This is a genomic window from Burkholderia vietnamiensis LMG 10929 (assembly GCF_000959445.1).
GTDB lineage: Bacteria > Pseudomonadota > Gammaproteobacteria > Burkholderiales > Burkholderiaceae > Burkholderia > Burkholderia vietnamiensis.
In genome coordinates this window covers 1021845-1137187 of record NZ_CP009632.1, presented here as the reverse complement: position 1 = coordinate 1137187, position 115343 = coordinate 1021845, and the positions used below count along the sequence as shown (strand labels likewise).

Genomic DNA, 115343 nt, shown 5'->3' with positions numbered 1-115343 from the left:
GTACCAGGAGGTCAACCTGTGCGCGAACCTGTCGGTCGCGGAGAACATCTTCGCGGGCCGGCAGCCGATGCGGCGCGGCGCGATCGACTGGAAGGCGATCCATGCGCGTGCGCGCGACGCGCTCGCCGAGCTCGACCTGTCGCTCGACGTCACGCGCTCGCTCGACGCGTATCCGATCGCCGTGCAGCAGATGGTCGCGATCGCGCGCGCGGTGTCGGTCGACGCGCGCGTGCTGATCCTCGACGAGCCGACCTCGAGCCTCGACGACGGCGAGGTCGCGCGGCTGTTCGACGTGCTGCGCCGGCTGAAGGCGTCGGGGATCGCGATCCTGTTCGTCACGCACTTTCTCGAACAGACCTACGCGGTGTCCGACCGCATCACCGTGATGCGCAACGGCGAGCGCGAAGGCGAGTACCTCGCGCGCGAGCTGCCGGTCGACCTGCTGGTCGCGAAGATGACCGGCCGCGAGCCGGTGTCCGGCACGCTGCAGGCGGGCGCGGCGGCCGTGCAGCGCGATGCCGGCGCGAGCGCGCCGTTTCTGTCGATGCAGCGCGCCGGCCGGCGCGGGATGATGAGCCCGCTCGATCTCGACGTGCGGCCCGGCGAAATCGTCGGGCTGGCCGGGCTGCTCGGCTCGGGGCGCACGGAGACCGCGCGGCTCGCGTTCGCCGCGGAGCGCACCGACACCGGCGCAATCGAGATCGACGGCCGGCGCGCGCGGCTCGCGTCGCCGCACGACGCGGTGCACAACGGCATCGCGTATTGCCCCGAGGACCGCAAGAAGGAGGGCATCGTCGCCGCGCTGTCGATTCGCGAAAACATCGTGCTCGCGCTGCAGGCGCGGCGCGGCTGGTGGCGGCTGATCGGGCGGGCGCGCCAGCGCGAGCTTGCGGACACGTACATCGAGCGGCTCGGCATCAAGGCGCGCGACGCCGAGCAGCCGATCGGGCTGCTGTCGGGCGGCAACCAGCAGAAGGTGCTGCTCGCGCGCTGGCTCGCGACGGAGCCGAAGCTGTTGATTCTCGACGAGCCGACGCGCGGCATCGACGTCGCCGCGAAATTCGACATCATGGAGCGCGTGCTCGCGCTGTGCGCGCAGGGGCTCGCGATTCTGTTCATTTCGTCGGAGATCAGCGAAGTGGTGCGCGTGAGTCACCGGATCGCGGTGCTGCGCGACCGCCGCAAGGTCGCCGAACTGACCGGCAGCGATGCCTCGGAGGAGCAGGTGTACCAATTGATCGCGGGAGGCCGCTCATGACGCGGCTGCGTTCGCTGTTTCGTCATTCGCTCGCGTGGCCGGTGCTGACGCTCGCGCTGCTGTTCGCGCTGGACGTCGCGCACCGGCCGGGCTTCCTGTCGATCTCGCTGCTCGACGGCCATCTGTTCGGCGCGCCGATCGACATCCTGAATCGCGCGGCGCCGCTCGTGATCGTGTCGCTCGGGATGACGCTCGTGATCGCGACGCGCGGCATCGACATCTCGGTCGGCGCGATCGTCGCGATCGCCGGCGCGGCGGCCGCGATCGTGCTCGACGGCGACCCGTCGCGCGTCGGCGTCGCGCTCGCCGCGGCGCTCGGCGTCGGGCTGCTGGCGGGCGCATGGAACGGCGTGCTGGTCGCGTTCGTCGGGATGCAGCCGATCATCGCGACGCTGATCCTGATGGTTGCGGGGCGCGGGATCGCGCAGCTGCTCACCGGCGGACAGATCATTCCGATCGGCGCGCCCGGCTACCTGGCGCTCGGCGGTGGCTATCTCGCGGCCGTGCCGTGCTCGGTGTGGATCGCGATCGCGACGATCGCGGCGATCGCATTGCTGGTCAACCGCACGGCGCTCGGCCTGTTCATCCGCGCGATCGGCGTGAATCCGGTCGCGACGCGGCTCGTCGGGCTGCGCGCGGGGGCCGTCGTGTTCGGCGTCTATCTGTGTTCCGGCGTGCTGTCGGCGCTTGCCGGCATCCTCGCCAGCTCGAACGTGCGCAGCGCCGACGGCAACAACGCAGGGCTGCTGCTCGAGCTCGACGCGATCCTCGCCGTGACGCTCGGCGGCACGTCGCTGCTCGGCGGCCGTTTCAGCCTCGCGGGCTCGGTGCTCGGCGCGCTGATCATCCAGACGCTGACCTACACGACCTATTCGATCGGCGTGCCGCCCGAGGCGACGCTCGTCGTCAAGGCGATCGTCGTGATCGTCGTCACGCTGATCCAGTCGGACGCGGCGCGCGCGCTGGCGCTGCGCCACGCGACGCGCGCGCTGCGCGCCACCACCGGAGCGACGCCGCGATGAACCGATTCCTCGCACGGCTCACCGACCCGCGCACGCTGCCGATCGTCGTGACGATCGCGCTGTTCGCGGCGCTGTTCGGTTTCGGGTCCGTGATGTATACGGGCTTCTTCTCCATGCAGGTGCTGACCGGGCTGCTGGTCGACAACGCGTTCCTGCTGATCGTCGCGATCGGGATGACCTTCGTGATCGTGTCGGGCGGCATCGATCTGTCGGTCGGCTCCGTCGTTGCGCTGACAACCATCCTGTGCGCGGTCGGCGCCGAGCGGCTGCATTGGCCGGTGTGGGCGATCGTGCCGATCGTGCTGCTGTTCGGCGCGCTGTACGGCGCGGCGATGGGCGCGCTGATCCACTACTTCCGGCTGCAGCCGTTCATCGTCACGCTGGCCGGGATGTTCCTCGCGCGCGGCGCGTGCTTCCTGATCACCACGCAATCGATCACGATCAACGAGCCGACGTTCCATGCGCTCGCGGGCATCAGCGTGCCGCTCGGCGGCGGCATGCTCAGCGCCGGTGCGCTGATCGCGCTCGCGACGCTGGCCGGCGCGATCTACGTCGCGCATTTCACGCGCTTCGGCCGCAACGTCTACGCGATCGGCGGCAACGAGCGCTCGGCGTTGCTGATGGGGCTGCCGGTCGCGCGCACGAAAGTCGGCGTGTATGCGTTGAGCGGCTTCTGCTCGGCGCTCGGCGGCGTGGTGTTCACGCTGTACGTGCTGTCCGGTTACGGACTGCAGGCACAGGGGATGGAGCTCGACGCGATCGCTGCGACCGTGATCGGCGGCACGCTGCTCACGGGCGGCGTGGGCTACGTGATCGGCTCGGTGTTCGGCGTCGGGATTCTCGGCACGATTCAGGTGCTCATTACGTTCGACGGCACGCTGAGCTCGTGGTGGACGCGCATCGTGATCGGTGCGCTGCTGTGCGTGTTCTGTCTGCTGCAGCGGGTCATCGAGCGGCACGCCGCACGGCGCCGCACCGGCGGCAGCGGGCTCGATCCGAAGCGCGCGACGCGGGAAACCGCTCGGCCCGCGGCCGCTGCGCCGGGCGACGACGCGGCGCTGGTGTCGACGATGCCGCGGTTGTAGCGTGAGGGCGGTGCGGGCCATGCGGCGGCGCGGGGTGCATGCGTGGCGCGCTGGCCTCGCACCGCACACCGCCCGACGACGGCCTGCGCGCATACCGCGATCAGGCCGGCCCGGCCAGATCCGGCTCCGCGTCGAGCGACGGCGCACTCGGTGCATCCACGATGCCCGTATGCTTCAGCGCTGCGGCCAGGCGTTCGATCGCTTGCAGGTCGAGCGTGTCGAGCCGCTCCCGCACGGCATGCACGAACGCGGCATGTCGCGGCGCGGGCGCATGCTGTCCAAGCCATTCCTCGATATCGGTGAGGCGGCCCTCGCCGGCCAGCACGATCAGTTCATCGAGTGCATCGTCGGGCGGACAGCGCATCCCGCGCGCATCGGCGAGCAGGTCGATCTGTTCCGCTGGCTGCACGGTGCGCGCGAGCGCGGACGCCGGGATCAACGCATGCCCGAGCGCCGGTGCGACGATCTGAAACGTGAACGACGTGCCCACGCCCGGCTGGCTCGATACGGCCAGCTCGCCGTTCATCGCGCCGACGATCCGCTGCGCGATGAACAAGCCGAGGCCGGTCCCGCCGTTCACGGCCTGCACCTGCTGATACGCGCGGAAGATGTCGGTCGTCTGGTCGAGCTCGATGCCGATGCCCGTGTCGGCGACTTCGAACACCAGCCGCCACGCGCCCGCTTGCCGGTACGCGCCGATCGACAGCGTGACCGTGCCGTCGCGCGTGAACTTCGACGCATTCGACAGCAGGTTGAGCAGCACCTGCTGCAGCCGGATGCCGTCGATCGTCAGCTTGCGCGGCAACGGCGTCAGCGGCCGGTAGTCGAAGCGGTTGTTCTGCTGCGCACACAGCGCGAGCGCGTAGTCGCCGATGTCGTCGAGCAGGCCGGGCAGGTCGGTCGCGTCCGGCGCAATGCCGAGCGGCTGCAGCTCGGCGCGCGTGTACTGCAGCAATTCGTCGATCAGCGTGAGCTGGTAGCGGATGCTGCGGTCGATCGAGCGGATCAGGCGCGCCTGGCCGGGCGTCGCGGTTTGCAGCAGCAGCTTCGCGTAGCCGTGGATGGTCGACAGCGGCGCGCGCAGGTCGTGGCTGACGTAGCCGAGCGTCTCGATCTTCTGCTGCATGTGCGTCTTGACTTCCTGCAGCGCGTCGTTGAGGGCGACCGTGCGCTTCGCGACCTCGTCGCGCAGGCGGTCCTGTTCGGTGAGTTGCCAGTGCTCGAGGCGCTTGCGCGCTTCGGTACGCTGACGGCCCACGTGGTTGATCCACGCGGCGAGCACGAGCAGGTGCGTGGCGAGGCCGATGATCGCGATCACCGGGTTCGGATAGATGTCGGATCGGAGCCACGGCAGCCAACCGGGAATCGCGCCGCGCGCGTCGAGCACGCGGATCAGCATGTTGAATCCAGCGAACGAGATCGCGATCAGCATCACGCGCGCGGTCGGCGTGCGGCGGAACGCGAGGATCAGCGCGAGGCTGATGTTCATCACCGCGAGCGCCGCGTTCACCCGCAGGCTGAGCCACGTGAACGTCAGCAGATCGCCGCACGCGGCGCCGGCCATCCCGACGCATTCGAATGCGAGGAACACCAGGTACGCCGCGCGCATCGGCATGCCGGTCTTTTCGCGATCGGCGATCAGCAGAATGAACGCGATGAAGCATGCGAGCGACAGATACACGGACACCATTTCCGCGCGCGCCGACCATTCGTACGCACCGGGCCACAGGTACAGCGCGGTGTAGCCGCGGTAGGTCGCCTCGAACAGCGCGGTGCCGAGCGCCAGCAGCGCGAGCACCGCGAACGTGCCGCTGCGCGAGAAGAAGCCGATCAGCAGCGCACACCACATGAGCGCGAGCAGCCCGCCGAGAAAGCCGAAGTCCCACATCGCCGCGCGCAGCTCGTACGCATGCCACGCGTCGCGCGTGAATGCGCTCGGCGCGAGCTTCAGTTCCTTGCGCGACGTGACGCGCACCAGCACCGGCAGCCGTTCGCCGGCGTCCAGTGTCGCGGCGAGCACCGGATATCGCGACACCGGTTCGCCCAGGCTGCCGTCGCGGGCCGGGAAGCGGCCGGCGAGCGTCCATTGGCCGCCGTGTTCGACATAGAAGTCGGCGCGATCGACGCGCGCGTCGCGTATCGCCAGCACCATCGGCTGGCGGGTCGCCGCGCGGTTCACGAGCGTTGCGCCGACCCACCACGCGGAACGCGAGAATTCGATGTTGAACGACGGCCGCGCCGGCTCGGCAGCGCGACGTTGACGCTCGGCCACCCGCGTCGCGACCTCGCTCGCCGACAGCGCCGCGCCCGGATCCTCGAGCAACGCCACTGCCTCGAGCCGCGCGGGGTTGTCGTCGGCCGCGGCCGCGGGCGCGGCGTATGCGGCGAGCAGCGCCAGCACGAGCCGCACGAGCAGCCCGAACGCATACGCGGCCGACGCGCCGCGCCTACGCATGGTCATGCGACGGCGGCTGCGCATCGACCGTCGGGCGCTGGCGGCGCCAGTCGGACGGCGTGACGCCGAAGCGTTCGCGGAACGCCGTCGCGAAGTTGCCGGGCGTCGAAAAGCCGATCTCCTCGGCGATGTCGCCGATGCCCATCGACGTCGCGGCGAGGAAGTGCTGCGCCGCGCGCAGCCGCGTGTCGCGCAGATATTCGAATACGGTCTGCCCGAGATGATCGCGGAACACGCGCGACAGCCGCTTCTCATGGGTGCCGACCTGCCGCGCGAGTTCGTCCAGCGTCGGCGGGTTGCGCAGTTCGCGCAGCAGGATGTCGCTGGCCGCGCGCACCAGCGCGGTGTCCGGGTGATCGGGCAGCTCGGGCAGATGCGCGAACGGCTGGCTGCGCCGCGCGCGTTTCAGGTGATTGCGGATTCGGGCGATCACCTCGGCCGGCTCGAACGGCTTCACGATGTAGTCGAGCGCGCCCGTCTCGAGGCCCGCGATGCGATCGTCGAGATCGCCGGCGGCCGTCAGGATGATGACCGGAATGTTCTGCGTGTCGGGCGTCGACGCCAGCAGCCGGCACGCGGCGAAGCCGTCCATGCGCGGCATCCGGACGTCCATCAGGATCAGGTCGGGCACGATCGCCTGCGCGCGGTGATACGCCTGCAGGCCGTCGAACGCGACGCTGATCCGGCACCGCGCTGAGCGCAGGATCTCGGTCAGGAGCCGCAGGTCGTTCGGGCGATCGTCGACGACGAGAATATGTGCGCCGACGAGCTCAGGCGTGGCGCGGAGCGACGCCGGACTGGACGAACGGGATGGCATGGTTGCGAGCGCGTTGGAGAGGGTTGGCCTGGGCTGGCTCGATGCATCTATGTGCGCGATTATTGCGAAAAATTATAGGTCGAGGGCGCGCGCCGCGGTAACGATTCCGTGCGATCCGTGTGGACTTGATTGACAGCGCACGGCACGCGCGGCGCTGCGCGGAGCAATCGCGAACGGATCGACAAAAACCGTGCCGCCACGTCCGCTGAATACCGGTCGTTATTTCCGAATCCGGCGAATGGAAATCGAATTGGCCCGAACGATGGATTGAAGCGGATTTTGTCGTGCGGGACTCCGTACGCATTGCAGATCGAATTCATCGTTTTATCGTCTCCGTGAGCGGGCATTGTATTTATTGGGCGTAAAAAAAGCGTTCACACTCGGCATCCGTCGCGATGCGCGATTGTATGAATGTAAATATCGTCCGGCCGGGAAAACATTTCGTCCGCTCGGGCAAAGGTTTGCGAGCTGGAATGCCTGCAAACTAGCCTCGAAGCAGTGGAACCGGTTTGGCCAATCAACTGGTATTCCACGCGAAATTCAACGGTCGAAGCGGCGCTTTGTTGCGCTCGGCGCTCGATGTGACATCGCGTACTTATGTTCCCAGAGTCTGGGATTCCGGGGCTGCGACGACCGTAGGCACGAGGGCCGTTGCGAGCCGCCTATCCTTCGAACGCACTGACGCGGAAAACGAAAGAAAGGACGCGGAACCGGACGAGAGTTTGACACAGCAGAAAGACAGAAATAGTTAAATAAAGTCAGTTTATAAATGTGATGTCGTGGTCATGCGGTCAATCACTGAATGTTGTGGAAAAACTGGAAAATAGTGGGATGCCGGAATGAAAAATGGGTGAGTGAACTTGCGTCGATCGCCGGTCGCGCGGTTCATCAGGCGGCGGTCGCGCGCGACGTTTCGTGAGTCGCGCGGCATGAAAAGAAATGAACATGGCGAACTCGGCGGATCGATGTGCGGGACAGATCGAACCGGTCGTGGCTGTCGGTGTTCGCGAGCACGCAGCGCGTGCGTCGGCTCAGCGGTGGGTGTCGCGACGTCGCTGGCGCGAACCAACCCGTGGCGCCGGTCGGCATGCGTTCGTTCGGCGACTTAATGGCGTCGTCCGGCGGAATCCGGCGTTGCACGCGCATCGGTGTGATGACGCGGGCCGGCGGCGTGCCATCGCATGATCGCCGCCTTCGGCTGCGGCGATCCAATGAGGCGCGAGGGCGTCCGCGAAGCACGCCGGCTGAGCATGTATGGCTGTTGCGCTCAAACATCTGTCGTCACATGACAACCATTACCCTCATGCGAAAATCCGCCCGGCTTTTGGCTCGCCAACGACTACAGCGTCGGCGGATCGTTCGGATCGGAAAAAAATTGCTCGTGAGTGTTCCGGACGCAAACGTTTGCCGCGAAACCGGCTGCGCGACGCGGCCGATTCCATCCGGTACCACCGAAACACATGCAGCCCGATGAAGGCACTGCAACCATGAGCATCCCGATGCTGAGAGCCCCGTGGAACGCCCATAACGGGCCTGCTGGACCATTCGCGCCGTACCTACCGGTCGCGCGAGGTAGCGCGACGAATGCGAACCGCCATGAGCGTGGGCGCGGACGCGCGCGCTGTTTGGCTCTGCACCGTACGCGCATGATTCGTTCGTATCCCATACGTATCCCATACGATGTCGTGCCCGCGGCGAAGCGACGACGGCCAGGTCGCTCGTCCGCCGATGACGAGGATGACCGCTGATGCGTGTGTTGATAGTCGAAGATGATCCCGTTCATGCGAAGGCGCGCCGCGCGGGTAGTGGAGCCGCTCGGTCATGAGGTGATCGAAGCGGCCGACGGCCAGGAGGCGCAGCGGCTGCTGCGCGCCGAGCCGTTCGACCTCGTGATCCTGGACTGGCTGCTGCCGGGCATGAGCGGCTTCGAAGTGCTGTACTGGATCCGCCGCACGCTGGGCGCCTCGCCCGCCGTGCTGTTCGTGACGAGCAAGACGCTGGAAGACGAGATCGTGCTCGCGATGGATGCGGGCGCGAACGACTACATCGCGAAGCCGTTTCGCGTCGCCGAACTCGCCAGCCGCGTGAACGCGTTGCTGATGCGCTCGGCGCGCTACCGACCGCTGCGGCGCGATCGCAGCCGGCGACTACCTGCTCGATCCGCGCGAGCGCACGATCACGCTGCGCGGTGCGCCGATCAAGCTGACGCCGAAGGAATTCGATCTCGCCGAACTGTTCTTCAACAACGTCGGCAAGCTGCTGTCGCGCAAGCTGGTCTGCATGAGCACGTGGGGGCGCGAGCTCGATCCGGAGTCGCGCACGCTCGATACGCACATCTACCGGCTGCGGCAGAAGCTCGAGCGCTGCCCGGAAACGGCGTGCGGCTCAGTGTCGTCTATACGCACGGCTATCGCCTCGAAGCGGTGTCGTCGTAGCGCGCTCACGGCGGCGCGGCGGCGTTGCGTCAGCCCGCCGAGCCGGTGTCGCCGGCCCGGCTGACGCCGGTCGGACTCGAGTGCGAGTGAGCTGCCGCTGTGCCACGCGCATGCATGACGAGCCGCCTCTGATGCGCGGCGACGACGCACACTTGCCCGCCGGCTTCATCCGCGAATGCATCGTGATGGGCGCGTTCGTGCTGCTGGTGTGCGTGTCGCTGAGCGCGTCCGGCGTGCTGCGCCGCGCCGATCTCCTGTTCTTCGACATCGTGCAGCGGCTACTGCTGCTGCGGCCGTCGCCGCACAAGATCGTGCTGATCGCGATCGACAGCGCCAGCGCGCACGGCTCCTACACGTCGAATCCGGCCGGCGGCAACGTGCCGCCCGGGGGCGAGCGGTTCGAATTCGTCGGCCGGTTGCTCGGGCTCGGTTGCGTCGGGCTCGAACAGCACGGCGGTCGGCAACAGTTCGACGGCGTCGGGCAACGACTCGACGGCGCTCGGCGCGGGCAGCAACGACGGCGGCCGCTCGAACGTCGTCGCGGTCGGCTCGGCGGATTCGGCGCGGCAGGTGGTGAACGTCGCGGCCGGTACGCAAGGCACCGACGCGGTGAACGTAAATCAGCTGAATGCCGTATCGAACCAGTTCACGCAATCGCTGAACACGGTGAACAACCAGCTCACGCAGATGCAGCGGCCGATCCAGCAGACCGATTCGATGGCGCGCGAGGGATCGCCGCGACGGCCGGGATGGCGTCGATTCCGCACATGGACCGCGATTCGAGCTTCGCGATGGGGGGCGGCACGGCGACGTTCCAGGGCCGGAAAGCCATGGCAGTCGGCGTGCAGGCGCGCATCACGGAGAACCTGAAGGCGACGGTCAACGTCGGTTTTGCCGGCAGCCAGCGCGTGGTCGGCGCGGGCATGCTGTATCAGTGGAAGTAAGCGGCGCAGCGGCATGCGCCGGCACGCACGGCCGACGCATGCCGCGTCGCACCCCGAACACCATCGCACGCGCATGCGGCCGCGCCCCTCGCATTTGCGGAGCTTTACGTGAACCGCGTCGGGGCCTACGTTCAACGCCTATGAACGGCAGTCGCGGGACGGCATCAAGACGTTCCGTGTCGATTGCCACGGCTTCCTGTCGAGCGAGAAGACCTGCATGAAGGTCGCGACGCGCATGTGCGGCAGCGAACCCGTGCGCGTGGTCGATTCGACGACGCCGTACTGCACCGGCGCCGGCCGAGAAGGTCACGCTCACCGGAGACGCCTATTTCGCAACCGACTCGGCCGTTCTGACGCCGGCCGCACGCGCCGCGCTCGGCGCGTTGCTGAACCATCATCGCGACATGCATTTCGCCCGCGTGGACGTGGACGGCTATACCGACTCGACCGGCTCGGCCGCGCATAACCAGGCGTTGTCGAAGCGTCGCGCCGACGCCGTCGCGGCGTACTTGCGCGAGCATGGACTGCAGGCCGACGCGTTCGCGGCCGCGGCGCACGGGCCAGCGAACCCGGTCGCGTCGAACGATATGCAAGAAGGGCGCGCGCGCAACCGGCGCGTCGAGATATCGCTGCACGCGCAGTGAGACTGCGGGCGCCGACGCGGCCGGCTGCCCGCGACGGCGATCAGAACCGGTGACGGAGTCCCAGATTGACCATGGTCTGGGACTTCGTGCCGTTGTAGCCGTATGACCCGATCGAAGCCTCTGCCGCCATCGAGCCGCCGGCTCCGTCGGCGGTCGTGCCGCTGGCATGCTGATACGCGGCCGTCATGTAGACGTCCGTACGTTTCGACAGGTTGTAGTCGGCGCCGAGCGATGCCTGGTGATAGTTCGCCGCGGTGTCGCCGCCCGACTTCGTGAAGCTGTAGCCCACGCCGACCAGCAGCGCCGGCGACGCCTGATAGTTCAGGAATCCTTGCGCGGTGTTGTAGTGCTCGTTGCTCGCGAACACCGAGGCGCCGTCGCGTCGGTACTGCGAATTGCTGTAGCCGGCCCCCACCGTGAATGCGCCGAACACGTACTGGCCCGCCACGCGCGCGATGCCGATCGAATGCGCGCTCTGATAACCCGTGTTGATCGCGCCGTCGAACGTGCCGTCCGACGTGCTCGACCATGTCGTGCGCGTGCCCGCGGACGGGTTCGCGTTCGCCGCGTAGAAGTATCCGCCGGCGAGACTCAGCGGACCGTTGGTGTACGACACGCCTGCCGAATACGACTGCTTCGAGCCGGTGCTGCCCGCGACACCGCCCAGCGAATACATCGCCGCGAACTGGAGGCCGGCGAACACCGGCGACGTGTACTTGATCGCGTTGTCGACGCGGAAGCTGTTGTCGTAGTTGTCGACGTCGCCGGCGGTCGCGAACGCGCTGCCGAAGTAGTTGTCGGCAGTGATCGGCTGGACGAGATCGATCAGCGGATCGTACTGGCGGCCGAGCGTGAGCGAACCGTACTGATTGCTGGCGACGCCGACGTAGGCCTGACGGCCGAACATGCGGCTGCCCTGGCCGAGACCGCCGGTGCTCGGATTGAAGCCGTTCTCGAGCTGGAAGATCGCCGAGAGGCCGCCACCGAGGTCCTCCGAGCCCTTCAGACCCCAGCGGCTGCCCGACAGGTTGCCCGCGCTGCTGTTGCCGAGCGCCCAGAGATTCTTGCTGCCGTCGGCGTGATTCACGTACGTCAACGAGGTGTCGATCGTGCCGTACAGCGTGACGCTCGTCTGCGCGTGCGCTGCACCGGCCACCATCAACGACGCGATCGTCAGGATCGGAAAAGTTGCTTGTTTCATGGTCTCTCCGCTTTGTGTGCGTGTTTGCGTTCGAATAGTGCAGTGCAGCGTACATCGAGATATTTTCTTGCGGAAATTCAGGGGTGCGATGTGTCGTGGAAAAGAAACGGGGATCGGTATGTCCCGGACATGTGGGGCGAGGGCGATTTGCGATGCTGTTGATTGATATCGAGCGGATTACGATACTGGGCGCCGTTTTATTTGATCTATTTTCGAGAAGGCAATGGATCTAATAAGGTGTATTCGGACAAAGTCTTGTCTAGATCGGACGGTGAAATTTGGCGGATTATTATGGGATTCTTAGTTTCGTGTGTGACGGTAGATCGATCGTTTTCGCTTTCCATGCGGTCTTCAAAGCTCACCGCCGACGCCGAGTGCTGAGAGTTTCAAACCATTTTTAGCATCGATTGATAAACAGAAATACTGTGCGGGATTATTGCCGCTGCGCGAGCTGAATCTTATGGAACGGTTGTGCGATGCTTTCTCGTCGTGCAGTATGTTGATGGTGTCCTGTCGGATTGAAGCCGCGTTCTTTATGCGCTTGAATTGTCACCATGTGATGGAAACTGATTCGCCGTACGGTGCACTCCGGCCACCCGCGGGTGTGCCAATAAATTTATGCAGTCACGTAGGCAAGATCGGCGTGATGGTGTGCAATACAGGCGCCGAGAAAGCGATCGTTCGGCAACATCGCGAAACTCTCGCGTTGGCGAATTGACATGAGTAGCGCGAATCCGGATCCGATTCGGCGAGGCATGCAACGAGCGATACGGCCCATGTCTTATCCGACAGCGATCCGGGCTATTTGCCGAAATCGCGCGGTGAGGTATGGCGCTCGACATCGAATGTGCGTGGCGCTGGCAATCGTGCAACATCCGTTGTTCTAACTATCGGTGATCCGGTACGGATTGTTCCGTCTCGTTCGCATACGGCGCGAGCTGCGGTGGCGTTGGGGCCTGGCGGAGTCCGGTGGCGTTGCAGGGCGCGTTGCTCGTCACGCGCCTGACACATTCCGCAGGCAGTCGGCGGGCGTGTGCGGCCCCGGACCACTGCGCGACGGTGCCCACTTGCGTGTCGGACACGATCTGCTTGTCACGGCGGGCAACCCGCAAAAAGCGCGAGTTCCCGCTGTCACTTTTAATTACGGCGTGTTACTGGATATTAAAGCGTTGCCAGGACGACATGCGACGGCCGGCGAATAAGTGTTCTAGAACCACTTGTGCGGGATTCCACATTCTGCGCAAACGTTAAAATCGACAGGCATATTGCCCTGCGATGTACTGCCGGTAGATACGTTTGATCGCCGGTGAATGGCTCGTGAGATCTGTTGCGGCTGCTAATGCCGAGCACCGCTTCAATGACGTGAACTCGCGATACCATCGGCGCCGCCGCGCCATATCCATTTGGGCCCCGCAGCCGCAACGGCACACGAACAACGCCCGCAACGCACGCATTCCATACAGCGACGCGATACATTGCAAAAATATTAAGGCAATGACCTGGATCAAGGGAGGCCAATTCCGCCGCGGTCGGCGTGATTGATTTTCTTGATTACCAACAAATAATTGGTAACGGATCGCCGTCTTGATTGATTCCGTCAACAATGAGGCGAGATCGGACACTGACGGAACGGCGGCGTATTTGCCGCATATGATGCGCTGCAGAAAATGCAAAAAATTGTTAAAGGGCCGAGATGATGCTGACAGTGCCGAATGTAATTACAACGGGGTCGCGAGTGAGCGGGGATCGGGGTCGAACTATCGGTCGTCGACGTGACAGCGTAATCATTCTGTTGCTCGACGGTTTTTCCATTATGCAAATGGGCAGGCTGGCTGCAGTATTCGAACTCGCCAATCGGCTCGAGCGCGTCAATGCGTCGTTTGAGGACCGTTATGAACTGCGGCTTCACTCGAGTCATGGCGGCGCCGTGCGCTCGTCGTCGGGCGTGCAGATCTGGACCGACGCGCCGCGTCCGCTCGATACGAGCAGCGTGCAAGCGATGTTCGTGCTGGGCGGGCAGGGGCGGGTGAACGGGCTCGACGAGCCGTTCATCGGCTGGCTGCATCATGCGCATCAGCGTGCGCGCGTGGTCAAGGGGGACGGCGCCGGCGTCGAAATGCTGAGCGCGATCCGGTTGAACCAGAAGACTCCCGAGACCGTGCCGCCCGCGCTGCAGGCGTCGTTGGCGGTGTGCAATCCGGGCGAAGCCGAGCAGAGCAGCGATGGCGACGAGGGCATGTTCGCCGCTGCGTTGTCGATCGTCGTGCGCGATGCCGGCTACGAGATCGCGCAGGAAATCGTCGCCTGCATGATGCCGGGCGCGAGCCGCAAGTTCGCGAGCGTGTTGTTCGGCGCGCAGGAGGCGCGCGCCAGCGAATTGATTCGTGCTGCCGCGCTTCATCTGCGCGCGAACAGCGCAAATCGCATCTCGATCGCCAATGCCGCTCAGGCGGCGGCGATGAGCGAGCGGAATTTTCTGCGGCGCTTCAAGAACGAGATCGGCGTGACGCCCACCGAGTTCGTGCTGCGAGTGCGGCTCGAGAAGGCATGCTGCATGCTGGTCGAAACCGACTTGCCGGCCGACAAGGTCGCGCGCCGTGTCGGTCTCGGCAGCGGAGACCGTCTCGCGAAGCTGTTCCGACAGCATCTGTCGATGTCGCCGACCGAGTATCGCGCGGCCGCTCGGGACCGCATGATCGCGTCCGCGGACGGCGTCGAATGGCGCAACGGCACGTTCCGCCGCTGAAACGCAGCGTCGCATTCGCCGTGGGTGTGATGGCCGGCGTCTTGCTGGCCGATTCGGGCATGTGCGCATGCGTGGCTCGGGGCGGTGTTCAGCGCGCGGGCGCGAAGTAGGCTTGCGTGTTCGGATGGATCGACCGGTCGGCGGCAATCTCGTCGGCAGTCGCCCATCGGTACGCGGTGTGCTGCGCGTTCGGAAGCGATACGAGGTTCAGATTGCCGCGCAGCTTGTATCCCATCACGACGTAATGTGTCGTGATGTCCGGTGCACCGCCGAAGTTGTCTTCATAGAGATGATCGTAGATGCCGACCAGCTCCGCGTCGGCGCGCTCGAGATCGCTGCATCCGAGTTCATCGCGCGCAATCCGTCGAAATGCATCGTCGAGGCGTTCGTTCTTGTGAATGCGTCCGCCAGGCACGAACCAGAAGCCCTGAGCGGGACGGTTGGTGCGATGGCCGAGCAGGTATGCGCCGTCCTCGTTCGAGATGATCAGGTCGATCGCAACGAGCGGCGTTGCGTCGACGATGCGCAAGAAGGTATCGAGCGGCAACATGGCGGAGAGGCTCCATGAAGTTTGTGGGAATGTGCCGGCGTCGGATCGCGATGGCGTTTGCGTCGGTCTGTGAATCGGTGTGCCGATTTCGTAGACCCACAATGCCGCGGAGTTGTCGCCGACGGTGTTCATCATCATTGCCCGGCATGATCGCGCTCGTCGGTCAAAACCTCGAAGCATTCCGCCAATTGGCGCTCGCAAATCGGCGCGTTATCGCGATGTCGTTGGCGTCGAGCGTGCGGCGCGCATCGACACAATTGCATTCGGCCATGATCGTGGCGGCAGCCGCCATCTCGATTCCGAACGATCGTTTCGGCGCTAGTCTTTGGTCTGGCCTTTCGAGGAGACGCGTTCACCCCGGAACCTCCTCGGAACTTCACCTGCGCGCGTCGCGCGCGCAGGTCTTTTTATTCAGCACGGGTCGAGCTGCAGGTGCGGCGCATGTCTTTGCCGCCGCTCGACTCGCCGACGCCACGCGATGATGCGTGCCGCCTCTATCGAAGGCGGCGATGCAGCAAGCGCCAATCTCCAGAACCTCACTCTTGCCGAACCCGACGGCACCGTGCGCTGCGCTCGACGCGTCCGTCGCGTAGCACGGCATTCACGCACGACCGCGCAAAAAACGGCTGGCGCGCTCACTAACCTTCATCTACGTCAAACGCGATCGTCAATGGCGGAATCGAGGGGAAGAATGTCATGTGCGGCATGTTGCACCGCAATGTACGCTAGCAGCAGCGAATCGCGCATCGGTTGAGCTGCGCGACTTCACCGATAACTTGGCATTGCGGATATGAACGTCGCTCTCCTGATCTTCTCGAGAATCTGCTTCGTGTGGATTCTGGTCTACCTCGTGTTCAGCGTGACATCTGGCCTGTGGGCCGGTGCCCGACATGGACGTGCGATGCTGCTGCTCGAGTTTCGGCCGCGGCGGGCCCGTGGTTCGCGTGAAGTGGCGCGCGCTCGCGTATTGAAGAGAATGGCGCTCTCGGCCGTGTTCGCGCTGCCGATCGGTGTCGCGGCCCTCATCGCCGGCATAGCGCTCACATAAACGCTCGTTGAAGCGGTAAGTGATGCGCGCGACGCCGCTCATATGCGACAGCACGGGCACGCGAGACCAAACGCGGTGTTCGGTTGCCTGGCGGAATCTGCCTACTGCGGCCGCGGCCGTACGCGTGGCCGAATACGCCGTATCGATGCGGCACATGCACGAGTGACACCGATTGCATGTTGCCGTCGAATCGCATGCGTTTGCCACATCGATGTGAAGGCATCGGACCATCCCGTCGCCGTGAGCCGCATCGCATTCGCATATGGCCTGGATCGATGGGGAACCTGCGAAGCGGTGCGTGAAGTGCGCGTTGGCGCGTGCTGTCGTCACATCGCAGTGCTACTCGATTCGACGCATTCGGAAGCGGCGATTCCCGCATCTCGCTCGTCATGCATCTTTCTCCAGCACACGTGCTTCATTTCGCTGCTACACGGTAGTCAGAAAACGCCAATTTCTGGCCGATCAGGGAATTCCCGCAGGCTAATCCGACGACTGTTTGTTCTGATCGGCCAGCGTTTAAACGCCACTCGGCGCCGTCGGTATGATGCATCGCAACGGAGTCAAATTACCGAGCCGGACCGAAGTCGATTGGAAGGGATGTTCGAGAGTACGCCATGACGCACACGAATGTCGCTCATTCGGTAGATGAAGCGGAAGGAGATGTTGGAGGGAGACGGTCGCGCAAGAGTCGAGATATCGGCGTTGTCGTATTCGAGGGATTCTCGTTGCTCGCGGCGGCTGCGGTATGCGAGGTGTTCGAGGCAGCCAATGAGATTTATGCGCCTCATGCGGCCTCGCTTCCGCTGTATGACGTTCGGTTCTATTCGTCGCGAGGTGGAAACGTCGTGTGGTCGTCGGCCGTCAGCGTACGCACGTTTGCTTGCGATGCGGCGTTGGCCGATACCTTCGACGCGGTGTTCGTCGCAGGTGGAGAAGGTGCGCGGCGCGCTGCGCGTGACGCGCGGGTGATCGATTGGCTGAGGGTCGTCGTGCCGAAGGCCGGCATGGTCGAGACCATCAGCGAAGGCAGGATGTTGATCGACGCCGCGCGAAGCGGTGCGCACGGGGCCGATGCAGTCGTCGTCGATTACGACGGTTACGGGCCGGCTCGCGCCGCGTTGTCTCTGGTCGAGCGCGATCTCGGCGGCGATGCGGTACGAGCGATCGCGTCGCGGCTCGCGCTGAACGACGCGCTGGTTACGGCGGAGCATGACGACGCGCGCCACGGTGCGCCCGTCGAGCGGGTACGGGCGGCAGCGGACTGGTTGCGCAGGAACTGCGATCGGTCGATATCGGTTAGCGACGCGGTGCGGGTTGCGGCAATGAGCGAACGGAACTTCCTGCGGCATTTCAAGCAGGAGATCGGAACGACACCGTCCGAGTTTCTGCTGCAGGTGCGCCTGGAGCGCACGGTGCAGCTGCTGATGGAGACCGACATGCCGATCGGCACGATCGCTCGGCAATGCGGGTGGGGAAACGGTGATCGCCTGGCGAAGATATTCCGGCGGCACCTGGATGTGACGCCTTCGCAATACCGGTTGCGGGCCCGCTCGAACGGGGACGTGCGACCGATTTAGCAAACACGGGATGTGCCGCGGCGACGGGACGGCGCACATCTTCTCGGATTTTCGAATCGAATCATTGCCCTGAGAGAATAGGAGTGCAGATCATGTCGGCATTCACCGAGACAGCACACGACGAAACGGGATCGGTCGATCCCGACCGCGGCGACGCAGTGCGGGCGAAGGTTCGAGTCGCGCCGGTCATTCTCGCGGGTGGATCGGGGTCGCGCTTGTGGCCCATGTCGCGCGAGCAATATCCGAAACAGCTGATCGGCGTGCTGGGTGCCGACTCGCTGCTGCAGGCGACGGTTCAGCGCATGACCGGCTTTACAGCTGGCGAGAGCGAAGTGTCGGCGCCGATCGTCGTATGCGGCGATGAACACCGCTTCGTCACGGCGGAGCAGCTTCGTGCGAGCGGGCTCGCCGCAAGCATCGTCGTCGAGCCCGCGCGGCGCGATACGGCACCTGCACTGACGCTCGCCGCAGCCGTGGCGCATGCCGATGGCCAGGACGCGATCGTCGTCGCGATGCCGGCCGATCACGCCATTGCCGATACTCCGGCGTTTCACCGTGCGATCGCATTGGCGGTCGAGCATGCACGGCGCGGTGCGATTGCGACGCTGGGCGTGCCGCCCACGCGTCCGGATACCGGTTTCGGCTACATCAAGCTCGGCGAAGCGCTCGACGGCGGCGCGCATCGCATCGAGCGATTCGTCGAGAAACCGGCTGCCGAACTCGCCGCGCAGTATGTCGAGTCGCGCGCGTACTGGTGGAACAGCGGGATCTTCGTCGTGCGTGCGAGCGTGTGGCTCGACACGTTGCGTGCGCTGCAGCCGGACATGCACGCGGCCTGCCTCACTGCGTACGTGCAAGGCAAGACCGACGGCCCGTTCTTCCGCCCGCATGAGCAAGCCTTCCTGCAGTCGCCGGCGGATTCGATCGACTATGCCGTGATGGAGCGCCTGGCGTCCACGGCGGTCGGGGCGGAGGGCGTGGTCGTGCCGCTCGATGCGGGTTGGTCGGATCTCGGCTCGTGGGACGCCGTGTGGGAGGCGCTCGACAAGGACGCCGACGGCAACGTCGGTCGCGGCAAGGTCGTATTCGAGGGCGCGACGTCGAGCTTCGTTCATTCGGAAGGGCGCCTCGTCGCATGCGTGGGTGTGACCAATGCGGTGGTCGTCGAAACGGCGGATGCCGTGCTCGTGGCGGATCGCTCGCGTGTGCAGGATGTGAAGGGCCTCGTGAGCCGCATTCGCGCGCAGCAGGCGCCGGAGGCCGACGCGCACCGCAAGGTGCGGCGCCCGTGGGGCTACTACGACTCGATCGATCACGGCGCGCGCTTCCAGGTCAAGCGCATCGTCGTGCATCCCGGCGGCCGGCTGTCGCTTCAGCTACACCATCACCGCGCCGAACACTGGATCGTCGTGAGTGGGACTGCGCTCGTCACGCGCGGCGACGAGCAATTCATGCTCGGCGAGAACCAGTCCACGTTCATTCCGCTGGGCGTGACACATCGGCTCGAGAACCCGGGCAAGTTGCCGCTCGAGCTCATCGAAGTGCAATCGGGATCGTATCTTGGCGAAGACGACATCGTACGGTTCGATGACACGTATGGGCGTGCGTGATGCGCCGATTCGGCTGTATTCGTTGACATCAGACGGGAGATTGAAATGTTCGGTCTGCAAGGAATGATGGCTCGACTCGTCGATATCGCGGTGATCGTCGCCGGCTCGTTGCTGGCGTCGCAATTTCGCTATCAGACGGTTTCTGAATCGCACTTCGACAGCGCGCTGGTGACGTTCTCGATCGCCTTTGCACTCGTGCTGTTTCCGGCGTTCGGCGTGTATGAATCGTGGCGTGGGCGCTCGATGCTCAGGCTGAGCGGAAAGATCTCGCTCGCGTGGTTCGCCGTGCAGGCGTGCGGCATCGTGCTGATGTTCTCGCTGCATCGATCGGACGTGATCTCGCGGTTGTGGTTCGTCTACTGGACCGCGATGACCGGGAGTGCGTTGATCGCGTCGCGCATCGGCACGCATCTGTTCCTGCGCAGCGTCCGCCACGCGGGCATCAACCTGCGTCGTGTTGCCGTGGTGGGGCATGCGCAGCATTGCCAGCAGGTGATTCGCAACATCGAGGAGTCGCCGGCGAGCGGGTTTCGCCCGGCTGCGGTGTTCGATCTGCAGCCGGTCGTCGCGGGTGTTTCGCCTCGAGTGCCGGTATTCACGGAGCTCGACGAGTTCGCGAAGTTCGTGCGCGAGACCGGTGTGCAGGAAATCTGGCTGGCGCTGCCCTTGTCGGAGGAGGCGACGATCCTGCGGTTCGTCAATGCGTTCGGCGACGACCTGGTGAACATCCGTTTCATTCCCGACGTGCGCAGCGTCGCGCTGTTCGACGGCGAGATGGTCGACCTCATGGGTGCGCCGGCGATCAATCTCGTGGCATCGCCGATGCCGCGCCACGCGATGTGGAAGAAGGAACTGTTCGATCGCCTGTTCGCAGCCGTTGCATTGATCGGGCTGCTGCCGGTGATGGTCGTGATCGCGATCGCGGTGAAGTTGTCGTCGCGCGGGCCGGTGTTCTTCAAGCAGTACCGCAAGGGGGCCGATGGACGAGAGTTCCAGATCCTCAAGTTCAGGACGATGCGCGTGCACGTCGAGCAGGCCGGCGTGGTCACGCAGGCGACGAAGACCGATTCGCGCATCACGCGGGTGGGGCGCTTCCTCAGAAAGACCAGTCTCGACGAGTTGCCGCAATTCCTCAACGTGCTGCGCGGCGAGATGTCGGTGGTCGGGCCGCGGCCGCACGCGATCGAGCACGACCGGCTGTATCAGAAGGTCGTCGACGGCTACATCCATCGCTATCGGATCAAGCCCGGCATCACCGGATGGGCACAGGTGAACGGGTATCGCGGGGAAACCGATCGGCTCGAGAAGATGCAGAAGCGGGTGGAGTACGACCTTTATTACCTGCGGAACTGGTCGTTCGCGCTGGATATGCGGATCGTGTTGGCGACGGTGGCGAAGGGGTTGGTCAATGCGAATGCTTATTGAGCGGTGGTGGAAGTCGTGATTTGTCGCATCTCTAAACATAAACCGGGGAACACGAGATGAGATGTATTTTGGATCGGCGCGAGGCCAGGGCGACGGAAATCCGCCGTCTTGGCACACGAATCGTGATCGGCGCGGCGATGAGCGCGGCACTGTCGGCATGCTCGGTGGCGCCGGGCATGCGCATGTCGTCGCAAGCGACATTGCCGGTTACAGGCGGCGATGAAAGTACTTCGCAGCAGAACCTGCAGATTCCGATCACCGATATCAACATGGCGTTGATTCAGGAGATGCGTGAGGCAGCGCAGCGGCTCGGCGAATCGCAGCTCAACGACCTGGTAGGCAAACCGGAGCCGTACACGCTCGGCGTGGGCGACGTATTGCAGATCACCGTCTGGGACCACCCGGAACTTGCAGCTGCGCAGGGTACACAGACTTCGACGAATTCGCGGCCGTACGACCCTGTACAGGGGTTCGTCATCGACGACAACGGCAACGTGCAAATACCGTATGCCGGCAGCGTCCATGTCGCCGGTATGCGTATCGACCAGGCGCAACGTGTCGTTCAGGCCGCGTTGCAACGGGTGTTCGTGAAGCCCCAGGTTACGGTGCGCGTTTCCTCGTTTCGTGCAAAGCAGGTGTATGTGGACGGGGAAGTGCATACACCGGGCGTCATCCCGGTCAACGATGTCCCGATGACGTTGAACGAGGCGATCAACCGCGCGGGCGGATTCAGCCCGACGGCCGATCAGAGCCGGATGGTCGTCGTGCGAAATGGCAAGTCGTACCGTATCGACCTCACGCGGATGCTCGACCGCAACGTCAATCCTTCGAAGATCCTGCTTCGGAACGGCGATCTGCTGCGCGTCGTTTCGCGCGAGGACAACGGCGCGTTCGTGATGGGTGAAGTCAGCAAGCCTATTACGGCATTGCCGTTGCGGAACGGACGCCTGACGTTGAGCGATGCACTCTCGCAGGCCGGTAGCGTGAATAGCGCGAGTGCCGATGCCGCGCAACTGTACGTGATACGCGGTGCGTCGGAAGCGAAGCCGCAGGTTTTTCATCTGAACGCTCACTCGCCGGTTTCGATGGTGCTGGCAAACCAGTTCGAGCTGCAGCCAAAGGACGTCGTGTATGTGGACGGCAACGCGCTCGTGCGTTTCAGCCGCGTACTGAGCCTGTTGCTGCCCGCGATCAACGCAGGTCTGACCGGCGCGGTGCTGACCAAATGATCGACACCATCCTGGTTGTGTGTGAAGGCAACATCTGCCGCAGCCCGATGGCGGAGGCGTTGCTGGCGCGCGCATTGCCGGCGGCCCGGATCAGATCCGCGGGATGTTCGGCGCTCGCGGGCCGGCGTGCCGATCCGCTCGCCGTCGAATTGATGGCCGAGCGCGGCATCGACCTTGGACAGCACATTGCCGTCGATCTGAATCTCGAACACATGCGATCGGCCGACCTGATTCTCACGATGACGCAGAGCCAGCGCAAAAGAATCGAAGCCGGCTATCCGTTCGCGAAAGGGCGTGTATTCCGGCTTGGCGAATTCGAACAGATCGATGTCATCGATCCTTATCGGCGCGGGCGACCGGCATTCGAGCTGGCTCTGACGCAAATCGACCAGAGCATGAAGCGCTGGGTCGACAAAGTGAATCGGATCAAGAATTGACTATGGAATCCGTAAATAAATCGAGAATCATCGACATGCAAGACGGTGACGAGATTCACCTGTCCGACTATGTCGCGGTCGTCGCCGAGAACTGGAAACTCATCTTCGCGATTGCCGCATTCATCCTTCTGCTCGGCACGGTATACGCGTTCGTCGCGAAGCCGGCCTATCGGGCCGACGTGATGATTCAGGTCGAGGACAGTGCCAATTCGACGCAGAACGCATTGGGCGAGCTTGCCTCGATCTTCGATACGAAGCAGACCGCTGACGCGGAGATCGAGCTGATTCGATCGCGCCTCGTGGTCGGTCACACAGTCGAAGCATTGCACCTCGATATCTCGGCGCAGCCGCGCTATTTTCCGGTGATCGGAGGCTTGGCGGCGCGCATCGCGGGCAGCCAGAAACTGGCGACTCCATGGTTCGGGATGACGCGCTTCGCGTGGGGCGGCGAGAAGATCGAAGTCACGCGGTTCGAGGTGCCGAAAGATCGCTATGACGCCAAGTATCAGCTCGTTGCCCGTGACGACAGCCATTACGAGCTCGTCAATCCGGAAGGCGATGTCGTCCTGAAGGGCACCGTCGGCCAGCTTGCACGCGGTGCGGACCAGTACGGTCCGGTGGAACTCGTCGTTGCGCACCTTCGCGCGCGGCCGAACACGGATTTCGTTCTCACCCGCGCGTCGACACAGGCAACCATCAAACGTCTGCAGGACGCGCTCGTCATCGCCGAAAAGACGAAGCAATCCGGTGTGATCGGCGCATCTCTGGATGGCTCGGACAGCGTTCGCACTGCAGCGATCCTCAATACGCTCGCATCCACGTACGTCCAGCAGAACATCGACCGGAAATCGGCCGAGGCGGAACACACGCTTGCGTTCCTCGAACAGCAATTGCCGCAGTTGCGCAAGCAACTGGACCAGTCGGAAGACCGATACAACGCATTTCGCAACCAGAAGGGCACCGTCGATCTGACCGAGGAAAGCCGTCTTCTGCTCCAGCAGATCGTCGAAGGCAAGACGAAGCTCGTCGATCTCGAGCAGCAGCGTGTCGAGATGGCGCAACGCTTCACGGGCGAACATCCGGCGGTCGCGGCACTGACCGCGCAAATCGCGGCTCTCAATGCGCAGCAGGAGCAGTTGAACAAGCGCGTGCTGACGCTGCCGGATACCGAGCAATCTGCATTGCGCCTGTTGCGGGACGTGCGCGTGAATACGGAGCTTTACACCAGCCTGCTCGATAACGCGCAACAGCTGCGCATCGTCAAGGCAGGCCAGGTCGGCAATGTCCGTGTCGTGGACTTCGCAGTGGCTGCCGACGAGCCGGTGAAGCCGAAACGGCCGCTCATCATCGTGTTGGCCGCGTTGTTCGGGCTCGTGATCGGTACCGTGACGGCGTTTGCGAAGCACGCGTTGTTTGGCGGGCTGAAGCACAGCGATGAAATCGAGAAGGCGATCGATCTGCCGGTCTACGCCACGATTCCTCATAGCCAGGCGCAGATCAACCTGCAGCAGGCGATGGATCGAGGGCTGCCAGGCCCGCATGTGCTGGCAGCGCTCGAGACCGAGGATCTCGCTACCGAGGGCATTCGTAGCTTGAGAACGGCGTTGCAGTTTGGCCTGCTCGATTCCACCAATAACGTGATCGTGATTACCGGCCCTCGGCCGGATGTCGGGAAGTCGTTCGTGTCCGTGAACCTGTCGGCCGTTATCGCGAGCAGCGGTACGCGCGTACTGCTGATCGATGCGGACATGCGCCGCGGCAACGTTCATTCGTATCTTGGCGTGTCCAAGCAACCCGGCCTATCCGACGTCATCACGGGATTCAACCTCGACGACGCGATTCAGCGCGACGTCGTCACCGGTGTCGACCTGCTTCCGAAGGGATCGCTGCCGCCGAATCCCGCAGAGCTACTGCTGAGCGACCAGTTCAAGAGGCTTCTCGATGAAGTGTCGCGGCGCTACGACGTCGTGATCATCGACACGCCGCCGGTGCTTGCCGTCACCGACTCCACGGTGATCGGCCGATATGCGGGAGCGACGCTGCTCGTCGTCCGGCATGGACAGCACCCGCGGGCGGAGCTCGTCGAATGCGCGAACCGCCTGCGCGGCGGCGGCGCAGCCCTGAAGGGGGCGTTGCTGACGGACGTACCGCGGCATCGATTCGGTTACGGCAGCTATTACTCCGGTTACTACGGATACGAAAGCGTTTCAGAGTGAACAACATCGCGAATGTGTTTTTGCAATCGACACACAGGGCACGTCCATTTAGGAGCATCGAATCATGAATCGTAAAGTTGCTTTGATTACCGGCGTAACGGGGCAGGACGGCTCATACCTCGCAGAGCTGCTGCTTAACAAGGGTTACGAGGTGCATGGCATCAAGCGCCGTGCCTCTCTGTTCAATACCGACCGCATCGATCATCTCTATCAAGATCCTCACGTGTCGGACCGGCGCTTCGTGCTCCATCACGGCGACCTGACCGATTCGACGAGCCTCGTGCGCATCATCCAGCGTGTGCAGCCTGACGAGATTTACAACCTCGCGGCGCAGAGTCACGTTGCCGTGTCGTTCGAGGAACCGGAATACACGGCGAACGCGGACGGTATCGGCGCGCTTCGTATCCTGGAGGCGATCCGGATTCTCGGGCTCGAGAAGAAGACGCGCTTTTACCAGGCGTCGACGTCGGAGCTTTACGGTCTCGTGCAGGAGATTCCGCAGAAGGAGACGACGCCGTTCTACCCGCGCAGCCCGTATGCGGTCGCGAAGATGTATGCGTACTGGATCACCGTCAACTACCGCGAGGCATATGGAATCTACGCGTGCAACGGCATCCTGTTCAATCATGAATCGCCGGTGCGTGGCGAGACCTTCGTGACGCGCAAGATCACGCGCGCCATCGCACGTATTGCCGCCGGCCTGCAGGACTGCCTTTACCTCGGGAACATGTCGGCGCTGCGCGACTGGGGCCACGCGCGCGATTACGTCGAGATGCAGTGGCTGATGCTGCAGCAAGAGCAACCTGAAGACTTCGTTATCGCGACGGGGGTTCAGTACAGCGTGCGGGACTTCGTCAAGCAGGCGGCTGCCGAGCTCGGTATTACCGTGAGATTCGACGGCGAAGGCGTTGACGAGGTCGGCATCGTCGACAAGGTGGAAGGCTCGGAGGCAAAAGTGAAGCCCGGCGCCGTGATCGTGCGTGTCGATCCGCGCTATTTCCGCCCGACCGAGGTCGAGACGCTGTTGGGCGACCCCACCAAGGCACATGAAAAGCTGGGCTGGAAGCCGACGACATCGTTTGAGTCGCTGGTCACCGAAATGGTACGCGCGGACTATCAGGTGGCGAAGCGCGACGCCCTCGTGACTCTCGCGGGTTTCAAGACGTTCGAATACAACGAGTGAGCGCCATGAACAAGAACACTCGAATCTTCGTCGCCGGTCACCGTGGAATGGTCGGTTCGGCAGTCGTACGGAATCTCGACGCGAGGGGGTATGTCAATGTCGTCACGCGCGGGCGTTCGGAACTGGATCTGACGAATCAGAACGCCGTCGAGGAGTTTTTCCGGAAAGAGGCAATCGAGGTCGTCGTGCTGGCCGCCGCAAAGGTTGGCGGCATTTTGGCTAACGATACCTATCCGGCGGACTTTCTGTACCTGAACCTGATGATCGAGGCGAACGTCATTCATGCCGCGTATCGATCAGGGGTGCAGCGTCTGGTGTTTCTCGGCTCATCGTGCATCTATCCGCGCGACTGCCCGCAGCCGATCAAGGAAGCGTACCTGTTGAGTGGCCCGCTGGAAAAGACCAATGAGCCCTACGCTATCGCGAAGATCGCGGGTATCAAGCTTTGCGAATCGTATAACCGACAGTACGGGACGCGATACATTTCGCTGATGCCGACGAACCTTTATGGGCCGAACGACAACTACGATCTGCGGACGAGTCATGTGTTGCCTGCTCTGCTCCGTAAGGCTCACGAAGCAAAGGTCGAGGGGCGCGAGAGCCTGACCGTATGGGGAACCGGCCGCGTGCGGCGCGAGTTCCTGCATGTGGACGATATGGCTGATGCGACGATCTTCGCTCTCGAGGTCGGTTTGGAGTCGGGCTTGTACAACGTCGGATGCGGTTCGGACGTCACGATCGAAGAACTCGCCCGCGAGGCGATGCAGGCGGTTGGGTTCAATGGACGTATCGAGTTCGATACCACGAAGCCGGATGGCACCCCTCAGAAATTGCTCGACGTCGGCCTGCTCGCGCAGCTCGGCTGGCGCGCAAAGATCGGGTTGCGTGAAGGGTTGGCGTCGACGTATCAGGAATTCCTCCAGCGCGACGAGGTTCGTGTAATGCATGCAATTTGAGCGGGGGCTCGAGAGCATTGCTTTGGCATTTTGTCGTCTACTTCAACTTAATTACTGGAGTATTCCTGGTATCGCATTCCCCGTAATAAGGACGATGCAGCGTGCTGACGGCCACGATCGGCGTGGCCGTAAGGCCTCGCTTCCAAGTGTTGCCCAGCGGAAACTCACCCGCGTCCGAGGCGGTGATTCGTGACTTGTATTGGGAAACTATCTTGAAGATATTACACGTTTCATATTCGGATTCGGCGGGTGGGGCTGCGCGCGCTTCCTACCGCTGCTTCCGGGCGCAGGCCGATGTTGGGCTGGATACTTACTTCCTCTGCCGCCATAAAGGTCTCGACGACGACCGAGTCATCACGTTTTCTCAGACGGCGCTCGCCAGAGGGTTTGATCGATTCGGGCGTCCAGCGGTTGGCGGCCGCATTGCCCGATGGCTCGGAGCGGACACCTCGCTGATTCCGCATTCGGTAAATTTGCTTCCGTCAAGATTGTCGCGTGATCGACGCATTGAGACGTTTGATCTGCTGAATTTCCACTGGATGGGCGCGGACTGTTTGTCTATCGAAGACATCGGCCGCATCCGAAAGCCACTCGTATGGCGTTTCCCGGACCTATGGCCAATGTGCGGTTCAGAACATTATCCGGATCTTCAGGATGGTATCGGATATACCGATGGCTATCAAACGAAGCACGGTAATGAGCGATACTCCTTCGCGAATCGGATGACCTGGATGCGCAAATCCCGCGCGTGGACGCGCCCCATCAATGTCGTAGCGACGACCCGATGGTTAGCGGAAAGGGTAAGCGACAGTCCCATTATGAAAGAATGGCCCGTCACCGTTATTCCCAACGCGCTGAATACTGACGTATGGCGACCCGTTGACCGCGGCGTAGCAAAGAGCATTTTCGGCTTGCCGAGTGACAAGAAGCTCTTGGCATTTGGTGCAATGGGCGGTGGGAAGGATCCGCGTAAGGGGATCGATCTCCTGTTTAGCGCACTCAATTTGCTTCGCGGTGAGCTGAGGGATACCGAACTCTTGGTATTTGGTCAGGCCGCGCCTCGGAATGCGCCTGAATTCGGCTTTCCGGTTCATTGGCTTGGTCATTTGAGTGACGATGTCAGCCTGCGAACGTTGTACAGTGCCGCAGACTTGATGGTCGTGCCATCAAGGCAAGAGGCCTTTGGGCAGACGGCCTCTGAGGCACACGCGTGTGGTACGCCCGTCGTGGCATTTGCAAATACCGGCGTGGCCGATATTGTTTCACATCGGAAAACGGGATGGCTCGCCCGACCAAACGACGCAGAGGATCTCGCGGCTGGGATCCGATGGGCCCTATCGGACGAGACGGTCATGAAGATGCTTTCATTGAACGCGCGGAAGTCTGCGGTCGAGAAATTTTCATATTCGGTCGTGGCAAACCAATATAAATCGCTATACGAAAAAATACTGGCAAAGCAGTAAGAATGGTAGTGGTTAAATCTCGAACCAGTTCGTCAATAAATTTCGAATAACCCATATGGCCTCGCTCGTATCATTAATGGTTGCCTCTATTCCGTACTATACGGTGGGGCGCTATTTTGGTGGTTCATATGTGAACATTACGCAGTTGATCATGCTGTCGCTTGCGATGCTCGGGTTCTTGAGACTATTTCTGTCGCAGGGAAGAGGGCCTGCTTTCGGTGCCGGCACTCGATTGACCGTATGCGTGTTTTTCGCGTCCATCATTCTCGGGCTCGTTTTAAGTCCTTATGGTGACAAAGTTTTGACGAAAGGGGGTATTCAGATCGGTGGTATTTGTGTCGCGCTCCTTATGAGCGCGATCATTTCTCATGAGATTTCCCGTAAACCGACCCTGCTCGTCAAGATCGCGGAAATATCCGTGAAATCATTTGGTTTTTTTGCGTTGTTTGCGATTGTTCAATTCGTTGTTTGGAATGTTACCAGAAATACCAATATTTTAGGGTTCGATTTTCTGAATGTGATGTCGGGTGGCGATATTTGGCGGGGCGGCGGAAGTATCGGTCCATTCGTTCGGGCGAACTCGTGGGCTTCCGAGCCCGCACACTTCACACGCTATTTGGGTTTTGTCCTGAGTTTCGCATTCGCGCGTCTCGGGTTGATGGGACGCTCGGCGAAACAGGCGATGCGCCGGATAGTGCCAATTTGGGCCGCGATTTGCATCGTTGCGGGTTTCTTTGTCGCATTCTCGATCTTGGGTCTGATTCAGCTCGTGGTAACCGTAGCAATACTGTTCACCTTTGGTGGAAAAATAAAGCCTAAAACCATCGTGGTCGGATTGGTGTCAGTTTTAATCATCGGGCTTAGCATCATCTTGTTCGCAAAAATGGCTGGCCCTCAGTTTGAGTCCAAGTTGAACACTATGTCGCTGCTTTGGAATCCGGATGCTGGCATTGGTGGAAAGCACGTCGAAACGGAGCAGATCACCGCACTGGCGGTAAGTTCGAATCTGCAGGTCGCCATTGAAAATTTGGAGCAAGATATTTTGTTCGGTGGTGGGGTGGGGTCGCATGGGTTCGCGTATGACCAGTTTGCTCCGGGCGTTGTATTTTTAAATCGAACGCTATATCGGCTAAACGCGGATGATGCTGCGGGCTTGGGGGCGCGTCTGCTATCGGAGACTGGCGTAATAGGTTTTGTGAGCTTCATTTCAATATTTATTTTCGCGTCACGAAAATCTCGGCGCGATGTGCTTCGCACTGCAGGTGGTGCACCACTGGATACGATCGCATTGATACGCTTGTGCTTTGTGATATCACTGTTGTCCGTGCTGTTTATGTACATCCTCCGATCTGGCCAGTATTTCGATCCGCTGTTGTACGTATTGCTAGGCATAGTTGCATCATCGCGGCAGCAACGTGTCCCGATAAATACACACTCACCACAATTTTTGCGCTAATTACCTGGATGGATTTATCGTGAGCGAACCCCTAAAAGACGGACCGCTTGTGAGCGTTATCATTGCAACGTTTAATTGTGTCCAGACAGTTCGGCGAGCGATCGAGAGTGTCTCGCGCCAAACGTATAAGAACACGGAACTGATCATAGTCGACGGAAACTCGACCGATGGAACGCTGAAGGAGCTGGAGGATTCGTCCGCGGACATTGACAAGTTCGTCAGCGAAAAAGATAACGGAATTTACGACGCCTGGAACAAGGGCATTCGACTCGCGAGCGGCGAATGGCTGTGTTTCATCGGCGCTGACGACGTGCTGTTGGATAGTGCGATTTCAGACTACATTCAGTTTATCGATGCAAACCCGAGTTTTCACTATGTATCGTCGAAGGCGCTGCTAGTAGATAAGCGCGGGCGTCGTCGCGAGATCGGGCAGGCGTGGAAATGGCGCACATTCAAAAGATATATGAATGTTGCGCACGTTGGATCGCTCCACCACCGGGATCTATTTTCAAGATATGGATTTTTCGATGAGCAATTCAAGATATGCGGAGACTACGAGCTGCTGCTACGACCTCGGGAAAGATTGGCTGCGGGGTATTTTGAGAAAATCACCGCAATTATGGCTGCGGGCGGTATAAGTCAGGCGAATTCACGCATATTTAATGAAACATATCTCGCGAAAGTGTCAGCAGGCGGTCGTGATCGTTTAATTGCCGGATGGGAAAAATGTTGGGCGCAGGCAAAGTGGTGTATTAAGACAAGTTTATTCAAGTTTTTTTGATCCGGGAAAGCGCCGTGAAAATCCTCCATGTCATCCCGTCTGCTGATCCCACCAGCGGCGGCCCGATCGAGTTTGTCACTCGACTCTCGGCACAACTTTCGATCGACGGTCATAGCATTCATCTCGTGACGCTGGACGATCCGAGCGTTATGACGAACAGCAATCATTTTGCTAGCGTCACTCAGCTTGGTCGCGGTTTCGGCGGCTACAGATGCAACCTCCGTCTCGTGCACTGGTTGTACCAAAACGCGCGATCATTCGATGCCGTAGTTATCGACGGCCTCTGGCAGTTTCACGGAGCAGCGGCGCTGATTGCACTCGGTTTGCGTGGTGTCCGGTACCATGTGTTCTCGCACGGTATGCTCGATCCTTGGTTCAAGCGGACGTATCCGCTGAAGCACATCAAGAAGCTCGCTTACTGGTGTTTGATCGAACGACACTTGCTCAAGCGCGCGGCGTCCGTAATTTTTACATGTGAAGCGGAGCGGTTACTCGCGCGAGAATCATTCCCATTTTATGAAGTCAATGAGGTGATTTCCGTGCTGGGTACGGCCCGCCCACCCGAGGTAGCGGTGCCAAAGAACGCAACTGGCATTAGGTCTACGGCGAAAAAGATTGTCTTTCTTAGCCGGATCCATGAAAAAAAAGGTTGCGACTTGCTGCTCGAGGCCTTCGCCAATCTCGCGAGCATACGTCCCGAATATGAACTGGTGATTGCCGGCCCAGGGGAAGCCTCGCTGGTCCGTCGCCTGAAGGAACGAGCGCATAGATTGCAAATTGCGGATCGAGTGACTTGGTGCGGCATGGTTAGTGGGATGGAAAAATGGTCGCTGCTCCGTTCGGCCGATGTTTTCTGCCTGCCGTCACATCAAGAAAATTTCGGGATCGCAGTGATTGAAGCTTTGGCATGCGGAATTCCAACGTTGATTACCAACAAAGTAAATATCTGGCATGAGATCGTCGAGAGTGGCGCTGGAATCGCAGACGACGATAGCGTTGAAGGAGTTCTGACGATGCTGTCGAAATGGGCTTCTTTGTCGGACGGCGAGCGTGATGCTATGAGGAAAGCTGCGTCGCTGTGCTTCGAAACGAAATTTCATATCGAACGCGCAAGCGAGAATTATATGTCAATTCTCGCATTGAAAAAAAATGATCGATTCCATGTCGAAAAGTACTCCAACTGACGGTGGATATGTCGCTGGGTATCCCGTGATCGAATTATGTCAGTCTGTAACAGATAATGGAAACTGGAAAGAACATGTCTGATAAACGCCGGCAGGATTTGTCGAAATTTCGCGTGCCAGATGGTTTCCGGGGGCGGTCGGCATGGTTTGTACAACTTTGGTGGCTTGTGCAGGCAACGGTCTTTCGTCATTCCCCCCAGCTTGCGTATGGTTTCCGCGCGTGGTTACTCCGCTGCTTCGGTGCGAAGGTCGGTGTGAATACCGTGATCCGGCCAAAGGTCACAATTACCTATCCGTGGAAAGTATCGATTGGCGACTTCTCCTGGATTGGGGATGACGCGGTACTTTACAGCCTCGGAGAAATCGAAGTACAGGCGCACGCTGTCATTTCGCAACGCAGCTATCTCTGCGCTGGCGATCATGATTATCGCGATGCTTCGTTCCCAATTCGCGGGCGGCCAATCATTATCGAGGAACAGGCGTGGCTCGCTGCCGATGTATTTGTTGCTCCGGGAACAGTGGTCGGCCGAGGAGCGGTCGTCGGTGCGCGTAGTTCGGTGTTTCAGGACTTGCCTGCGTGGACCGTGTGTGTTGGCAGTCCATGCCGCCCGGTCAAACCGCGAGAAAGCAATTGAAGTCTGCGAACACACCGGATTATGCGGATCGGAAGACAGTTTTTGAACGTGGATGCCAATCTAGACGTGGACAGAGCGATGTCAAATATTAATCATGCGTTGCGGAAAAGTCTGTCGACGAATTTCATTGGCCGATATGCGAACATTATTGTCCAGATTGTTGTCACCGGTATGCTGGCCCGCGTCCTAAGTCCGGCGGAGTTCGGCGTGATGGCTATCGTTTCTGTTCTGGTGACGTTCTTTTCGTTTGTCAGTGAAATGGGGCTGGGCCCTGCTATCGTGCAATTTCGTGATCTAGATCGATCTCAAATAGCTGGGTTATTCTGGGTGACAGTGGGCATCGGAGCTTTTGCCGGAGCGGTCTTTGCGGCTTGTGGGCCGCTTATCGCTCGGCTCTACGACAATGCGGAATATGTACACATTTCGTTTGGACTTGGCCTAACCATAGCGTTTTCCTGCTGGACAATAGTGCCGCTGGCGCTGCTGAGACGAGCACAGCGTTTTCGCGCAATAGTGATGATCGAGGTATTCTCTGCTGTGATTTCAGGAGCGATTGCCATCGGCGGTGCATATTATGGATTGGGCGTTTTTGCACTGGTCGTCAAAAGCGCGACATACGCATTTTTGATGTTCATATTTTTTATTGGTGTCTCCGAACTGCCCTACCGGTACACGTCGTCGATTCGTGGTATGCGTCACGTGTTTGCATATTCAACTTACCAATTCTTGTTCAACGTACTGAACTATTTTACGCGTAATCTCGATAAGCTGCTCATTGGTAAGGTAATGGGAGTGACTTCATTGGGTCTGTACGACATGTCGTATAGACTGATGCTGATGCCCGTGTCGAATTTGACCAGTGTCGTCGGACCTGCGATCCAACCGGTCTACGCAGCATATCAGCAAGACAGAAAAATGGTTTTTTCGTCTTATCAAAACCTATTGCGCACCCTCATTGTCATTGGCGGACTTGTCCAGGTTGTCAGTGTGATATGTGCGAAAGAGATTATTCTGGTTTTCTATGGGGTGAAATGGCCGGGCGCAATTACGATATTTTACATCCTTAGCTATTCGATTGGTGTGCAAATTGTATTGTCGTCGACAGGCGCGGTGTATCAGGCTCTCGGTCGCACAGATCTGTTATTTAAGACTGGATTGATCTCGACATTGACTACTGTCGGTGCGATTTTGGTCGGCGTTGTGTCACGGGACCTGCACGTCCTTTCTTGGCTGTTGGTCGCTGGGTTTTTTCTGAACGCGATACAGGGTTTTTGGATCCTTGCGAGAAAAGGCTTCGGAATGCGTGTGATTGATTTATTTATGCCATCGAGCAAGTGCGTTGCCGGCGCTATGATTGTCGGATTGTTATGTCTATCACTCGATCCGTATCTAAACATCGCGCAGCTCGGAGTCGCTATGACGCTCGTGGTGAAGATTTTAGTCATATCGATCCTCTATTTCATTGCTACAGTTTTGACGGGTGACATTGCGTTTGTAATGAATACTTGGGTCAGGCGGCGAGCTGTTTAATGTGTTGTATTCGGACGATCGTTATCGTCCATCGGATTCTATTTTTGAGGTCGCGGCGATGGATTTTAGAATTTGGAATGGTATCAGATTTTTCCTAAAGCTTAGATGGAAGGCGGCTTGTGCGCTTGTGCTCGGAATCTGGTATTCCTGCGCCAATAGAATAAAACGTAAGACGCTTCCGCATGGCGATGTGCAAGTGATAGTTTCATTGACGACATTTCACAAGCGCATTAATACCGCCTTCCTCACGCTGGAATCGCTGTTTGCTCAACGTGGAGTCCAATACGAAGTACATCTCCATCTTGCGAATAGTGACATGCTGAAAATAGGTGGCCGGTTGCCGGCCGCGATTGAACGACTGCGGCGACGAGGTCTTAAGGTTTTTTTTCACGAAGAAAACTTGAAATCGTATAAAAAGCTTTACTACACAATAATTCAGGGATACGACGTACCGATAGTAACTGCAGACGATGATATCTTATACCCTAATAAATGGCTGAAGAATCTCCTCGATGCGAGTAAAGACAACCCGGGTTGTATCGTTTGCTATCGTGGTCATGACCTCAATCTGGACCGAACTGGCACTGTCGATTCCTATAAAAGAATTTACGAGCGCGGACCAGTAAGCGGTGCAGAACCAAATTATTCGCTGATGCCCACTGGTTGTAGTGGCGTATTGTATCCTCCAGCCAGTCTGGCACGCGAGCTGATGGATCCTACTCTTTTCATGGAACTTGCTCCTACCTCCGACGATATCTGGTTCAAGCTCTGCAGCCTCGTCAGCGACGTTCGATGCGTTCGCGTTAGTCCGCGAAATGTCGAGTTTCTTTCGACACCCGACACGCAGAGGCATGCGCTATTCATCGAGAACGTCGACGGCGGTCAGAATGATAAGCAGATGAGAGCGTGCTTTGAGCGCTATCCTGAGGCCTTGCGGCATATCCGAGCTTGCAGGGCAAGAGATAATTAAGTAATTTGGTGGTGGTTGAAGATAAATTGATTTGCTGCGCCGTCCAATTCAATAGTGGGGTGGATTTAATGAAAATTTTCCCTTTCAATGAATGGTGTGAGATGGTCAGGCCCACGTTGTCCGGAATTAAATCGATGTTTGTAGTGTGTTTGGTCGCGACATGTGCTTATGGTGCTGCGGCGAGTGCATCGACAGCAGGCGATGGCGGCACAATAGCGCAGCACGGGTCGTCGCAGAAAATTATTATTAATGTCGATGTTGCTCGTCATCCGGCGATGGCCGGTGATCGCAATATCGCAAATATTAGACGATATCTAGATGGTGCATCGTGGGAACGGCCGATTTCACAGGATACATGGGGGCGAATGAAGCCAATCGGCATAAAAAATATTCGACTGATAAATATTGAAAGCAATGTTGAGATTTCGGGTAAAGTCGATGGCTATGTGTCTGAATACGATTTTAGAAGGCTGACGCTCGCTCTTGCAGATTGCCGAAAATACCATTTGATTCCCCACATTGTTGTCGGACAAAAGACGCCGCCTTCTGCGCTGATTTTTGCCTCCGACTCTGCTGGCCCGACACTCGATAAGAAGGCTTATGCGGACTATGCCTATTCGCTATTGCATTACGTGGTAGTGCAGCAGGGATTTTCGTCGGCATCATTTGAGGTCGGCAACGAGCCCGACACTTCCGGCACACGTTGGCTTTCGCACGAATCGGGTGCGAAAGGCGGCATGTCGAGCTATGCGAAATATCTACAGCTTTACACTCTGTGGTCTAACGCGGCGGACAGACTAGCTAGGGAATATCCGTCTTCACTATTTCGTGTAGGCGGGCCTGCAATTACTCCTTACACGCTGAGCTATGGCCAAGTCGATTGGGCGAAACAGTTCATTGCCGATGTCGCCAGGAACAAACTTCGGCTCGATTTTTTTTCGTTCCACTCGTATGGAGATCAAGACGCATTGCCGGGAGCTGAGGGCACGGGGCCATACCCGTCCGTCGCACAACGAGTGACCTACTATCGCAGATTGCTGGCAACCGCCGGTCTGAAAAATACGTCTCTGTATGTGACGGAATGGGGCCCGAGTTCTAACGTAGACGCCCACGCGTACCCGATCAACGGAAACAATGTCGGGGCAGCGTGGTCCGCGCTGTTCATGGTGGCGATGGCGGAAAGCGGCGTTGACGAAGGGATGCTACTCGTATTGCGTGATGAGCCTGGCAGCCCCGGAGGTCGAGAAAATCGGGCATGGCCGGCTTTGCTCCTGTCCGACGGTCGAACGCCAAAACCACTTTACAACGTCGCACTTGCATTTTCAAAAATGGCGGATCGAGGTGTGTATGTGGACGGTGATAATCCCCATACACGCGTCATTGCTAGCGCCGATCGATCGAAGATTACGATAATGGCAATAAATTCAGATTGGGATTTCAGATCAAACACGGATTTGTCAAAGGAAACGTCGATTGCTACAGTTGTTAGAAATATAGATAGATCGCTAATCAATGTGCGGATATCTCAATACGCTATTGACGCATTGAATAGTAGCGACCCGGAGCAAAATATTGAAGGGACCCGTCCATGCACGGCCGCGTGCGAGTTGACAAAGGTGGGTGATAGATTAATGCGTGTCTCATCGGGCGAGATTGGCTTGCCCGTCGTTAAACTTCCTTCGTCATCGGTGACTCTGATAGAAATATCACGCGTAAATTGAGTGACTCGAAGGTGCATTGGTTGATTATTTTCATGGGGTGATCTCGTGAATAAAGTATTGCAAGATTATTTTAATATTATGGCGTGTAGATTAGGCGAGTGAAATTATGAAGCGAATTTACATCGCAATCGATCTGGCAGCCATTTTTATTTCGTTCAGTTCGACGGCGACATTGGCGCAGGCTGTTGTCCAACCGACGCAAGCTGGAACGTTGTCGCATAGTCATGGGAGCCGTGTGCAGCCCGGTGACGATATATCACTGAATCCATTGCTAGGTGCTCCGCGTGACAGGAGCTCGGATAGCAGTTTTGGTGCATGCAAGTCGCGTGTTCGTAGTGGAGTTGGAGGCTCCTTCCGCAAGGGCCGAGCGAACGTCGCTCCTCATGTGCCATCAACCGACTATGTACTCGGCGGCCCTCCAGACTATGAATATCAGGCTACCCTGGGTGATAGCTTGGTGCCACGCGGCGTGTCAGGTGACAATGACTCGGGCGTCGCGCTAGAGCAAGCAATGGTCGGTGCTGGATCCAGTGATGCGGCCAATACTTCGTCGGTCGATGCCCCTGTTCGACGGGGGAAAAAAGGAACTGCGTCTCTTCTTATAAGCGGACGTGGGCGCGACGTGGTTCGTTCTTCATCATCCATATCGTCACCGCTCAATTCGACAGGCGCGTCAGATTCGAACGGCGGTCGATCAGACGTATACCGCTCGCCGTGGTGATTTGTAACAAATAGGTCGAGAGAACGGCGGGGAGGCGATCAGATCGTAGACGCCGGCGACACATACCGGCGATTACTGCATTGGCGACGGATCTTGCGCACCCTCATAAATCGATTCGCGCGGCAGCTTCATGGGCCGCCAACGGGCCGCAACGAGACTGTTGACGCGGGCGCGGGCTCGGTGCATGACGAGTTCTCCCACCCATTGGCGGCCTGGCGCTCGACCATATGTCGTGTCCGACTTGAGCGAAAGATCTGAGATTCCGTGCGTGGGGGCTGAGACATGGACCGCAAGCCATCGATCATCTCGGTGAACAACGCTTTCGTCCACGATCAGTTAACGGCTCTCACACATCTGGCGTCGACTAAATTTGACCGCGGTCGCCGTAGCACGCCAACACTCAGTAAAACCGAAATGGAGTAGTGACGTTACCACGGTGAGATTGAACGCTCAGGAGGGGGTATTTGGCCAGCCCCATTCGGTGGAAAAATTTTCGGGCAGAGCTTACCGCGCTCGGAGAAAAAAACGCACGCACCAGAGTTGTCTATTGCGTTTTTGCCGGGGCCACGGACGGGCCCCCGACTTCACTGATCCGTTTTATCGCTGTGCGATCCTCAGTGTTTTTTCCTCTGTTTGCGCCGCACCCACATCCGGCCGCCCAATACTGTAATACTCAACCCCCAACTCCCCCATCGCCTCCGGCTCATAAAGATTCCGCCCATCGAAGATCACCGGCTCATTCAGCAATTCCACCAGCGCCGCGAAATTCGGGCTCTTGAACACCTTCCACTCCGTGACGATCACCAGCGCGTCGGCGCCGGCCGCTGCCTCTTCCGACGTCGCGACGAACTGAAGCCTTGCATGCGCCCCAGGATCATCGCCAAGATCGAGCGCGAGCACACGCCGCGCTTCCTCCGTCGCAACCGGATCGTAAGCGCGAACGCTCGCACCACGCTTCAGCAGCCCGGCGATCAGATCGCGGCTCGGCGCCTCGCGCATGTCGTCGGTATTGGGCTTGAACGCCAGCCCCCACAGCCCGAATGTGAGCCCCGACAGATCTTCCCCGAATCGCTCCGAAATCTTCTCGAGCAGCACCTTCTTCTGCGCATCGTTGACCGCTTCGACGGCTTCCAGAATCCGCAGCGACTGACCGTATTCGGCAGCGGTCTGCACCAGTGCACGCACGTCCTTCGGAAAACACGATCCGCCGTAGCCGACGCCGGCATACAGGAAGTCGTAACCGATCCGCGGATCCGAACCGATGCCGCGCCGCACGGCCTCGATATCCGCGCCGACGCGATCGGCCAGATTCGCCAGCTCGTTCATGAACGAGATGCGCGTCGCAAGCATCGCGTTCGCCGCATACTTGGTGAACTCGGCCGAGCGCACGTCCATATAGCGCGTCCGCTCATGATTGCGGTTGAATGGCGCATACAGCCGCTTCATCTGTTCGCGCGCACGCTCGCCGGCTTCATCGGAATCGGTGCCGATCACGATGCGGTCCGGGCGCATGAAATCGTCGACGGCCGCACCTTCCTTCAAAAACTCCGGATTCGACACGACCGAGAATTCATGGCGCGCGCCGCGCCGCGTGAGCTCGGTCGCGATCGCATCGCGCACGTGCAGCGCGGTGCCTACCGGCACGGTCGACTTGTCGACCACCACCTTCGCGCCGGTCATGTAGCGCCCGATGTTGCGCGCGGCGGCGAGCACGTATTGCAGATCGGCGGAACCGTCCTCGTCGGGCGGCGTACCGACGGCGATGAACTGGATGTCGCCGTGCGCGACGCTTGCTTCGATATCGGTCGAGAACTGCAGCCGGCCGCTCGCGCGATTGCGATCGATCAGCTCCTTCAGGCCCGGCTCGTGAATCGGTACGCCGCCGCCGTTCAGGATGTCGATCTTGCGTTGGTCGACGTCGACGCAAAACACGTCGTTGCCGATTTCGGCGAGGCAAGCGCCAGTGACGAGGCCTACGTAGCCGGTACCGATGATGGTGATCTTCATGTTGCGGTATGGAGAAGAGTCGAATGCAGTTTCAGAAATCCGGATGCCGTGCGCCGGGGACTTCGGCGTCGGACGGCGCGGGACGCAATGCGTGCAACTTGGCATCGAATGCGCTCAACACCGCGTCGCGCGAAAGCACGGCCTCGGCGAATTTGCGCCCGGCCTGCCCCAGTCGGGCGCGTTCGGCCGCATTCGCGGCGAGCGCGTCGATCGACGACGCAAGCGTTTCGGCATCGCCCGGCGGAACCACGATCCCGCGCGGCGCAACAACGTCATGCAGCTCGGTGCCGGGGCTCGCCATCGCGATTACGGCCCGCCCGCTGGCGAACATGCCGGTCAGCTTCGACGGCATCACGAGATCGGCAGCGTCGGCACGCTGGGGCAGCACATGGATGTCGGCGAGATTCAGCAGCTCGTTCAGCCGGCTGATCGGTTGCAGCTCGAGGAAGCGGCAGTTCCTGAGGCCGCCGCAGCGCATCAGAAGCTCCGCACGCGCCGGCCCGTTGCCGCAGAACACGAACACGACGTCGTCTCGCATCACGAGTCGTTGCGCCGCGTCGGCCAGGATATCGAGCCCTTGCTTCGCACCCATGTTGCCCGAATAAAGCACGATCGTCGCGGTGGGAGAGATGTACAGCGAGGTCCGCAACTCGCTCGGCCGCTTGAGCGGATAGATCGAATGCGTGTCGGCCCAGTTCGCAAAATGGACGAGCTTGTGCGGCTGAATGCCCTTGCGCATCGCATGCTCGATCATCTTCCCCGAGATCGTCGATACGGTGTCGAACCGCGTCAGCAGCGTACGTTCGAGCGCAAGCACCGCACGCTTGAGCAGCGATCCCTTCAGCATCCCGAGGCTGAATGCGGCATCGACCTCGTAGTCCTGGATGTGAATCCACGCATGCGCGCCGGTAAGGCGCGCGACGAGCCAGCCGGCCGGTGCATTGAGCAGGCTCGGCGCGATGCACACGACGACGTCGGGCCGCCACAGCGCCTGCCGCAGCATGACCGGAAAGCTCGACAGCGCGAAGCTCGCCAGGTGCGCGATGCGGCGCATGCCGCTCGGTCGTGACGGCACCCACAGCGGCGCACGCCAGAGCGCGACGCCGCCGCGCTCTTCGGTCGAGTAGCGCAGCGCCGAGTAACCGCTGGCGACGCGCCACTCGGGATAGTAGGGCGGCGCGCACACGACACGCACGGTGTGGCCTTTCTCGACGAGCGTTTCCGCCATCTCGGCGGTGTACTTGCCGATGCCGGTCAGCTCGGGCGCATAGTTGATGCCGTAGACGAGGATCTTCATCGGCTCCCAGCGAAAATAGAAAATGGTGCAGTGCGTGATGAACTCATTGTCGGTAATGCCAATCGTGCGAGTCCGACAGAATGTTGATCGGTGCCGCCAATCGTCGGCCGCGACCGTGCAGCACCACAAGCGTCGTCGCGCATCGCCGGTCGCATGTCGAGCCCGGCAACCTCCGCGCACGTCCCCCGCTCACATCCCCCTTGCACAAACCACCGGCGCATACACGTCGATCGCATCCTGAATCGCCGCATGCCGTCCATACGCAAGCGCCGCCACGGCGCATACCGACACCACCGCGAGCGGCCGCAATACGGGCGGCAGGATCGGTGCATCCGTCCATCGTTTCAGTAGCACGACGGTGACGAGCACACCGAGCATCCAGCCGGCCATCACTTCGGACGTGGTATGTGCGTCGTCGCGTGCGCGCGCCACGGCGATCGTCGCGGCAAGCGCGAGCCCCGGCAACAGCGCGCGCACCGTACGCGTGTTCCAGCCGTCGTGCAGCATCAGCAGGCACGCCATCGGCCACACGGCCGCAGCGAGCAGGGCATGCCCGCTGATCGCGCGGAAGTGCACCGCGCGAATCTGCACGCCGCATCCCGCATGAAGTATCTTCGTGACGCCGACGAGCAACATCGCCGCGGCGAGCAGCGTGGCCCACGACAGCGCAATGCGCCAGCCGTACAACGAGCGCGTGAGCCACGCGAAACACACGGCGGCGAGCGGGAGCGTCAGCGCAGCGTCACCGAGGTTGCCGATGGCGGTCCACATGTGCGGTCCTCGCTGCGCGACGCCGCAATCTCCGCGGCACGTGGCGTGAAAGATCGGTCGCACGATGCGCCGCGGTCCGCGGCGCGCGACCGGCGTCAGACGACCAGCTGCTCCGACATCCGCGCGAGCAGATACCGTTCGAAATCCGCCGCGACCTCCGGATGCCGCAACGCAAATTCGACCGTCGCCTTCAGGTAGCCGAGCTTGCTGCCGCAGTCGAAGCGCGTGCCGTCGTAGCGGTACGCGAGCACCTGTTCATCGGTGAGCAGCGACTGGATCGCGTCGGTCAGCTGCAGTTCACCGCCCGCGCCCGGCTTGAGCCCGCGCAGATGCTTGAAGATCTTCGGCTTCAGCACATAACGGCCCACGACGCCGAAATTCGACGGCGCCTGCGCCGGTTCGGGCTTCTCGACGATCCCCGACAGCTTGAAGAGATCGTCTTCCCAGCGCTTGCCGTCGATCACGCCATAGGACTTCGAATCCGCCGGCGCGATCTCCTCGACGCCGATGACCGACGCATGATAGTGGTCGAATACGTCGATCATCTGGCGCAGAACGGGCGTCGGGCCGTCGAGCAGGTCGTCGGCGAGAATCACGGCGAACGGGTTGTCGCCGACGAGCTTCTCCGCGCACAGGACGGCGTGACCGAGCCCGAGCGCTTCGGCCTGGCGAACGTAGAAGCAGTCGACATGGCTCGGCTTGATGCTGCGCACGAGCGACAGCAGCTTCTCCTTGCCGCGTGCCTCGAGCTCGGCCTCGATCTCGTACGACTTGTCGAAGTGATCTTCGATCGCGCGCTTGCTGCGCCCGGTCACGAAGATCATCTCGGTGATGCCCGCTTCGATCGCCTCTTCGACGGCATACTGGATCAACGGCTTGTCCACGACCGGCAACATTTCCTTGGGGCTCGCCTTGGTGGCGGGCAGGAACCGCGTGCCCAGGCCGGCGACCGGAAAGACGGCTTTCGTCACTTTCAACATAGCGATATTTCCATGATTTCGGAGTGAAGAGCGGACCACGCCGGTTTCCGATGCGGCGTCCGGGCGCCCAGACAATCGACGTTGCACACCGCGCAATCGCATTGCGTCGAGCGTGTGCAGTTGCACAAATCCTAGGGGCGTTCCGGATTGAAACGACGACTGAATCCTGGGCGAATCGGACAGGCCGATCACGACATCACGAATTGCACAACGAACTATTTTGAAATGGTATTGATTCGACGGCAGCCGCGTCGAAGCGCGGCTTGCATCCGCACACCGGAACGGCATCTGCCGACGCGTCGGAATGCCGATCCATCGACATCACGGGCGTGTTATCGGGAGGGCGCGATGATGGAACAAGGCGACATTTGCCGCGCATTGGAAGCGCTGGACCCGGCCTACCTGGAACTGATGCAGCAGATGCTGAAGATCGATTGCGACGTGGCTGCGCGCGAGCTCGGCATCTCGAACGAGATTGCGTCGTTGATCATTGCGCTGAAGCCGGCGGAGCTCGAGGCGCTCGTCGAGCGCCTGACGCAGGCCAGGCCAGCCGCGCCGGTTCCGTCCCCGTAGACCCCATTCCGTGCGGGCGGTAATCGCGGCGATTGCGGCAATCGCGCCAGTCGCAGAACATCGCGATTTGGCGGATTACATCTATGCTTTGTCCGTTCAGCGGTGCATACGTCACATACAGTATTCGGTCGAGAACGCCGGGCGTCGGGAACAAGCGCCCCGTGGCCTGCCGAATCCGACGGCCGGCCGACAATAACAGGAACGATCATGGCCGAACAGGACGACGTCTTCGACGCAATCGCTGAATTCAACCGTTCATACCTGACGCTCGCGCAGCGCCTGCTGCATGCGGATCGCGAAGTCGCGAAACAGCAGCTGGGCATGTCCGACGAAGTCGCATCGATCGTCGCCGGATTGACGCCGGAGCAGATCGAGGTGCTCGCCGATCGCCGCGAACTGTTCTGCGAATTCCGCGATGAATCGTCGCCGGGCCTGGCCTGATACGACGCCTGCGTAGTCGCTCGATGCCTCGCGGCGCGCCCGGCGCCGCGTGAAGTGTGTTTGCCGCCCGGCGACGGGCGAGCACACGAAACGGCCGCACTGACGCAGCCGGCCCGTTGTCCGTTACGTCTGCCAGTTTGTCGCCTCCGGGCTAGATGTTGGCGCCCATCCGCGAAGCGGGATTCGCTACGATTTCCAAAACGCCGTTGGCACGATGCCCGCACACGACATGCACGATGCGGGCACACCGATCATCCAATTTCACCGGGGCCGTCTCGCATGCAGGAAATCTTGGAGCACCTTCTCGAGCGCCAGGTGTCGCCGCAATGGCGCGGGTTCCTGGAGGCGCTTGCCGGCGAATTCAGCGATCAGCTCGATCAGGACGAACTCCGCCAACTGATGGCGCGCGTCGGCATGCGCTTCGCGGCCGCGCATCCGCTTGGCCCGTGCGAGTCGACCGACGATCTCACGAACGCCTTGAATGCGCGCTGGCGCGAAATGGAGTGGGGCTACGCCGAGCTGTCCGACGAGCAGGCATTTCTGCGCATCGTTCATTACGCGGCGCCGTTGCGCGCGCTCGGCGCGGGCCATCTCGGCTGGTCGGCGGCGTTCCTGCAGGGCGCGTATCAGGGCTGGTTCGACAGCGTCGGCGCGGCCGGCCTGCGTGTGACGCAGGACGTCGTGCCGCAGGACGACGCACGGATCGAGTTGCGCATCGCTCGCGCGCCGCACTGAACGGTTCGCGCGACCGGACTCTCCGTCATGACAACAGGGCAGCTTATGTCGAGCTCACGGGATATCGAATCGTTGTTCAAGCGTTTCGGCGGCGATGCCGGACGCTATCACGAGGTGCGCGCGGAAGCGGATGCCGATGCGGCGCGCGCGCGCTGGCCGCTGCTCGCTGGTGTCGAATTGCAAGCGGACGACGCGCCTCGCACGCCCGCGCCGATCGCTGCCGAGCACACGCAGCCCGAGGTCGACGCCGTGACGGCCGACACGCGCGTAGCGTCCGCAACCGACGCCGCCGCACGCGATCGCAGCGCCGGCGCGCTGAAGAAACTGGTCGGCAAGTCGCCGGCCTCGGACCGCACGCGCGCGCCCGGCTCGTCCGAGCCGCTGCAGACGCTGTTCGAGCGGCTGCGCGGCCATGTGCCGGCCGACGCGCCGAAGCAGCCGCCGGTATGGACGGGCCGTTCATGAAGATCGTCGTGATCGCGTCGGCAAAGGGCGGCGTCGGCAAGACGACGCTGGCGGCGAACCTCGCGGCCGTGCTCGCGGCGTCGCGCCGGCATCGCGTGTGCGTGGTGGATCTGGATCCGCAGAATGCGCTGAAGCTGCATTTCGGCGTACCGATCGAGATGAGCGACGGGCTGGCCGGCGCGGCGCTGAGCGAGCGGCAGTGGCCGCTCGCGGTGGTCGACGGCATCGCCGTGATGCCGTTCGGCGTGGTCGGCGAAACGGATCAGCGCCGCTTCGAGCGCATGCTCGATCGCGATCCGGCGTGGCTCGCGCGCGGGCTCGCCGCGCTCGCGCTCGGCGACGACGACATCGTGATCGTCGATACGCCGCCCGGCTCGTCGGTCTACATGCGCGCCGCACTGACGGCTGCGCATTTCGTGCTGACCGTGTTGCTCGCCGACGCGGCGTCGTATGCGTCGATCCCGCAGATGCGGCGCATGCTCGACGCCTATGCGGCGACGCGCACCGACTTCATCGGCGACGGCTACGTGGTCAATCAGGTCGATCAGTCGCGCGAGCTGGGCCGCGACGTGCTGCGCGCGTTGCGCGACAGCGTCGGCGCGGCGCGCTTCGCCGGCGTGATTCACGCGGACCAGGGCGTTGCTGAATCGCTCGCGTGCCGCACGACCGTGAATCGCTACGACCCGCGTTCGCAGGCCGCGGCCGATCTGAGCGCGTGCGCCGAGTGGCTCGAGCGCGCGCTCGGGCGGCGCGCGAATGCGCGGAGCGTGGCATGAGCGCGGCTGTCGAGGCCGCTCGCGGATCGGCGCTCGACCGGCTGCTCGACCGGTTGCCGGGCAGCGGCTGGCTCGTCACGGCGCCGCTCGCCGCATGCGCGGCGCTGGCGCTGTATTTCGTCTGTACGGTGCCGCTCGACGACGCCGGCCAGCTCGCGTTCGCGACCTGCTGCCTGGCCGGTGCGCTCGCGATCCGGCGCGTGAACGGCCGCTACGCGACGCTCGTGATGATCGCGCTGTCGGTCGTGGCCACCGGCCGGTACATGTTCTGGCGACTCACCGAAACGCTGGTGTGGTCGCACCCGCTCGACGCCGCCTGGGGCGCGCTGCTCGTCGCGGCCGAAGTGTATGCGGCCGCGGTGCTGCTGCTCGGCTACTTCCAGACGGCATGGCCGCTGGGGCGCAAGCCGTTGCCGCTGCCCGCGTCGCGCGCGGACTGGCCGAGCGTCGACGTGTTCATCCCGACGTACAACGAGCCGCTCAGCGTCGTCAAACCGACGGTCTACGCGGCGCTCGCGCTCGACTATCCGGCCGACAAGCTGTCGATCCATGTGCTCGACGACGGGCGCCGGCCGGAGTTCAGGGACTTCTGCGAAGCCGTCGGCGTGCACTGGACGATCCGCGATCACAACCGTTACGCGAAAGCCGGCAACCTCAACGAAGCGCTGAAGTCGACTCACGGCGAGTACGTCGCGATCTTCGATTGCGATCATGTGCCGACGCGCTCGTTCCTGCAGCTGTGCCTCGGCTGGTTCATCCGCGACCCGAAGCTGTCGATGCTGCAGACGCCCCACCATTTCTTCTCGGCCGATCCGCTCGAGCGCAACCTCGGGATCTTTCGCAAGGTGCCGAACGAAGGCGAGTTGTTCTACGGGCTGGTGCAGGACGGCAACGACCTCTGGAACGCGACGTTCTTCTGCGGATCGTGCGCGCTGCTACGGCGCTCGATGGTCGAGGAGATCGGCGGCATCGCGACCGAGACGGTCACCGAGGACGCCCATACGGCGCTGAAGCTGCATCGCCACGGCTATACGACCGCCTATCTCGCGATCCCGCAGGCGGCCGGTCTCGCGACCGAAAGCCTGACGGGCCACATCGGCCAGCGCATCCGCTGGGCGCGCGGCATGACGCAGATCTTCCGCATCGACAATCCGCTGTTCGGCCGCGGACTCACGTTGGGGCAGCGGCTGTGCTACCTCAACGCGATGATGCATTTCTTCTACGGCATCCCGCGGCTGGTGTTTCTCACCGCGCCGCTGTCGTTCCTGTTCTTCGGCGCGCACGTGATCCACGCATCGGCGACGATGCTCGCGCTCTACGCGCTGCCGCACGTCGTGCACGCGACGCTGACGAACTCGCGGATGCAGAGCCGGTTCCGGCATTCGTTCTGGGCGGAGGTCTATGAGGCCGTGCTCGCGTCGTACATCGCGTTGCCGACGCTGCTCGCGCTGGTCAATCCGCGGCTGGGCACGTTCAACGTCACGGCCAAGGGCGGCCGGATCGACCGCGGCTATTTCGACTGGGCGATCTCGAAGCCGTATCTGAGCCTGGTGATCCTGAACGCTTTCGGCCTCGCGATGGGCGCGCTGCATATCGCGCTGAATCGCGGCGTGGGCAGCGAGGTGCAGACGACGGCGTTCAACCTCGCGTGGACGACTTACAACCTGCTGATCCTCGGCCTCGCGGTCGCCGCGGCGAACGAGCGCCGGCAGGTGCGCGAGTCGCATCGCGTCGCCGCGCGCATTCCGGTGATGCTGCGGTTCGGCAACGGCCGCACGCTGGCGTGCGAAACGCTCGACTACTCGGAAGGCGGCATCGGCGTCGCGGTGCCGGAGGACGCCCGAGTGCCCGACGGCGAACAGGTGACCGTGTCGCTGTTTCGCGGCGTCGACGAGTACGCGTTTCCGGGGACGATCGAGTATGCGGAACCGGGGCGGCTCGGCATCCGCTTCGAGACCCTGTCGCAACAGCAGGAATTCGATCTGGTCAGCTCGACGTTCGCGCGCGCGGACGCATGGATCGACTGGACCGCCGGCCGCCGGCCGGACTCGCCGCCGCATGCGTTCCTGCATCTCGCGACGGTCGGCATACGCGGTTTGCTGCGCGTGATCGCGCGCCTGTACGGCGACCTGCGCGGCGACCGCGGTCACCACGGCGGCCGCAGCGGCAAAGGCGACGCCGCCGACACCATCACGAAGAAATAACACGAGGGCAGACAGCATGACGGGGATGTCGCGATGGCGCGGCGGCACGCGCGACGACGCGGGTGAAAACGCGCGCGTTTCGATTGGGGCGGCCGCGGCATGCCGCGCGCGGGCCGGCAGCTGGCACACGCACTTGCCGCGCAAGCTGCGGACGTACGCGTTCGCGTTCGCGTTCGGCGCGCTCGCGAGCGGCGTCGCGTCGGGCCTCTGGGCATCCGCTGCGCTGGCCCAGCAGCCCGGGGCGGTGCGCGCGTTCGATCGTGCCGCGTCGCCCGGCGAGCCGCCGGAGCGGCTGGCCGATCGTTTGCCGTCACTGTCGATGGCCGTGGCGGCCGGCCCCGCCGTTGCGCCGCCGCCGCTGCTCGCCGAGCCGGTGCCGAAGGACGAAGCCGAGCGTCGCCGCGCCGGCCGGCTGCCGACCACGGCGGAGCCCGGCACGCTGGTGCCGGGCGGCCGGCGTCAGGCGCTGACGTTCGCCGATCTCGGCGCGCGCGATCCGTTGCAGTTGCACGGCACGGACGGCCAGAACGGCGTCGCGTTTTCGGTGCGGCGCGACGAGGTCGTCACGGCAGCGGCGCTGCACCTCGTCTACAGCTACTCGCCCGCATTGCTGCCGGATCTGTCGCAGCTGAAGGTGCTGGTCAACGGCGAAGTGGCGGCGACGCTGCCGCTGCCGACCGCGCAGGCGGGGATGACGGTCGCACGCGACGTGCCGATCGATCCGCGCTTCGTCACCGAGTACAACCATCTGAACGTACAGCTGATCGGCCATTACACGAACGGCTGCGAGAATCCGGCCAGTTCGTCGCTGTGGGCGACGGTGAGCAACGCGAGCCGCCTGGAATTGACCTATGCGACGCTGCCCGAGCCGCCCGAGCTCGGCGTGCTGCCCGCGCCGTTCTTCGATCAGCGCGACGTGCGGCGGCTCGAGCTGCCGTTCGCGTTCGCCGCGCGGCCGTCGCGCGAGACGCTGGAGGCGGCTGGCATCGTCGCATCGTGGTTCGGCGCGCTCGCGTCGTATCGCGGCGCGCGCTTCCCGGTGCGCGTCGGCGCCATGCCGGAAGCGGGCAACGTCGTGGTGTTCGCGACCACCGACGATCGGGTGGACGGCGTCCCGCTGCCGGCCATCGACGGGCCGACGCTGGCGGTCGCCGACCGCCCCGCGCCCGCACACGGCCAGCTGTTGCTGGTGCTCGGCCGCACGCCGGCCGAACTGAAGGCGGCCGCGCTGGCGCTCGCATTCGGCCGCGGCCCGCTCGCGGGCACGCGCGCCACGGTCACCGGTGTGCAGCCGCCCGCGCCGCGTGTGCCGTATGACGCGCCGAACTGGCTGTCGTCGGTTCGCCCGGTCCGCTTCGGCGAACTGGCGGCGGAACGCGCGCTGTCGGTGTCCGGCTACCAGGCCGGCCCGGTGCGGCTCGATCTGCGCATGGCGCCCGATCTGTTTACGTGGAACACGCGCGGCGCGCCGATCGATCTGCGGTATCGCTATACGCCGACGCTGCGCGCCGATCGCTCGTCGCTCAACCTGAGCGTCGACGATACGTTCGTGAAGGCGCTGCCGATTCCGGCGCGCGACTGGGCCAACTGGAGCCTGAGCCGCTACCTGCCGTTCGTCGCCGACGGCACCGCGCGCGCGACGCTGCACGTGCCGCCGCCGCTGGTGACGCCGCATGCGCAACTGGCGCTGAACTTCTTCTACGAGATGCCGGATCAGGGCAAATGCACCGGGCGGCTGCTGCAGAACGTCGCGGGCGCGATCGACCCGGGCTCGACGATCGACGTGTCGTCGTTTCCGCACTACATCGCGCTGCCCGATCTGGCCGCGTTCGCGAACAGCGGCTTTCCGTTCACGCGCATGGCCGATCTGTCGGACACGGCCGTCGTGCTGCCGAACGAGCCGTCGGCGGACGTCTACGGCCTGTACCTGCTCGCGATGGGGCGGATGGGCGCGTCGACCGGCTATCCGGTCAGCGGCGTGGCGGTGACCGACGCGGCCGGCGTGGACGCGTTCGCGTCGCGCGATCTGCTGATCCTCGGCGCGCCGGACTCGCAGCCGCTGCTGAGCCGCTGGGCTGCGCGCATCCCGTTCGACGACGAGCGCCGCGGCGGCGTGTTCGGCGGCCTGTTCGGCCGCGCGGTCGCGGCCGATTCGCCGGGCGCCGAGCGCGTGCAGGCCGGCCTGTCGATCGTGGCGGACGGCGCGAGCGCGGTGATCGCCGGCTTCGAATCGCCGTTGCGCAAGACCCGCAGCGCGGTCGCGCTGATCGGCGCGACCGGCCATGCGGACGCGGTGCTCGGGCCGGCGCTGCTCGACGAGGATCTGCTCGCGTCGATCCGCGGCGCGACGGTGGTGATTCGCGATCGCACGGTGACGGTCGCGTCGACCGACACCGCGTATCACCTCGGCGCGCTGCCGCCGCTCACCTACGTGCGCTGGGTCATGTCGGGGCGGCCGGTGCTGCTCGCGCTGGTCGGCGTGCTGGGCGCCTTCATCGCGGCGGCGCTGTTCTATCGTTTGCTGCGTGCGCGTGCGGCGCGCCGGCTGAAGGAGTGACATGCGCGAGCGACGGTTACGCGGGCTCGGCGCCCGCGCGGGCGGTGTCGCGAGCCTCGTGTGCGCGCTGGCGCTGCCGCATGCGGCGCAGGCCGCCAACGACGCGCTCAAAGTGCTCGTCGATCAGGGCCGCTACTGGCAGGCGCACGGTCGCGGCGATCTCGCGGCGCAGGCGTGGAACAAGGTGCTCGGCGTCGATCCGAATCAGCCCGACGCACTGTTCGGAATGGGGATGGTGCTCGCCGATCGCCGCGATCTCGACGGCGCGCGCCGCTATCTGGAGCAACTGCGCCGCACCGCGCCCGGCTTCGCGCGCATCGACGAACTCGCGAGCCGCCTGGGCGAATCGAGTGCGCGGGACGCCGAGTTGGGCGATGCGCGCCGCCTCGCGCAAAGCGGGCAGAGCGAACAGGCCGTGCGGCAGTATCAGCGCGCGCTGCAGGGCGTGCCGTCGTCGCCGGCGCTGCAGCGCGAGTATTTCCAGGCGCTCGCGGCCACGCCGAGCGGATGGAACGATGCGCGGCGCGGCCTCGAACGGCTCGCGCGCGACAACCCGGACGATCCGCGCTACGCGCTCGCCTATGCGCAACATCTGACCTATCGCGACGCGACGCGCCGCGACGGCATCGACCGGCTCGAACAGTTGGCCGGCGACGGCAAGGTCGGCAAGGACGCGCTGCAAAGCTGGCGTCAGGCGCTGCTGTGGCTCGCGGCGCGGCCGTCCGACCAGGCGCGCTATCTGGCGTACCTGAAGGTCGCGCCCGACGATGCGCCGGTCAAGGCGCGCTACGACAGCATGGTGCGGCCCGATCTGGCGGCGCGCGAGCCCGATCGGCGCGGCGCGGCGAACGAAGCGCGCGGTCGCGCGATCGACGACGGCTTCGCGGCGCTCGATCGTGGCGACCTCGCTGCGGCGCGCGCGCGTTTCGACGCCGTGCTCGACACCAACCCGAACGACAGCGATGCGTTGGGCGGGCGCGGCATCGTCGCGCTGAAGCAGGAGCGCTTCGCGCAGGCGCGCAGCGATCTCGAACGCGCGTCGCGCGGCGGCAATGCGGCGCGCTGGCGCTCGGCGCTCGACAGCGCGACCTACTGGTTCTACACGAGCAGTGCGCTCGGCGCGCAGAGCAACGGCGACTTCGCGCAGGCGAAGGCGCTGTTCGAGCGCGCGATTCTCGCGGACCCGTCGAACGTCACCGCGCAGGTGCTGCTCGGCGACGCGCTGCTGGAGAACCGCGACGCGCCCGGCGCCGAGCAGGCATACCGGATGGCATTGCGGCGCCAGTCGGACAACCCGGACGCGATGCGCGGCCTGGTCGGCGCGCTGGCCGCGCAGGGCCGCGCGGACGAGGCGTTGCAGTTCGCGACGCAACTGAGCGCCGAGCAGCAAGCGAAGGCGGGCGGCCTCGAGCGCTTGCGCAGTACGGCCGAGGCCGCGCAGGCGCGGCAGGCCGAAGCGCGTGGCGACCTCGGCGCGGCGCGCAGCCTGTTCGAGGATGCGCTCGCCGGCAATCCGGACGATCCGTGGCTGCGGCTCGACCTCGCGCGCGTGTACGTGCGCCAAGGCGCGATCGCCTCCGCGCGCAGCCTGATGGACGGCTTGCTGGCCGAGCGGCCCGACATGCCCGATGCGCTCTATGCCGGTGCGCTGCTGGCCGAGCAGACGCAGGACTGGAGCGTCGGTCTGCAGCGGCTCGAGCGCATCGCGCCCGCGCAGCGCACCGCGGCGATGACGACGTTGCAGCACCGGTTGTGGGTCGGCCAGCAGGTAGCCCTCGCGACGCGCCTGGTGCGCAACGGCCAGCAAGCGAAGGCGCTCGCCGTGCTGCACGAGGCGGACGGCATCGGCCTGTCGGTGCCGGCGCTCGCGGCGCAGCTGTCCGCCGGCTACGCGCAGGCCGGCGACGCCGCGCGCGCGCTGTGGATCGTGCAGCGTGCGCTGGACCGGGAACCCGGCAACGCGGGCCTGCTGCTGCAATACGCGCGGCTCGCGTCGGCCGCGCACGACGATGCGCGCGTGGCCGAGGCGATGCGGCGGCTCGATGCGATGCAGTTGTCGCCCGCGCAGCGTGCGGACTTCGAACGGCTCAATCTCGACATCGTCGTGCGTCGCGCCGATCAGGTGCGCGACGAAGGCGACCTCGCCGGCGGCTACGCCGTCATCGCGCCGTGGCTGGCCGCGATGCCCGACAACCCGGAGCTGCAGGGCGCGCTCGCGCGGCTGTACACGTCGGCCGGCGATCCGGCGAATGCGCTGAAGTGCTATCGGGTCGCGCTGGCTCGCCGCCCCGACGACGTCGGCCTGCTGATCGCGGCGATCTATGCGGCGAGCAGCGCGAAGGCGTGGCGCGACGGTGAAGCGTTCGCGGCGAGCGCGCTGCGCAGCGCGCCCGACGATCCGGCGCTGCTCGCGGCCGTCGGGCGTCTGTATCGCGCGCAGGGCAAGCTCACGCTGGCCGCGCAGTATCTGCAGCGGGCGCTGCTGGCGGCCAATACGCCGCCCGCGTCCGGCCAGCCGGCACGCGCGAACGTGCCGCGCGGCTGGGACGACGCGCTGCGGCGCATCGGCGCGAACCCGCTGCCCGGCACCAATCCGTTCGAAGGCAAGACCGCCGTCGATGCGGCGCGTCCGTCGACGCGTTCCGGCGCGGCGCTGCCGGCGCCCGGCGCGCCTTCGTGGCCCTCTCCGTCCTCTTACGTTCCGACCGTGCCTTATTCGATGCCGCCCGCGCCGCCCGCGACCTACGTCATGCCGTCCGCCATGCCCGAGGCCAGTCCGGCGCCGCGCGCCGCGCCGCTGCCCGTTGCGCGCGATCCGGACGGTTACGGCGGCGACGGCGGCGGCTTGGCGGAGTCGGGACGCGCCGCGGCCGCGCCGCGCTATCGGCCGTATCGGCAGCCGGCGGCCGACGTGCCGTCGCCCGAATGCGGGGCGTCGGCCAGCCCTGACGACGACTGTGGTGCGGGCTACGTCGCGACGCCGTGGCCGATGTCGCCTGCGTCGCGGGCCGCGGCATCGGCCACTGCATCGGCGGCCGCGCCCGTGCCCGTGGCTGCGTCCCGGCCCGGCAGGCTGGCGCGCGGCGGCGCGAAGGCGCAGGCGACACGGCAGCCCGTGCTCGCGCAGACGGACGCGGATCCGTACGCGGCGCCACGCTACATTCCGCGTCCGCCGGCCGGCTATGCGGGCGGGCGGCCCGCGAGCCAGCCGCCGCAGCCGGACGGCGGCGCGAACGCCGATGCGCAGCTGCTCGACGTCGCGTCGGAGCTCGCGCAGGTGAATCGCGAGCAGACCAGCGCGCTGACCGGCGGCCTCGTGTTCCGCAACCGCACCGGCGAAGCCGGGCTGTCGGCTCTCACCGATATCGAGGCGCCGATCGAAGGGCGCATCAAGGCCGGTAACGGCCACGTCGTCGTGACGGCCACGCCGGTCATGCTCGACGGCGGCAGCGCGAGCACCGACGTGCCGACCCTCGCGCGATTCGGCGCGGGCTTGTCGAAGGCGGCGGGCGGCGGCTCGCCGGGCTCGCAGACCGCGAGCGGCGTCGGCGTCGCGCTCGGCTACGAGGGCAAGCAGGTGCAGGCCGAGATCGGCGCGACGCCGGTCGGGTTTCCGTATCAGGACATCGTCGGCGGCGCGCGCTACAACGGCGCGATCACCGATCGCGCGGCCTATTCGCTGGCCGTGACGCGCCGCGCGGTGACCGACAGCGTGCTGTCGTACGCGGGCGCGCGCGACGCGGGCGCGGGCCTCAAGTGGGGCGGCGTGATGCGCAGCGGCGCGCGCGGCACGCTGAGCTGGGACGACGGCACGAGCGGCACCTACGTCGCGGCCGGGTTCGACTTCTACGACGGCCATCACGTCGAGCGCAACTTCTCCGGCAAGGGCAGCGGCGGCGCGTATACGCGGATCCTGAACGACGCCGACCGGACGCTCACCGTCGGCGTCAACGCGACGTGGATGCGCTTCAGCAAGAACCAGTCGTATTTCACGTACGGGCACGGCGGGTATTTCAGCCCGCAGCAGTACGTGATACTGAACATTCCGGTCGAGTATTCAGGCAGGACCGGTGCGTTCACCTACGACCTGAACGGCTCGATCGGCGTGCAGCATTACCGGCAGAACGCGGTGCCGTATTTCCCCCTCGATCCGGGCATGCAGGCGCAAGCGGCGGCGAACGCGGCCGCCAGCCAGGCCGTGGGCCTCGATCCGGGCGCGCTGTACCCGTCGCACAGCAAGACGGGCGTCGCCTATTCGCTCGCCGCGCGCGGCGAATATCAGGTCGCGCCGCAACTCGCCGTCGGCGCGACCGCGTCGTTCGGCAACGCGTATCAGTATCGCGAATGGACGGCCGCCGTGTATCTGCGCTACAGCTTCACGCCGCAAGGCGGGCTGGCGCCGTTTCCGCCGCGCGTGTTCACGTCGCCGTATCTCGCGCAGACGGACTGAGCGCGGCGCGTGCGGCGCGTGCGGCTGGGGATGCGATGCCGTCGTAGCCGTGGCGCGCGCTGGCGGAATCGTTCAGAGCTTTGTCGGCCCGTCGGCGTGTGTGCGACGTACAGTGCCTGATCGAACGACCGGCGGGGGCGGAAGCGACGCGGCCGGCGCATCGGCAGCCGTGCATGCGGCTCGACCGTGGCAGGACGGTGGCGATTTGCAACGTGGTTCGCGAACGACGACGCGACGCGCGCGTCGTGTGGGCGAGCTGCATGCGCGTCGGCGGCCGCGGCGACGGTGCACGGCGATCCGCAGCGACGCGGAACCGGCGACATTGTGAAGCGCATCGCCGGCAGTCGTCCGTATCGGCGATCCGGTGCCCCGGCCACGCACGGCAACGCGCATTGCGCGCGCCGGGACGAGATGCCGCTGCTGCCGTGCGCGCATGTGAATTGGTCCGTCGCCCAGGTGCGCCGCGATTGCGCGGCGGCAGCGCAGGCGGCCATGCGTACGCGCCGGTCCGAGCGTTTTCCATGCACGCAACCGAGAGAGAACTAATGATCTCCCAATCCATCTTCAAGGCATATGACATTCGCGGCGTGGTCGGCAAGACGCTCGACGCCGACACGGCGCGCGCCATCGGCCGCGCGTTCGGCAGCGAAGTGCGCGCGCAAGGCGGCGACGCCGTCGTGGTCGCGCGCGACGGCCGCCTGTCCGGGCCGGAACTCGTCGGCGCGCTGGCCGATGGCCTGCGTGCGGCGGGCGTCGACGTCGTCGACGTCGGCATGGTGCCCACGCCGGTCGGCTATTTCGCGGCGAGCGTGCCGCTCGCGCTGAAGGCTGGCGAGCGCCGCGTCGATTCGTGCATCGTCGTCACCGGCAGCCACAACCCGCCCGACTACAACGGCTTCAAGATGGTGCTGCGCGGCGCGGCGATCTACGGCGAGCAGATCCAGGCGCTGTACCGCCGCATCGTCGACGAGCGCTACGACACCGGCAGCGGCTCGTACGAAGCATTCGACGTGGCCGATCAGTACATCGCGCGCATCGTCGGCGACGTGAAGCTCGCGCGTCCGCTGAAGCTCGTCGTCGATGCAGGCAACGGCGTCGCCGGTCCGCTCACCACGCGTCTGTTCAAGGCGCTCGGCTGCGAGCTGGTCGAGCGCTTCACCGACATCGACGGCACGTTCCCGAACCATCACCCCGATCCCGCGCACCCGGAAAACCTGCAGGACGTGATCCAGGCGCTGAAGGACACCGACGCGGAACTCGGCTTCGCGTTCGACGGCGACGGCGACCGTCTGGGCGTCGTTACGAAGGACGGCCAGATCATCTACCCGGACCGCCAGCTGATGCTGTTCGCGGAGGAAGTGCTGTCGCGCAATCCGGGCGCGCAGATCATCTACGACGTGAAGTGCACGCGCCATCTCGCGCAGTGGGTGAAGGAGAAGGGCGGTGAGCCGCTGATGTGGAAGACGGGCCATTCGCTGGTGAAGGCGAAGCTGCGCGAGACCGGTGCGCCGCTCGCGGGCGAGATGAGCGGCCACGTGTTCTTCAAGGATCGCTGGTACGGCTTCGACGACGGGCTGTACACGGGTGCGCGGCTGCTTGAGATTCTGGCGAAGACGGCCGATCCGAGCGCGGTGCTCAATGCGCTGCCGGACGCGATGAGCACGCCGGAATTGCAACTCAAGCTCGAAGAAGGCGAGAACTTCCGTCTGATCGAGAAGCTGCAGAGCGAGGCGAAGTTCGACGGCGCGGACGAGGTCGTGACGATCGACGGGCTGCGCGTCGAGTATCCGGACGGCTTCGGCCTCGCGCGCTCGTCGAACACGACGCCGGTGGTCGTGCTGCGCTTCGAGGCGGAGACACAGGAAGGGCTCGAGCGTATCCAGGCGGATTTCCGCCGCGTGCTGACGGCTGCGAAGCCGGACGTTGGCCTGCCGTTCTGACGAACACGAGCGTGCTCGCCGGCGGCGCTTCGGACAGGCGCGAACGGCGCCGCGCCGCGAGCGGCACGATCGTTCATCGAGCACACGACGAACTGCTCGCGGCGCGCGCGGTTCGGATTTTCATCGCATCGGAACACTTTGGAGAAAAAGGATGTCGGGTTACCTGGAACTGAAGGCGCAAGCCGATGAACTGATGCTGCGTGCCGAGGAGGCGCGGCAGGCCGAGCTCGAGACCGTTCTGCAGGAGGTGCGCGCCCGTATCGCCGAATACGGGCTGACGGCCCGGCAGATCTTCGGGCGTCCGGGCCGTGCCGTCAGGGCATCGACGCGCACGCCGACCGGCGCGCCGAAGTATCGGGACCCGAGCACCGGGCGCACGTGGACAGGGCGCGGGCGTGAACCCGCGTGGATCAAGGGCAAGCGCCGCGAGCGTTTCCTGATCGAGCGCCAGGAAGGCTGATTGCCGGTCCCGCGCACGCGCCGGGCAGGACATTTCGAGCATCGTGACGGCGTGTGCGCGGGCCACACCTCGCACCCGGCGCGGCAGCGCTGGTCTTGTGCGGCACCGACGAACCCGGCGGCCGCGGGCCTGCGGTCACGTCGTCTGTCCTTGCGGGATTGCCACTGCGTTTGCGCGTTCCGCAAGTGTCGTCGGCATGACGACAGCCGTCCCTTCCACCACGACGAGCCCGTCCACTTCGCAGCGGGTCTCCAGCACCACCCGCTTGCGGTTCGCGACGATCTCCTTGACGGTCACCGTCGCGCACACCGTTTCGCCGAGCTTGACCGGCCGCCTGAACTGCAGGTCCTGCGACAGATAGATCGAACCGGGGCCGGGCAGGCGCGTCGCGATCGCCGCCGAGATCACCGACGCCGACAGCATGCCGTGCGCGATGCGGCCGCCGAAACGCGTACGCTTCGCGTAGGCCTCGTCCAGATGCACGGGATTGCGATCGCCGGACGCGCTCGCAAACAGGAAGATGTCGCGCTCCGACAGCGTCTTCCTGAAGTCCGCGCTCATGCCCGGCAACAGGTCTTCGAGATCGTAGCCGCCTTCGTGGTTCATGGTCTGCTCCTGATGGGTTCGTATCCGGGGGCGTCGCGCATGCATCGAGCACGCTCGTCGGTCATGCCGCCGCGTTTTCGCGTTCGGCGGCGGGATGCGAGCCGGTCGACGCGAACAGTCGCTCCGCCTCGGCGAGCGCCGATTGCGCGGCCGGTACGCCGGCGTAGGGCAATGCGCCGGCGATCGCGTCGACGATCTCGTCTCGCGACGCACCGAGCGACAGCGCTTCGCGCATGTGCATGACGAGTGCGTCGGCATCCGCGTTGCGGGACAGGCAGGTCAGGCACGCGATGGCCGTCAGCAACCGCGCCTTCGCGCGATCAAGCGCTTCTTCATGCCGCGATGCCGGCGCGTGCGACGCGTCGAGATACCGCGCGAGTTCGGGCGGAATGCCGTCGAGGTCGTCCGGCGTATCCGGCGTGCAGCACATGCCTGCGTCGTTCGAGGCGGCGCGGCGCTCGATGTCGCCCAACACGTCGAGCGCGATGCGCGTCACGGGGAGCACGAGCGGCCAGCCCAGATAGCCGGTGAGCTGAATCAGCACTTCGGTCAGTTCGCTGCGCGTCCAGCCGAGTCTCAGGCACGCGTTCAAATGCCGCCGAACCGCATCGTGCCGATTTTCCAGCGCGATCACGATCGCCAGCGTTGCGAGCGCGCGCTCCTTCGGCGTCAGCGCATCGAGTGGCTGTTCCGGATCGTCGAGCATGCGCGCAACGGTCGCGTCGCACGATGCGGCGGTACACGCATCGAATCCGGCGTCGACGCCATGCGCGCGCAGCAACATGAACACGTTTCGCAAGCCGGCCATGGCCACCGGCATTCCCGCATATCGGCGCGTCAGCCACACCGTCGCGAGCACGGCTTGCGGCGCCCAGCCGGTATTCAGCATGCCGCCCGCATGGTATTTGAGCGTGGCTTCCGTATTGCCCATCACGGTCAGGACTGCGACGGTGATGAGCTCGCGGTGCTTCAGCGCGAGATTGGGCCGGGCAATGATGTCCGCGTACGCGCCCTCGATCAGCAGGCGCCTGAAGTCGGGATCGAGCATGTCGAGCGCCGCGCTGAGTTGCGCAAAGCCGTCGCTGCCGATCGCATGGATCACGGACATCCCGAGGTCATGTCTGGAGATCGCCTTGTCGCGCATGGTGTGTCGAATCAATCGAACAGGAGTATCGATGCTGTCGATGATATTCGCGCGATTGACGAGCAATTCTGAACTTTTATGAACTGTCATCGACACTCGATTCCCGCCGACTAGAATCGCTCCATTACGCGATCACGACGACGTTCGCATGCATCGAGCGACGTCTGCGCATCGCCGAAAAGCATCCGTTCCATCAACGTAACCGGGAGAACGCTGTGCTGAAGCTTCAAGACAAGATCGCCCTCGTCACCGGCGGCAGCTCCGGTATCGGCCGGGCCGCGGCGTTGCTGTTTGCGCGAGAAGGCGCACGGGTCGCGGTCGCGTCGCGCCGCATCGAGGAAGGGCTCGCGGTCGTCGAGGAAATTCACGGTGCGGGCGGCCACGCCATGTTCGTGAAGACCGATGTGTCGATCGCCGACGATTGCAGAAATGCGGTGGCGCAAACCGTCAACACATTCGGCAGGCTGGATATCGCGTTCAACAACGCGGGCGTCGAGGCGTTCGGCAATCCGGTGGCCGATACCGACGAATCGACCTGGGATTTCGTCGTCGACATCAACCTGAAAGGCGTATTCCTGTCGATGAAATACGAAATTCCGGAATTGCTGAAAGCGGGCGGCGGCTCGATCGTCAATATGGCGTCGGCCTATGGTCTCGTCGCTTCGGCATTCGGCGGCTGCAGCTATCACGCGTCGAAGGCCGGCATCCTCGGGCTGACGCGCGCCGCCGCGCTCGAATACGCGCAGCAGAACATTCGCGTCAATTCGATCTGCCCCGCGTTCGTTGCGACGGCGATGGTCGAGAAGTTTCTCGCCGAGACGAACATGACGGATCAGATCAAGCGTTTTCATCCGGTGGGCCGCCTCGGCACCGAGGAGGAGATCGCTCAGGCCGTCGTGTTTCTTGCAAGCGATGCGTCGTCGTTCATGACCGGCACGACGCTGACCGTGGACGGCGGCATGACCGCGGCCTGACGCCGCGTTCGTGTTCGCGTGGCGCCCGGCGCGAGCACCGGGCAGATCGAATCAGACACTGCATGGATATCAATATGGATGCCAAAACACTAGACGTCGTGGTCGAAGCGAGGCGGGAACCGGTTGAATTGTTCGACGTCGGCGCGCCGATTCCATTGGGGCTCGTGCCGAGCCGGATGCATGCGTGGACGATCCGCCGGGAAAACCACGGCGAACCCCATCAGGCGTTCACGAAGGAGATCGTCGACGTGCCGTCGATCGGCCCCGACGACGTGCTGATTCTCGTCATGGCGGCCGGCGTCAACTACAACGGCGTGTGGGCCGCGCTCGGGCAGCCGTTTTCGGTGCTCGACCTGCACGACGATCCGTATCACATCACCGGTTCGGATGCGGCAGGCGTCGTGTGGGCCGTCGGTTCGAACGTGAAGAAGTGGCAGGTCGGCGACGAGGTGGTCGCGCATTGCTCGCAGGTCGACGGCGACGACGAGGAATGCAACGGCGGCGACCCGATGCTGTCGCCCTCACAGCGGATCTGGGGTTACGAAACGTCCCACGGATCGTTCGCGCAATTCGCGCGCGTGCAGTCGACCCAGTTGATGCCGCGTCCGAAGCACCTTACGTGGGCCGCGAGCGCGTGCTACACGCTTACGCTCGCGACCGCGTACCGGATGCTGTTCGGCCACAAGCCGCACGTGCTGTCGCCGGGGCAGTCGGTGCTCGTGTGGGGCGCGGCGGGCGGGCTCGGGACGATGGCGATCCAGCTCGCCGCGCTGGCCGGCGCGCGCCCGGTTGCCGTGGTGTCCGACGACGCGAAGGTCGAGTTCGTCAAGCGTCTCGGCGCGGTGGGCGTGATCAACCGCGCGAACTTCTCGTGCTGGGGCGCGCCGCCGCCCGTCGATGCGAAGGTCGAATACGCGGCTTACGTCGACGGCGTCAAGAAGTTCGGCAAGGCGATCTGGGACGCGCTCGGCGAAAAGCGTGACGTCGACATGGTGTTCGAACATCCGGGCCGCAACACCTTCGCGCCGTCCTGCTACGTCGTGAAGCGCGGCGGGATGGTCGTGTTCTGCGCCGCGACCAGCGGCTATGACCTGACCTGCGATGCGCGCTACATCTGGATGCGGCAGAAGCGCATTCAGGGCAGTCACTTCGCGAGCCTGAAGGAAGCGGCGCAGGCGAACCGGCTCGTGGTGAGCGGCAAGATCGATCCGTGCCTGTCCGAAGTGTTCCCGTGGAACCGGCTGCCAGACGCGCACGAGAAGATCCGCACGAACCAGCACCTGCCGGGCAACATGGCCGTACTGGTCCAGGCGAGCAGCCGCGACGACCTCGACGCGGCGCGCCGCCACTAGGCATGAAGCCTTTTTCCATCTGCGAGAACGGTATGGACCGGTCAACACCACCTGCGCAACGGGTCGCCATCATCGGCATGTCGTGCCGCTTCCCGGGTGGCGCATCCTGTGCGTCGAGCTACTGGGCGCTGCTGAATTCGGGGCGCACGGCGATTCGGGAGACCCCGCGCGAGCGCTTCGACATCGACGCGTTCTATTCGCCGGATCCGGACGCGCCCGGCACCACGTATTCGCGCGTGGCAGGTTACGTCGACGATCCGTTCTGCTTCGACCGCGGGCTGTTCCGCACGTCGGCGGCCGAGGCGCTCGAGATGGACCCGCAGCAGCGCTGGATGCTCGAACTGGCGTGGCACGCGCTGGAGAATGCGGGCATCGCACCGGGACGCTTGCGCGGCAGGAACGTCGGCGTGTTCATGACGACCGGCGAAGCCGATTACGGCCGGCGCACCGTGTGGTCGGGCGACCCGACGAAGATCACCACCTATTCGAAGCTCGGCAATCTGCGCGCGATGGCGCCCGGACGCGTGGCGCACATCCTCGGCCTGAGCGGGCCGGCGATCTTCGTCGATACGACCTGCTCGTCGTCGCTGGTCGCGGTGCATCTTGCCGCGCAGAGCTTGCAGGCGGGCGAATGCGACGTCGCGATCGCCGCAGGTGCGAACCTGATCCTCGGGCCGGAGGAAACCATCGGCGTCGCGCGGCTCCAGGCCATGTCCGCATCGGGACAGTGCCGCCCGTTCGATGCAAACGCCGACGGTTATATCCGCGGCGAGGGCGGCGGCGCGCTCGTGATGAAACGGCTCGACGATGCGCTGTCCAACGGCGATCGCGTCGACGCGGTGCTGGTGGGCTCGGCCGTCAACAGCGACGGCGCGAGCAACGGCCTCACCGCGCCCAACGGGGCGGCGCAGGAAGCGGTGATCCGTCGTGCGATGGCGCGCGCGTGCGTGCGCCCGGAAGCGGTCGCCTATGTGGAAGCGCACGGCACCGGCACGGCGCTCGGCGATCCGATCGAGCTGTCCGCGCTGCGCAACGTCCATGCACGCGCCGGCTCGCGCGACAAGCCGGTCCTGGTCGGCTCCGTCAAATCGCAGCTGGGGCATCTGGAGGGCGCCGCGGGGATGGCGGGCATCATCAAGGCGATGTTGATTCTTCGGCATCGTCATGTCCCCGCACAGGTCAATTTCGCGACGCCGAATCCGCGCTTTCGCTGGGATGGCGCACCACTCGAGATTCCGCGCGTAGGCACGCCGCTCGGCGAGGGCGACCGGTTGGTCGGCGTCAGCGGCTTCGGCATCACCGGCACCAACGTACACGTGATTCTGGCTGCGCCCGCCCCGGCGCCCGACACCGCTGCGCCGGCGGCGCGCGAGCGCGTGTTGACGCTGTCGGGGCGCTCCGCGCAGGCGCGCCGACGCGTCGCGTCGGCGTGGCGCGCGTGGCTCGCCGATACGTCGACGCCGATGCGCGACGCCTGCCACACGGCCAGCGTGCGGCGCGATCACTTCGAGCACCGGGTCGCGCTGGTCGGCACCACGGCGGCCGATTTCGTCGCTGCGCTCGATGCGTTTCTCGCCGCGAATCCGACGGGGCAATGGCACGACGGCGCGCCGCCGAGAATGCCGCGGCTCGCGTTTCTGATCCCGGGGCAGGGCGCGTGGCAACCGGGCGTCGGGCGCACGCTCTACGACGAAAACGGCTTGTTCCGCACACACGCGGATGCATGCCTGGCGCGGCTCGACGCAGCGACGGCACGCGACGTGCTCGATGCGATTGCGGGACGCGGTGGCGAAAGCGTCAGCCATCATCCGGGGCAGCTCGCCCATTTCGTCGTGTGCTATGCGCTGGCGCGCACCTGGATGGAACTGGGCGTGCGGCCCGATGTGCTGATCGGGCATTCGCTCGGCGAGCACGTGGCCGCCGTGATCGGCGGCGTGATGTCGCTCGCGGACGGACTGAAAGCCGTCGAGGCGCGCGGCCGCCTGTTCGATACGGCGACGCCGGCGGGCGCGATGCTCGCCGTTGCCGCCGCGGCGCACGAACTCGAGGCGCGCTTCGCGTTCGGCACCGAGCTGTTCGTGGCGGGCATCAACGGACCGGAGCAGACCGTGGTTAGCGGCACGCCGGACGCGGTCGCGCGCGTTCATGACGCGATGGTCGCGGCCGGCAAGCGCGTGTCGATGCTCAAGACCTACGGCACGCCCGGCCATTCGCCGCTGCTGCGCCCGATGCGCGAAGCGTTCCGGCAGGCGCTCGCGCCGCTGACGTTCGCGCAGCCGGCGATTCCGATCGTCTCCACGCTGACGGGCGCGGTCGTGACCGCGGCGATCGCCGGCGTCGACCATTGGCTGGACCTCGTCGAGCAGCCGGTGCGCTTTCATCAGGCGCTGCTCGCCGCGTCCGACGGCAACACGCTGTTCGTCGAAGTGGGGCCGGGCGCGGCGCTGTCGAAGCTCGCGCGCGCCGCGGCGGGCGGCGACTGGCAACGGGCGGTTTCGTCGCTCGCGGACGGACCGGACGGCGACGAGGAGGCGGAAACGACCGGCTTCGCGCACGCGTGCGCGCGGCTGTACTGCGTCGGGCAGACCATCGCGTGGAACCGGCTCTACGGTCATGCGCCGCGTCCCGCCGAAGCGCCCGGCTATGCGTTCGACCGCGATCGCTTCGAATTGCCGTTCGCCAATAGCGTGCATGTGCCCGTTGCGCCCGGCGGCGTATCGCAGCGACACGACGGTGCGCGTGCCGACGCATCGGACCAGCCGGCTTCGCTCGTCGGGCATTCGAGCGCCGCAGTCGCCAAGCCAGATGCCCAGCACGTGCTCGCCGCGATGCGCACCATCGCGGCAACGGTCGCGCCGGACGGCATCGTGGTCACGGATGATCGCTCGCTCGTCAGCCAGGGTCTCGACTCGCTCGCATTGACCGAATTGCGCGTACGCATGCACCAGCACTTCGGCAGGATGCCGCCGATCTCGATGCTGGCGCGCGGTGCGTCGCTCGCGACGCTGGCGGAGTGGTTCGGGGCGTCGAGCGGCAGTACGCCGAGCGCATCGCGCGCATCGGCGGTCGCGCCGGACGCGGCGACGCCCGGCGGCCACGATCCTGAACTGGTCGTCACGTTGCGCCCGGGCACCGGGCCGTTGGTCGCACTCGTGCATCCGGTCGGCGGCAACGTGCTCTGCTATCAGGAGCTGGCGGACGCGTGGCCGGGCGACCCGACCGTCGTCGGGATCCGTCATCCGTATGCGGAGGAGGGCCATGCGCCCGCATACCTGTCGATCGAGCAACTGGCGTCACGCTATCGCGCGGCATTGCTCGCCGCGCATGGCCGGCTGCCAGACGTGCTCGGCGGCTGGTCGTTCGGCGGCATCGTCGCGCATGAAATGGCGGCACAGTGGGAAGCGGCGGACGCGAGCGCGCCGCCTTTGATGATGATCGACAGTCCGCTGCACGACGGCGACTTCACGACGCGATTGCGCGCGCTCGCGCGCGATTTCGTCGCGCTGGATCCGTCGCAGGCCGTCGAGTCATGGCTCGCCGATCCCCGCTTCGATGCGATGCTCGATCGCGACTTCTACCTCGCCGACGTGCGACGCCGCGCGCCCCCCGACCTGTTCGCCCGTCTGTCGCAGCTGCATGCGATGAGCGCGGTCGCACTCGCGCGTCATCGGCCGCAACAGGTGCGCGCGCGCATCGCGTATGCACTGGCTACACGGACCGCGGGGGCCATGACGGACGCACAGGCCACGCGCGAGTTGCGGCTTCTGACGCGCGGCGGCATCGCGGTGAGCGTATTCGACGACGACCACAACTCCATCGTGCGTGGCGCGTCCGCGCGTCGCGTCGCGGGTTTGCTCGACGGCGGCGCCGAGGCCGCGGAGCCGCAGCCTCAGCCGCATTCGACGTCCGCGCAGGCGAAAGTGTGCTGATTCAGCCGTACCGTGCCCGGTGCTTGCGCCGGGTCATTTTCGTCCATCCGCCTTTAGGGAATCGATGCCATGAGCGAACAACTTCAAGCTGCAACCGTGAACGGCTCCGCAGTCACTGCGCAAACCATCCTCGCATGGATCCAGGAGTGGGCCGAAGCGAACCATCTGAAGGTGCCGACTGATCTCGAACAGACCTTCGCCGACGCCGGCTTCGATTCGATGCATTCGGTGGAACTCGCGTTCTTCCTCGAGGAGCGCCTCAAGATCAAGATCGACGACACGGTGCTCTACGACCATCCGACTTTCATTTCGCTGGCCGAGCATCTCGTGTCGCTCGGCGGGCATGACGCGAGCGCAGCGGCGGCGTCGAACGAAGCGGCCGGCACCGGCAACTGGTAATTCGCGCGCGCCGGCTTCGGAGCGGTTCGCCGTCCGGCGCGCGTCACCGATCTTCACCGGAGGACGAAAGATGGCGGACTACCTATGCGCCGGCGCCCGCATGTCGCGCGTCGTCGGTTGCGGCTCGGCCCTGCCCGAGCGGCGCATGACGAATCACGACATCGCCCGCATGGTCGACACCACGGACGAGTGGATCACGCAGCGCACCGGCATCGTGGAGCGCCGCATCGCGGCGGACGGCGAGCATACGTCCGACCTTGCGATCGGCGCGGCGCGCGCTGCACTCGGGCACGCCGGCATCGGCGGGGCCGACGTCGACCTGATCGTGCTCGCCACCTGCACGCCCGATCGCACGATGCCGGCAACGGCGGTACGCGTGCAGGAAGCCATCGGGATGCGCGGCGGCGCGGCGTTCGACGTGCAGGCCGTGTGCTCGGGCTTCGTGTTCGCGCTGTCGGTCGCGGACAACATGATCCGGCTGGGCCAGGCCCGCACCGCGATCGTGATCGGCGCCGAAACGATGTCACGCATCGTTGACTGGCAGGACCGCAATACCTGCGTGCTGTTCGGTGATGGCGCGGGCGCGGTGGTGCTGCGCGGCGATCACAGCGACGGCGACACGCCGCGCGGCGTCCTCACCACGCATCTGCACTCCGACGGCCGGTATCACGACAAGATCCATACCGACGGCGGCGTATCGTCGACGCGCGATGCCGGCAAGATGCATCTGGAAGGACGCGACGTGTTCCTGCATGCGGTCGTCAATCTCGCCGAGGCATCGCAGGAAGCGCTCGCGTCGCAAGGTCTCAAGCAGGACGACGTCGACTGGATCGTGCCGCACCAGGCGAACCAGCGCATCGTGCAGACGCTCGGCGTAAAGCTGAACCTGCCGATGGAGAAGGTCGTGGTCACGGTCGACAGGCATGGCAACACGTCGGCCGCGTCGATTCCGCTTGCGCTCGCCGAAGCGGTGGCCGACGGGCGCATCAAGGAGAACGATCTCGTGCTGACGCCGGCGATGGGTTCGGGCTTCACGTGGGGATCGGCGCTGATCCGCTGGTAGCGCGCAGCGCGCGGATGTGCCGGCCGTGCGGGCTACACGCGCAGCGCCGAATGCGCGTCGGCCGACCGCTAGCCGCCGGGGTTGGGGGCGTGGCCGGCGATGAAGGCGTCGACTTCGGTCAGGCAAAGCGGCGCGCCGAGATAGAAACCCTGCGCTTCGATGCCGGCCAGTCCGCGGGCCCATTCGAACTGCTCGGCCGTTTCGATGCCCGTCACCACGGTCTGCTTGCGATGGACTTTTGCAAGATGCACGAGGGTCTCGAGCACACGCATCGCTTCGTCGTTCTGCGCGACGTCGCGCAGCAGCGATCGATCGAACTTGACGATGTCCACCGGCAACTGCTGCAGCAGCGTCAGCGCGTTGAAGCCCGCGCCGAAGTCATCGAGCGCGACGCGCACGCCGATCGCCTGCACCGCGTGAATGGCCTCGACCAGCCAGTCGAGCCGCGCAGGCGGCACGACGTCGGTCAGTTCGATTTCGAGGCGATGCGGGTCGACGTCGAGCGTATCGAACAGTGCGGCGAGGCGCGCGGGGAAATCCGCATGTCCGAGTTCGAGCGGCGACAGGTTGATGGAGATCGACAACGCGTGATGGCCGGACGCGGCCCACTGCGCGAGCATTCGGGTGGCCCGCTGGGTCAAGAGATCCGTGAATTGTCCGGCGAGCCGCGAATCCTCGACCATGCTGATGAACGCGCTCGGCTCCAGCACGCCGCGCGAGGGATGTCGCCAGCGCATCAGGTATTCGAAACCGCTGAGCGCGAGCGTCTGCAGCGTGAATTTCGGTTGCAGCAGGAAGAAGAATTCGTCCTCGCGAAGCCCGCGTTCGGCGTCATTGAGTGGATGGTTCATTGCGAGCGTGCGATTCATGAATATTCCATATCGGCTGAACCGAAGACGTGCTGGTTCGTGATGAGGGGATTTTATTGGCCGGATATGTGAATTACAACTTTCAAAAATAAACAAATGTAAAATTGTTTAATCGTTTGGTGGTTTTGCGGTGATATTTATTTCCTTAAAAAGGCGAGTCTTTCGTCGTTATGAAAAATTATGAAAGCTCGCACTTTCGAATCTGCCTGATTGGCTGTAATTGGCTTGTGTCGTGGATTTTGTTGGTTGTTCGTGGGGAGTTGACCGAGAGCGGATTCGCAATTTTCGAGACCGTAAGATTGTTTTGATACATGATTACAGTTCGAAAAAATGTGATATGTGGACGGTAACGGTTGATTTCAATGTCTAATGATTTACATGTATACTGGCGGCGCATGAGAGGATTTTTTTTGTGTGTTTTTCGTCAGAGTCTGCGTGAATGTTTCCAGATATCGTGTTTCCGGGTCGACGCTTGATGTTTCCACATATTGGGCAGGTCATGTTCGAGATTCGCGGGGCGAGTTCGCGGAATTCGAGTTCGTCGCTGCGAGCGACGTGTAGCGCGATAGCTTGAAGCATCGTCGAATCGGCATGATCGGAAAATTCTTCGCATCGAGATCGCGTCGCGCACCGGACGCGGGCTTCGATCTTGCGAGAGAGTGGGCGTACGTCACGATAGCGTTCATGCTGCTCGCCGCGGCGCTGACCGCGACACCGCTGCTGCATCGCATCGACCGGGCATTGTTCGACCTTGCAGCGCCATCTGTCGTTGGTGCGGCAGGCGGTTCACCGGCTGCGACCGTGACCGATGCCCGCAACGCGGCCGCCGGGCGCCCGGCGAACGACGACGCACGCATGCCTTCGCGAGCGGCCGCGATGCCGCCGATGATCGGTTTCGCCGGGCGGCTGCTGTTCAACGAGGCGGTCGTCGTGCTGATTGGCGTATTGCTCTACCGGCTCGGTCCGAGCGCGGGCGTGATCGTGTCCATCGCGTTGCCGGTTGCGATCGCGGCCGTCGCGGCTGCCCTGTTCCAGTATCAGCATCGCTGGTTGCCACCTGCTCCGGGCATGTTCGTTTGCGTGCTTGCCGGCCTGCTGTGGTCATGGCGACGTCTACGCGCGTTGCTGCGCTTCGTCGTTCGACTGGCCGACCGTCTCGCCGCCGAGCCGTCGCTGCACGCCGAGACGCGCGCCGTTTCGCATGGCGCCGACCCGGTTCGGCGCGCACTCCAGCGGGCCGCCGCGCTGGACGCACAGGTGCGCGGGTATCGCGCGTTGATCGACGCATGGGTCGACAGTCTGCCGGAGGCAACGCTGATTGCGTCGGCCACCGGCACCGTGCTGCTGGCGAACCAGCGTGTCGCCGCGTTGTGTGCGGACCCCGACGCGGCCGCGCCGCCTTCGCCGGCCGGGCGCTCTGTGTCCGACGTGTTGTTTCAGATCACCGCGTCGCATCGCGCGATCGAGTTTGCCGCTCAGGCGCTGACGAGTCTCAATCACCCGTCGGAAGGAGACGATCTGACGGCGCAGACGAAATCGCGGCTGGACCAGGGCATCGAGATCGCCAATTCGCGAGGCGGCCGCTCGCTGCTGATCAAGTGCGCGCCGATCCGGCCATCTGCTTATGGCGAGCGCGCGCTCGTATTCCATGTGGCGGACGTTTCATCGGTGCGGCTCGCCGAGCGACAGCGGGACATGGCGTTGCGTTTCCTGTCGCACGACATGCGCTCGCCGCAGGCGTCCATACTCGCGCTGGCGTCGCAGATCCGGCGCGATCCGTCACGCTACACGCCGCAGCGCTTCGCCGAACTGGTTTCGCAGTATGCGACGCGCGCGCTCAGCCTGTCCGACGACTTCCTGTTTCTCGCCAAGGCCGAGAGCCTGCCGCCGAAGCTGGCCGCGGTGGATCCGGCGCTGGTGCTCGGCGATGCGGTCGACGATCTGCTGCCGCAGGCGAGTGCGCGCTCGACCACGGTCAACCTGATGGCCGAGCCCGGTCTCAGCACCATCGCGGACGTGAAATTGCTGCGCCGCGCGTTCGTCAATCTGATCGGCAACGCGATCAAGTTCGGTCGCGAGGCGTCCACAGTCGATGTGGAACTGTCGGCCACGGAGCGGCACGTGAAGATCGCCGTGACCGATTACGGCATCGGCATCTCGGAGCAGGATCGGGAAAAACTGTTCCGGGAATTCACGCAACTGGACGGCCATGCCGGATCGTCCGGACACGGTCTCGGCCTGGCATTCGTGAAGACCGTCGTGGATTCGCTTGGCGGCAAGCTGCAGGTGCGATCGACGCTCGGTGAGGGCACGACGTTCTTCATGTTCCTGTCGCGCCACCATCACGACGCCGCGTTGGGCGGTTGAGCGCGCTCGATGCGGTGACGCGCGCCGGCGCGGCGTTGCGCGAACGCAGCTGCGGCGGCTGCGGCCCTCACGCTATGCGCCCGAAACGATCTGGATCCGGCGCGCTTCGGGCGCGCCGTTCTGTTTGGCCGGCGTGGCCAGCTCGAACTCGAGGACCGTACTTCTGGACGGCAGCCGCAACAGCACCGACGGATCCTGAACGCTGCTGCTGCGGAAATAGGCGGGGCTGGTCTCCGCTGCGGCGAGCAGCGGCGTGTCGGGCAGCGACGGCCAGAACGCGATGAAGCCGTAGCCGTCGTCCGGCTCGAAGCGATTGCAGATGCCACGCACGCGCGAGCCGACTTGCCCCCACGCCGGCCCGCCCCCACCCCAATCGCGCACCGGCAGAAGCCCGGGCACCAGATAGCCGCTGATGAATTGATCGGCGGCGTCGCGCAGCTCGGCCGCGACGTTGTCGAATCCCAGCACCTCGACGCGGCAGCCTTTTTTCTGCAGCGCCCGCACGACTTCCGCGAAATCGCCGTCGCTGGTCGCGATCAGCACCGTGTCGAGCCGGTCCGATTCGGACAGCGCGTCGATCGCCATGCCGAGATCCGAATTCGATTTGATCGTTTCCGTGCCGTCTTCGTCGGCATAGTGCCTGAGCGCCTTGACCGTGACCCGGAAGCCCTTGTCGCGCAGCGCCGCCTGATAGGCTTTCATCCGCGTGTCGTAGTCGGGCGAGCGGGACGCGCGGCGTTCGTCGAAGCTCAGATACGCATGCAGTCGCTGGATCGTGGCGCCTGCGCGACCGGCCAGCGCGCGCAATACCTCGTAGCGCATCATGTGACCGCCGTTCGCGTCCATGCTGCTGCCATCCACGTACACGCCGACCCTTCTCATCGTCGTCATCCGGATTCCTGCTGGTTTCTCGATCAGGTGACGGATCGACGCCGCCGCACCACGTCACGGGGATAGAAGTATTGGCATGCGCCCGGCTCGCGCGCAGCGGGCGGCACGGGCGACCGGGCGCCGCATGGAGCGCCGCGAGCGCGCGCCGCGCGGCACCCGGTCGCCCGGAATTGCGGCGGCAGCGCCCATTGGCCGGCGGGCGACGCGCCTCACGCGGGCGAGGCGTGAAGCGCGTCGCCGGCTTCGCTGCCGTCAGTTGCGGCCGCTTACGGTGATCGCTACGCGGCGATCGGGCTGCAGGCATGCGATCACGGCGCTGCTGCGGCCCGGCGGGCAATGCGTGACCGGCTCGCTCGACCCGACGCCTCGCGCTTCGATCACGCTGCCGTCGAGGCCATGCGAGATCAGGTAAGCGCGTACCGTCTGCGCGCGGGCGCGCGACAGCGGCTCGTTGACCGAGGCCGGGCCGATACGGTCGGTGTGGCCGACCACGACGATCCGCGTGATCTCGTTGTGGCGCTTGATGCGCTCGACCGCGTCGTCGAGCTGCGCCTTGCCGGCCGGCAGCATCGAATCGAGGCTCGATTTGCCGAAGGCGAACAGCGCGTCGCTTTGCAGCGTGAACTGCTCGAGCGTCGCGGCCGGCGCGGCGGCTGCGGCCGCAGGCGCGGCGGCCGGTGCGCGGACGAAATCGGCGCATGCGGGATCGCGCCAGTAGGTGTTGCTCACCTTCATGTGCTCGTCGTATCGCACCTGATACTGGCAGGTGACGACTTCATTGCCGCGGCGGAAATCGAACAGGTAGTTCCACGTGTGGCTACCGACGAACCACTCGTTGAAGTGGGGCGGCTCCAGCAGGTCGAACATCTGGTCCTTGTTCAGGCCGGGGCCGACGTTACGCAGATTGGCTACGTTCACGAAGGTGCCGCCCTTCGGGCTGGCCGATTGCGGATCGGGGAATCGGGGCGGGCCGTCGACGGCGCAGCCTTCGAGGGAAACAACCGAGAGCAGGCTGACAGACAGCGCAAGTGCCCATTGGATTTTCATGATCAGTTTCTCGCATCGTATGAGGAGCGGCGCGCCGGGCAACCGCGGCAACGCTCGATGAAGCGTTGCGCAGCCCGGAGCGGCACGGTTGCATGTCGGGTTCTCGCGATCACCACTGATAGCCCGCGCCGATCACGGCACCGTAGTCGTTGCGCGTATTGGTCGTGACGGCGGCCTTGTAGATCCAGTGATTGTTTTCCGAGATCGTCGAGATGCCGAGGGCCTGGCCCGACTGGCTGTGGTAGTAGCTGCCGGCGATCGCCACCATGCTCTTGCCGGGCCCGGAAGGCTGCGGCAGACCGGCGACGGCCATTGCGCTCGCCGCACCGGCGTCCGCGTCGCGCCGCAGCCCCTGGATCTTCGCGTCGGTGTAGGCGTTCGCGTTGCCGACCGCGGCATTCAGCTGCTGCACGTTGACGCCGTCGGTCGGGGCGGTCCCTGCCGCGACGTTCGTGAGTTGGCGCGTCGAGTTGGCCGTGCCGATCGAGACGACGTTGTTGCGTCCTTCGTCGTTGCTGCCGGCGCCGATCGCGACCGAGCCGTTGCCGGAAGACGTCGAGCCTGCGCCGATCGTCGTCGAACCCGTGCCGGATGCCGTCGAACCGTTGCCGACCGCGGTGCTGTTCGAACCCGACGCGACGGCGCCGTTGCCGCCGGCCGACGAGTTCGAGCCGGTCGAGGCGGGCGGCGTGGACGAGCCGGGTGTCGACGGGAAGCCGCCGTTGGTGTTGCTGAGGTTCTGGATCAGCGTCGTCAGGTTCTGGTTGACCGCGTCGAGCTGGCTGACGTTGACCGCATCGGTGCCCGCAGAGCCGGCCGCGACGCCGGTGATCTTGCGGTTGCCGAGGTTCACTTCGCCTGCCGACGACTGTGGGCTGCTCAGTCCGTATGCGATGTAGTTGGACTGCGCGCCGACCGTCGTGACCGAACCCGCGCCGATCGCGACGCTGTTCGCGAAGGTCGCGCTCGCGCCGGCGCCGAGCGCGAGCGTATCGGCGGCGCTGCTGTTCGAACCCGAACCGATCGCGATGCCGCCCGACGCGCTGGCGACGGCGTTGGCGCCTTGCGCGATCGATTGCGGGCCGGTCGCGCTCGCGCCGCTGCCGAGCGCGATCGCATCGGCCTGCCCGGAATTCGCGGCCTGTCCGATCGCGACGCCGCCGGGCGCCGTCTGCTGGACGACCGCGCCGTTGCCGATCCCCACGCCGTTGTCGCCGTTGACGACGGTCGTCGGGCCGACCGCGACCGACTCCGCGCCGACGGCGAGCGAATCGGCCGCCGTCGAATTCGCGTGGAAGTACATCGTCGGCGTGACCGAGAACGATTGCAGCGCGCCGGTCAACTGCCGGACCGTCACCGCGTCGTGCGCGCTCGTGCCGTCGGCGACGTTGGTCAGCTGACGGTAGGTGTTCCCCGACGCGCTGCCGAACGACACGGAGCCGAGCAGCGTTGCGTCCGACGTGTTGAACGGCACGGTGTGGCTGCCGGCCGGAATGGTGCCGCTGCCCGCCGCGACGGCGCGGTCCGCCACTGAGCCCGAGCCGATCGCTACGCTGCCGGCGATCGACGCGGTCGTCTGCGTGCCGAGCGCCATGCCGTTTGCGGCAGTCGACTGCGCGCCGGTGCCGGCCGCGAAGCTGTCGGTCGCGCTGGCGAGTGCCTGAGGACCGACGGCAATGCTGTCCGTGCCGGTTGCCTGGCTGTCCGCGAGCGTCGAGTTCGCATGAAAGTATTTGATCCCTGCGCCGTTGTTGATGTTCGAGATCGCGGTCGTATTGGCCGTGACCTGCTCGTTGGTGGCGAACAGTTGCGAGCCGTTGACTGCGTCCGTGCTGGTGCCGCTCAACTGGCCGGCCGCGACGTTCTGGATCTGCCGTTCAGCGCCGGCCGAGCCGACGCTCACCACGCCGGCCGGTGCTGCGCCTGCGAAGTTGTACGTCACGCCGCCGATCACGCCGCTGGCCGTCGGCGTCGCCGCCGTGGTCGTCGCGTTGGCGCCGAGCGCGACCGAGTTCGCGATCGTCGCCTGCGCGTTGCCGCCGATCGCGACCGCATCGGCACCGGTCGCCGACGAGTCGGGGGCCGTCGAATTCGCGTGGAAGTACTTGATGCCGGCGCCGTTGTTGATGTTCGAGATCGCGGTCGTATTGGCCGTGACCTGCTGGTTGGTGGCGAACAGTTGCGAGCCGTTCACCGCGTCGGTACTGGCGCCGCTCAGCTGACCGGCCGCGACGTTCTGGATCTGCCGCTCGGCGCCCGGGGCGCCGACGCTCACCACGCCGGCCGGCGCCGTGCCCGCGAAGGTATAGGCGACGCCGCCGATCGTCGCGCCGGGCGTCGGGGTCGCCGCGGTGGTGGTCGATCCGGCGCCGAGCGCGACGCTGTTGGCCACGCTCGCGATTGCGCCCGAGCCGAGCGCGAGGCCGTTGGTCGCGGCGGCCTGCACGACCGCGCTGTCGCCGAGCGCGACGCCGCCCGCGACGTTCGCCTGCGACGCGTTGCCGAGCGCCACCGCTCCCTGGCCGTTCGCGACGTTGGTATTGCCGAGCGCGACCGCGCCGTTGCCGCTCGCGGTGTTGTTGGCGCCCATCGCCACTGCGCCGTTGCCGGTCGCGGTGTTCGGATCGCCGATCGCCACCGCGCCGTTGCCGTTCGCGGTCTGGCCTTCGCCGAGTGCGACGGCGCCCGTGCCGCCCGCGACCTGCGAGTTGTGGCCGCCGGCGATCGAGCCGGCGCCCGCGGCGGCCGCGACCGTGCTGGTGTCGCCGAATGCTACTGTCGAGCCGGCGAGCGCCTGCGAGTTGGTGCCAAGCGCGACACCGCCGTAACCGGCCACATGCGAATTCACGCCGACCGCCACCGAATTGTCGGCGCTCGCGGTCGCGCCCGCGCCCACTGCCGTGGCCGAGATACCGGAAGACGTGGCGAGGTTGCCGATGGCGATGCCGAACAGCGTGGCCGCCGTGGCCGTATTGCCGAAGGCCATCGAGCTGGTACCGCTCGCCGTCGCCTGGTTGCCGAAGGCCTGCGCATAGATCGCGCCGGCGAGCGCGTTGTTGCCGATCGCGACGGCCTGGGCGCCCGTCGCCTGCGTGCCCGAACCGGGGACGCCGGCCGTGCCGCCCGGCCCGATCGCGATCGAACTCGCGGCCGATACGCCGCTATTCACGCCGATCGCGATGCCCGACGCGCCGCTGACCGACGCGCCCGATCCCAACGCGACACCCGCTGCCGCCGCGGTCGTCGTGATCGACTCGAATCCCGTCGCGACCGAATAGGCGCCGGCCGCCGTCGCCTGGGTCGACAATGCCGTCGCGTGATCGCCCGATGCGGTGCTGTTCGCGCCGAGCGCCGTGGCAAAGGTGCTGGACGCCGACGATGTCGTGCCGATCGCGATGGCCGACGTGGCCGACGCGCTGGCGTTCAGGCCCTCGGCGATCGCATTGTCCGCAACCGATCGCGCGCCCGGTCCCAGCGCCGTGCTCGCGATGCCGGATGCCGTCGAAAAGTCGCCGAGTGCATTCGCGTTTTCCGCGGAAGCGGTCGCGGACGTCCCGAGTGCCGAAGCGTTGGTGTCGCTCGCGAACGCCGAGTGCCCCAGCGCCGTTCCACCGATGCCGCTCGCCGTGGCGTTGCCGCCGATCGCGGTCGAACTGCTGTTCGACGCCGTCGCCGCCTGCCCGAATGCGCTCGCGCCGGTGCTGCCCGCGACGGCGCTGGTGCCGACCGCTGTCGCCGCGGTGTCGGTCGCTGCGGCCAATCGCCCGAGGGCAACGGCGTATTGTCCGGTTGCCTGCGCGTTGGGGCCGACCGCCGTCGCCATCTGCGCCGAGGCTATGGCCGCGGGACCGAGCGCCGTGCTGGTCTGCCCGGACGCCGTCGTGTTGACGCCCATCGCGAGCGAGTTCCCGCCGGATGCAAGCGCATTCGCGCCCATCGAGATCGCGCCAGCGGCGGACGAATGGCTGTTCGTGCCGACCGCTACCGCGTTCAGCCCCGTGGTCGATGCGCCGCCGCCGATCGCGACGCCCAGGCCGCCGCTGGCCGAGGCCGCTGCGCCGCCGGGGCCGGAGATCGCGACATCGCCCGTCCCGGTCGCGCTGCCGGTGCCCGCGGCGTACTGCGCATGGGCGAGCTGCCACGACGCGCCGAGCCAGACGGGAATCGCCAGACCGACCAGCAACCGGATTGTCCGTTGATGTGCGGCCGCGACGCTTGGTTGCGCGCAGCGGTCGTCGCATATGGTCGCCGCCCCGCCGGCGCTGCCTTTGCCGCGCGCCTTGCCAAGCTCGGATGCGGCGACGAACGCGCCCCGCGCGTTGCTCCATATGACTTTGTGCACTCTGTTCATCTCGATGCTCCGTGTGGAATAAGCACTTCTCTATCGGCGTTGATTGGGTCGTAGTCCGAAGCGGGACCGGTGAATGAAAGGAGAGTCATGACCGGTGTGGAGGGGACTTGGGGGGCGTCGAGCGTTTACGGGCCGCACGGATGTCGTTGCGCGACGGGGTCGGCGAGCGCGGCGACCGCACTCGACGTGGCAGAGAACGCCGCATTGCCGTGCGTCGGTGCGAACGCGTTCGATGGCTGTCGGTGCGTCGCGCGCAGGTGGGCCGTGCGGTGGTCCGACGTGCGCTCCGCGCGCGCAGGCATTGCGAGCTGGACCGCGACGCGTGTGCGTCGTGAGGGATGGGACGGCGCCGATCGCGACGCGGCGCTATTGGCGCGCAGGGGCCGCCTGAATGCTGCGTGGCCGGATATTCGGACGGCGGTGGATCGTCTCGGCGAATTCGACATTTTTCAATCTCGATATAAGTAAAGCGAAATCGGCGATATATCGCCGCTACTCTATTGAATGTCAGATGCTATATATGGGTCTTTGTCGTTCGAATTGCATCGCGATACGTCCGCGACCGCGATTCGAACGGGTACGGAAAAGCCCCGGCTAAATCGGCTCGATGCTCGATGGCAGAGTCGCTTTGGCCGGCTATAAAGGTCACCGATAGAGGTGATCGTCCGTTATCTGCTTCGTATACCTATTCTGCTTTGAATTTGCGGTTATTAATTTTGCCGATCTTTTCGATGGCTAGATGTTAGGAGAGGAAGTCGCAATTAAAAAGTGAACATTTGTCACTTCAAAGAAGCGTGAAAATTTACAAAATTTCGTTTTAAACGAACGGGCTGGACGCGCATTGAAAAGAGGAGGCCGAACCATTTCTGACGAATGGTTGGGGGTGGACGAGCGAAGACTCGGCAGCGCGAAACGACCGGGCTGTCGTTTCGCGGATTTGTGAAGGTGTGCGCGATGCCCGGTTCGGCAGCGCGAAGCAGGATCGTCGGGGGATCGTGGAGCAACGCACGCTGCCGCGCGCGGCATCACCCGCCGCTCACACGCGACTGTCGATCAGCGCCGGCTCGTTGAAGTGAAGCTCCGTTGAAGCCCGGGTCTGATCGAGTCGATATCCCAACGTGTAGATGGCCGACAGCCGCAAGCCGTTCTCGATGCTCAGCTTGAGCTTTTGCCGGATTCTGTAGATGTGCGTGTCGAGAGAACGCGACTCCGTTCCGAGTTCCCGGCCCCAGGCCGTCGTCGCCAGCTGCTCGCGCGACATGATCTTGCCGATGTTGTTGAACAGGCACGCGACGAGCTGGAATTCCTTCGTCGTCAATTCGATCGTGTCGTCGCGAAGCCGCACGGTGCGATGCACGGGATCGAGCACGTATTCGCCGGCGCGAATCGGCTCGTCGCGCTTCACCTTCCGCCCGATGCGACGCAGCAGCGCATTGACTCGCGCCGCCAGTTCTTCCGCGCGGAACGGTTTGCTCAGGTAGTCGTCGGCTCCGGCTTCCAGCGCTCTGACGACGTCGAGCTCCTGCACGCGGCTGGTCAGGAACAGCACGCCGTATTCGACGTCGGCGCGGGTCCGGATCCAGTTCAAAACCTCGATGCCGGTGAGGCATGGCAAGTGCCAGTCCAGCACGACCGCGTCGACCGACTCGGAGCGCAGGAACCGCAGCGCCTGCTCGCCGTCGACGACGACCTTGATCGTGTGACAGAAAGGGGCCAGTGCGCTTTGCACTTCTTCGGCCTGAACGGGATCGTCCTCAACCACCAATATGCGCATTCATGCACCCCGGATACCTTGGTTGGCTTGATCGCAAACGCGGCGCGGCCGATGCGCAAACGTTTGCCTTTCGATGCGTGTGGAACAAACGGTTAGGGAATATAAATCATGGGTAATGAACGCGATTGTGACATTTTGTGAATTCATCGGATGAATCGCGCGACCGGTAAGAAGGGGCCGAAAGGACGTGACACTGCCGAATTTTTTACCTGCCCGCGCTGTGTATCGGCACCGGGAACGACGCGCGTGGGCCACGCAGCGCTCGCCGATCGCGTGACCGTACGATGCCGTGGTGCCGGGCGCAGCCCGCATTGGAAAACTGTATGAATGTACAGTATAGTATCCGCCGGACGCGCGCCGCCCAGGCATGACCCCTGCGACGCGTGCGCCGTGCCTGCGGAGATCCGCCGCAGCGCCGCGGCACCGTGATTCCGGCTAACTCCTTCAGACGGGCAGGCAAATTGTCATCCAGCAATCTGATCCGCATTCGCGGAGCACGTCAGCACAACCTCAAGAATCTCGACCTCGACCTGCGCACCGGCGAAATGACGGTCGTCACCGGCCCGTCGGGCTCAGGCAAGTCGAGCCTCGTGTTCGACACGCTGTACGCGGAAGGCCAGCGGCGCTACGTCGAGACGTTCAGCGCGTATGCCCGGCAGTTCCTCGACCGGATGGACCGCCCGCAGGTCGAGCGCGTCGACGGCGTGCCGCCCGCCATCGCGATCGACCAGACCAACCCGGTGCGCAGCTCGCGCTCGACGGTCGGCACGATGACCGAGCTGAACGACCACCTGAAGCTGCTGTACGCGCGCGCGGCCGAACTGTTCGACCGCAAGACCGCGCGCCAGGTGCGCCACGACACGCCGGAGACGATCTACGCGCAGCTGCTCGAGCGCACGCGCGCCGACGATCCGCGCGTCGTCGTCACGTTCCCGGTCGAGCTGCCGGACAGCGCGTCAGACGAAGAGGTCACGCAGTGGCTGTCGGCGAGCGGCTACACGCGCGTGCAGGCGCAGCGTGAAGTCGCGTCTCCGACCGGCCCGCGCAAGCTGCTCGACGTGGTGGCCGACCGCTTCCGCGTGCAGCAGGCCGACAAGGTGCGCGTGGTCGAGGCGATCGAGGCGTCGCTCAAGCGCGGCGGCGGCCGCGTGAACGTCTACGTGCTGCCGGCGGATGCGCAGGACGCCTCGGCCGAGCCGCAGCTGTGGCGCTTCTCCACCGGGCTGCACGACCCCGACAGCGATCTGCGCTACGCGGAGCCGCAGGCCGCGCTGTTCTCGTTCAACTCCGCATACGGCGCATGCGAAACCTGCCGCGGCTTCGGCCGCGTGATCGGCGTCGATCTCGGCCTCGTGATTCCCGACGCGCGCAAGACGCTGCGCGGCGGTGCGATCAAGCCGATGCAGACGCCCGCATGGAAGGAATGCCAGGACGACCTGATGCGCTACGCGGCGAAAGCGGACATCCGCCGCGACACGCCGTGGTCGGATCTGACGGAGGCCGAGCGCGACTGGGTGATCAACGGCTCGCCCGACTGGAACGGCAAGTGGCAGAGCCAGTGGTACGGCGTGAAACGCTTCTTCGGCTATCTGGAGTCGAAGGCGTACAAGATGCACATCCGCGTGCTGCTGTCGAAGTACCGCAGCTACACGCCATGCGAAGTCTGCGGCGGCGCGCGCCTGAAAACCGAATCGCTGCTGTGGCGGCTCGGCTCGAAGCCGAATGCCGACGCGGTGCTTGCGCCGGCCGATCGTTTCATGCCGCGCGGCGTCGAATGGACGCGCGCGCAACTCGACGCGCTGCCCGGTCTGACGGTGCACGACCTGATGCTGCTGCCGATCGAGCGGATTCGCCGCTTCTTCGACGACATCGAGCTGCCGAGCGCGCTGCTCGACGATGCGCTGAAGCTGCTGCTCGCGGAAGTGCGTACGCGCGTCAAGTATCTGTGCGACGTGGGGCTCGGCTACCTGACGCTCGACCGGCAGAGCCGGACGCTGTCGGGCGGCGAAGTGCAGCGGATCAACCTCACCACGGCGCTCGGCACGTCGCTCACCAAAACGCTGTTCGTGCTCGACGAGCCGAGCATCGGCCTGCATCCGCGCGACCTCACGCGCATCGTCGACGCGATGCAGCGGCTGCGCGACGCCGGCAACACACTGGTCGTCGTCGAGCACGATCCGTCGGTGATGCTCGCGGCCGACCGGCTGATCGACATGGGCCCCGGCCCCGGCGAGCGCGGCGGCACGATCGTGTTCGACGGCACGCCGGGCGACATCCGCTCGGCGCACACGCTGACGGGCGAGTATCTCGGCGGCCGCAAGCACGTCGCGCATGCGTCCGACTGGGCGCGCCGCCCGGTCGACGCCGACACGCCGCGCATCGTGCTCGAAGGCGCGACCGAACACAATCTGCGCGACGTGACGGTCGAGATCCCGCTGCAACGGCTCGTCTGCGTGACGGGCGTGTCGGGCTCCGGCAAGTCGACGCTGCTGCAGGACGTGCTGTATCCGGCGCTGGCGCGCCATCACGGCAAGGCGACGGAGTCGCCCGGCGCGTTCCGCAGTCTGTCGGGCGCCGATCAGGTCGGCGACGTCGTGTTCGTCGATCAGTCGCCGATCGGCAAGACCACGCGCTCGAACCCGGCGAGCTACGTCGGCGCGTTCGACGAGATCCGCAAGCTGTTCGCGAAAGCGCCGCTCGCGCTGCAACGCGGCTACGGCGCCGGCACGTTCAGCTTCAACTCCGGCGACGGCCGCTGCCCGACCTGCGGCGGCTCCGGGTTCGAACACATCGAGATGCAGTTCCTGAGCGACGTGTATCTGCGTTGCCCCGATTGCGACGGCAGCCGCTACCGCGCGGAAATCCTCGAAGTGCGGATCGAGCGCGACGGTCGCGCGCTGAACATCGCCGACGTGCTCGACCTGACGGTCAGCGAAGCGGTCGGCTTCTTCGCGACGGACGCCGAGGTGCTGCGCGTGCTGCAGCCGATCGTCGACGTCGGGCTCGAATACGTGAAGCTCGGCCAGCCGGTGCCGACGTTGTCCGGCGGCGAAGCGCAGCGGCTGAAGCTGGCCGGCTTCCTCGCCGAGTCGGCGGCGGCGGCCGGCGGGCGCCGCGTCGCGAGCGAGGAGGCGCGCATCGCGCGCGCGAAGCTGTTCATGTTCGACGAGCCGACCACCGGCCTGCACTTCGACGACATCGCGAAGCTGATGCGCGCGTTCGGCAAGCTGCTCGCGGCCGGCCATTCGCTGATCGTGATCGAGCACAACCTCGACGTGATCCGCGCGGCCGACTGGCTGATCGATCTCGGCCCGGAAGGCGGCGACGGCGGCGGCCTGGTGCTGTGCGCGGGCACGCCCGACGACGTGAAGGCGTGCGCGCAATCGCATACGGGCGTCGCGCTGCTGCAGTACGAGCAGGCGATGGACGGCAACGCCGCAAGCGCCGACGAAGGCGTGCCGCTGCAGGTCGCGCTGAACGCGGCGCGCGCGCGGCGCGCGATCGAGGGCGAGGACGTCGTGCGGATCGTCAATGCGCGCGAACACAACCTGAAGGCGCTCGACGTCGACATTCCGCACGGCAGGTTCAACGTGATCACCGGCGTGTCGGGTTCCGGCAAGTCGACGCTCGCGTTCGACATCCTGTTCCACGAGGGCCAGCGCCGCTACCTCGAATCGCTGAACGCCTATGCGCGCTCGATCGTGCAGCCGGCCGGGCGGCCCGAGGTCGATGCGGTGTACGGCATTCCGCCGACCGTCGCGATCGAGCAGCGGCTGTCGCGCGGCGGCCGCAAGAGCACGGTCGCGACCACGTCCGAGGTCTGGCATTTCCTGCGTCTGCTGTACGTGAAGCTCGGCCTCCAGCATTGCATCCACGACGGCACGCCGGTCACGTCGCAAACCGTCGAGTCGATCGCCGCGCAGCTGCTGCGCGACCATCGCGGCGAGCACGTCGGGCTGCTCGCGCCGCTCGTCGTCAACCGCAAGGGCGTGTACACCGATCTCGCGAAGTGGGCGAAGGCGCGCGGCAGTACGCATCTGCGCGTCGACGGCGAATTCGTGCCGGTCGATCCGTGGCCGAAGCTCGACCGTTTCCGCGAGCACACGATCGAGCTGCCGGTGGCCGATCTCGTCGTGTCGCCCGACGACGAAGCCGCGTTGCGGCGCGCGCTCGACGACACGCTCGAGCTCGGCAAGGGCGTGATGCATCTGCTCGCGCCGCTCGACGGGCTGCAGCAGGCGATGCAGAACGATCGTTCGACCGCGGGCGTCGGGGCGGTCAAGGTGCTGTCGGTGAAGCGCGCGTGCCCGGTGTGCGGCACCAGCTACCCCGAGCTCGATCCGCGCATGTTCTCGTACAACAGCAAGCACGGCTGGTGCACGACGTGCGTCGGCACCGGCGTCACGCTCACGCGCGAGCAGCGCGCCGCTTACGACGACACGGTGTTCGCCGGCGACGAACGCGGCCGCGAGCAGACCTTGCCGTCGGACGAGCAGGAGCCGGAAGGCGTCGGCAACGAGCCGTGCCCCGATTGCGGCGGTACGCGCCTGAATCCGTCCGCGCGCGCGGTGACGTTCGATGCGCACTCGATCGTCGACGTCGCGCAATGGACGGTGTCCGACACGCGCCGCTGGATCGATGCGCTCGAATTGACCGGCCGCGACGCGCAGATCGCGCGCGACATCGTCAGCGAGATCGGCAGCCGTCTCGCGTTCCTCGAGGAAGTCGGGCTCGGCTATCTGAGCCTCGATCGCGCCGCGCCGAGCCTGTCGGGCGGCGAAGCGCAGCGCATCCGGCTCGCCGCGCAGCTCGGCAGCAATCTGCAGGGCGTGTGCTACGTGCTCGACGAGCCGACCATCGGCCTGCATCCGCGCGACAACCGGATCCTGCTGGACGCGCTGCGCAAGCTCGGCGACAAGGGCAATACGCTGGTCGTCGTCGAGCATGACGAGGACACGATCCGCCGCGCCGATCACATCATCGATATCGGGCCGGGCGCCGGCAAGCGCGGCGGTACGCTGGTCGCCGAAGGCGCGGTCGCCGATCTCGCCGCGCAACCCGATTCGGTGACGGGCCGCCTGCTCGCGCATCCGATGACGCATCCGTTGCAGCCGCGCCGCCCGGTGAACCCGCGCGGCCAGCACGGCGCCGATGCGGTGCCCGACGGCTGGCTCACCGTGCATCGCGCGACGCTGCACAACCTGCGCGACGTTACCGTCGACATCCCGCTGGCGCGGCTCGTCGCGGTGACCGGCGTGAGCGGCTCAGGCAAGTCGACGCTCGCGCGCGACGTGCTGATGACGAACCTGCTCGACGCGGTCGGCCGCTCGGTGCTGTCGTCGCCGGCCACGCGCCGCGCGCGCAAGGCCGCGCAGCTGGACGCGCCGGCGACGAAGCGCCGCTCCAGCGTGCTCGCGCGCAGCGCGCCGCGGCCGGCGCTGAGCGTGACCCACGCGTGGCAGGGCTGCGCGTCGCTGAGCGGCTGGGAGAGCATCGACCGCGTGCTCGAAGTCGACCAGACGCCGATCGGCAAGACGCCGCGTTCGTGCCCGGCCACCTACATCGGCGTGTGGGACACGATCCGCAAGCTGTTCGCCGACACGCTCGAAGCACGCGCGCGCGGCTACACGGCGTCGCGCTTCTCGTTCAACACCGGCGACGGGCGCTGCCCGGCGTGCGAAGGGCAGGGCGTGCGCACCATCGGGATGAGCTTTTTGCCGGACGTGAAGGTGCCGTGCGACGTGTGCCACGGGCAGCGTTTCAACCCCGAAACACTCGCGGTCACGTGGCGCGGCCGGAACATCGGCGACGTGCTGACGATGGAGATCGACGAAGCGGTCGCGTTCTTCGCGCCGATCTCGAACATCGCGCATCCGCTGCAGCTGATGAAGGACGTCGGCCTCGGCTATCTGACGCTCGGCCAGCCGTCGCCGACGCTGTCCGGCGGCGAGGCGCAGCGGATCAAGCTCGTCACCGAGCTGACCAAGGTGCGCGACGACATCACGCGGCGCGGGCAGAAAGCGCCGCACACGCTGTACGTGCTCGACGAGCCGACGGTCGGCCTGCACATGGCCGACGTCGCGAAGCTGATCCGCGTGCTGCACCGGCTGGTCGACGGCGGGCACAGCGTCGTCGTGATCGAACACGACCTTGACGTGATCGCGGAAGCCGACTGGATCATCGATCTCGGCCCCGAAGGCGGTGTGGGCGGCGGCACGATCGTCGCGGCGGCGCCCCCGGAAAGGCTCGCGAAGGTGAACGCGAGCCATACCGGACACGCGTTGAAGCCGGTGCTCGCGCGCACGGCCTCGGACGGCGGCGACGCGGTGCGTGACGGCGTGGCCCAGGCCGGTTGATCAGCGGTGCTGCCGCTGACTGGCGCTTTCGTCCCGCGCCAACGCGGGCACTGCGTGTCGGGGCGAAACGCAGCGTTGCCGAGGCCGCCGCCGGCGTTCGGATCGGACGTCGGCGCCGGTTTTCGATTCGGGCAGTGCGATCGATCGCGCGTCGGACAAGCGGGCGGGCGCGCTATGCACGCGCTCGGCCGTTATCCGCCCACGCGGTCAACGAACCGTCGCCTCGACGTGCGCGCTCGCGCCGGCTTCGCGGCGCGCGGCCGCCGGTGCTCCCGCCGCATCCGCTACGCGCACGTGCGCCGTCCTGAACACGACGATCCTGCGCACCAGATACAGCGTGACGAAGCTGACGGCCACCGCGATCCATTTCGCGGCGACCGTGCCGACCCGCGCCGACGCGACGTGCACGATGCCGCCGGTCAGCAGCGAGCCGAGCGCGCAGCTCGCCGCGAACAGCAGCGCTTCGCCGAGCTGCCGGCGGCCGGTCGCGTCGGAGCGGAACACCACGCGGCGCGACAGCAGATAGTTGACGACACCGCCGCCCAGGTACGCGAGCCACGCCGAGATCCCCGCGTCGATCGGCATCGTCGCCTTCAGGACGACGAACAGCGCCCAGTCGACGCCGAGCGACACCACGCTGACGACGCAATAGCGCGACAGCATCATGTCCGCCTCCACTGAACGGTGCGGGCCGGCACGGCGCGCAGGCCCGCTGCGCCGGCTTGCGGTTCGGCGCCGCTCTCGTGATATTCGGCGTCCTCGTTGACGGCCCATACGTCGCGAAGCCGATGCCCGGCGACGATGTTCTCGACGGTCAGCATCGCCGTCATCATCGCGTGGTCCTGGTTGTTGTACTTGTGCATGCCGTTGCGGCCGACGAGATGCAGATTCGGAAAGTGGTCGGCCAGATCGGCCCGGATCCGGTCGACGATCGCGCGGTAATCGTCGTCGTACACCGGGTACGCCTTCGGCTGGCGCACGACGCGCGCGCCGCGGATCTGGTCGCGCGTCGCCAGGCCGATCTGTTCGAGCTCGCGGATCGCGAGCGCGGTGATGTCGGCGTCGCTGCTCTCCCACATCGCATCGCCGTCGAAGCAGAAGTACTCGAGCCCGAGGCAACCGCCCGTCGCGGCGTCGGGCATCATCTCGGGCGACCACGATGCGAAGTTCTGGATGCGCCCGACCTTGACCGACGGGTCGTGTATGTAGATCCAGTTGTCCGTGAACGTGGCCGGCCGGTCGAGTATCAGCGCGACCGTGATGAAGTCGCGGTACTGGAGTCGCGCGGCGGCCTCGGCGGACGACGGCCGCGGCGAAATCGCGTTGATGGTTTCCCGCAGCGGCGCGGTGCACACGACGTCGCGCGCGCTGATGCGATGCGTCTGTCCGTCGGGGCCGATGGTTTCGACGAGCCAGCGCCGCGCGCGGCCGTCGTACTGCAGTGCGCCCGCTGCGTGGCCCATCATCAACCGTCCGCCTTGCTGCTCGAACTTGCGCGCGGCGGCTTCCCACAGCATGCCGGGGCCGCGTCGCGGGTAGTGGAACGATTCGATCAGCGACTTGACGTCGGTCCGGCGCGACCGGATCCCGAGCGACCGCTTTACCGCACGGGCGATCGCGGTGGACAGGCTGAGCCCCTTGATGCGCTGTGCGGCCCAGTCGGCCGAAATTTCGTCGCAGGACATGCCCCACACCTTTTCGGTGTAGGTCTTGAAGAAGATCGAGAACAGCCGTTCGCCGAACTGATTGGCGACCCATTGATGAAACGACGTCGGGTTGCGGCACGGCCGCACGCGCGCGGCGAGGTACGACAGCACGCAGCGCGCGCTTTCGACGATGCCCAGGTTCATCAACGCTTCGAGCCCGTCGAGCGGATAGCGGTAGAACTTGTTCCGGTAGAAGATGCGCGAGCTGCGCGGCCGCTCGATGAAGTCGTCCGGCAGCAGCTCGTGCCACAGCGCGACGACCTCGGCGGACTTGGAGAAGAAGCGGTGCCCGCCGATGTCGAAGCAATGGCCGTCGAACCGTTCGGTGCGACTGATGCCGCCGACATAGTGGGGATCCTTCTCGACGAGCGCGACCGACAGCGCGGTCTGTTTGGTCAGCAGGTAGGCGGCGGTGAGGCCGCCCGGCCCGGCGCCGATGATCAGTACGTCAACCGATTGATCCATGATGTCACCCCGAGTGTCGAGTCGCTGGTTTGTCGTGTGTCGTCTCTGCCGTTCCAGCCGGACGGCGAGCCGTGATGTCGAAGCGGTTGCGGGCGTCCGGCTCAAGCGCCGTCCACGCGCGCGTCGTCACGCGCGGGCGGGCCGGCCTGCGCTGCAGCGGGCATTCGCTCGTGAATTGCGTCGGTGTCGGTGCGCGGTTGCGCATGTACGGTCAGCGCGTGCGCGGCCGCGCCTGCCGTCCTGATGCGGCCGCAGTCGTACAGCCAGAAGGTGCTTGCGGCGTCGGGCGACCACGCGTCGCGCGTCGCCAATGCCGGGTAGTGCCGACGCGACACGATGAAATCGAGCACGGGATCGGCGCACACGCGCCGGATGCCGGCCGCGGTCAGCGCGACGTAGTCGTAGGTGGACACGAAGACGTTCGAGTGCTTGTCCGCAGCGGCGGCGGTGGCGCCGCCGCGCGGCGGCCGCGCGGCATACGGGTCTCGCCGGATCAGCTCGACGCGCCGTACGGCCTCGAAGGTGGTGCGGCGGTTGAAGATCAACCCGGCCGCCTGCGCCGACGAGTAATAGCTCGACGTCTTCATCAGGAACCACGGGTAGACGACTTCGTCGCCCGGGCCGTCCCAATACACGATGTCGCCGCGAGCGACCGTGCGGGCGAACGGCGCGATCGCCGGGCGGTCGGCGCGCGCTTCGACGAGCGTCGCCGCCGCGGAGCGCTGGTCGAGATTGACGAATCCATACGCGGCGAGCGCGGCCAAGGTGACGGGAAGCGCGGCGGCCGCGAGTCGCGTGCGCGACAGGTGGAGCGCGACCAGCAACGCGACCGGGACGATCGCCAGATGCGTGTGAATCAACGCCTCGAGCCACCCGATGTCGAGCGCGACCTTGCCGGTCGGATAGGCGGCGCGCGCGACCTGATACGCGCACTGGAATACGAACCAGACGATCGCGGCGATCAGCGTGGTTCCGATCCATGCGGCGCGGTGCACCGTACCGAGGTCGCGCAGCTGCGTGACCGGCACCGCAGCGGCGGGCCGGCGCGCGCCCACGTGCAGCGCGGCGGCAACGGCCAGCGCGATGATCCCGCCGCCGACGTCGAGCAGCAGCCAGCAGATCGCCAGCAGCCAGACCAGTGTCGGCCGCACGCGTGCTTCGCGCCGCACGAGCAGGATGGCCGCCGGCCATTGCATCACCGAGAGCAGCCACAGCGTGCGCCACGGCTGCAGCTGGATCCACAGCGCGTCCTGGCCGGTCAGGTCCGCGATCGTGGTGGCCGCGACGCCCGCCACGCCGATCAACGCGAGGTTCGACCACAGCGCGCGTTGCGGCTGCGCCGGGTCCGCGGATAGCGCGGCCGGAAGCGCGATCGCCCAGCACAGCTTGCTCCACGCGGTGAGCGACCACAGGGTCGGGAACAGGAACGGCACGTTGTAGCGCGCGATCGCTCGCCATTCCGGATCGAACGGATCGAGGTGGAGCGCGTGGAAGGCCGGCATCTCGACGACGGCGAACGCGATCAGCGCGATCGGCAATAGTCGCCACCACGCGACGCGCGGCAGCCGCACGAGTGCGACGAACGCCAGCGCCGCGCCGCCGATCAGCGGATGAACGGCGGCGGCGACGACGGTCAGCGCGAGCGCCACGCGATACCGGCGTTCGAGCAGCGACGCGATCGCCCACAGGCCGAGCGCTTCGGCCGGCAGCCGCGCGGTGACGAAGCCTTCGTCGTACGAGAAGATCAGGCCGGCGCCGTAATCGGCCGGCATGCACGCGACGAACAGCAGCGCGACCCAGTGCCACGGTACGGGCAGCAGCTGGCGGGCGAGCCGCCAGATGCCGGTCCACCACAGTGCCTGAGCGGCGATCAGGCACGCGAGATTGCTTGCGCGCAGGCCGAACGCGGACACGAGCAGCGCGAACATCCGCCCGTAGATCGTCCAGCGATCCTGCGAGCCGTACTGGAAGAACAGGTCGTGCGCAAAGCTGTCGGGATGGAGGTTGTGCAGCGCCTGCGCGGTGTACAGAATCGCGTCGTGCCGGATGCCCGTGTAGGGATGCGCGACCACGAACAGGACGGCCAGCGAAACGACCAGTGCGATGTCCGAACGGCCGGGTTTCTCAGTCGGATTCATGATGGAAGGGCAGGCTCTCGTCGACGGGATTGCGTGCGCTTGCCGGCTGCCGGCGGTGCAACGAGCTGTCGGGCCACCGGGCCATCGGGCGCCGGCCGCCGCTGTCGGCGGCGCGCGCGGACGGCCGCGGTGCGTCCGAATGCAGCGCCGGCTGGCGCTCAGCGTGCGGGTTGCGGTGCGCGGCCGGCGGTGGGCCGGCCGAACCTGCGGACGCCGGCGCTGCGCGCGGCCGCACGCGGCGTGCGCGTGCGCGTGCGCACGGGCGTCGCCGGGTTCGCGTCGAGCGCGTCGGCGCGATGAAATGCGCGGGATGCGGCGGCCAGCGGCCGCGAAGGGAGCGTTGCTGTGCTGCTGTCGGCGCGCGCAGCCGCGCCGATCGAGACGGTCGTGTTCGTTTTCATCGTGTCCCCCGATGCGCCGTGCACCGGAGAACTCATCGACAGGTGCGCCGGACGCGGACTTATTCGAAATATTGTGTGCGCGCCGATACGGTGGGTCCGGCGTCTCTGGCGTGAACGCATGGAGCGTGCCACGGCCGTCGATGCACGCGGGCAGGCGGCCGGCGGCGCGGCCATGCGGGTCGGGACGCTCGCCGTCGCCGGAAATGTGTCGATCCTGAAACGGTCGCGCGCCGCGAATCGGCTCGGCCGTCGTTCGTCGCGTTGTCGAATGCCGGCCGCCATCTCGGCGCGGTCGCGCTCAACGCGAAGGCGACGGCGCCGCGCTGCGATCGCGCAACCGCGCCGCACCGCGCACGCGCGGATATCGGGCAAGCCGCGAGGCGGCGTCGGGAGCGTCTGCCGCAGTACGGACCGCGCCGACGCGCGCCTACCTGCGTCTGACGAAACCGGACGACCGCACTGCGGTTCAGGTTGCAGATCTGAAACGTCGCAACCGGTCGTTGGCGGCGAGGACGGCCGCTCGCGCGATGCCGCGTGCGCTCAATCGAAGTACGGCTGCAGCACGCGTTCGATCCAGTCCATGAACGCGCGCACGCGCGGCGACAGATTGCGCCGATGCGCCACCACCAGCGACGCGGCGAGCGGTTCGGGCCGCAGGTCGGGCAGCACCTCCACCAGCGCGCCGCTCGCGATGTGCGGCGCGACGCCCGAATAGCCGGCCTGGATCAGGCCGATGCCGGCCAGCCCGGCCGCATGATAGGTCTGCACGTTGTTCACCTGCATCGCGCTCGGCAAGGCGAGCGTCGCGTAGCCGTCGCCCTTCGGGTATTCCCATCCGGCGTGCCGCGCGCCGAGCGTCAGCGAGTAGTGGACCATCCGGTGCCCCTGGCCGAGCAGATCGTCGAGCGTATGCGGTACGCCGTGCCGCGCCAGATAGTCGGGGCTCGCCGCATTGATCATCCGCAGGCGGCCGAGCGGCCGCGCGATCAGCGTGTCGTCGATGATCGGGCCGAGCCGCACGACGCAGTCGAACCCTTCCTGCACGAGATCGACGCGCCGGTCGGTGCTCGACAGTTCCAGCTCGAGCTCGGGATGCGCGGCCATCAGCTGCGGCAGCGCCGGCACCACGACGCTGCGCGCCAGCTCGGTCGGCATGTCGACGCGCAGCCGCCCGCGCAGGCGCGTGCCGCTGCCCGAAAACATCGACTGCAATTCCTGCACTTCGGCCAGCAGATCGCGGGCGCGCGCGTAAAACGCGCGGCCGTCCTCGGTCAGTTGCACGCTGCGCGTCGTCCGGTGCAGCAGCGCCACGCCGACGTCGCGCTCCAGCTGGCGGACGACCATCGATGCGCGTCCCTTCTGGATCCCCAGGCTCTCGGCGGCACGCGTGAAGCTCGTCATCTCGGCCACCCGGGCGAAGATCAGAAGCGCATCGAGGTTTTGCATTGTTCTCTCCGGGGGTAACAGAACGTTCAAAGGTCGCCCATTTATAACGCATTTGCGACTCAGTAAAGTGCGTTCCCATGTCGTCGCCCGACGGCAACCCGAACCAAAGGACGCTCAACCATGACGCAATCGACTTCCTCCGCGGCCGGCACGGTCGTCGTCTACCACTCCGGCTACGGCCATACCGAACGGATGGCAAAGGCCGTCGCCGATGGCGCGGGCGCCGTGCTGGTCGCGATCGACGCCGACGGAAACGTCGCCGACGACGCGTGGCGCACGCTTGCCGCGGCCGACGCGATCCTGTTCGGCTCGCCGACCTACATGGGCGGCCCCAGCTGGCAGTTCAAGAAATTCGCCGACGCCACGTCGAAGGCGTGGTTCGAAGGCGCATGGCGCAACAAGCTGTTCGGCGGCTTCACCAACAGCGCGAGCGTCAACGGCGACAAGCTGAACACGCTCGAGTACTTCGTGTTGCTGGCGGGCCAGCACGGCGGCCTCTGGGTCAGCATGGACCTCAAGCCGGCGAACCTGAAGGCGTCGCAGCGCGACGACCTGAATCGCATGGGCTCGTATCTTGCGCCGATGGCGCAGACGCCGGCCGATGCGTCGCCCGATGAAATGTCGCTGGGCGATCTCGAGACCGCCCGCCGCTACGGCGAGCGCGTCGCGACCGTCGCCGCGCAGTGGCGCGCGGGGCGCGCGCAGATCGGCTGAATTCGCATCCGGCGCGCGACGCGTGAGCGCGCGCCGCCGCATGCGGTGTTGGCGAACCGGAAAGGAACCAGGATGAAATACAAGCAATTGGGCCGCACGGGCCTGTACGTCTCCGAGCTGTGTCTCGGCACGATGACGCTCGGCGGCAATGCGGACGCCGGCATGTGGGCGGCGATCGGCGCCGTCGGCCAGCACGACGCGAACCGGCTGATCGAACGCGCGCTGGCCGGCGGCATCAACTTCATCGATACCGCGGACGTCTACTCGTTCGGCCAGTCCGAGCGCATCGTCGGCCAGGCGCTGAAGGACCTCGGCGTGCCGCGCGCCGACGTCGTGCTGGCGACCAAGACGGCCGGCGCGATGGGTCCGAAGCCGAACGATCAGGGCGCGTCGCGCGCGCACATCATGGATTCGGCGCAGCGCAGCCTGGAACGGCTGCAGGTCGACCATATCGACCTCTACCAGATCCATGCGAACGATCCGGTCACGCCGATCGACGAGACGCTGCGGGCGCTGGACGACCTGACGCGTCAGGGGCTGGTGCGTTATGTGGGCGTCTCGAACTGGCGGGCCGGCAAGATCGGCAAGGCGCTCGGGCTCAGCGAAGCGCTCCGCGCGACGCGCTTCGAGACCCTGCAGGCCTATTACTCGATCGCCGGACGCGACGTCGAGCGCGAGCTGGTGCCGCTCGCGCGCGACGAGCAACTGTCGCTGCTGGTCTGGTCGCCCCTCGCCGGCGGCCTGCTGTCGGGGAAGTTCGGGCCCGGCGCGCCGGCCGACGCCGGTGCGCGCCGTGCGCATTTCGATTTCCCGCCGGTCGATCTCGAGCGCGCGTGGCCGTGCGTGGCGGCGATGCGCACGCTCGCCGACGCGCGCGGCGTGTCGGTGGCGCGGATCGCGCTCGCGTGGCTCCTCGCGAAGCCGCATGTGACGAGCGTCATCGTCGGCGCCAAACGGATCGAGCAGCTCGAAGACAATCTCGGCGCGCTCGACGTCGTGCTGAGCGCGGACGAGCTGGCGCATCTCGACACGGTGAGTGCGCTGCCGTCCGGCTATCCGGACTGGATGATCGAGCGTCAGGCGGCGGGGCGGTATCCGCGGCCGTTCGTGCCGGCCGCCGCGGAGTAATGCCGGCGCCTCCGTCCGCAGCGAGGCCGCCGCCGCCATGCAGCGCGGCCGGCGAGTGGCCGGTCAGCGTTACGGCGCGACCGACGCGCCGCTGATCCCGTGCCGCCGCAGCGCATCGGCGACGAAGCCGGACGCCTTCATCTCCTCGACGAACGCGCCGAGCAGCGCGGCGGCCGCTTCGCCGCGACTCTTCGGCACGCCCATCGCCTGCCGGATCACCATGAAGCGCTCGCCGAGCAGCCGCAGGCCGGGCGTCTTCGCCGCATCGGCCTCGAGCTGCTGCTTCACGCCCGCCGCGACTTCGAGCCGCTCGTCGACGAAGGTCGGCACGACGTCCGCCGAAGTCGGCGCACGCACGATCTGCGCGGCCTTCAGCTCGCGCGTGAGAAACAGGTCGTACGCGCTGCCCTTGCCGACCGTCACGCGGTTGTGCGGCTGATCGACGTCGGCATTGCTGCGGATCGGCGAATCGTCGCGCACCAGGTAGTAGCCCTCGATCAGCACGTACGGCTCGGTGAACGCGACCGTCTCGCCGCGCAGCGGATCGATCGCGAAGAAGCCGAAGTCGGCGCGCTCGTCGGCGAGCGCCTGCACCGATTTGCCGGCCGCGTCGAACACGACCAGTTCGAGTTCGGCCGACAGGCGCTCGGCGAATGCGCGCGCGAGGTCGATCGACACGCCGAACGGCTCGCCGGTGGCCGGGTCGCGGTTCGCGAGAATCGGGTTGCCGAGATTGATCGATGCGCGCAGCTTGCCGGTCGGCGTGAAGGCGGCGAGGACGGAAGGGTCGATGGTCATTGCGAAGGCTCGTAGAGGATCGGTTGCGCGAGGTGCGCGGGATGCGGCGTTGCGCTCACGCGCGAACGGCGCGCGCGAGTGCGCGTGCGAGTGCGCGTGCGGGCGCGGGCGCGACGCCGCCGATGCGGGGCGGCGCGCCGGCGTGCCGCTCGCGTGTCGCGGCGCTCACTTCACCGCGACTTCCGTATGCACGACCTGCGGCGGGCTCTTGAAGAACGGGCCAGCCAGCTGCCGCCACGCCTGGAAGTCGTCCGACTGGCGGAAATGCACCATGTGGTCGTCGACGGTCTCCCATTCGACGACGAGCAGATAGCCGCCGCTGCGCTCGATCACGCGATGCAGCTGCGCGCCGCCGCAGCCGCGCGCCCGCGCGAACAGCGGCAGTGCGGCGCGAACCGCCGCTTCGAATTGGGCGGCTTGCGCCGGATCGATTTCGAGCGATGCCATTTCCAGGATCATGCGTGCTCCATAGGTTGAATGAGTGTGCAGCCGGCGCGCGCCGCGCTCGGCGCGCCCCGCCACGATACCGGAAGCCGGCGCGCGTCGCAGCCAGCTGCGCCGCCAGTCGGCTGCGCTGCATCAGCGTTTTCCCCGATACGGAATACGCGGCGCCGGCCGTTCTCACAGAGGAGAGGTGGTGAAGACAATTGATCCGAGGCCGATTATGACGATTTCCGCGACGAACGGAACAGACGCAACCGATGGCGCGACCGGCATGACTGCCGCGCTGCCTGAAACGATCGGCGCAACGGCGGACGGCGAGCCGCGCCGCACGGCGTCGATCCTGCTGGTCGACGACGAGCCGAACGTGCTGTCCGCGCTGCGGCGCGTGCTGCGGCCCGCGAATTACGAAGTGTTGACGGCCGACAGCGGGGAGGCGGCGCTGGAAATCCTCGCGACGACCGAAGTCGACCTGATCGTGTCCGACATGCGGATGCCGACCATGAGCGGCGCGGCGTTTCTCCGCCGTGCCCGCGCGCTGTACCCGGAGACGATGCGGGTGCTGCTGACCGGCTATTCCGACATCGCGTCGATCGTCGAGGCCGTCAACGAGGGCGGCGTGTATCGCTACCTGAATAAGCCCTGGGACGATCAGGACCTGCTGATGACGCTCGAGCAGGCGCTCGAGCAGCGGCGCCTGCGCGCCGAGGCCGCGCGGCTCGCCGCGTTGACCGAAGCGCAGAACGAAACGCTGCGCCGGTTCAACGCGGAGCTGGAGACCCAGGTGCGCGCGCGCACCGAGGAGCTCGCGCAGACCGTGCTGTTCCTCGAAGCCGCGCAGCAGGACCTGAAAAGCAGTTTCACCGCGATGGTCCAGGTCTGCGCCAGCATGATCGAGCTGCGCTGCGGATCGGCGAGCGGTCATGCGATGCGCGTCGGCGAGATCGCGCGCCGGCTCGCGCTGTCGGCCGGGATGAGCAGCCTGCACGCGCAGGACGTGTATTACGCGGGATTGCTGCACGGCATCGGCAAGCTGTCGCTGCCCGACGAGCTGCTGCACAAGCCGATCGTCAAGATGACGACCGACGAACACAGCCTGTTCCAGCAGCACCCGCTGCGGGCGCAGATGGTGCTGACACCGATCGCGCAATTGCACAAGGTCGCGTCGATCGTGCTGCACCAGTACGAGCGCTTCAACGGACGCGGGACGCCCGACGGCCTCGTCGGCGACGCGATTCCGCAAGGCTCGCGGATCGTCGCGATCGCGCGCGACTTCGAAGGGTTGCGCAACGGCGAAATCGGCGCGCCGCATTCGGTCGAGCAGGCGATCGACGTGCTGCGCTCGCAGGCCGGCGTGCGCTACGACCCGCTGCTCGTCGCGCGCTTCATCGACCTGATGCGCGATCCCCAGAACCTCGGCATCGCGGCGTCGGTGGCGGAGATCCAGTCCGCGCAGCTGCGCGAGGGCATGCAGCTCGCCGACGATCTGCGCACCCATCGCGGCGTGCTGCTGATGACGAAGGGCAGCGTGATGACGGCGCACCAGATCGAACTCGTGCGCCGCTTCGAGGCGCGCGAAGGCACGTCGTTCGACATCCTCGTGGTGGCCGGCGCGACCGGTGCGACCGGTGCGACGGGCGCGGGCGCGGCTGCGGCGAGCCACGCGCCGCCCGCCTGAGCCGGCGCGCGGCTGCACGGCCCTCGCACGCGAGGGCCACGCGTTCAATCCGACCGAGGCGCAATCATGCATGGCACCTACAATCTGCCGCTCGTCCTGCTGTCGCTCGTGATCGCGACGCTCGCCTCGTACACGGCGCTCGACCTCGCCGCGTTCATCTCGCTGCTCGAGAAGCGGACGCTCAGGCGCGCCTGGCTGGCAGGCGGCGCGGTCGCGATGGGCACGGGGATCTGGTCGATGCACTTCGTCGGCATGCTCGCGCTGTCGCTGCCGATTCCGCTCGGTTATGCGCTGACCGATACGGGCGCATCGCTGGCGATCGCCGTGCTCGTGTCGTACTTCGCGCTGACCGTCGTCACGCGTGCGCGCCTGGGCGGCGCGCGGCTGCTGGCCGGCGGCATGCTGATGGGCGCGGGCATCGTCGGGATGCACTACACCGGGATGGCGGCGATGCGCATGACGCCCGGCATTCGCTACGATCCCGCGCTGTTCGCGGCGTCGATCGGCGTGGCGGTGATCGCATCGACGGCCGCGCTGTGGATGGCGCAGGCGTTGCGCGCGCAGCACGCGCGCCATGCGAGCGCGCTGCGGATCGGCGCGGCGCTCGTCATGGGCATCGCGATCACCGGCATGCACTACACGGCGATGGCGGCCGCGCATTTTTCGCCGGACGCGCGCTGCGGCGCCGCGAACGGGATCGATGCGCCGTGGCTCGCGACGACCATCGCGATGTTCACCACCGCGACCTTGACCGTCACGCTGCTGGTGTGCCGGTTCGACGCCCGCACGACGTTCCTGCGCGGCATGACCGACACGCTCGAGCGGCTGGTGCGCGTGCGCACCGCGGAGCTCGAGACCGCGTTGCGCCGTTACGAGCAGACCACCGCGATGCTGCAGCGCACGCGCGAGAACATGGCGACCGAGATCGACGAGCGCCGTGCCGCGCAGGCGCGGCTCGAGCAGGAGAAGGACGAACAGCGGCGCCTGTTGCGCGCGCTCGAGGACACCCACGTGCAGCTGCTGCAATCGGAAAAGCTCGCGTCGATCGGCCAGCTCGCGGCCGGCGTCGCGCACGAGATCAACAATCCGATCGGCTTCATCAGCGCGAACCTCAACACGCTGCGCACGTGGGTGCGCAGCCTGCTCGACGTGCTCGCCGCGCACGACGCGCTGCTGCCGCAACTCGAGCCGGCCGCGCGCGACGCGCTGGCGGCGCAGCGCCGCGCGGCCGACCTCGACTACGTGCGCGACGAGATCGTCACGCTGATCGACGAGTCGATCGACGGCGCGGTGCGCGTGCGGCGCATCGTGCAGGACCTGCGCGATTTCTCGCGGCCGGGCAGCGGCGAGTGGAGCGTGGTCGATTTGCACGCGGGCCTCGACAGCACGCTGAACGTGGTCCACAACGAACTGAAGTACAAGGCCGACATCGTGCGCGAGTACGGCGACGTGCCGCCGGTCGAATGCCTGCCGTCGCAGTTGAATCAGGTGTTCATGAACCTGCTGGTCAACGCGGCGCACGCGATTCCGACGCGCGGCGTGATCACGATCCGCACGTCGAGCGACGGCGAATGCGTGTCGATCGCGATCAGCGACACCGGAACCGGCATGGCGCCGGACGTCGCGCGGCGGATCTTCGATCCGTTCTTCACGACGAAGCCGGTCGGACAGGGTACGGGGCTCGGGTTGTCGGTGTCGCACGGGATCGTCGAGCGCCATCGCGGCACGATCGACGTGACGAGCGTGCCGGGGCAGGGCACGACGTTCTGCGTGCGGCTGCCGATCCGGCGGTCGCACGCGGACGCGAGCGACGCGACGGCGATCGCGCAGCGCGCGTGAGCCGTGCATGCGCGCCGCCGCGCTAGCGCTTGCGCCGTCGCCTGCGGAAGAAATTCCAGAACATCGCGGTCGCATCCGGCCCGGTCGCGGAATGGAACGCCTCGCGCGGATCGCCGCCGCTCCACGCATGGGCGAGGCCGTGCACGATGCAGACGCGCACGATCACCCGGCCGCCGCGCAGATAGTCGGTGTAGCGCACGCCGTCGTGCGTGTACGTGCGCTGCTCGCCGACGCGCGGCTCGCCTGCCTCGTCGATCAGCCGATTGAGGCGCGCGAACGCGACGCCGAGCTGCACCGCGTTCTGCTCGGCGACGACCGTGTCGAGCCCGCCGTGCACGATCAGCGCGGGCATGCCGGGGTAATGACGCGTGTCGACGCAGGTGTCGACGGTGCGGATCGGATCGTCGCGCAGCCCGCGCCGCATCACGCTCATCGCGGCCATCGTCGACAACGGCGGCGCGATGGCCGGGCCGGAGTGCAGCCCGACGGCCGCGAACCGGTCGGGATAGTCGAGCGCGAGCCGCGCGGCCAGCCCGGCGCCAGCCGACATGCCGGCCAGATAGACGCGGTCGCGATCGAAGCCGCGTTCGCGCACGATCGCATCGACCAGCGACGCGATCGCCGGCGCTTCCGACAGCGATGCATCGCCATGCCAGTTCCAGCAGCGGTGCGAGTGCGCCGTCTTGGCCTGCTCGGGCAACAGCACCGCAAACCCGGCGCGCGCCGCGACGCGGCAGATGCGCGTGCCGGCCGCGAACGATTCAGCGGTCTGCTTGCAGCCGTGCAGCATCACGACGAGCGGCATGTCGCGCGTCGTCGCCGCCGCGGCGGGCAGGTACAGCGCATAGGCGAGATGGTTGACGAGGCGGCCGGCGGCCGGGCGCGCCGAATGGAACGAACGCAGCCACGCCCCCTGCGTCTCGCGCGGCGACGTGCGGGCCGCGGGCGCGGCGGGGCGGGCGGCGCGCGCCGTCTTGGTGGCGGCGCTGCGCTTGACCGACGCGGCGGGCTTCGCGGTTTTACGTTTCGGCCGCGTGCTGGTGGCGGCGGCAAGCAGGTCGAAGGGCCGGAGCCAGAGGCTGGATTTTTTCCTGGGCATGGACGAGTCACGAGTCTCGTGCCGACGGCGCGTAGCGCCGAAGCCGGCGTCGAATGGGAGGCGGGTGCGCACCGAGCACGATTCGTGCCGCGCAGCGTGCGAGCGTCGCCGCCGTCCCGCGGCGGACATGCCATCCTAGCAGGCGCCGCGCCGATCGGCTGCGACGGTTCGATGACCGTTCGATGAACGTCGCGACACGGCCGCGCGTGCGGCGCATGCGATCGGATGCGAGCGGTAGACCGAAGCAGCGGTATCGGCGGAAGCGGTGCAAGCCGCCGCATCGCCGTCTCATGCAACGATTGGATGCAGGCCGCCGTGCCTCGCACGACGCCGACGCGTCAGCGATACGTCCACGCGCGGTGCATCACGAACATCGTCGGCGGGATCAGCAGCGCGATCGCGACGATGGTCGCGCCGCGCGATACGTCGAGCAGTTCGGCGGCGCGCGCGAGCAGCATCGTTTCGATGAAGCCGGCCGTTGCGACGGTGAGGTAACGCAGCAGGTTGCGCGAATGCAGCGTCGACGAGAAGCTCCACAGCGTGTTCGCCAGATACGAGAACGCGGTCGCGCAGACGAACGCGGCCGCGTTCGCGGCGACCTGCGTCGCATCGAACCACGCGTACAGCGCGGATGCGACCAGCACGTGCAGCGCGGTCGAGCCGAGCCCGGTCACGCCGAAGCGCGCCAGCCGCGCACGTTCGGCATACAGCAGCGCGAACATCGGCGTCCCGCGGCTCAGCGCGCGCCGACCCGCACGCGCGCCGGCTGCACGCGCCGGCGTGCGCCGGCGCGTCGCGCATCGCGCGTGACCGGCAGCTCGATCACCTTCGCGTGCGCCTGATAGCGGCGGCGCACCAGATAGACGGGCCGTTGCTTCGTCTCGTCGTAGATGCGCCCGACGTACTCGCCGACGACGCCGATGCCGATCAGCTCGATCCCGCCGATGAACAGCATGATCGACAGCAGCGACGGATAGCCGAGCACCGGATTGCCGAACAGCAGCGTGCGGGCGATGATGAACGCCCCATACAGGAACGCGAGCGCGGCGATGCACACGCCGATGTAGGTCCAGCTGCGCAGCGGCACGGTGCTGAAGCTCGTGATGCCTTCGAGCGCGAGGTTCCACAGCTTCCATCCGGAGAACTTCGAGTGCCCGGCGCTGCGCGCGTCGCGCTGATACTCGACGATCACGGTGCGGTAGCCGACCCACGCGAACAGCCCCTTCATGAAGCGATGCCGTTCGGGCAGGCTGCGCAGCGCGTTGACGACCTTGCGGTCCATCAGCCGGAAATCGCCGACGTTCTCCGGCAGCTTCACGTCCGACAGCAGGTTGTGCACGCGGTAGTAGATCGCGGCGGTGGTGCGCTTCGCGAACGAATCGCAGGCGCGGCTGCTGCGCTGTGCGGCGACCACTTCCGCGCCGTCGCGCCAGTGTTCGATCATGACGGGGATCAGGCTAGGCGGATCCTGCAGGTCCGCGTCGAGCGGGATCACCGCGTCGCCGGCCGCCTCGTCGAGGCCGGCCGTGAGCGCCGCTTCCTTGCCGAAGTTGCGGGTGAGGTCGATGATCCGCACGCGCCGATCGCTCATGCTGGCGCGGATCAGGCGGTCGAGCGTGTCGTCTCGGCTGCCGTCGTTCACGCAGACGATCTCGAAGCGGATCGCCTCGATGCCCGCCATCAGCGGAATCACGACGTCGAAGAAGCGTTCGACGGCTTCGCCTTCGTTGTAGAACGGCACGACGAGCGACACGAGCGGTGTATAGAGCGATTCGCGCATGACGGGTTCCCCTGTAATGACATATCAGCGATCGGCGCCGAACAGCGGGCGGCCGATGCGGCGCAATCCGTGCGTCGAGCGGTGATGCGACCGGGCCGGATGCGTGAAGCCGGTGTCGGTCGAGTGATCGTGCGCGTCGGGCATCGACGGCACGTCGCGTCGTTCCTGTGCGATCCGGGCGGCGAGCATCGCGAGCGACGCGAGCGTGACGAGCGGCATGAACTGGAACGACAGATGCGGCACCAGCACGAGGCCGGCGAGCGGCATGACCCACATCAGCAGCAGCCACTCGCGATCGAAGCGCCGCCAGCCGTGCGTCCACGCATAGCGTGCGTACCACGCGATCACGAGGCCGTACCACGTGAGGTCGTAGTCGAACAGATACGGGCTGACCAGCAGGCAGGCACAGGCGAGCGTCGCCGCGCGCAGCGCATACGAACACGCGCCGCGCCACGCGTACCCCACGACGAGCGCGGCGGCCGCGCCGGACAGCAGCTGCAGCGTGCGCGCCAGCGCGGCCGGCCAGCCGGCGTACGCGGCCAGCGCGAACACCGTCGGCATGCGCGCGAGCTGCGCATGGCCCGCGTCGACGTTGCGGTATGCGTCGGCGATCCCGTGTCCGAACGCGATCCACGTCTCGAAGCCGAACGCGAGCGTCGACAGCACGACGCCCGCGGCGAGCGTCGCGGCCCATGCCGCCAGCGCGCGCCATTGCGCGGCGCACAGCAACGCGAGCGGGAACAGCACGGCGATCTGCGGCTTGACCGTCAGCAACGCGAAGCAGATGCCCGCCGCGACCGGGCGCCGGTTCAGCGCCAGCAGGCCGAGGCCCGCCAGCGCCGCGCTCGCGAGGCTCGTCTGTCCGGCGAGCAGCGCGACGAACGCGCCGGGAAACGCCAGCGCACACAGCAGCGCGGCGTCGCGCTGCACGGTCGCGCGGATCGTCGCTGCGAACAGCATCCACGTGAGCCCGAGCCAGATCGCGAGCGCGCCCGGATACGGCAGCCAGCCGAGCGGCGCGACCAGCAGCAGCATCGTCGGCGGGTAGAGCCACGGTGCGGAGCCGCCGGCGAGATTCAGCGTCGGAATCGCCAGCCGCTCGATCGCGAACAGCGACGGAAAATGCCATGCATCGAGCGCATGCCCGTGCACCGCGAGCCGCGCGGCGCTCCACAGCGGCGCGAAATCCTGCGCGAGCGGCTCGGGCACCGACGTATGCGAGCCGTGCACGCGCGCGAGATAGACGCAGACGAACAGCAGCTCGGTCAGCAGGGCCGCCGCCGCATACGTGCGCACGCGATCGCGATTGAGCCAGTGCGGATGGCGGCGCGGGCCGGCGATCGGCAGCTCCGGATGAGCATCGATCGCCGAGCCGCCATGCAGCAGGAAGCGCGGCGCCTTCATTGCCGTTCCCGCGGCGGCAGCGCGACGCGCCGCACGGTGATCAGCAGCACGGCGAGCAGCACGACCGGGCCGATCTGCGGCCACTTCGTGATCCGGTTGAACACTTCGAACACCGGCAGCAGCCACGCGAGAACGATCACGATCTGGTCGCCGGGCAGCCAGCCTTCGTCGAGGCCGTGCGCGATCAGGCAAAACACCGCGATGCCGAGCCAGGTCAGCTCGTATTGCCACAGGTACGGCGTCGCGAGCAGCGTCGCGACGGCCAGCACCGCGCCGCGCAGGCGCATGTCGGTCGTGCGGCGCCACACGGAGACGGCCGCGGCCATCGCGAGCAGCGCGACGGCGCCCTGCACCGCGAGCGACACCGCGATGGACGCACCGGCGAGCCGCAGCGCGGCGAACGGCGTCGGCGACACGAACCAGTACGCGGGAAGCGTGAAGTGCATGCCGCGCACGATCGACAACGCGTGAGCGAGGCCCTCCAGCGAGCCTGGGCCGGTCAGTGCGAAACCGGCCGCGGTGAACAGCGTCGTCGTGACCGCCGCCGCGCCGAACGCGCGCCATGCGCGCGTCGCGATCAGCACGAACGGGAACACCGTCGCCATCTGCGGCTTGATGGCGAGCAGTCCGATCAGCACGCCGGCTACGATCGGGCGCGGGCCGAGCAGGTGCAGCGCGAGCGCCGCGATGCCGGCGGTGAGCAGCCCGTTCTGCCCGTACAGCACGCACGCGCAGACGGCCGAGTAGCCGAGCACGACGAGCACGGCGGCGCGCGGCACGGGCAGGTGCGCACGCAGGCCCGACAGTCGCAGGACGGCGTACGCATAGCATAAAAGACTGCCCGCAAAAAAGAGGATGTACGCGGGCAGGAAAGGCACGAGGGCGACCGGCGCGATGAACAGCAGCATCGTCGGCGGATAGAGCCAGGGCAGCGACTGGTGACCCATGTAGGCACCGAATTTCGCGACCTCGGCCCGTGAGAAGAACACGGGATCGTAGACGGCTGCGGCATGACCGTGCAGCACCAGATGCGATGCACTCCAGAACACGGAGAAGTCGACGCCGGGGCGGGCGGTGGTTTGCGCCGTGAACGCGTCGGTGGTGACGGCCCATGTGATCACGAAGCCCACGCACAACAGCAGCATCACGCAGCTGTACGGAACGATTCGGTCGGCCGTCAGCCATTGAGCACAGCGTGTCGCGCGATAGCGCATTCCATCATTGGCCGTGTACATGATGCCCCGTGTTTGGTGAATGCCGCGTGGTGTGCGCGCGGCTTTTCGTGTTGTCGTGTATCCGGATCGAATCGCATTCGATGGCGCTGTCCGGTGAATGCATTGTTGGAGAAAAAATCGCACGACGCAAACCGCGGCCGGAAACGCGCGATGTCGATGCGGCAGTTCTTCGGCCGAAAACGGCGCTTTTACGTCAGAGAAATCGGTCGCCGCGCAATTCATGTTTCTCGCTTGAAACATTCCGCGTTTGTCGCTGCTTCGGGACTGCATCGAATACGCGTCGGATGAACGGCGTCGCGGGTTCGGGAAAGTCCCGAGAAAATTTTTCGAACCGCCCTGGCAGCGCGCCTGCGCCCGGCCGACGCGCGCCGATGCCCGCCGCGCATATATCAAATCTGAAACATTTCGGGTGTCGCACTGCCGCCGGCCCGGCGCATGGATCGTCGGAATCCTTGCTGCGCCTCGATTGTCGGTCGGCTGGCCTGCTCTTTGCGTCTAGGGCTGCACGGCAGGCGACGATGCGAGCCGCGACCGGTTGACGCAGCAGAACATACCGGAGCGCCTCACCCGTGCAGGACGATGGACCGCAAGCGCGTCGGGGAATACGGCGTAGTGGTCCACGCAGCGGCGGGCAGCATCGTCGACCGCTCGATCGAGCGAGCGTCAGCATCGTTCGCGCAATAAGAATCAGATGACAGCATTGGGGAATAAAAATGACAGACCACAGCACCACGCGGCTCGCATGCCGCGACGGGAACCTTCAGCAGTATCGACGCGCTTGCGTCGGTCATTCAATCCGCGGCCTTGTGCAGGACGGCAGCCGTGCCGTCCGGTTCGATCGTGATGTATCGCCGATCGGTCCACGCATGTGCAGCGCACACACCAGCTCACCGACGTCTCCAGGTCCGGATCGGCTCGCAGCCGGCCGCACCCGTCGCTGAGCCTCGGCTCCGAGTTTCTTTGTAGTACCGGTGGTACCCGCTCCCCGCGTCTATTCCAGACCACGGGGTTTTCGTAGCAGTGCAAAAGGAGAGTAGCCATGTCCACGTTCATCCAGAAGGTCCGCGGTTTCGTTCAAGACGAGCAAGGCGTGACGGCCATCGAATACGGCCTGATTGCCGCGCTGATCGCAGTCGGCCTCGTTGCCGCGCTGACGCTGGTCGGTAACGACCTGAAGACTGTGTTCAACACGATCGCAGACGACCTCAACGCGGCGATCTGAATGACGGGGCGACGAACGGCTGGTCCGGCCCGTTCGTCGCCATGTCGTCCGTCGAGCAGGGCCGGACATACCAAGCAACGAATGTCTGATGGACCGAATGGCGGATGGCTCGGCCGGTGCGCTCCGCGAGCCGTCTCCCGCTCGGTCGATCAACCGGATCGGAGGCCGTCATGCGCGCCAGGGTACTTGCAGTAGCGGTATCGCGATGGATCGACGACGAGCGAGGGGTGACGTCGATCGAATACGCGCTGCTCGCAGCGGTGTTCGCGACCGTCGTGCTCGGCGCCGTGGTCGCGCTGAAGGGCTCGGTTCAAGGCGCGTACGACGCGATTGCGTCGATCGTGACCGCGGCGGTGAATACCGCGCTCGGGCAGTAATCCAGATCGTTTCATCTAACCGAGGTTCGCCATGTTGCCAGTTGCGCCGCCTTATCCGGTTCCGTTGTGCGTGACGCTGCTCGTGATCGTGGCGGCCAGCACGGACCTCGCGAGCCGCCGCATCCCGAACCGGCTCGTCGTCGCAGGGCTCGCCGGTGCGCTGGTCGCGCAATGTGCGCTGCACGGCGTGCCGGCCGGCGTGCTCGCGTGGCTTGCCGGCGCGGCGACCGGCCTCGGGCTGCTGCTGCCGTTCTATCTGCTGCGCGGCATGGCCGCCGGCGACGTGAAGCTGATGCTCGCCATTGGCGCATGGGTTGGCGCGCAGATGACCTTCTACATCGTGCTGGCCACCTTCGTCGCGGGCGGCGTCGGCGCACTCGGCTTCGCGCTGCTGCGCGGCCGCATGCGCCGGATGTGGACCAACGTGTGGATGCTGGTCGCGCATCGCGCCGCCGCGCCGCTTGCAGGGGCAACCGACGGCCCCGTCGAATCCGCGTCGGTCGGCGCGTTGCCGTATGGCGTCGCAATCGCCGTCGGCACGCTGGGCATGCTGTTCGCATCGTGCGCATAGCGCGGCGTATCCGCAACGAGGATGGAACGAACATGAACACGAATCCCACCGAACCGAAACGCGACGCGCAGGTAGCGCATCTGCCGCAGCCGTCGCCGCAGCGGGAAGCGCATGCGAAGCCCGACGCGCAGCTGCCGCCGGCGCCGCGCTCGATCGCGGAAACCGGGCTGAGCCAGACCTTCGTGGCTGGGCTCGTGCTGAAGGCGACGCTGGTGCTCGGCCGCCCGTCGTACGGCGATCTGATCGAGCGCCACTGTCTGCCGCTCGCGGTGCTCGACGACGTGTTCGCGTTCCTGGTGCGCGAGCACCTGGTCGAGCTGACCCATCGCGGCACGACGGACCTCGACGTGACGTTCCGCCTGACCGACGCCGGCCGCGTCGCGGCGCTCGAAGAGCGCGCGCGAAGCAGCTACAGCGGGCCGGCGCCGGTGCCGCTCGATGCGTATCTCGCCTGCATCGACGCGCATTCGGTGCGCAAGCTGCGCGTCGCGCAGAACGACGTGTGGGCCGTGTTCGACGGCGTGATCATGGACACGTCGATCCTCGACGCGGCCGCCGCCGCGCTGAATGCCGGGCGGCCGCTGCTGATCCACGGGCCGGCCGGCAGCGGCAAGACCTACCTCGCCGAGCGGCTCGGCGCGCTGATGGCCGGTCATGTGCCGGTGCCGTACGCGATCTGCGCGGCCGGCGAAGTGATCCAGATCCACGATCCGCTCGTGCACATCGACGCGCCTTCGCAAGGCGAAGGACAGTCGGTCGATCGCCGCTGGCGACTCTGCGAGCGGCCGGTCGTGATGTCCGGCGGCGAGCTGACGCTCGACGAGCTCGACCTGCGCCGCGACGACGCGGCCGGCTTCTACCAGGCGCCGCCGCACATGAAGGCGAACATGGGCATGTACATCGTCGACGATCTCGGCCGCCAGCGCGTCGAGCCGCGCGATCTGCTCAACCGCTGGCTGCGCCCGCTCGATCGCGGCGTCGATTTCCTGACGCTCGATTCCGGCACCCGCTTCGTACTGCCGTTCGACGTGTGGCCGGTGTTCTCGAGCAACCTCGCGCCGGAGCAGTTCGCCGACGAAGCGTTCCTGCGCCGGCTCGGCTCCAAGCTGCACGTCGGCGCGATGTCGATCGAACACTACCGCGCGGTGTTCGACGCCGCGTGCGAGTCGCTCGGGCTGGTGTCGTCGCAGGACGCCTTCGACTACCTGCTGCACCGGCTGCACCTGCCGACCGGCAAGGCGTATCTCGCGTGCTACCCGACCGACCTGCTGCGCCTCGTTGCCGCCGGCGCGCGGTATCGCGGCGATCCGCCCGAAGTGACGCACGACGCGCTGCATGACGCCTGGGCCAGCTATTTCGGCGCGGCGCCGGAGCGCGACGGCGGGTATCTGCCGCCGGGCGAGCGCGGCGGTCGCACGCACGTCGCCGGTTGAGTTGTTTCTTTCACGATTCGTCGAGGAGCATTGCCATGAAAAACAGTCGAGCAATCTTGATGCTGGTGGTCGCGATGGTCGCGGGGCTTGCCGCGGTCGTGTTCGCGTCGCGCTGGTTGATGAACACGTCCAACGGTTCGGTCACGTCCGTCGCGGTCGCGACCACCGACCTGAATCTGGGCGAGCCGCTCGGGCCGAACCAGATCCACATGGTGAGCTGGCCGGCGGGCAGCGTGCCGACCGGCGCGTTCACCGACACGAAGGAACTCGAAGGGCGCGTCGTGCGCACCAGCCTCGCCCGCGGCGAGCCGGTGATCGAGTCGAAGCTCGCGCCGGTCGGCACCAAGGGCGGGCTGTCCGCGGTGATCGCCGACGGCAGCCGCGCGATCACGGTGCGCGTGAACGACGTGGTCGGCGTCGCGGGCTTCGCGCTGCCGGGCAACTACGTCGACGTGATCGTCAACACGCAGGAGCAGCAGGGCAAGACCGACGGGCAGAGCATCTCGAAGATCGTGCTCGAGCACATCCTGGTGCTGGCGGTCGCGCAGCAGGTGAGCCGCGACGACACCGCGCCGAAAGTCGTCAACGCGGTGACGCTCGAAGTCACGCCCGACCAGGCCGAACGCCTCGACCTCGCCCGCAGCGTCGGCACGCTGTCGCTGGTGCTGCGCAACCAGGTCGATCACAAGACGCTCGCCACCGACGGCGCAACCAAGATGACGCTGCTCGGCAAGGCACCGGTGCCCGATGCACCGCCCGCGCCGGCACCGGCCCGCGTGCGGACCGTGCGCGTGCACGTCGCGTCGCACGCGTCGTCGGAGGCACGCCGCGATTGCATCGGCGTACTGACCGGCGTGCACGGCAGCGTCGAGTGTTTCTGAAGCCGCACGACAGGCCCACACAACAGATTAACCAGATCGGCCGCCGTCAGGGCACGGCGGCCTTGGAAGTCGACAACCGGCGCTGCGCCGGTCACTCGGGGGATCAGACGAAATGAAGATCAATCCGCAACACTCAGGTACCGGCCCGGTGCGCACACGTATCGCACGAGGCGCGATGATGGCCGCGATCCTCTGTACCGGAACGCTGACGGTATACAGCGCACTGGCGCAGGAAGCCGCCGAATCGGCGGCATTGACGAAGGGCGGCGCGAGCGCGCCGGCCGCCGTCGCGAAGGGACCGATGCAGATGACGATCAGCATGGCGCCGGCGATCGCCGCCGCGCCGGCCGCGGCTGCCGGGCCGCTGCGCGGGCCGAACTGCGTGGGCGCGGTGCGCGATTCGACCAGCGTCAGCGTGCCGCTCGGCAAGTCGTTGCTGGTGCCGATGCCGGAGGCAGTCCGCAATCGCACCATCGGCAATCCGGCCGTTGCGCAGGCAACCATGGTATCGCCACAGACGCTCTACATCCTCGGGCTGTCGGTCGGCACGACCAACATGATCGTGCAGGGCAAGAGCGGCGCGTGCCGCGTGATCGACGTGGCGGTCGGCGCCGATGCGGGCGGCCTGCAGGCGTCGCTGCTGCAACTGATGCCGGCCGAGCGCGACATTCACGTATCGACCGCGGCCGGCACGATCGTGCTGGCGGGCACCGTGTCGAACTCGCAGGCCGCGCAGCAGGCCGTGCAGATCGCGCGCGCCTACAGCGACAGCGCCGGCGGCGGCGAAGGCGGGACGGCCAAGGGCGGCGGCGTGCTCAACATGCTGTCCGTCACGTCGCCGCAGCAGGTGATGCTCGAGGTCAAGGTGGCCGAGGTGTCGAAGACGCTGATCAACCAGATGGGCAGCGCGCTGAACATCCAGGGCGGCTTCGGCTCGTGGAGCGGCGCGCTGGTCAGCAACCTGCTCGCCGGCGTCGCGAGCGCCGCGGTGTTCAACAAGGCGAACAACAAGCCGTTCAGCATCGCGGCCGACGCGCAGAACACCGACAACCTCGTGAAGATCCTCGCCGAGCCGAACCTCGTGACGATCAGCGGCCAGGAGGCGACGTTCCTCGCCGGCGGCAAGATCTTCATCCCGGTTCCGCAAAGCAGCGGTACCGGCGTGTCGACGATCACGCTGCAGCAGGAGGAATTCGGTGTCGCGCTGAAGTTCACGCCGACGGTGCTCGCGAACGGCCGCATCAGCCTGAAGGTCGCGCCGGAAGTGTCGGAGCTGTCGCAAACCGGCGTCACGCTGAGCGCGACCAACATCGGCGGCACGTCGATCCTGCCGCTCATCACGACGCGGCGTGCCTCGACGACGGTCCAGATGAGCGACGGCGAGTCGTTCGCGATCGGCGGGCTCATCAAGGACAACGCCACCGGCGCCCTCAAGGCGATCCCAGGCGTCGGCGAAGTGCCGGTGCTCGGCGCGCTGTTCCGCAGCACGTCGTTCCAGCAGGACCGCACCGAGCTGATCTTCCTGATCACGCCGCACCTGGTGAAGCCGCTGCAGAGCGCCGACCAGCCGATGCCGACCGACAGCTTCTCGAAGCCGAACGAAGCCGACGTGTACGCAACCGGCAACATGGAAGGCCGCCACGGCGTGCGCCGGCCGGCCGCGCAACCGGCGAACGGCGCCGCGGATGCGCCGCAGGCACCGGCGCCCACGCCCGTGCAGCAATCGGCTGCGCCGGCGGCGGCCGCGCCCGCACCGCGTGCCCCGGCGCCTGCCGACGCGCCGGCGCCTGCCGCGGTCCAGCCGGAGAACGCGGCGGCAGCCGCACCGGCTGCGGCCGGTGCGGTGAGCGCGGCGCCGGCCGTCGCGCAGCCGCCGGCCGATGCGGCCAACGCAGCCAACGCAGCCCGTGTCGCACGCATCGAAGCCGCCGCCGCGCGTCTCGCGGCGGCCGCGGGCAACACGCCGCCCCAGAAGCCCCGGCTGCCAGCCGCCGCCCACGCGCAGGTCGCGCGGGCGAACGCAGGCCCCCAGTCCACCGATCGTTGAAGTCATCCAAGGGGAAGCTCATGAAATCCGCCTACCTCGTATTCGTGCGCCGCGCGGCGCTCGCCGCACCGCTCGCGTTCGCGCTGGCCGGCTGCATGTCGTCGACGCCGGTGTGGGACACACGCTTCGGCGACTCCGTGCGCGCCGTCACGCAAGCACAGATCATCGATCCGCACGCGGCCGAACACGCGTCGCAGCCGGTGGTCGCGGGCAGCGCCGCCGCGTCCGCCCTCGACAACTACGACAAGTCGTTCAAGCAGCCGGAGCCGAAGGGCAATGCCTTCGTGATCGGCATCGGCAAGTCGGCGCAATAACAACAGGCAAGCTCAGGGAGAACGCCATGTCCAGCGCAGCTCGTCATCCGAAACTCACGCGCCGCAGTTTGCATCGACAGCGCGGTGCCGTCGCGATCGTCGTCGGTCTCGCACTGGCGGTGATGATCGGATTCGTCGGTCTCGCGCTGGACCTCGGCAAGCTGTACGTCACGCGCAGCGAACTGCAGAACAGCGCCGATGCATGCGCGCTGTCCGCCGCGCGCGACCTGACTTCGGCGATCAGCCTGTCCGTCGCGGAGGCGGACGGCATCGCCGCCGGTCACGTCAACTTCGCGTTCTTTCAGAAGAGCGCGGTGCAGATGCTGACCGATTCGAACGTCACGTTCAGCGATGCGCTGACGAATCCGTTCCTGACGAAGACGGCGGTTTCGACGCCGGCCAACGTCAAGTACGTGAAATGCACGGCCACGTTGAGCGGCATCGCGAACTGGTTCGTCGGCGTGCTGAACGCGATGCCCGGCGTACAGGTCGCGAACGCGACGCAGGTATCGGCGAGCGCGATCGCGACCGTCGCCGCCGGGCAGACGACCTGTGCGATTCCGGTGTTCGTGTGCCGCGCCTCGTCGGCGGCGCCGTACAAGGTCGGCGACTGGATCTCGTCGCCGTCCGGGTCGTCGTCGACCTACGGGCCGGGCAACTTCGGCTGGGCCGCGCTCGATGGCTCGACCAACGAGACGACCATCGCGAGCGAGCTGTCGGGCAACACCTGCAACATCACGTCGCCGCCCGATCTCGGCTCGACCGGCTTGAAGTCCGCGTCGCTGCGCGCCTGGAACACCCGCTTCGGCATCTATACGAACGGCGCGAACGGCTCGAGCGGCCAACCTGACTTCACCGGCTATGCGTACGTCGGGCCGAAATACGGGCCGCCCGGCACGCCGGGCATCGTCGGCGATGCGTACACACAGTTCGTGCTCGATCGCGCCAGCTTCAAGTCCTACCAGGGCGACGGCGCGCCGCCGGCCGGCAGCGGCATCGCGACCAACGGGACGGCCACCGCGAGCAACTATCAGACGTACGGCGGCGATCGCCGGCTCGCGCTGGCGCCGGAGGGCGACTGCTCGACGCTGTCGGGCAGCAGCAGCAAGCTGCACGTCACGCAGTGGGACTGCGTGCTGATGCTCGATCCGTTGCCGTTCAGCCCGGGCGCGGGCGGCGTGGTCGCGCACCTCGAATATCTCGGCTCGACCGCATCGGGCTCGACGCCTTGCGCGACGCACGGGCTGCCGGGCATCGGCAGCTCGGCGGGCGTCAAGGTGCCGATGCTCGTTCAATAGAGGAGACGCGATCATGAAAAGGCTTCCGATGCACCGTTCGCGCATGCGCGGCGTGGCCGCCGTGGAGTTCGCGCTGGTGCTGATCCCGCTGATCGTGCTCGCGACCGGCGTGGCCGAGTTCGGCCGCGCGATCTACCAGTACGAGACGATCACCAAGGCGACCCGCAACGCCGCGCGCTACCTGTCAGTCTATCTGCCGAGCGACGCCGCCTATCCGCTTGCCGCGGCGCAGTGCCTCGTCGTCTACGGAAACACGACGTGCGGCGCGGCCGGCACCGAGCTGGTGCCGGGGCTCACCACGTCGATGGTGATCGTCTGCGACGCCGCGCACACGCCCGACTGCGCCGATGCGTCGGATCCGCCGCAGTTCGCGAACCTGCCGACCTACGACTCGAGCAACAACGCGCCGAGCGGCACCGCGACCGGCAGCATCAACGTCGTCGAAGTGAAGGTGAAGGGCTACACGTACCAGCCGATCCCAGCCTACCCGGGGCTGTCGTCGATCACGTTCGGCAACATCGTCACCGTGATGAGGCAAGTGTCATGAACGCACGCCATGTTCCGCTGTCGCGCCGCCGCGGCCAACGCGGCGCGACCATCGTCGAGTTCGCGTTGATCTCGTCGATTCTCGTCATGCTGCTGTTGGGCATCTTCGAATTCGGCCGGGTGCTGTTCTACTGGAACACGGCCACCGAGGCGATGCGGCTCGGCGCGCGCACGGCGATCGTGTGCGACGTGAACGCCGCCGGCATCGTCAAGCGCGTGAAGTCGATGCTGCCGATCCTGGCCGATGCGAACGTCGCGGTGACCTACACGCCGTCGGGCTGCGACGTGAGCAGCTGCTCGTTCGTGACGCTGAGCATCACGAACCTCACCGTCAAGACGATGGTCCCGTTCGTCAACGTCGCGCTCACTATGCCGCCTTTCACGACGACGCTCACGCGCGAAAGCCTGAATTCCTCGACCGGCGGATCAGCCTGTCAATAATTGCACGACGAGGCACAGTCATGATCAATATCCTCGTAGCTTCCGACGACACGGCCCGGCTCATGCGGATCGCGCGTCTCGTCAGCGACGCCGGCCGCTACCGCGTGACGCGCGCGGCCGGCCGTCCGTCGCAAATCGAGCATCGCACCGACGGGCTCGACTCGTTCGACATCCTGCTGATCGACAGCGGGCAGATCGATGCGGCTGAGCTGGCGGCGCTCGAACGCATCTGCCGGCAGCATCCGGGCCTGACCGGCATCCTGGTGAGCGCCGACGCATCGCCGCAGATGCTGCTGGACGCCATGCGCGCTGGCGCGCGCGACGTGCTGCAGTGGCCGATCGACACGGCCGCGCTCGCCCGTGCGCTCGAACGCGCGGCCGCGCAGAGCACGCGGCGCGACGGCGACGATACGCGGATCATCTCTTTCACGTCATGCAAGGGCGGCGCGGGCACGAGCTTCGTCGCGAGCAACGTCGCCTACGAGATCAGCGAGCAGTTCAAGCGGCGCGTGTTGCTGATCGACCTGAACCAGCAGTATGCCGATGCCGCGTTCCTCGTCAGCGACGAGACGCCGCCGTCGACGCTGCCGCAGCTGTGCGCGCAGATCGAACGGATCGACGGCGCCTTCCTCGATGCGAGCCTCGCGCACGTGACGCCGACCTTCCACGTGCTCGCGGGCGCGGGCGACCCGGTCAAGGCCGCGGAGATGCGCGAGGACGCGCTCGAGTGGATTCTCGGCGTGGCGGCGCCGCGCTACGACTTCGTGATCTTCGACATCGGCGTGAGCATCAGCGCGCTGTCGATGGTCGCGCTGGACCGCAGCGACCAGATCCAGCTCGTGCTGCAGCCCGCGATGCCGCATGTGCGCGCGGGGCGCCGGATGCTGGAAATCCTCGTGTCGCTCGGCTACTCGAGCGACCAGCTGCGGCTCGTGGTGAACCGGATGACGCGCACGGGCGAGCGCACCCGCACCGCGCTCGAGGAAGTGCTCGGGCTGCACGCGAGCACCACGATTCCGGATGACGCCGACACCGTGCGCGAAGCGATCGACCAGGGGTATCCGGTGTCGCGCCTGGCGCGCACCGCCGGCGTCGCGCGCGCGGTGCACGCGTGCGCGAAGCAGATCGTCGAAGGCGACGTGCGCACCCAGCCCGACGCGGCCAGCAGCGAACCGTTGATGTCCCGGCTGTTCGGCCGCAAGGCCACGCCGAAGCTCAAGTCCATGTGAATCTTTCGGGGAAACCATCATGTCATTGCGCGAACAGATGTCGTTGTATCGGACCCAGGCGCCGGCAACGGGCGCGGAGTCGGCCGGATCGGGCCATCCGTCGGTACGCGACGCGTATCAGAAGCTGCGCCGCGAGATTCATCTGGCGGTGCTCGAGCGCGTCGAGCTGGAGCGGCTGTCGCGGCTGCCGCAGGAGCAGGTCCGCCACGAGATCTCGGCGCTGATCTCGCGCATCCTCGACGAGGGGCGCATGCCGGCGAACGACATCGAGCGCCGCCAGCTCGCGATCGACGTGTACGACGAGATGTTCGGCTTCGGCCCGCTCGAGGCGCTGCTGCGCGACCCCGGCGTGTCCGACATCCTCGTGAACACGTACCGGCAGGTCTACGTCGAGCGCGGCGGCCGTCTGGAGCTGACCGACGTGACGTTCTACGACGACGCGCACCTGATGAAGGTGATCGAGAAGATCGTGTCGCGCGTCGGGCGCCGCATCGACGAATCGAGCCCGATGGTCGACGCGCGGCTGCCGGACGGCTCGCGCGTGAACGCGATCATTCCGCCGTCGGCGATCGACGGGCCGCTGCTGTCGATCCGGCGCTTCGCGGTCGACCCGTTGAAGATCGACGACCTCCTGCGCTTCCAGAGCCTCACGGAGCCGATGGCCGAGCTGCTCGAGGCGCTCGCGAAGGCGAAGGTGAACGTGCTCGTGTCGGGCGGCACCGGCAGCGGCAAGACGACGCTGCTCAACATCCTGTCGGGTTTCATTCCGCGCACGGAACGGATCGTGACGATCGAGGACGCGGCCGAGCTGCAGCTGCAGCAGCCGCACGTGCTGCGGCTCGAGACGCGGCCGCCGAACATCGAGGGCAAGGGCGAGATCACGCAGCGCACGCTGGTGCGCAACGCGCTGCGGATGCGGCCGGACCGCATCATCCTCGGCGAAGTGCGCGGCGCGGAAGCGCTCGACATGCTCAACGCGATGAACACCGGCCACGAAGGCTCGCTCGCGACGATCCACGCGAACACGCCGCGCGACGCGCTCACGCGGCTCGAGAACATGATCAGCATCGCCGGGCTGTCGCTGCCGCCGAAGACGATGCGCCAGCAGATCGCATCGGCGATCACGGTGGTCGTGCAGGCGTCGCGGCTCACCGACGGCAAGCGCAAGATCGTCAGCATCCAGGAGCTGACCGGGATGGAGGGCGACATCATCAACATGCAGGAAATCTTCACGTTCAAGCGGACCGGCATGAACGGCGACGGGTCGGTGCGCGGCTACTTCTGCGCGACCGGCGTGCGGCCCAAGTTCGCGGAGCGGCTGCAGTCGTTCGGCATCAACCTGCCGGACGCGCTGTACGACCCGACGCGGCACTACGAGACGAACTGACGACGGCCGGAGGCCTCATGGACTCGATCTTTTACGGTTTTGTGATTCTCACCTTCGTCGCGGTCGTGCTCGCGATCGAGGGCGTCTATCAATGGTGGAACGCGCGGCACGGCAATGCCGCACGCCGGATCGAATCGCGCTTGCGCGCGATGTCGGCCGGCGGCAGCGTGCAGCAGGAGCGGATGTCGATCCTGAAGAAGCGCATGCTCGACGACTCGAAGCCGTTCGACCGGCTGCTGCTGCGCGTGCCGCGCGTACAGTCGCTCGATCTGGTGCTGCAGCAGTCCGGCCTCGACTGGACGGTCGCCAAGCTGGTCGTGCTGAGCGGTGCGTTGTGCGCGGCCACCGCGCTGGTGCTGAGCGTCACGCCGCTGCCGCTCGTCGCGGTGCTGCCGGTCGCGCTGTTCGCCGGCTGCATCCCGACGCTGTACGTGACGCGGCATCGCCGCCGCCGCATGCTCAAGCTCGAGCGGCAACTACCGGACGTGTGCGACATGATCGCGCGCGCGCTGCGCTCGGGCCACTCGTTCACGAGCGCGCTCGGGATGGTCGGCGAGGAGTTTCCGGAGCCGATGAGCGGCGAGTTTCGCATCACCTTCGACGAGATCAACTACGGCGTGTCGCTGCACGATGCGCTGGTGAATCTCGCGACGCGCGTGCCGGCGAACGACCTGCGCTACTTCGTGATCGCGGTGCTGATCCAGCGCGAGACCGGCGGCAATCTCGCCGAGCTGCTCGACAGCATCGCGGCGCTGGTGCGCGAGCGCTTCAAGCTGTTCGACAAAGTCCGCGTGCTGTCGGCGGAAGGGCGGCTGTCGGCGTGGATTCTCGGCCTGCTGCCGTTCGGCACCGCCGGGATGATGGCCGTGCTGAACCGCGAGTTTCTGTCGGTGCTCTGGCAGGACCCGGCGGGCGTCAAGATGGTCGGCGCGATGCTGACGTCGATGGCGTTCGGCCTGCTGTGGATCCGCCGGATCATCCGGATTCGCGTCTGACGCGTGTCTCAGGCTTCACGAACCGATTCGAGGCTGTCATGCAAAACCTGAGCGTAGTACATACCGTGATGCTCGCCGGCTTGTTCCTGTTCGTCGCGGGCGGCGTGCTGGTCGCGATGCTGCTGTTCGCGCCGCGCAACCTGCAGCGCCGGCTTCAGCAGGCCAGCGGCGCGAGCGTGGCGGTCGGCGCGGCCGGCGCCGGAGCGGACGACGCCGGCGCGCCCGGCCCGCGCTGGATCGCGCGGCTCGTCGA

At 65.8% G+C, this 115343-nt stretch carries 85 protein-coding genes and 4 pseudogenes (2 of these 89 cut by a window edge); 61 read left to right on the top strand and 28 right to left on the bottom strand.

From position 1 onward, the window contains the following. The 3 genes in view from AK36_RS29735 to yjfF are tightly spaced (each overlapping or abutting the next) and all read left to right on the top strand, a layout consistent with a single transcriptional unit that may run on beyond the window. On the top strand, nt 1-1258 hold the 3' portion of the coding sequence (locus AK36_RS29735) for a sugar ABC transporter ATP-binding protein (RefSeq protein WP_014726235.1). Its footprint begins 257 nt before the window's first position; the window shows 1258 of its 1515 coding nt (coding positions 258-1515); its start codon lies off the left edge, out of view; the stop codon is at nt 1256-1258. Beyond that, the gene (locus AK36_RS29730) at nt 1255-2280 is read left to right on the top strand and encodes an ABC transporter permease (RefSeq protein WP_034194607.1); all 1026 of its coding nucleotides are present in this window, start codon (nt 1255-1257) and stop codon (nt 2278-2280) included. The genes AK36_RS29735 and AK36_RS29730 overlap by 4 nt, the downstream gene beginning before the upstream one ends. Further along, on the top strand, nt 2277-3365 hold the full coding sequence (gene yjfF, locus AK36_RS29725; RefSeq protein ID WP_011880600.1) for a galactofuranose ABC transporter, permease protein YjfF: 1089 nt from the start codon (nt 2277-2279) through the stop codon (nt 3363-3365). Before AK36_RS29730 ends, yjfF begins: the two co-directional genes overlap by 4 nt. A gap of 100 nt (nt 3366-3465) precedes the next feature. On the opposite strand, the gene AK36_RS29720 is transcribed toward yjfF, so the two are convergent. Together AK36_RS29720 and AK36_RS29715 are read right to left on the bottom strand one after the other, a co-directional pair. Beyond that, nucleotides 3466-5820 (bottom strand): sensor histidine kinase, encoded by a 2355-nt coding sequence (locus AK36_RS29720; RefSeq protein WP_014726233.1) that lies wholly within the window; start codon nt 5818-5820, stop codon nt 3466-3468. Further along, on the bottom strand, nt 5813-6637 hold the full coding sequence (locus tag AK36_RS29715) for a response regulator transcription factor (protein ID WP_011880598.1): 825 nt from the start codon (nt 6635-6637) through the stop codon (nt 5813-5815). Before AK36_RS29715 ends, AK36_RS29720 begins: the two co-directional genes overlap by 8 nt. A 1769-nt stretch (nt 6638-8406) precedes the next feature. On the opposite strand from AK36_RS29715, the pseudogene AK36_RS34525 reads away from it, so the two are divergent. The 4 genes and pseudogenes from AK36_RS34525 to AK36_RS29695 form a co-directional block, all read left to right on the top strand. Further along, a pseudogene (locus AK36_RS34525) lies at nt 8407-8664 on the top strand (response regulator); the annotation flags it as partial. A 106-nt stretch (nt 8665-8770) separates the two neighbouring features. Further along, nucleotides 8771-9136, top strand: a complete 366-nt coding sequence (locus AK36_RS34520; protein WP_309486126.1) for a winged helix-turn-helix domain-containing protein — start codon at nt 8771-8773, stop codon at nt 9134-9136. 280 nt (nt 9137-9416) lie between these two features. Beyond that, nucleotides 9417-10016 (top strand): annotated as a pseudogene (locus AK36_RS29700) (YadA family autotransporter adhesin); the annotation flags it as partial. A gap of 112 nt (nt 10017-10128) precedes the next feature. After that, nucleotides 10129-10660 (top strand): annotated as a pseudogene (locus tag AK36_RS29695) (OmpA family protein); the annotation flags it as partial. A gap of 40 nt (nt 10661-10700) precedes the next feature. Here the strand turns inward: AK36_RS29695 and AK36_RS29690 are convergent. Next, a complete protein-coding gene (locus AK36_RS29690) occupies nt 10701-11861 on the bottom strand; it encodes a porin (protein WP_011880592.1) in 1161 nt (386 codons plus the stop codon). Between the two features lie 1693 nt (nt 11862-13554). Between AK36_RS29690 and AK36_RS29685 the strand changes: the two genes are divergently transcribed. Further along, nucleotides 13555-14607, top strand: a complete 1053-nt coding sequence (locus tag AK36_RS29685; RefSeq protein ID WP_011880589.1) for a GlxA family transcriptional regulator — start codon at nt 13555-13557, stop codon at nt 14605-14607. An 88-nt stretch (nt 14608-14695) separates the two neighbouring features. On the opposite strand, the gene AK36_RS29680 is transcribed toward AK36_RS29685, so the two are convergent. Beyond that, nucleotides 14696-15157, bottom strand: a complete 462-nt coding sequence (locus tag AK36_RS29680) for a GDP-mannose mannosyl hydrolase (protein WP_011880588.1) — start codon at nt 15155-15157, stop codon at nt 14696-14698. A 146-nt stretch (nt 15158-15303) separates the two neighbouring features. Between AK36_RS29680 and AK36_RS33580 the strand changes: the two genes are divergently transcribed. The 18 genes from AK36_RS33580 to AK36_RS33570 all read left to right on the top strand — a co-directional run bounded on the left by AK36_RS33580 (nt 15304) and on the right by AK36_RS33570 (nt 36578). Continuing rightward, nucleotides 15304-15639: a hypothetical protein gene (locus AK36_RS33580; protein ID WP_124260117.1), complete on the top strand. Its 336-nt coding sequence runs from the start codon at nt 15304-15306 to the stop codon at nt 15637-15639. 308 nt (nt 15640-15947) lie between these two features. Beyond that, nucleotides 15948-16205 carry a hypothetical protein gene (locus AK36_RS29675; RefSeq protein ID WP_011880586.1) on the top strand — a complete coding sequence of 86 codons (258 nt, stop codon included), beginning with the start codon at nt 15948-15950 and terminating at the stop codon, nt 16203-16205. A gap of 614 nt (nt 16206-16819) precedes the next feature. Then, nucleotides 16820-17782, top strand: a complete 963-nt coding sequence (locus AK36_RS29670) for a GlxA family transcriptional regulator (protein ID WP_045579878.1) — start codon at nt 16820-16822, stop codon at nt 17780-17782. 92 nt (nt 17783-17874) lie between these two features. Beyond that, the gene (locus tag AK36_RS29665) at nt 17875-19392 is read left to right on the top strand and encodes a mannose-1-phosphate guanylyltransferase/mannose-6-phosphate isomerase (protein WP_045580003.1); all 1518 of its coding nucleotides are present in this window, start codon (nt 17875-17877) and stop codon (nt 19390-19392) included. A 45-nt stretch (nt 19393-19437) separates the two neighbouring features. After that, complete coding sequence (locus AK36_RS29660; protein WP_011880582.1) at nt 19438-20817, top strand: undecaprenyl-phosphate glucose phosphotransferase; 1380 nt, start codon at nt 19438-19440, stop codon at nt 20815-20817. A 56-nt stretch (nt 20818-20873) separates the two neighbouring features. Continuing rightward, nucleotides 20874-22046 carry a polysaccharide biosynthesis/export family protein gene (locus tag AK36_RS29655; RefSeq protein ID WP_080938793.1) on the top strand — a complete coding sequence of 391 codons (1173 nt, stop codon included), beginning with the start codon at nt 20874-20876 and terminating at the stop codon, nt 22044-22046. Beyond that, nucleotides 22043-22483: a low molecular weight protein-tyrosine-phosphatase gene (locus AK36_RS29650; protein WP_011880580.1), complete on the top strand. Its 441-nt coding sequence runs from the start codon at nt 22043-22045 to the stop codon at nt 22481-22483. The genes AK36_RS29655 and AK36_RS29650 overlap by 4 nt, the downstream gene beginning before the upstream one ends. A 2-nt stretch (nt 22484-22485) precedes the next feature. Then, the gene (locus AK36_RS29645) at nt 22486-24699 is read left to right on the top strand and encodes a polysaccharide biosynthesis tyrosine autokinase (RefSeq protein WP_045579877.1); all 2214 of its coding nucleotides are present in this window, start codon (nt 22486-22488) and stop codon (nt 24697-24699) included. A 64-nt stretch (nt 24700-24763) separates the two neighbouring features. Then, a complete protein-coding gene (gmd, locus tag AK36_RS29640; protein ID WP_011880578.1) occupies nt 24764-25882 on the top strand; it encodes a GDP-mannose 4,6-dehydratase in 1119 nt (372 codons plus the stop codon). A 5-nt stretch (nt 25883-25887) separates the two neighbouring features. Beyond that, nucleotides 25888-26838 carry a GDP-L-fucose synthase family protein gene (locus AK36_RS29635; protein WP_045579876.1) on the top strand — a complete coding sequence of 317 codons (951 nt, stop codon included), beginning with the start codon at nt 25888-25890 and terminating at the stop codon, nt 26836-26838. Nucleotides 26839-26939: 101 nt separating this feature from the next. After that, nucleotides 26940-28301 carry a glycosyltransferase gene (locus AK36_RS32300; protein WP_144410697.1) on the top strand — a complete coding sequence of 454 codons (1362 nt, stop codon included), beginning with the start codon at nt 26940-26942 and terminating at the stop codon, nt 28299-28301. A 55-nt stretch (nt 28302-28356) separates the two neighbouring features. Further along, nucleotides 28357-29757, top strand: coding sequence for a hypothetical protein (locus tag AK36_RS29630; protein WP_059862331.1), 1401 nt, complete (start codon nt 28357-28359; stop codon nt 29755-29757). Between the two features lie 19 nt (nt 29758-29776). Further along, nucleotides 29777-30538, top strand: a complete 762-nt coding sequence (locus AK36_RS32295; protein WP_158348971.1) for a glycosyltransferase family 2 protein — start codon at nt 29777-29779, stop codon at nt 30536-30538. A 14-nt stretch (nt 30539-30552) separates the two neighbouring features. Next, complete coding sequence (locus AK36_RS32290; protein WP_144410696.1) at nt 30553-31722, top strand: glycosyltransferase; 1170 nt, start codon at nt 30553-30555, stop codon at nt 31720-31722. Nucleotides 31723-31796: 74 nt separating this feature from the next. Then, nucleotides 31797-32357 (top strand): putative colanic acid biosynthesis acetyltransferase, encoded by a 561-nt coding sequence (locus AK36_RS32285; RefSeq protein WP_080938805.1) that lies wholly within the window; start codon nt 31797-31799, stop codon nt 32355-32357. A 78-nt stretch (nt 32358-32435) separates the two neighbouring features. Further along, nucleotides 32436-33887 (top strand): lipopolysaccharide biosynthesis protein, encoded by a 1452-nt coding sequence (locus AK36_RS29620; RefSeq protein WP_158348970.1) that lies wholly within the window; start codon nt 32436-32438, stop codon nt 33885-33887. Nucleotide 33888: 1 nt separating this feature from the next. Beyond that, nucleotides 33889-34857 (top strand): hypothetical protein, encoded by a 969-nt coding sequence (locus AK36_RS33575; RefSeq protein WP_144410695.1) that lies wholly within the window; start codon nt 33889-33891, stop codon nt 34855-34857. Between the two features lie 11 nt (nt 34858-34868). Continuing rightward, nucleotides 34869-36578 (top strand): GH39 family glycosyl hydrolase, encoded by a 1710-nt coding sequence (locus AK36_RS33570; protein ID WP_144410694.1) that lies wholly within the window; start codon nt 34869-34871, stop codon nt 36576-36578. A 1318-nt stretch (nt 36579-37896) separates the two neighbouring features. Here the strand turns inward: AK36_RS33570 and AK36_RS29615 are convergent. The 4 genes from AK36_RS29615 to galU form a co-directional block, all read right to left on the bottom strand. Continuing rightward, on the bottom strand, nt 37897-39306 hold the full coding sequence (locus tag AK36_RS29615) for a UDP-glucose dehydrogenase family protein (protein ID WP_045579872.1): 1410 nt from the start codon (nt 39304-39306) through the stop codon (nt 37897-37899). A gap of 31 nt (nt 39307-39337) precedes the next feature. After that, a complete protein-coding gene (locus AK36_RS29610) occupies nt 39338-40603 on the bottom strand; it encodes a glycosyltransferase WbuB (protein ID WP_045579871.1) in 1266 nt (421 codons plus the stop codon). 189 nt (nt 40604-40792) lie between these two features. After that, nucleotides 40793-41374 (bottom strand): phosphatase PAP2 family protein, encoded by a 582-nt coding sequence (locus AK36_RS29605; RefSeq protein ID WP_045579870.1) that lies wholly within the window; start codon nt 41372-41374, stop codon nt 40793-40795. A gap of 95 nt (nt 41375-41469) precedes the next feature. Beyond that, nucleotides 41470-42354: a UTP--glucose-1-phosphate uridylyltransferase GalU gene (gene galU / locus AK36_RS29600; protein WP_011880563.1), complete on the bottom strand. Its 885-nt coding sequence runs from the start codon at nt 42352-42354 to the stop codon at nt 41470-41472. Nucleotides 42355-42702: 348 nt separating this feature from the next. Here galU and AK36_RS29595 point away from each other — a divergent pair, with 348 nt between their 5' ends. The 10 genes from AK36_RS29595 (at nt 42703) to AK36_RS29550 (ending at nt 56955) form a co-directional block, all read left to right on the top strand. Continuing rightward, the gene (locus AK36_RS29595) at nt 42703-42927 is read left to right on the top strand and encodes a flagellar transcriptional regulator FlhD (RefSeq protein WP_011880562.1); all 225 of its coding nucleotides are present in this window, start codon (nt 42703-42705) and stop codon (nt 42925-42927) included. A 207-nt stretch (nt 42928-43134) separates the two neighbouring features. Then, a complete protein-coding gene (locus AK36_RS29590) occupies nt 43135-43368 on the top strand; it encodes a flagellar transcriptional regulator FlhD (RefSeq protein WP_011880561.1) in 234 nt (77 codons plus the stop codon). A 279-nt stretch (nt 43369-43647) separates the two neighbouring features. Then, nucleotides 43648-44103, top strand: coding sequence for a cellulose biosynthesis protein BcsD (bcsD, locus tag AK36_RS29585; protein ID WP_011880560.1), 456 nt, complete (start codon nt 43648-43650; stop codon nt 44101-44103). Between the two features lie 72 nt (nt 44104-44175). Further along, nucleotides 44176-44568 (top strand): BcsR/BcsP family cellulose biosynthesis protein, encoded by a 393-nt coding sequence (gene bcsR, locus AK36_RS29580; RefSeq protein WP_224383396.1) that lies wholly within the window; start codon nt 44176-44178, stop codon nt 44566-44568. Beyond that, nucleotides 44565-45344, top strand: a complete 780-nt coding sequence (gene bcsQ, locus AK36_RS29575) for a cellulose biosynthesis protein BcsQ (protein ID WP_045580001.1) — start codon at nt 44565-44567, stop codon at nt 45342-45344. Before bcsR ends, bcsQ begins: the two co-directional genes overlap by 4 nt. Further along, on the top strand, nt 45341-47548 hold the full coding sequence (gene bcsA / locus AK36_RS29570; protein WP_045579868.1) for a UDP-forming cellulose synthase catalytic subunit: 2208 nt from the start codon (nt 45341-45343) through the stop codon (nt 47546-47548). The genes bcsQ and bcsA overlap by 4 nt, the downstream gene beginning before the upstream one ends. A 16-nt stretch (nt 47549-47564) precedes the next feature. Continuing rightward, nucleotides 47565-50105 carry a cellulose biosynthesis cyclic di-GMP-binding regulatory protein BcsB gene (gene bcsB / locus AK36_RS29565; RefSeq protein ID WP_080938790.1) on the top strand — a complete coding sequence of 847 codons (2541 nt, stop codon included), beginning with the start codon at nt 47565-47567 and terminating at the stop codon, nt 50103-50105. Between the two features lies 1 nt (nt 50106). After that, complete coding sequence (locus AK36_RS29560; RefSeq protein WP_045579867.1) at nt 50107-54555, top strand: cellulose biosynthesis protein BcsC; 4449 nt, start codon at nt 50107-50109, stop codon at nt 54553-54555. Between the two features lie 545 nt (nt 54556-55100). Then, nucleotides 55101-56495, top strand: a complete 1395-nt coding sequence (locus AK36_RS29555; RefSeq protein WP_045579866.1) for a phosphomannomutase/phosphoglucomutase — start codon at nt 55101-55103, stop codon at nt 56493-56495. Between the two features lie 151 nt (nt 56496-56646). Continuing rightward, nucleotides 56647-56955, top strand: coding sequence for an H-NS histone family protein (locus AK36_RS29550; protein WP_011880553.1), 309 nt, complete (start codon nt 56647-56649; stop codon nt 56953-56955). Nucleotides 56956-57090: 135 nt separating this feature from the next. Here the strand turns inward: AK36_RS29550 and AK36_RS29545 are convergent, their stop codons facing one another. Both AK36_RS29545 and AK36_RS29540 read right to left on the bottom strand, forming a co-directional pair. Continuing rightward, on the bottom strand, nt 57091-57561 hold the full coding sequence (locus AK36_RS29545) for a MaoC family dehydratase (protein ID WP_045579865.1): 471 nt from the start codon (nt 57559-57561) through the stop codon (nt 57091-57093). Between the two features lie 61 nt (nt 57562-57622). Next, nucleotides 57623-58669, bottom strand: a complete 1047-nt coding sequence (locus tag AK36_RS29540; RefSeq protein WP_080938804.1) for a carboxymuconolactone decarboxylase family protein — start codon at nt 58667-58669, stop codon at nt 57623-57625. Between the two features lie 251 nt (nt 58670-58920). On the opposite strand from AK36_RS29540, the gene AK36_RS29535 reads away from it, so the two are divergent. The 5 genes from AK36_RS29535 (at nt 58921) to AK36_RS29515 (ending at nt 66422) form a co-directional block, all read left to right on the top strand. Further along, complete coding sequence (locus tag AK36_RS29535) at nt 58921-59679, top strand: SDR family NAD(P)-dependent oxidoreductase (RefSeq protein WP_045579863.1); 759 nt, start codon at nt 58921-58923, stop codon at nt 59677-59679. 74 nt (nt 59680-59753) lie between these two features. Continuing rightward, nucleotides 59754-61031 (top strand): crotonyl-CoA carboxylase/reductase, encoded by a 1278-nt coding sequence (gene ccrA, locus AK36_RS29530; RefSeq protein ID WP_045579862.1) that lies wholly within the window; start codon nt 59754-59756, stop codon nt 61029-61031. Nucleotides 61032-61063: 32 nt separating this feature from the next. After that, complete coding sequence (locus AK36_RS29525) at nt 61064-64960, top strand: type I polyketide synthase (protein WP_052691602.1); 3897 nt, start codon at nt 61064-61066, stop codon at nt 64958-64960. 69 nt (nt 64961-65029) lie between these two features. Then, nucleotides 65030-65359, top strand: a complete 330-nt coding sequence (locus tag AK36_RS29520; RefSeq protein WP_045579860.1) for an acyl carrier protein — start codon at nt 65030-65032, stop codon at nt 65357-65359. Nucleotides 65360-65429: 70 nt separating this feature from the next. After that, on the top strand, nt 65430-66422 hold the full coding sequence (locus tag AK36_RS29515; protein WP_045579859.1) for a beta-ketoacyl-ACP synthase III: 993 nt from the start codon (nt 65430-65432) through the stop codon (nt 66420-66422). Nucleotides 66423-66490: 68 nt separating this feature from the next. Here AK36_RS29515 and AK36_RS29510 read toward each other — a convergent pair whose 3' ends face one another. After that, a complete protein-coding gene (locus AK36_RS29510; RefSeq protein ID WP_224383395.1) occupies nt 66491-67387 on the bottom strand; it encodes an EAL domain-containing protein in 897 nt (298 codons plus the stop codon). 588 nt (nt 67388-67975) lie between these two features. On the opposite strand from AK36_RS29510, the gene AK36_RS29505 reads away from it, so the two are divergent. Continuing rightward, a complete protein-coding gene (locus AK36_RS29505; RefSeq protein ID WP_224383394.1) occupies nt 67976-69658 on the top strand; it encodes a sensor histidine kinase in 1683 nt (560 codons plus the stop codon). A gap of 72 nt (nt 69659-69730) precedes the next feature. Here AK36_RS29505 and AK36_RS29500 read toward each other — a convergent pair whose 3' ends face one another. The 5 genes and pseudogenes from AK36_RS29500 to AK36_RS29485 form a co-directional block, all read right to left on the bottom strand. After that, nucleotides 69731-70540, bottom strand: coding sequence for a LabA-like NYN domain-containing protein (locus tag AK36_RS29500; protein WP_158348969.1), 810 nt, complete (start codon nt 70538-70540; stop codon nt 69731-69733). A 261-nt stretch (nt 70541-70801) separates the two neighbouring features. Continuing rightward, entirely contained in the window at nt 70802-71596 is a 795-nt protein-coding gene (locus AK36_RS29495) for an OmpA family protein (RefSeq protein ID WP_045579998.1), read from the bottom strand. A gap of 109 nt (nt 71597-71705) precedes the next feature. Next, nucleotides 71706-75671 carry a YadA-like family protein gene (locus AK36_RS29490; RefSeq protein WP_404842519.1) on the bottom strand — a complete coding sequence of 1322 codons (3966 nt, stop codon included), beginning with the start codon at nt 75669-75671 and terminating at the stop codon, nt 71706-71708. 219 nt (nt 75672-75890) lie between these two features. Further along, nucleotides 75891-75947, bottom strand: a pseudogene (locus AK36_RS34810) (ESPR-type extended signal peptide-containing protein); the annotation flags it as partial. 1036 nt (nt 75948-76983) lie between these two features. Beyond that, a complete protein-coding gene (locus AK36_RS29485) occupies nt 76984-77721 on the bottom strand; it encodes a response regulator transcription factor (protein ID WP_045579855.1) in 738 nt (245 codons plus the stop codon). A gap of 461 nt (nt 77722-78182) precedes the next feature. Here AK36_RS29485 and uvrA point away from each other — a divergent pair, with 461 nt between their 5' ends. Continuing rightward, entirely contained in the window at nt 78183-84077 is a 5895-nt protein-coding gene (uvrA, locus tag AK36_RS29480; protein ID WP_045579854.1) for an excinuclease ABC subunit UvrA, read from the top strand. Nucleotides 84078-84284: 207 nt separating this feature from the next. Here the strand turns inward: uvrA and AK36_RS29475 are convergent, their stop codons facing one another. The 5 genes from AK36_RS29475 to AK36_RS29450 form a co-directional block, all read right to left on the bottom strand. After that, entirely contained in the window at nt 84285-84743 is a 459-nt protein-coding gene (locus AK36_RS29475) for a GtrA family protein (protein ID WP_045579853.1), read from the bottom strand. Continuing rightward, entirely contained in the window at nt 84740-86248 is a 1509-nt protein-coding gene (locus AK36_RS29470) for an NAD(P)/FAD-dependent oxidoreductase (protein ID WP_045579852.1), read from the bottom strand. The genes AK36_RS29475 and AK36_RS29470 overlap by 4 nt, the downstream gene beginning before the upstream one ends. Nucleotides 86249-86349: 101 nt before the next feature. Then, complete coding sequence (locus AK36_RS29465; protein ID WP_045579851.1) at nt 86350-88386, bottom strand: hypothetical protein; 2037 nt, start codon at nt 88384-88386, stop codon at nt 86350-86352. A 158-nt stretch (nt 88387-88544) separates the two neighbouring features. Beyond that, the gene (locus tag AK36_RS33565; RefSeq protein ID WP_131754572.1) at nt 88545-89159 is read right to left on the bottom strand and encodes a hypothetical protein; all 615 of its coding nucleotides are present in this window, start codon (nt 89157-89159) and stop codon (nt 88545-88547) included. 168 nt (nt 89160-89327) lie between these two features. Continuing rightward, complete coding sequence (locus AK36_RS29450) at nt 89328-90233, bottom strand: LysR family transcriptional regulator (protein ID WP_011880547.1); 906 nt, start codon at nt 90231-90233, stop codon at nt 89328-89330. Nucleotides 90234-90353: 120 nt separating this feature from the next. Here AK36_RS29450 and AK36_RS29445 point away from each other — a divergent pair, with 120 nt between their 5' ends. Both AK36_RS29445 and AK36_RS29440 read left to right on the top strand, forming a co-directional pair. Continuing rightward, nucleotides 90354-90947: a flavodoxin family protein gene (locus AK36_RS29445; protein ID WP_045579849.1), complete on the top strand. Its 594-nt coding sequence runs from the start codon at nt 90354-90356 to the stop codon at nt 90945-90947. A gap of 72 nt (nt 90948-91019) precedes the next feature. Next, complete coding sequence (locus AK36_RS29440; RefSeq protein WP_045579848.1) at nt 91020-92075, top strand: aldo/keto reductase; 1056 nt, start codon at nt 91020-91022, stop codon at nt 92073-92075. A gap of 69 nt (nt 92076-92144) precedes the next feature. Here the strand turns inward: AK36_RS29440 and AK36_RS29435 are convergent, their stop codons facing one another. Together AK36_RS29435 and AK36_RS29430 are read right to left on the bottom strand one after the other, a co-directional pair. Then, entirely contained in the window at nt 92145-92873 is a 729-nt protein-coding gene (locus AK36_RS29435) for an ABC transporter substrate-binding protein (RefSeq protein ID WP_014726188.1), read from the bottom strand. Between the two features lie 165 nt (nt 92874-93038). Continuing rightward, entirely contained in the window at nt 93039-93332 is a 294-nt protein-coding gene (locus AK36_RS29430; protein ID WP_011880543.1) for an antibiotic biosynthesis monooxygenase family protein, read from the bottom strand. Between the two features lie 205 nt (nt 93333-93537). Between AK36_RS29430 and nosR the strand changes: the two genes are divergently transcribed. Together nosR and AK36_RS29420 are read left to right on the top strand one after the other, a co-directional pair. Further along, nucleotides 93538-94992: a response regulator c-di-GMP phosphodiesterase, NosR family gene (gene nosR, locus AK36_RS29425; RefSeq protein WP_045579847.1), complete on the top strand. Its 1455-nt coding sequence runs from the start codon at nt 93538-93540 to the stop codon at nt 94990-94992. Between the two features lie 66 nt (nt 94993-95058). Then, nucleotides 95059-96831 carry a histidine kinase gene (locus AK36_RS29420; protein ID WP_045579846.1) on the top strand — a complete coding sequence of 591 codons (1773 nt, stop codon included), beginning with the start codon at nt 95059-95061 and terminating at the stop codon, nt 96829-96831. Nucleotides 96832-96853: 22 nt separating this feature from the next. On the opposite strand, the gene AK36_RS29415 is transcribed toward AK36_RS29420, so the two are convergent. The 5 genes from AK36_RS29415 to AK36_RS29395 form a co-directional block, all read right to left on the bottom strand. Continuing rightward, on the bottom strand, nt 96854-97930 hold the full coding sequence (locus AK36_RS29415; RefSeq protein WP_045579845.1) for an extracellular catalytic domain type 1 short-chain-length polyhydroxyalkanoate depolymerase: 1077 nt from the start codon (nt 97928-97930) through the stop codon (nt 96854-96856). A gap of 338 nt (nt 97931-98268) precedes the next feature. Then, complete coding sequence (locus tag AK36_RS29410) at nt 98269-98652, bottom strand: GtrA family protein (protein WP_045579844.1); 384 nt, start codon at nt 98650-98652, stop codon at nt 98269-98271. Nucleotides 98653-98666: 14 nt separating this feature from the next. Then, on the bottom strand, nt 98667-99710 hold the full coding sequence (locus AK36_RS29405) for a glycosyltransferase family 2 protein (RefSeq protein ID WP_045579843.1): 1044 nt from the start codon (nt 99708-99710) through the stop codon (nt 98667-98669). 24 nt (nt 99711-99734) lie between these two features. Next, on the bottom strand, nt 99735-101114 hold the full coding sequence (locus AK36_RS29400; RefSeq protein ID WP_014726181.1) for a glycosyltransferase family 87 protein: 1380 nt from the start codon (nt 101112-101114) through the stop codon (nt 99735-99737). Further along, entirely contained in the window at nt 101111-102349 is a 1239-nt protein-coding gene (locus tag AK36_RS29395; protein WP_045579842.1) for a glycosyltransferase family 87 protein, read from the bottom strand. The genes AK36_RS29400 and AK36_RS29395 overlap by 4 nt, the downstream gene beginning before the upstream one ends. A 1039-nt stretch (nt 102350-103388) precedes the next feature. Here AK36_RS29395 and AK36_RS29390 point away from each other — a divergent pair. From AK36_RS29390 to AK36_RS29325, 14 genes are all read left to right on the top strand, one after another. Then, nucleotides 103389-103571 (top strand): Flp family type IVb pilin, encoded by a 183-nt coding sequence (locus tag AK36_RS29390; protein ID WP_011880534.1) that lies wholly within the window; start codon nt 103389-103391, stop codon nt 103569-103571. A 170-nt stretch (nt 103572-103741) separates the two neighbouring features. Continuing rightward, nucleotides 103742-103948 carry a Flp family type IVb pilin gene (locus AK36_RS29385; protein WP_011880533.1) on the top strand — a complete coding sequence of 69 codons (207 nt, stop codon included), beginning with the start codon at nt 103742-103744 and terminating at the stop codon, nt 103946-103948. Between the two features lie 31 nt (nt 103949-103979). Next, nucleotides 103980-104519 (top strand): A24 family peptidase, encoded by a 540-nt coding sequence (locus AK36_RS29380; protein ID WP_014726178.1) that lies wholly within the window; start codon nt 103980-103982, stop codon nt 104517-104519. Between the two features lie 32 nt (nt 104520-104551). Then, nucleotides 104552-105952, top strand: a complete 1401-nt coding sequence (locus AK36_RS29375) for a P-loop NTPase family protein (RefSeq protein ID WP_011880531.1) — start codon at nt 104552-104554, stop codon at nt 105950-105952. A gap of 35 nt (nt 105953-105987) precedes the next feature. Continuing rightward, the gene (gene cpaB / locus AK36_RS29370; protein WP_045579841.1) at nt 105988-106833 is read left to right on the top strand and encodes a Flp pilus assembly protein CpaB; all 846 of its coding nucleotides are present in this window, start codon (nt 105988-105990) and stop codon (nt 106831-106833) included. Between the two features lie 112 nt (nt 106834-106945). Beyond that, complete coding sequence (locus tag AK36_RS29365; protein WP_045579840.1) at nt 106946-108880, top strand: type II and III secretion system protein family protein; 1935 nt, start codon at nt 106946-106948, stop codon at nt 108878-108880. A 20-nt stretch (nt 108881-108900) separates the two neighbouring features. Next, on the top strand, nt 108901-109194 hold the full coding sequence (locus tag AK36_RS29360) for a hypothetical protein (protein ID WP_041494398.1): 294 nt from the start codon (nt 108901-108903) through the stop codon (nt 109192-109194). Between the two features lie 26 nt (nt 109195-109220). Then, a complete protein-coding gene (locus AK36_RS29355; protein ID WP_045579839.1) occupies nt 109221-110492 on the top strand; it encodes a TadE/TadG family type IV pilus assembly protein in 1272 nt (423 codons plus the stop codon). A 43-nt stretch (nt 110493-110535) separates the two neighbouring features. Continuing rightward, the gene (locus AK36_RS29350) at nt 110536-111039 is read left to right on the top strand and encodes a TadE/TadG family type IV pilus assembly protein (RefSeq protein WP_174479799.1); all 504 of its coding nucleotides are present in this window, start codon (nt 110536-110538) and stop codon (nt 111037-111039) included. Further along, nucleotides 111036-111479, top strand: coding sequence for a TadE/TadG family type IV pilus assembly protein (locus AK36_RS29345; RefSeq protein WP_011880525.1), 444 nt, complete (start codon nt 111036-111038; stop codon nt 111477-111479). The genes AK36_RS29350 and AK36_RS29345 overlap by 4 nt, the downstream gene beginning before the upstream one ends. Nucleotides 111480-111499: 20 nt before the next feature. Beyond that, entirely contained in the window at nt 111500-112708 is a 1209-nt protein-coding gene (locus AK36_RS29340; protein ID WP_011880524.1) for a CpaE/TadZ family protein, read from the top strand. A gap of 19 nt (nt 112709-112727) precedes the next feature. Next, nucleotides 112728-114095 (top strand): TadA family conjugal transfer-associated ATPase, encoded by a 1368-nt coding sequence (locus tag AK36_RS29335; RefSeq protein ID WP_045579837.1) that lies wholly within the window; start codon nt 112728-112730, stop codon nt 114093-114095. A gap of 17 nt (nt 114096-114112) precedes the next feature. Continuing rightward, entirely contained in the window at nt 114113-115090 is a 978-nt protein-coding gene (locus tag AK36_RS29330; protein ID WP_045579836.1) for a type II secretion system F family protein, read from the top strand. Nucleotides 115091-115128: 38 nt separating this feature from the next. Further along, nucleotides 115129-115343 carry the 5' end (the start) of a type II secretion system F family protein gene (locus tag AK36_RS29325; RefSeq protein ID WP_045579835.1) on the top strand. The gene runs 769 nt beyond the window's last position, so only the first 215 of its 984 coding nucleotides appear in the window; the start codon lies at nt 115129-115131; its stop codon lies off the right edge, out of view.

Bases quoted from the DNA above. Each gene is read 5' to 3' on its own strand.
- bcsB (WP_080938790.1), top strand. From the start codon at position 47,565: ATGACGGGGATGTCGCGATGGCGCGGCGGCACGCGCGACGACGCGGGT.
- ccrA (WP_045579862.1), top strand. From the start codon at position 59,754: ATGGATGCCAAAACACTAGACGTCGTGGTCGAAGCGAGGCGGGAACCG.
- AK36_RS29405 (WP_045579843.1), bottom strand. From the start codon at position 99,710: ATGCGCGAATCGCTCTATACACCGCTCGTGTCGCTCGTCGTGCCGTTC.
- AK36_RS29430 (WP_011880543.1), bottom strand. From the start codon at position 93,332: ATGATCCTGGAAATGGCATCGCTCGAAATCGATCCGGCGCAAGCCGCC.
- AK36_RS29435 (WP_014726188.1), bottom strand. From the start codon at position 92,873: ATGACCATCGACCCTTCCGTCCTCGCCGCCTTCACGCCGACCGGCAAG.
- AK36_RS29465 (WP_045579851.1), bottom strand. From the start codon at position 88,386: ATGAATCCGACTGAGAAACCCGGCCGTTCGGACATCGCACTGGTCGTT.
- AK36_RS29495 (WP_045579998.1), bottom strand. From the start codon at position 71,596: ATGAAAATCCAATGGGCACTTGCGCTGTCTGTCAGCCTGCTCTCGGTT.
- AK36_RS29605 (WP_045579870.1), bottom strand. From the start codon at position 41,374: ATGTGGACCGCCATCGGCAACCTCGGTGACGCTGCGCTGACGCTCCCG.
- AK36_RS29395 (WP_045579842.1), bottom strand. From the start codon at position 102,349: ATGTACACGGCCAATGATGGAATGCGCTATCGCGCGACACGCTGTGCT.
- AK36_RS29365 (WP_045579840.1), top strand. From the start codon at position 106,946: ATGAAGATCAATCCGCAACACTCAGGTACCGGCCCGGTGCGCACACGT.
- AK36_RS29345 (WP_011880525.1), top strand. From the start codon at position 111,036: ATGAACGCACGCCATGTTCCGCTGTCGCGCCGCCGCGGCCAACGCGGC.
- AK36_RS29675 (WP_011880586.1), top strand. From the start codon at position 15,948: ATGAACGTCGCTCTCCTGATCTTCTCGAGAATCTGCTTCGTGTGGATT.
- AK36_RS29715 (WP_011880598.1), bottom strand. From the start codon at position 6,637: ATGCCATCCCGTTCGTCCAGTCCGGCGTCGCTCCGCGCCACGCCTGAG.
- AK36_RS29375 (WP_011880531.1), top strand. From the start codon at position 104,552: ATGAACACGAATCCCACCGAACCGAAACGCGACGCGCAGGTAGCGCAT.
- AK36_RS29415 (WP_045579845.1), bottom strand. From the start codon at position 97,930: ATGCCCAGGAAAAAATCCAGCCTCTGGCTCCGGCCCTTCGACCTGCTT.
- AK36_RS29485 (WP_045579855.1), bottom strand. From the start codon at position 77,721: ATGCGCATATTGGTGGTTGAGGACGATCCCGTTCAGGCCGAAGAAGTG.
- AK36_RS29335 (WP_045579837.1), top strand. From the start codon at position 112,728: ATGTCATTGCGCGAACAGATGTCGTTGTATCGGACCCAGGCGCCGGCA.
- AK36_RS29555 (WP_045579866.1), top strand. From the start codon at position 55,101: ATGATCTCCCAATCCATCTTCAAGGCATATGACATTCGCGGCGTGGTC.
- AK36_RS29440 (WP_045579848.1), top strand. From the start codon at position 91,020: ATGAAATACAAGCAATTGGGCCGCACGGGCCTGTACGTCTCCGAGCTG.
- AK36_RS29645 (WP_045579877.1), top strand. From the start codon at position 22,486: ATGGAATCCGTAAATAAATCGAGAATCATCGACATGCAAGACGGTGAC.
- AK36_RS29400 (WP_014726181.1), bottom strand. From the start codon at position 101,114: ATGAAGGCGCCGCGCTTCCTGCTGCATGGCGGCTCGGCGATCGATGCT.
- AK36_RS29360 (WP_041494398.1), top strand. From the start codon at position 108,901: ATGAAATCCGCCTACCTCGTATTCGTGCGCCGCGCGGCGCTCGCCGCA.
- AK36_RS29685 (WP_011880589.1), top strand. From the start codon at position 13,555: ATGATGCTGACAGTGCCGAATGTAATTACAACGGGGTCGCGAGTGAGC.
- AK36_RS29550 (WP_011880553.1), top strand. From the start codon at position 56,647: ATGTCGGGTTACCTGGAACTGAAGGCGCAAGCCGATGAACTGATGCTG.
- nosR (WP_045579847.1), top strand. From the start codon at position 93,538: ATGACGATTTCCGCGACGAACGGAACAGACGCAACCGATGGCGCGACC.
- AK36_RS29615 (WP_045579872.1), bottom strand. From the start codon at position 39,306: ATGAAGATCACCATCATCGGTACCGGCTACGTAGGCCTCGTCACTGGC.
- AK36_RS29635 (WP_045579876.1), top strand. From the start codon at position 25,888: ATGAACAAGAACACTCGAATCTTCGTCGCCGGTCACCGTGGAATGGTC.
- bcsD (WP_011880560.1), top strand. From the start codon at position 43,648: ATGCAGGAAATCTTGGAGCACCTTCTCGAGCGCCAGGTGTCGCCGCAA.
- AK36_RS29340 (WP_011880524.1), top strand. From the start codon at position 111,500: ATGATCAATATCCTCGTAGCTTCCGACGACACGGCCCGGCTCATGCGG.
- AK36_RS29545 (WP_045579865.1), bottom strand. From the start codon at position 57,561: ATGAACCACGAAGGCGGCTACGATCTCGAAGACCTGTTGCCGGGCATG.
- AK36_RS29420 (WP_045579846.1), top strand. From the start codon at position 95,059: ATGCATGGCACCTACAATCTGCCGCTCGTCCTGCTGTCGCTCGTGATC.
- AK36_RS29680 (WP_011880588.1), bottom strand. From the start codon at position 15,157: ATGTTGCCGCTCGATACCTTCTTGCGCATCGTCGACGCAACGCCGCTC.
- AK36_RS29655 (WP_080938793.1), top strand. From the start codon at position 20,874: ATGAGATGTATTTTGGATCGGCGCGAGGCCAGGGCGACGGAAATCCGC.
- AK36_RS33580 (WP_124260117.1), top strand. From the start codon at position 15,304: ATGATCGCGCTCGTCGGTCAAAACCTCGAAGCATTCCGCCAATTGGCG.
- AK36_RS29560 (WP_045579867.1), top strand. From the start codon at position 50,107: ATGCGCGAGCGACGGTTACGCGGGCTCGGCGCCCGCGCGGGCGGTGTC.
- AK36_RS29610 (WP_045579871.1), bottom strand. From the start codon at position 40,603: ATGAAGATCCTCGTCTACGGCATCAACTATGCGCCCGAGCTGACCGGC.
- AK36_RS29630 (WP_059862331.1), top strand. From the start codon at position 28,357: ATGGCCTCGCTCGTATCATTAATGGTTGCCTCTATTCCGTACTATACG.
- AK36_RS29505 (WP_224383394.1), top strand. From the start codon at position 67,976: ATGCTGCTCGCCGCGGCGCTGACCGCGACACCGCTGCTGCATCGCATC.
- AK36_RS29730 (WP_034194607.1), top strand. From the start codon at position 1,255: ATGACGCGGCTGCGTTCGCTGTTTCGTCATTCGCTCGCGTGGCCGGTG.
- AK36_RS32285 (WP_080938805.1), top strand. From the start codon at position 31,797: ATGTCTGATAAACGCCGGCAGGATTTGTCGAAATTTCGCGTGCCAGAT.
- AK36_RS29475 (WP_045579853.1), bottom strand. From the start codon at position 84,743: ATGATGCTGTCGCGCTATTGCGTCGTCAGCGTGGTGTCGCTCGGCGTC.
- AK36_RS29380 (WP_014726178.1), top strand. From the start codon at position 103,980: ATGTTGCCAGTTGCGCCGCCTTATCCGGTTCCGTTGTGCGTGACGCTG.
- AK36_RS29595 (WP_011880562.1), top strand. From the start codon at position 42,703: ATGATGGAACAAGGCGACATTTGCCGCGCATTGGAAGCGCTGGACCCG.
- AK36_RS29350 (WP_174479799.1), top strand. From the start codon at position 110,536: ATGCGCGGCGTGGCCGCCGTGGAGTTCGCGCTGGTGCTGATCCCGCTG.
- AK36_RS29670 (WP_045579878.1), top strand. From the start codon at position 16,820: ATGACGCACACGAATGTCGCTCATTCGGTAGATGAAGCGGAAGGAGAT.
- AK36_RS29385 (WP_011880533.1), top strand. From the start codon at position 103,742: ATGCGCGCCAGGGTACTTGCAGTAGCGGTATCGCGATGGATCGACGAC.
- AK36_RS29540 (WP_080938804.1), bottom strand. From the start codon at position 58,669: ATGTCCGTGATCCATGCGATCGGCAGCGACGGCTTTGCGCAACTCAGC.
- AK36_RS29590 (WP_011880561.1), top strand. From the start codon at position 43,135: ATGGCCGAACAGGACGACGTCTTCGACGCAATCGCTGAATTCAACCGT.
- yjfF (WP_011880600.1), top strand. From the start codon at position 2,277: ATGAACCGATTCCTCGCACGGCTCACCGACCCGCGCACGCTGCCGATC.
- gmd (WP_011880578.1), top strand. From the start codon at position 24,764: ATGAATCGTAAAGTTGCTTTGATTACCGGCGTAACGGGGCAGGACGGC.
- AK36_RS29500 (WP_158348969.1), bottom strand. From the start codon at position 70,540: ATGAGAAGGGTCGGCGTGTACGTGGATGGCAGCAGCATGGACGCGAAC.
- AK36_RS29355 (WP_045579839.1), top strand. From the start codon at position 109,221: ATGTCCAGCGCAGCTCGTCATCCGAAACTCACGCGCCGCAGTTTGCAT.
- AK36_RS29390 (WP_011880534.1), top strand. From the start codon at position 103,389: ATGTCCACGTTCATCCAGAAGGTCCGCGGTTTCGTTCAAGACGAGCAA.
- AK36_RS29450 (WP_011880547.1), bottom strand. From the start codon at position 90,233: ATGCAAAACCTCGATGCGCTTCTGATCTTCGCCCGGGTGGCCGAGATG.
- AK36_RS29660 (WP_011880582.1), top strand. From the start codon at position 19,438: ATGTTCGGTCTGCAAGGAATGATGGCTCGACTCGTCGATATCGCGGTG.
- AK36_RS29515 (WP_045579859.1), top strand. From the start codon at position 65,430: ATGGCGGACTACCTATGCGCCGGCGCCCGCATGTCGCGCGTCGTCGGT.
- AK36_RS29720 (WP_014726233.1), bottom strand. From the start codon at position 5,820: ATGCGTAGGCGCGGCGCGTCGGCCGCGTATGCGTTCGGGCTGCTCGTG.
- AK36_RS29665 (WP_045580003.1), top strand. From the start codon at position 17,875: ATGTCGGCATTCACCGAGACAGCACACGACGAAACGGGATCGGTCGAT.
- AK36_RS29330 (WP_045579836.1), top strand. From the start codon at position 114,113: ATGGACTCGATCTTTTACGGTTTTGTGATTCTCACCTTCGTCGCGGTC.
- AK36_RS29520 (WP_045579860.1), top strand. From the start codon at position 65,030: ATGAGCGAACAACTTCAAGCTGCAACCGTGAACGGCTCCGCAGTCACT.
- AK36_RS29650 (WP_011880580.1), top strand. From the start codon at position 22,043: ATGATCGACACCATCCTGGTTGTGTGTGAAGGCAACATCTGCCGCAGC.
- galU (WP_011880563.1), bottom strand. From the start codon at position 42,354: ATGTTGAAAGTGACGAAAGCCGTCTTTCCGGTCGCCGGCCTGGGCACG.
- AK36_RS29470 (WP_045579852.1), bottom strand. From the start codon at position 86,248: ATGGATCAATCGGTTGACGTACTGATCATCGGCGCCGGGCCGGGCGGC.
- AK36_RS29620 (WP_158348970.1), top strand. From the start codon at position 32,436: ATGTCAAATATTAATCATGCGTTGCGGAAAAGTCTGTCGACGAATTTC.
- AK36_RS29690 (WP_011880592.1), bottom strand. From the start codon at position 11,861: ATGAAACAAGCAACTTTTCCGATCCTGACGATCGCGTCGTTGATGGTG.
- AK36_RS29525 (WP_052691602.1), top strand. From the start codon at position 61,064: ATGGACCGGTCAACACCACCTGCGCAACGGGTCGCCATCATCGGCATG.
- bcsQ (WP_045580001.1), top strand. From the start codon at position 44,565: ATGAAGATCGTCGTGATCGCGTCGGCAAAGGGCGGCGTCGGCAAGACG.
- AK36_RS29445 (WP_045579849.1), top strand. From the start codon at position 90,354: ATGACGCAATCGACTTCCTCCGCGGCCGGCACGGTCGTCGTCTACCAC.
- bcsA (WP_045579868.1), top strand. From the start codon at position 45,341: ATGAGCGCGGCTGTCGAGGCCGCTCGCGGATCGGCGCTCGACCGGCTG.
- AK36_RS29410 (WP_045579844.1), bottom strand. From the start codon at position 98,652: ATGTTCGCGCTGCTGTATGCCGAACGTGCGCGGCTGGCGCGCTTCGGC.
- cpaB (WP_045579841.1), top strand. From the start codon at position 105,988: ATGAAAAACAGTCGAGCAATCTTGATGCTGGTGGTCGCGATGGTCGCG.